Annotated in this window: 91 protein-coding genes, 27 tRNA genes and 1 rRNA gene; 97 read left to right on the top strand and 22 right to left on the bottom strand. The window is 36.3% G+C overall.

Going from position 1 to position 84,369, the window contains the following annotated elements:
* Positions 1-50 precede the first annotated feature (50 nt).
* From rrf to ACYT32_RS10745, 27 genes are all read left to right on the top strand, one after another.
* Positions 51-167: ribosomal RNA gene (gene rrf / locus ACYT32_RS10875) — 5S ribosomal RNA — on the top strand.
* Positions 168-178: 11 nt separating this feature from the next.
* Positions 179-251: transfer RNA gene (locus ACYT32_RS10870), tRNA-Val, on the top strand.
* Positions 252-257: 6 nt separating this feature from the next.
* A tRNA-Lys gene (locus tag ACYT32_RS10865) sits at positions 258-330 on the top strand.
* Positions 331-353: 23 nt separating this feature from the next.
* Positions 354-436 (top strand) — tRNA-Leu (locus ACYT32_RS10860).
* A 60-nt stretch (positions 437-496) separates the two neighbouring features.
* Positions 497-569 (top strand) — tRNA-Thr (locus tag ACYT32_RS10855).
* A 4-nt stretch (positions 570-573) separates the two neighbouring features.
* A tRNA-Gly gene (locus ACYT32_RS10850) sits at positions 574-645 on the top strand.
* Between the two features lie 14 nt (positions 646-659).
* Positions 660-745 (top strand) — tRNA-Leu (locus tag ACYT32_RS10845).
* Between the two features lie 13 nt (positions 746-758).
* Positions 759-832, top strand: a tRNA-Arg gene (locus ACYT32_RS10840).
* A 10-nt stretch (positions 833-842) separates the two neighbouring features.
* Positions 843-916 (top strand) — tRNA-Pro (locus ACYT32_RS10835).
* Positions 917-957: 41 nt separating this feature from the next.
* Positions 958-1,031, top strand: a tRNA-Met gene (locus ACYT32_RS10830).
* 8 nt (positions 1,032-1,039) lie between these two features.
* Positions 1,040-1,113, top strand: a tRNA-Ile gene (locus tag ACYT32_RS10825).
* Positions 1,114-1,147: 34 nt separating this feature from the next.
* Positions 1,148-1,221, top strand: a tRNA-Met gene (locus ACYT32_RS10820).
* A gap of 25 nt (positions 1,222-1,246) precedes the next feature.
* Positions 1,247-1,320, top strand: a tRNA-Asp gene (locus ACYT32_RS10815).
* Between the two features lie 48 nt (positions 1,321-1,368).
* Positions 1,369-1,439, top strand: a tRNA-Gly gene (locus ACYT32_RS10810).
* A gap of 13 nt (positions 1,440-1,452) precedes the next feature.
* Positions 1,453-1,527: transfer RNA gene (locus tag ACYT32_RS10805), tRNA-Ile, on the top strand.
* A gap of 8 nt (positions 1,528-1,535) precedes the next feature.
* Positions 1,536-1,623 (top strand) — tRNA-Ser (locus tag ACYT32_RS10800).
* 7 nt (positions 1,624-1,630) lie between these two features.
* A tRNA-Glu gene (locus ACYT32_RS10795) sits at positions 1,631-1,702 on the top strand.
* Positions 1,703-1,750: 48 nt separating this feature from the next.
* A tRNA-Ser gene (locus tag ACYT32_RS10790) sits at positions 1,751-1,840 on the top strand.
* Positions 1,841-1,872: 32 nt separating this feature from the next.
* Positions 1,873-1,946: transfer RNA gene (locus ACYT32_RS10785), tRNA-Met, on the top strand.
* Between the two features lie 24 nt (positions 1,947-1,970).
* Positions 1,971-2,044 (top strand) — tRNA-Asp (locus tag ACYT32_RS10780).
* A gap of 6 nt (positions 2,045-2,050) precedes the next feature.
* Positions 2,051-2,123 (top strand) — tRNA-Phe (locus ACYT32_RS10775).
* A gap of 4 nt (positions 2,124-2,127) precedes the next feature.
* Positions 2,128-2,210 (top strand) — tRNA-Tyr (locus ACYT32_RS10770).
* A 4-nt stretch (positions 2,211-2,214) separates the two neighbouring features.
* Positions 2,215-2,285: transfer RNA gene (locus tag ACYT32_RS10765), tRNA-Trp, on the top strand.
* 18 nt (positions 2,286-2,303) lie between these two features.
* Positions 2,304-2,376 (top strand) — tRNA-His (locus ACYT32_RS10760).
* An 8-nt stretch (positions 2,377-2,384) separates the two neighbouring features.
* A tRNA-Gln gene (locus ACYT32_RS10755) sits at positions 2,385-2,456 on the top strand.
* 19 nt (positions 2,457-2,475) lie between these two features.
* Positions 2,476-2,546: transfer RNA gene (locus ACYT32_RS10750), tRNA-Cys, on the top strand.
* A 33-nt stretch (positions 2,547-2,579) separates the two neighbouring features.
* Positions 2,580-2,663, top strand: a tRNA-Leu gene (locus ACYT32_RS10745).
* Positions 2,664-2,872: 209 nt separating this feature from the next.
* Here ACYT32_RS10745 and ACYT32_RS10740 read toward each other — a convergent pair.
* Entirely contained in the window at positions 2,873-3,370 is a 498-nt protein-coding gene (locus ACYT32_RS10740; protein ID WP_395266222.1) for a hypothetical protein, read from the bottom strand.
* A 217-nt stretch (positions 3,371-3,587) separates the two neighbouring features.
* Between ACYT32_RS10740 and ACYT32_RS10735 the strand changes: the two genes are divergently transcribed.
* The 5 genes from ACYT32_RS10735 to ACYT32_RS10715 all read left to right on the top strand — a co-directional run bounded on the left by ACYT32_RS10735 (position 3,588) and on the right by ACYT32_RS10715 (position 9,872).
* Entirely contained in the window at positions 3,588-4,079 is a 492-nt protein-coding gene (locus ACYT32_RS10735) for a TetR/AcrR family transcriptional regulator (protein ID WP_395266221.1), read from the top strand.
* Between the two features lie 276 nt (positions 4,080-4,355).
* Positions 4,356-4,928 (top strand): GNAT family N-acetyltransferase, encoded by a 573-nt coding sequence (locus ACYT32_RS10730; protein WP_395266220.1) that lies wholly within the window; start codon positions 4,356-4,358, stop codon positions 4,926-4,928.
* A 350-nt stretch (positions 4,929-5,278) separates the two neighbouring features.
* Complete coding sequence (gene treR, locus ACYT32_RS10725; protein WP_395266219.1) at positions 5,279-5,983, top strand: trehalose operon repressor; 705 nt, start codon at positions 5,279-5,281, stop codon at positions 5,981-5,983.
* 28 nt (positions 5,984-6,011) lie between these two features.
* On the top strand, positions 6,012-7,529 hold the full coding sequence (locus tag ACYT32_RS10720) for a PTS transporter subunit EIIC (RefSeq protein ID WP_395266218.1): 1,518 nt from the start codon (positions 6,012-6,014) through the stop codon (positions 7,527-7,529).
* Between the two features lie 15 nt (positions 7,530-7,544).
* The gene (locus ACYT32_RS10715; RefSeq protein ID WP_395266217.1) at positions 7,545-9,872 is read left to right on the top strand and encodes a glycosyl hydrolase family 65 protein; all 2,328 of its coding nucleotides are present in this window, start codon (positions 7,545-7,547) and stop codon (positions 9,870-9,872) included.
* A 128-nt stretch (positions 9,873-10,000) separates the two neighbouring features.
* Here the strand turns inward: ACYT32_RS10715 and ACYT32_RS10710 are convergent, their stop codons facing one another.
* Positions 10,001-10,549, bottom strand: a complete 549-nt coding sequence (locus tag ACYT32_RS10710) for a hypothetical protein (RefSeq protein WP_395266216.1) — start codon at positions 10,547-10,549, stop codon at positions 10,001-10,003.
* Positions 10,549-11,430: a Cof-type HAD-IIB family hydrolase gene (locus ACYT32_RS10705; protein WP_395266214.1), complete on the bottom strand. Its 882-nt coding sequence runs from the start codon at positions 11,428-11,430 to the stop codon at positions 10,549-10,551. Before ACYT32_RS10705 ends, ACYT32_RS10710 begins: the two co-directional genes overlap by 1 nt.
* 82 nt (positions 11,431-11,512) lie before the next feature.
* Here ACYT32_RS10705 and ACYT32_RS10700 point away from each other — a divergent pair, with 82 nt between their 5' ends.
* From ACYT32_RS10700 to ACYT32_RS10685, 4 genes are read left to right on the top strand one after another with little or no spacing between them, the layout of a single operon-like run.
* On the top strand, positions 11,513-12,208 hold the full coding sequence (locus tag ACYT32_RS10700; RefSeq protein WP_395266213.1) for a uracil-DNA glycosylase: 696 nt from the start codon (positions 11,513-11,515) through the stop codon (positions 12,206-12,208).
* Complete coding sequence (gene pta / locus ACYT32_RS10695) at positions 12,208-13,176, top strand: phosphate acetyltransferase (protein WP_395266212.1); 969 nt, start codon at positions 12,208-12,210, stop codon at positions 13,174-13,176. Before ACYT32_RS10700 ends, pta begins: the two co-directional genes overlap by 1 nt.
* A 15-nt stretch (positions 13,177-13,191) precedes the next feature.
* Positions 13,192-13,653, top strand: coding sequence for a tRNA (adenosine(37)-N6)-threonylcarbamoyltransferase complex ATPase subunit type 1 TsaE (gene tsaE, locus ACYT32_RS10690; protein ID WP_395266211.1), 462 nt, complete (start codon positions 13,192-13,194; stop codon positions 13,651-13,653).
* Complete coding sequence (locus ACYT32_RS10685) at positions 13,650-14,114, top strand: GNAT family N-acetyltransferase (protein ID WP_395266210.1); 465 nt, start codon at positions 13,650-13,652, stop codon at positions 14,112-14,114. The genes tsaE and ACYT32_RS10685 overlap by 4 nt, the downstream gene beginning before the upstream one ends.
* Here ACYT32_RS10685 and ACYT32_RS10680 read toward each other — a convergent pair.
* Together ACYT32_RS10680 and ACYT32_RS10675 are read right to left on the bottom strand one after the other, a co-directional pair.
* Positions 14,111-14,647 carry a 3'-5' exonuclease gene (locus ACYT32_RS10680; RefSeq protein WP_395266209.1) on the bottom strand — a complete coding sequence of 179 codons (537 nt, stop codon included), beginning with the start codon at positions 14,645-14,647 and terminating at the stop codon, positions 14,111-14,113. The two genes, ACYT32_RS10685 and ACYT32_RS10680, sit on opposite strands and share 4 nt — an antisense overlap.
* 3 nt (positions 14,648-14,650) lie before the next feature.
* Positions 14,651-15,412 carry an exodeoxyribonuclease III gene (locus ACYT32_RS10675; protein WP_395266208.1) on the bottom strand — a complete coding sequence of 254 codons (762 nt, stop codon included), beginning with the start codon at positions 15,410-15,412 and terminating at the stop codon, positions 14,651-14,653.
* Between the two features lie 112 nt (positions 15,413-15,524).
* Here ACYT32_RS10675 and murB point away from each other — a divergent pair, with 112 nt between their 5' ends.
* The 20 genes from murB to ACYT32_RS10575 all read left to right on the top strand — a co-directional run bounded on the left by murB (position 15,525) and on the right by ACYT32_RS10575 (position 39,232).
* On the top strand, positions 15,525-16,424 hold the full coding sequence (gene murB / locus ACYT32_RS10670; protein WP_395266207.1) for a UDP-N-acetylmuramate dehydrogenase: 900 nt from the start codon (positions 15,525-15,527) through the stop codon (positions 16,422-16,424).
* Between the two features lie 20 nt (positions 16,425-16,444).
* Entirely contained in the window at positions 16,445-18,565 is a 2,121-nt protein-coding gene (locus ACYT32_RS10665) for a cation:proton antiporter (protein WP_395266206.1), read from the top strand.
* 75 nt (positions 18,566-18,640) lie between these two features.
* Entirely contained in the window at positions 18,641-19,504 is an 864-nt protein-coding gene (gene cdaA, locus ACYT32_RS10660; protein WP_395266205.1) for a diadenylate cyclase CdaA, read from the top strand.
* On the top strand, positions 19,482-20,549 hold the full coding sequence (locus tag ACYT32_RS10655; protein WP_395266204.1) for a CdaR family protein: 1,068 nt from the start codon (positions 19,482-19,484) through the stop codon (positions 20,547-20,549). Before cdaA ends, ACYT32_RS10655 begins: the two co-directional genes overlap by 23 nt.
* Positions 20,550-20,569: 20 nt before the next feature.
* Positions 20,570-21,922 (top strand): phosphoglucosamine mutase, encoded by a 1,353-nt coding sequence (gene glmM / locus ACYT32_RS10650; RefSeq protein ID WP_395266203.1) that lies wholly within the window; start codon positions 20,570-20,572, stop codon positions 21,920-21,922.
* A gap of 300 nt (positions 21,923-22,222) precedes the next feature.
* Positions 22,223-24,034, top strand: a complete 1,812-nt coding sequence (gene glmS, locus ACYT32_RS10645; protein WP_395266225.1) for a glutamine--fructose-6-phosphate transaminase (isomerizing) — start codon at positions 22,223-22,225, stop codon at positions 24,032-24,034.
* 83 nt (positions 24,035-24,117) lie between these two features.
* Positions 24,118-25,710: an APC family permease gene (locus ACYT32_RS10640; protein WP_395266202.1), complete on the top strand. Its 1,593-nt coding sequence runs from the start codon at positions 24,118-24,120 to the stop codon at positions 25,708-25,710.
* 2 nt (positions 25,711-25,712) lie between these two features.
* On the top strand, positions 25,713-26,237 hold the full coding sequence (locus ACYT32_RS10635) for a VanZ family protein (protein ID WP_395266201.1): 525 nt from the start codon (positions 25,713-25,715) through the stop codon (positions 26,235-26,237).
* Between the two features lie 155 nt (positions 26,238-26,392).
* On the top strand, positions 26,393-27,127 hold the full coding sequence (locus tag ACYT32_RS10630) for a YebC/PmpR family DNA-binding transcriptional regulator (RefSeq protein ID WP_395266200.1): 735 nt from the start codon (positions 26,393-26,395) through the stop codon (positions 27,125-27,127).
* A 74-nt stretch (positions 27,128-27,201) separates the two neighbouring features.
* The gene (gene comGA / locus ACYT32_RS10625; RefSeq protein WP_395266199.1) at positions 27,202-28,155 is read left to right on the top strand and encodes a competence type IV pilus ATPase ComGA; all 954 of its coding nucleotides are present in this window, start codon (positions 27,202-27,204) and stop codon (positions 28,153-28,155) included.
* Positions 28,136-29,149 carry a type II secretion system F family protein gene (locus ACYT32_RS10620; RefSeq protein WP_395266198.1) on the top strand — a complete coding sequence of 338 codons (1,014 nt, stop codon included), beginning with the start codon at positions 28,136-28,138 and terminating at the stop codon, positions 29,147-29,149. Before comGA ends, ACYT32_RS10620 begins: the two co-directional genes overlap by 20 nt.
* The gene (gene comGC / locus ACYT32_RS10615) at positions 29,149-29,445 is read left to right on the top strand and encodes a competence type IV pilus major pilin ComGC (RefSeq protein WP_395266197.1); all 297 of its coding nucleotides are present in this window, start codon (positions 29,149-29,151) and stop codon (positions 29,443-29,445) included. The genes ACYT32_RS10620 and comGC overlap by 1 nt, the downstream gene beginning before the upstream one ends.
* Positions 29,445-29,885 (top strand): prepilin-type N-terminal cleavage/methylation domain-containing protein, encoded by a 441-nt coding sequence (locus tag ACYT32_RS10610; protein ID WP_395266196.1) that lies wholly within the window; start codon positions 29,445-29,447, stop codon positions 29,883-29,885. Before comGC ends, ACYT32_RS10610 begins: the two co-directional genes overlap by 1 nt.
* A 242-nt stretch (positions 29,886-30,127) precedes the next feature.
* Positions 30,128-30,568, top strand: coding sequence for a competence type IV pilus minor pilin ComGF (locus tag ACYT32_RS10605; protein ID WP_395266195.1), 441 nt, complete (start codon positions 30,128-30,130; stop codon positions 30,566-30,568).
* Positions 30,558-30,761 carry a hypothetical protein gene (locus tag ACYT32_RS10600; RefSeq protein WP_461793444.1) on the top strand — a complete coding sequence of 68 codons (204 nt, stop codon included), beginning with the start codon at positions 30,558-30,560 and terminating at the stop codon, positions 30,759-30,761. The genes ACYT32_RS10605 and ACYT32_RS10600 overlap by 11 nt, the downstream gene beginning before the upstream one ends.
* A 73-nt stretch (positions 30,762-30,834) precedes the next feature.
* Positions 30,835-31,848, top strand: coding sequence for a class I SAM-dependent methyltransferase (locus ACYT32_RS10595; RefSeq protein WP_395266194.1), 1,014 nt, complete (start codon positions 30,835-30,837; stop codon positions 31,846-31,848).
* 9 nt (positions 31,849-31,857) lie between these two features.
* Positions 31,858-33,054, top strand: coding sequence for an acetate/propionate family kinase (locus tag ACYT32_RS10590; RefSeq protein WP_395266193.1), 1,197 nt, complete (start codon positions 31,858-31,860; stop codon positions 33,052-33,054).
* A 177-nt stretch (positions 33,055-33,231) separates the two neighbouring features.
* Positions 33,232-34,908, top strand: a complete 1,677-nt coding sequence (locus ACYT32_RS10585; protein ID WP_395266192.1) for an oleate hydratase — start codon at positions 33,232-33,234, stop codon at positions 34,906-34,908.
* Positions 34,909-35,194: 286 nt separating this feature from the next.
* Complete coding sequence (adhE, locus tag ACYT32_RS10580; protein ID WP_395266190.1) at positions 35,195-37,804, top strand: bifunctional acetaldehyde-CoA/alcohol dehydrogenase; 2,610 nt, start codon at positions 35,195-35,197, stop codon at positions 37,802-37,804.
* 168 nt (positions 37,805-37,972) lie between these two features.
* Positions 37,973-39,232: an MFS transporter gene (locus ACYT32_RS10575; protein ID WP_395266189.1), complete on the top strand. Its 1,260-nt coding sequence runs from the start codon at positions 37,973-37,975 to the stop codon at positions 39,230-39,232.
* Between the two features lie 80 nt (positions 39,233-39,312).
* On the opposite strand, the gene ACYT32_RS10570 is transcribed toward ACYT32_RS10575, so the two are convergent.
* The gene (locus ACYT32_RS10570; RefSeq protein ID WP_395266187.1) at positions 39,313-40,482 is read right to left on the bottom strand and encodes an iron-containing alcohol dehydrogenase; all 1,170 of its coding nucleotides are present in this window, start codon (positions 40,480-40,482) and stop codon (positions 39,313-39,315) included.
* Between the two features lie 567 nt (positions 40,483-41,049).
* On the opposite strand from ACYT32_RS10570, the gene ACYT32_RS10565 reads away from it, so the two are divergent.
* A complete protein-coding gene (locus tag ACYT32_RS10565) occupies positions 41,050-42,486 on the top strand; it encodes a 6-phospho-beta-glucosidase (RefSeq protein WP_395266186.1) in 1,437 nt (478 codons plus the stop codon).
* Between the two features lie 90 nt (positions 42,487-42,576).
* Complete coding sequence (locus tag ACYT32_RS10560; protein ID WP_395266185.1) at positions 42,577-43,320, top strand: GntR family transcriptional regulator; 744 nt, start codon at positions 42,577-42,579, stop codon at positions 43,318-43,320.
* 39 nt (positions 43,321-43,359) lie between these two features.
* Here the strand turns inward: ACYT32_RS10560 and ACYT32_RS10555 are convergent, their stop codons facing one another.
* The 3 genes from ACYT32_RS10555 to ACYT32_RS10545 all read right to left on the bottom strand — a co-directional run bounded on the left by ACYT32_RS10555 (position 43,360) and on the right by ACYT32_RS10545 (position 44,812).
* Positions 43,360-43,614 carry a DUF3781 domain-containing protein gene (locus ACYT32_RS10555; protein ID WP_395266184.1) on the bottom strand — a complete coding sequence of 85 codons (255 nt, stop codon included), beginning with the start codon at positions 43,612-43,614 and terminating at the stop codon, positions 43,360-43,362.
* A gap of 2 nt (positions 43,615-43,616) precedes the next feature.
* Positions 43,617-44,480: a glycerophosphodiester phosphodiesterase gene (locus ACYT32_RS10550; RefSeq protein ID WP_395266183.1), complete on the bottom strand. Its 864-nt coding sequence runs from the start codon at positions 44,478-44,480 to the stop codon at positions 43,617-43,619.
* Between the two features lie 80 nt (positions 44,481-44,560).
* Positions 44,561-44,812 carry a transposase gene (locus tag ACYT32_RS10545; protein WP_395266182.1) on the bottom strand — a complete coding sequence of 84 codons (252 nt, stop codon included), beginning with the start codon at positions 44,810-44,812 and terminating at the stop codon, positions 44,561-44,563.
* A 138-nt stretch (positions 44,813-44,950) separates the two neighbouring features.
* On the opposite strand from ACYT32_RS10545, the gene ACYT32_RS10540 reads away from it, so the two are divergent.
* Positions 44,951-45,625, top strand: a complete 675-nt coding sequence (locus ACYT32_RS10540) for a YoaK family protein (RefSeq protein WP_395266181.1) — start codon at positions 44,951-44,953, stop codon at positions 45,623-45,625.
* On the opposite strand, the gene ACYT32_RS10535 is transcribed toward ACYT32_RS10540, so the two are convergent.
* On the bottom strand, positions 45,622-45,942 hold the full coding sequence (locus ACYT32_RS10535) for a DMT family transporter (protein ID WP_395266180.1): 321 nt from the start codon (positions 45,940-45,942) through the stop codon (positions 45,622-45,624). The genes ACYT32_RS10540 and ACYT32_RS10535 overlap by 4 nt on opposite strands.
* 448 nt (positions 45,943-46,390) lie before the next feature.
* Here ACYT32_RS10535 and ACYT32_RS10530 point away from each other — a divergent pair, with 448 nt between their 5' ends.
* Entirely contained in the window at positions 46,391-48,010 is a 1,620-nt protein-coding gene (locus ACYT32_RS10530) for a PTS transporter subunit EIIC (RefSeq protein WP_395266179.1), read from the top strand.
* Positions 48,011-48,021: 11 nt separating this feature from the next.
* On the top strand, positions 48,022-49,401 hold the full coding sequence (locus tag ACYT32_RS10525) for a 6-phospho-alpha-glucosidase (RefSeq protein ID WP_395266178.1): 1,380 nt from the start codon (positions 48,022-48,024) through the stop codon (positions 49,399-49,401).
* A 137-nt stretch (positions 49,402-49,538) separates the two neighbouring features.
* Here ACYT32_RS10525 and ACYT32_RS10520 read toward each other — a convergent pair whose 3' ends face one another.
* Positions 49,539-50,264 carry a MurR/RpiR family transcriptional regulator gene (locus tag ACYT32_RS10520; RefSeq protein WP_395266177.1) on the bottom strand — a complete coding sequence of 242 codons (726 nt, stop codon included), beginning with the start codon at positions 50,262-50,264 and terminating at the stop codon, positions 49,539-49,541.
* A 177-nt stretch (positions 50,265-50,441) separates the two neighbouring features.
* Complete coding sequence (locus tag ACYT32_RS10515; protein ID WP_395266176.1) at positions 50,442-51,623, bottom strand: MFS transporter; 1,182 nt, start codon at positions 51,621-51,623, stop codon at positions 50,442-50,444.
* A 294-nt stretch (positions 51,624-51,917) separates the two neighbouring features.
* On the opposite strand from ACYT32_RS10515, the gene ACYT32_RS10510 reads away from it, so the two are divergent.
* Positions 51,918-52,556, top strand: a complete 639-nt coding sequence (locus ACYT32_RS10510) for a GNAT family N-acetyltransferase (RefSeq protein ID WP_395266174.1) — start codon at positions 51,918-51,920, stop codon at positions 52,554-52,556.
* 225 nt (positions 52,557-52,781) lie between these two features.
* Here ACYT32_RS10510 and ACYT32_RS10505 read toward each other — a convergent pair whose 3' ends face one another.
* A complete protein-coding gene (locus ACYT32_RS10505) occupies positions 52,782-55,136 on the bottom strand; it encodes an isopeptide-forming domain-containing fimbrial protein (protein WP_395266173.1) in 2,355 nt (784 codons plus the stop codon).
* Between the two features lie 274 nt (positions 55,137-55,410).
* On the opposite strand from ACYT32_RS10505, the gene ACYT32_RS10500 reads away from it, so the two are divergent.
* Both ACYT32_RS10500 and ACYT32_RS10495 read left to right on the top strand, forming a co-directional pair.
* Positions 55,411-56,184, top strand: coding sequence for a hypothetical protein (locus ACYT32_RS10500; protein WP_395266172.1), 774 nt, complete (start codon positions 55,411-55,413; stop codon positions 56,182-56,184).
* A gap of 101 nt (positions 56,185-56,285) precedes the next feature.
* Positions 56,286-57,452 carry an MFS transporter gene (locus tag ACYT32_RS10495; protein ID WP_395266171.1) on the top strand — a complete coding sequence of 389 codons (1,167 nt, stop codon included), beginning with the start codon at positions 56,286-56,288 and terminating at the stop codon, positions 57,450-57,452.
* 59 nt (positions 57,453-57,511) lie between these two features.
* On the opposite strand, the gene ACYT32_RS10490 is transcribed toward ACYT32_RS10495, so the two are convergent.
* Positions 57,512-58,405: a LysR family transcriptional regulator gene (locus tag ACYT32_RS10490; protein WP_395266170.1), complete on the bottom strand. Its 894-nt coding sequence runs from the start codon at positions 58,403-58,405 to the stop codon at positions 57,512-57,514.
* A gap of 117 nt (positions 58,406-58,522) precedes the next feature.
* Between ACYT32_RS10490 and ACYT32_RS10485 the strand changes: the two genes are divergently transcribed.
* Entirely contained in the window at positions 58,523-59,251 is a 729-nt protein-coding gene (locus ACYT32_RS10485) for a DUF554 domain-containing protein (protein ID WP_395266169.1), read from the top strand.
* A gap of 256 nt (positions 59,252-59,507) precedes the next feature.
* Here ACYT32_RS10485 and ACYT32_RS10480 read toward each other — a convergent pair whose 3' ends face one another.
* The 6 genes from ACYT32_RS10480 to ACYT32_RS10455 all read right to left on the bottom strand — a co-directional run bounded on the left by ACYT32_RS10480 (position 59,508) and on the right by ACYT32_RS10455 (position 63,519).
* A complete protein-coding gene (locus ACYT32_RS10480) occupies positions 59,508-60,092 on the bottom strand; it encodes an IS3 family transposase (protein ID WP_395266224.1) in 585 nt (194 codons plus the stop codon).
* A gap of 165 nt (positions 60,093-60,257) precedes the next feature.
* The gene (locus tag ACYT32_RS10475) at positions 60,258-60,923 is read right to left on the bottom strand and encodes a transposase (protein WP_395266168.1); all 666 of its coding nucleotides are present in this window, start codon (positions 60,921-60,923) and stop codon (positions 60,258-60,260) included.
* Positions 60,924-61,167: 244 nt separating this feature from the next.
* Complete coding sequence (locus ACYT32_RS10470; protein ID WP_395266167.1) at positions 61,168-62,154, bottom strand: HNH endonuclease; 987 nt, start codon at positions 62,152-62,154, stop codon at positions 61,168-61,170.
* A gap of 26 nt (positions 62,155-62,180) precedes the next feature.
* Positions 62,181-62,663: a hypothetical protein gene (locus tag ACYT32_RS10465; RefSeq protein ID WP_395266166.1), complete on the bottom strand. Its 483-nt coding sequence runs from the start codon at positions 62,661-62,663 to the stop codon at positions 62,181-62,183.
* 66 nt (positions 62,664-62,729) lie between these two features.
* A complete protein-coding gene (locus tag ACYT32_RS10460; RefSeq protein ID WP_395266165.1) occupies positions 62,730-63,125 on the bottom strand; it encodes an ImmA/IrrE family metallo-endopeptidase in 396 nt (131 codons plus the stop codon).
* Positions 63,126-63,162: 37 nt separating this feature from the next.
* A complete protein-coding gene (locus ACYT32_RS10455) occupies positions 63,163-63,519 on the bottom strand; it encodes a helix-turn-helix domain-containing protein (protein WP_395266164.1) in 357 nt (118 codons plus the stop codon).
* Positions 63,520-63,788: 269 nt separating this feature from the next.
* Between ACYT32_RS10455 and ACYT32_RS10450 the strand changes: the two genes are divergently transcribed.
* The 6 genes from ACYT32_RS10450 (at position 63,789) to ACYT32_RS10425 (ending at position 66,296) form a co-directional block, all read left to right on the top strand.
* Positions 63,789-64,031, top strand: coding sequence for a hypothetical protein (locus ACYT32_RS10450; RefSeq protein ID WP_395266163.1), 243 nt, complete (start codon positions 63,789-63,791; stop codon positions 64,029-64,031).
* A gap of 11 nt (positions 64,032-64,042) precedes the next feature.
* Positions 64,043-64,492 (top strand): hypothetical protein, encoded by a 450-nt coding sequence (locus ACYT32_RS10445; RefSeq protein ID WP_395266162.1) that lies wholly within the window; start codon positions 64,043-64,045, stop codon positions 64,490-64,492.
* Between the two features lie 16 nt (positions 64,493-64,508).
* Complete coding sequence (locus ACYT32_RS10440; RefSeq protein ID WP_395266161.1) at positions 64,509-65,291, top strand: phage antirepressor; 783 nt, start codon at positions 64,509-64,511, stop codon at positions 65,289-65,291.
* Between the two features lie 2 nt (positions 65,292-65,293).
* Complete coding sequence (locus ACYT32_RS10435) at positions 65,294-65,557, top strand: helix-turn-helix domain-containing protein (protein ID WP_395266160.1); 264 nt, start codon at positions 65,294-65,296, stop codon at positions 65,555-65,557.
* A gap of 33 nt (positions 65,558-65,590) precedes the next feature.
* On the top strand, positions 65,591-65,776 hold the full coding sequence (locus ACYT32_RS10430) for a helix-turn-helix domain-containing protein (protein ID WP_395266159.1): 186 nt from the start codon (positions 65,591-65,593) through the stop codon (positions 65,774-65,776).
* A 349-nt stretch (positions 65,777-66,125) separates the two neighbouring features.
* Positions 66,126-66,296 carry a hypothetical protein gene (locus tag ACYT32_RS10425; protein WP_395266158.1) on the top strand — a complete coding sequence of 57 codons (171 nt, stop codon included), beginning with the start codon at positions 66,126-66,128 and terminating at the stop codon, positions 66,294-66,296.
* A gap of 171 nt (positions 66,297-66,467) precedes the next feature.
* Here ACYT32_RS10425 and ACYT32_RS10420 read toward each other — a convergent pair whose 3' ends face one another.
* A complete protein-coding gene (locus ACYT32_RS10420) occupies positions 66,468-66,950 on the bottom strand; it encodes a DUF2321 domain-containing protein (protein ID WP_395266157.1) in 483 nt (160 codons plus the stop codon).
* A 152-nt stretch (positions 66,951-67,102) separates the two neighbouring features.
* On the opposite strand from ACYT32_RS10420, the gene ACYT32_RS10415 reads away from it, so the two are divergent.
* From ACYT32_RS10415 to ACYT32_RS10375, 9 genes are all read left to right on the top strand, one after another.
* Positions 67,103-67,360, top strand: coding sequence for a hypothetical protein (locus ACYT32_RS10415; RefSeq protein WP_395266156.1), 258 nt, complete (start codon positions 67,103-67,105; stop codon positions 67,358-67,360).
* Positions 67,361-67,374: 14 nt separating this feature from the next.
* Positions 67,375-67,551, top strand: coding sequence for a hypothetical protein (locus ACYT32_RS10410; RefSeq protein ID WP_395266155.1), 177 nt, complete (start codon positions 67,375-67,377; stop codon positions 67,549-67,551).
* A gap of 47 nt (positions 67,552-67,598) precedes the next feature.
* Complete coding sequence (locus ACYT32_RS10405; RefSeq protein WP_395266154.1) at positions 67,599-68,315, top strand: DUF1351 domain-containing protein; 717 nt, start codon at positions 67,599-67,601, stop codon at positions 68,313-68,315.
* A 191-nt stretch (positions 68,316-68,506) separates the two neighbouring features.
* Entirely contained in the window at positions 68,507-69,280 is a 774-nt protein-coding gene (locus ACYT32_RS10400) for an ERF family protein (RefSeq protein ID WP_395266153.1), read from the top strand.
* 2 nt (positions 69,281-69,282) lie between these two features.
* A complete protein-coding gene (locus tag ACYT32_RS10395) occupies positions 69,283-69,939 on the top strand; it encodes a putative HNHc nuclease (protein WP_395266152.1) in 657 nt (218 codons plus the stop codon).
* A 2-nt stretch (positions 69,940-69,941) separates the two neighbouring features.
* Positions 69,942-70,715, top strand: a complete 774-nt coding sequence (locus tag ACYT32_RS10390; RefSeq protein ID WP_395266151.1) for a helix-turn-helix domain-containing protein — start codon at positions 69,942-69,944, stop codon at positions 70,713-70,715.
* 12 nt (positions 70,716-70,727) lie between these two features.
* Positions 70,728-71,486, top strand: a complete 759-nt coding sequence (locus tag ACYT32_RS10385; protein WP_395266150.1) for an ATP-binding protein — start codon at positions 70,728-70,730, stop codon at positions 71,484-71,486.
* Positions 71,483-71,785: a hypothetical protein gene (locus ACYT32_RS10380; protein WP_395266149.1), complete on the top strand. Its 303-nt coding sequence runs from the start codon at positions 71,483-71,485 to the stop codon at positions 71,783-71,785. The genes ACYT32_RS10385 and ACYT32_RS10380 overlap by 4 nt, the downstream gene beginning before the upstream one ends.
* A 2-nt stretch (positions 71,786-71,787) precedes the next feature.
* Positions 71,788-71,910: a hypothetical protein gene (locus tag ACYT32_RS10375; protein ID WP_395266147.1), complete on the top strand. Its 123-nt coding sequence runs from the start codon at positions 71,788-71,790 to the stop codon at positions 71,908-71,910.
* A 67-nt stretch (positions 71,911-71,977) separates the two neighbouring features.
* On the opposite strand, the gene ACYT32_RS10370 is transcribed toward ACYT32_RS10375, so the two are convergent.
* A complete protein-coding gene (locus tag ACYT32_RS10370; protein ID WP_395266146.1) occupies positions 71,978-72,202 on the bottom strand; it encodes a DUF2188 domain-containing protein in 225 nt (74 codons plus the stop codon).
* Between the two features lie 61 nt (positions 72,203-72,263).
* Here ACYT32_RS10370 and ACYT32_RS10365 point away from each other — a divergent pair, with 61 nt between their 5' ends.
* From ACYT32_RS10365 to ACYT32_RS10285, 17 genes are all read left to right on the top strand, one after another.
* Positions 72,264-72,560: a helix-turn-helix domain-containing protein gene (locus ACYT32_RS10365; RefSeq protein WP_395266145.1), complete on the top strand. Its 297-nt coding sequence runs from the start codon at positions 72,264-72,266 to the stop codon at positions 72,558-72,560.
* On the top strand, positions 72,553-73,086 hold the full coding sequence (gene ssb / locus ACYT32_RS10360) for a single-stranded DNA-binding protein (RefSeq protein WP_395266144.1): 534 nt from the start codon (positions 72,553-72,555) through the stop codon (positions 73,084-73,086). The genes ACYT32_RS10365 and ssb overlap by 8 nt, the downstream gene beginning before the upstream one ends.
* Positions 73,087-73,141: 55 nt before the next feature.
* Complete coding sequence (locus ACYT32_RS10355) at positions 73,142-73,270, top strand: hypothetical protein (protein WP_395266143.1); 129 nt, start codon at positions 73,142-73,144, stop codon at positions 73,268-73,270.
* Positions 73,271-73,390: 120 nt separating this feature from the next.
* Positions 73,391-73,888, top strand: a complete 498-nt coding sequence (locus ACYT32_RS10350) for a hypothetical protein (protein ID WP_395266142.1) — start codon at positions 73,391-73,393, stop codon at positions 73,886-73,888.
* A 384-nt stretch (positions 73,889-74,272) separates the two neighbouring features.
* Positions 74,273-74,354, top strand: a tRNA-Tyr gene (locus ACYT32_RS10345).
* Between the two features lie 81 nt (positions 74,355-74,435).
* Complete coding sequence (locus ACYT32_RS10340) at positions 74,436-75,413, top strand: DUF6731 family protein (RefSeq protein WP_395266141.1); 978 nt, start codon at positions 74,436-74,438, stop codon at positions 75,411-75,413.
* A 24-nt stretch (positions 75,414-75,437) separates the two neighbouring features.
* Positions 75,438-76,007 carry a hypothetical protein gene (locus ACYT32_RS10335; protein ID WP_395266140.1) on the top strand — a complete coding sequence of 190 codons (570 nt, stop codon included), beginning with the start codon at positions 75,438-75,440 and terminating at the stop codon, positions 76,005-76,007.
* An 84-nt stretch (positions 76,008-76,091) separates the two neighbouring features.
* Entirely contained in the window at positions 76,092-76,922 is an 831-nt protein-coding gene (locus ACYT32_RS10330) for a terminase small subunit (RefSeq protein WP_395266139.1), read from the top strand.
* Complete coding sequence (locus ACYT32_RS10325) at positions 76,894-78,159, top strand: PBSX family phage terminase large subunit (protein WP_395266138.1); 1,266 nt, start codon at positions 76,894-76,896, stop codon at positions 78,157-78,159. Before ACYT32_RS10330 ends, ACYT32_RS10325 begins: the two co-directional genes overlap by 29 nt.
* Entirely contained in the window at positions 78,141-79,553 is a 1,413-nt protein-coding gene (locus tag ACYT32_RS10320; protein WP_395266137.1) for a phage portal protein, read from the top strand. The genes ACYT32_RS10325 and ACYT32_RS10320 overlap by 19 nt, the downstream gene beginning before the upstream one ends.
* Positions 79,546-81,204, top strand: a complete 1,659-nt coding sequence (locus ACYT32_RS10315; protein ID WP_395266136.1) for a minor capsid protein — start codon at positions 79,546-79,548, stop codon at positions 81,202-81,204. Before ACYT32_RS10320 ends, ACYT32_RS10315 begins: the two co-directional genes overlap by 8 nt.
* Positions 81,204-81,365, top strand: a complete 162-nt coding sequence (locus ACYT32_RS10310) for a hypothetical protein (RefSeq protein ID WP_395266135.1) — start codon at positions 81,204-81,206, stop codon at positions 81,363-81,365. The genes ACYT32_RS10315 and ACYT32_RS10310 overlap by 1 nt, the downstream gene beginning before the upstream one ends.
* Before the next feature lie 42 nt (positions 81,366-81,407).
* Positions 81,408-81,740 (top strand): YjcQ family protein, encoded by a 333-nt coding sequence (locus tag ACYT32_RS10305; RefSeq protein WP_395266134.1) that lies wholly within the window; start codon positions 81,408-81,410, stop codon positions 81,738-81,740.
* A gap of 126 nt (positions 81,741-81,866) precedes the next feature.
* Positions 81,867-82,421 (top strand): phage scaffolding protein, encoded by a 555-nt coding sequence (locus ACYT32_RS10300; RefSeq protein ID WP_395266133.1) that lies wholly within the window; start codon positions 81,867-81,869, stop codon positions 82,419-82,421.
* A gap of 6 nt (positions 82,422-82,427) precedes the next feature.
* Entirely contained in the window at positions 82,428-83,336 is a 909-nt protein-coding gene (locus tag ACYT32_RS10295) for a capsid protein (RefSeq protein ID WP_395266132.1), read from the top strand.
* A gap of 142 nt (positions 83,337-83,478) precedes the next feature.
* A complete protein-coding gene (locus ACYT32_RS10290) occupies positions 83,479-83,865 on the top strand; it encodes a hypothetical protein (RefSeq protein ID WP_395266131.1) in 387 nt (128 codons plus the stop codon).
* Entirely contained in the window at positions 83,862-84,266 is a 405-nt protein-coding gene (locus ACYT32_RS10285; RefSeq protein ID WP_395266130.1) for a hypothetical protein, read from the top strand. Before ACYT32_RS10290 ends, ACYT32_RS10285 begins: the two co-directional genes overlap by 4 nt.
* The last annotated feature ends 103 nt before the right edge of the window (positions 84,267-84,369 follow it).

Here is an 84,369-nt window from a genome sequence, read left to right as displayed (position 1 = left end):
AATAATTCATTAACTTAATATCTAGTTTTGAAGGTACGAGTATCATACAGTGTAGTGACGATAGTGAGAAGGATACACCTGTTCCCATGCCGAACACAGAAGTTAAGCTTCTCCGCGTCGAAAGTAGTTGGTGGGAAACTACCCGCGAGGATAGAGAGTCGCTACGCTGTCTCATGATGGAGGATTAGCTCAGCTGGGAGAGCATCTGCCTTACAAGCAGGAGGTCACAGGTTCGATCCCTGTATCCTCCATATCATGAGCCGTTAGCTCAGTTGGTAGAGCATCTGACTTTTAATCAGAGGGTCGACAGTTCGAACCTGTCACGGCTCATTTGCAACATATATACACACCATGCGGGTGTGGCGGAATTGGCAGACGCGCTAGATTTAGGTTCTAGTGTCCATTGGACATGAAGGTTCAAGTCCTTTCACCCGTATTCAATATTGTTGTTGCAATATTGATTTTCATTTAGTAAAATATGAAAGTATCGTTTTATGCCGACTTAGCTCAGTTGGCAGAGCACCTGTCTTGTAAACAGGGGGTCGGAGGTTCGAATCCTCTAGTCGGCATAATGCGGAAGTAGTTCAGTGGTAGAACATCACCTTGCCATGGTGGGGGTCGCGGGTTCGAATCCCGTCTTCCGCTTTCATTATAGTAACGCCGGGGTGGCGGAACTGGCAGACGCACAGGACTTAAAATCCTGCGGTAAGTAATTACCGTACCGGTTCGATTCCGGTCCTCGGCACTATAATGAATATGCACCTATAGCGCAATTGGATAGAGTGTCTGACTACGAATCAGAAGGTTGTAGGTTCGACTCCTACTAGGTGCATTAGTTTTTTCGGGAAGTGGCTCAGCTTGGTAGAGCACCTGGTTTGGGACCAGGGGGTCGCAGGTTCGAATCCTGTCTTCCCGATAGGCAATATTGATTGCCAGCTTTAAAAAAACCCATTTTTTGGCGGTGTAGCTCAGCTGGCTAGAGCGTCCGGTTCATACCCGGGAGGTCGGGGGTTCGATCCCCTCCGCCGCTATTCATTCCGGACCTTTAGCTCAGTTGGTTAGAGCAAACGGCTCATAACCGTTCGGTCGTAGGTTCGAGTCCTACAAGGTCCATCATTGCACGGACCTTGCATTTTATTAATGTTATCGCGGGATGGAGCAGTCTGGTAGCTCGTCGGGCTCATAACCCGAAGGTCGTAGGTTCAAATCCTGCTCCCGCAATTAGTTTTATTAAGAATTAAAATTTGGTTCCTTGGTCTAGTTGGTTAGGACGCCTGCCTGTCACGCAGGAGATCGCGGGTTCGATTCCCGCAGGGACCGTTAGCAAATCGATATGTTTGCTAGGTAGAAGTAGTCGTCAGGTATTATGCGGGTGTAGTTTAGTGGTAAAACCACAGCCTTCCAAGCTGTTGTCGCGAGTTCGATTCTCGTCACCCGCTTTGCCACTTTTATGGGCCTATAGCTCAGCTGGTTTAGAGCGCACGCCTGATAAGCGTGAGGTCGATGGTTCAAGTCCATTTAGGCCCACTATATCTGGAGAAGTACTCAAGTGGCTGAAGAGGCGCCCCTGCTAAGGGTGTAGGTCGCGTAAGCGGCGCGAGGGTTCAAATCCCTCCTTCTCCGTAGATATGACCCCTTGGTCAAGTGGTTAAGACACCGCCCTTTCACGGCGGTAACATGGGTTCAAATCCCGTAGGGGTCATTGATGTGAAAGCATCATTTAGTTATATAGATTTACTATTTAAGCAATGGAGGATTACCCAAGTCCGGCTTAAGGGAACGGTCTTGAAAACCGTCAGGTCGCGAAAGCGGCGCGTGGGTTCGAATCCCACATCCTCCTTAGTGGGTAACAGTTGATTTACTTTTTATTATCGCGGGATGGAGCAGTCTGGTAGCTCGTCGGGCTCATAACCCGAAGGTCGTAGGTTCAAATCCTGCTCCCGCAATTAGCTTCATTAAGAATTAAATTTGGTTCCTTGGTCTAGTTGGTTAGGACGCCTGCCTGTCACGCAGGAGATCGCGGGTTCGATTCCCGCAGGGACCGTTAAATGGCTCGGTAGCTCAGTTGGTAGAGCAATGGATTGAAGCTCCATGTGTCGGCGGTTCGATTCCGTCCCGCGCCATTTTGGAGGGGTAGCGAAGTCTGGCTAAACGCGGCGGACTGTAAATCCGCTCCTTCGGGTTCGGTGGTTCGAATCCACTCCCCTCCATATTAGGGATATAGTTTAAAGGTAGAACTACGGTCTCCAAAACCGTCGGTGTGGGTTCAATTCCTACTATCCCTGTTTCTACCTTTTATCATGGCGGTATTGGTGAAGTGGTTAACACACCGGTTTGTGGCACCGGCACACGTGGGTTCGACTCCCACATACCGCCCTTATTATTGGGTTATAGCCAAGCGGTAAGGCAGTGGACTTTGACTCCATCATGCGCTGGTTCGAATCCAGCTAACCCAATTGTTTTAAAATTGAATATGGCGGTATAGCCAAGTGGTAAGGCAGAGGTCTGCAAAACCTTCATCACCGGTTCAAATCCGGTTACCGCCTTTGGTTATGCTTAAGTAATCACGGTATTAATATGCCGGTGTGGCGGAATTGGCAGACGCGCAGGATTCAAAATCCTGTTCCCACTAGGGAGTATCGGTTCGACCCCGATCACCGGTATTAATTGGTTTTTCAAGCCTTTGCAAAATCAAATATCAGTTAGCTCTAATCGTTGTTATATCAGCGATTAGAGCTTTTTTTCTGTCTCAAAACCAATTACCAAGTGGTCTGGGTATTTGCATGCTTTTTTATAATTTTGCACATTTTCTGCACACCTTTTTACTTCAAAACTGAAAATCAAAAACTTTACTTTAGACTTTCAAATCAAGCTAATTATTTATCTTGGATAAAAGAATTTTGTCAGCCATCATCGAGACGACTTCTCGATTTAAGTATTTTTGATTGAGTCCAAGTTTAACTTGGTCAGCAGTGATTGATGTTTTACCATTGAGAAAACCTTCTACCGATATTTTTTGACCTTTTTTTAAGTGATAATTTGTTTGTCCGGTAACCAAAAAGTACTGATCACTACTCTTGATTGGAGCCAATAGGAGAGTGTATTCGTCAGTATTAGTTAAGGCGAGGTCTCTAATATAAAAGTTCTTTAAGGTCACATTCATAAATAAATCAACACTTTCATACTGTTCCATGGAAGTTAAGTCTAATTTATTTGATATGTCAGGATACTTATCAGAAGTCTTTTTTCTTTTTGTTTTAGAGGCTCTAACAGCCGTGCTAACGATGTTTTCGGCTTGGTTAGTATTACTGATGGAAATGTTTGATAAAAGCAATATACCGGTTAATAGAGCAATTTGTTTGCGATTCATAATCTCCCTCCTAAGATCTCTTTTGCCAAAGTATAAATCTAACTATGATGTCTATAGAAGAAAAATGAACAATTATAATTTGATAACTTTTAACTTTTTATTTATAGTGTGGTCAAATTACCATAATAAATTAAATTAAAAATCGTCAAAAACTTGTTTCTAAAAAAATTTCACTTTGTTATTATTACGACATAAAAATTACAAAGGAGATTATTTGATGAAACAGACTGCTACCTTACTGATTCAGACAGTTTATAAAGAGCTATCCAAAGGTCGAGTAGACAATTTTACGATCGTAGAATTAGCAAAATGTGCAGGGGTTAATCGGGGAACGATTTATTATAATTTTGAAACAATTGAAAATATTTATCAGGAAGTTTTTGAAAAGATTATCTTAAAAGAAATAACGACTAACAGTAATAGTTTTGAGGATTTGATCAAACATTTCATCGAATATGTAAATAATAATAAAATCTTTTGTTTAAATTTGTATTATCAAACGGCATTTACATTGCGACATGCTAATGTAATTGATTTATTGAATGACTTATTGGTGAAATATACTGATGAGCAAGAGGCAATCGTAAAGACAGAATTGATAACTGGTTATATTGGAATTATCGAGGGCTGGTTTAACACGGAATTATTGATTGACAGTTACATTATCCAGAAGCAATTATTGAAGTATCATGTTGGGACTAGTGAGTGATTTTGAACAGTTTTTAGAATATGTTCAAATTTGAACATTTTCAGAAAATTGTTTATATAAAAATGAAAGAAGGCTCGTTATTATAAAGAAGTAGTCAGGTCACTATGAAATATTTCATGGATCTAACTATTTCTAAAATTAAAATAAGGAGATTTACGGATAACAGCCTTAAATATTCGGCAATGATTCTGGACAAATCATTGCCTTTTTTACGTCTATATCAATCAAATTTGAGAAAAATTATAATTCATGTATTATATATATCGAGGTGAAAAAATGTTTAGATACGCAAAAGAAGACGATGCCGATCAGATATTACCGATATTATTTCAAATCTTCGATGAAATGGAATTAGATGTTTTTCAAGAAGTCGGCGATGAGAAAATGGCAGAAGTCATCAAAGAAGGATTTTTCCAACCAGGTTATCGTTACGGGATGGAAAATATCTTAGTCAACGAGCAAGAGGGAAAAATCGTTGCCATAATGGTCGGTTACCCTGAGGATCAAGAAGATGGTATTGACAAGCCGCTGATTAAAATTATGCATAAGCATGGAATCAAAGAGAAAAATCTCTTCAACGATAAGGAAGCTTGGCCAGGCGAATGGTATTTAGATTCATTCGCGGTCGCTCCTGACTATCAAGGCAAAGGAATCGGAACTAGAACGATGCAACATTTTATTGAAGTTGTGCGTGAACGTGGTGAGAAGATTCTAAGCTTGAACGTTGATGTAAATAATGATCCAGCCAAACATGTCTATGAAAAGACTGGCTTTAAGAAAGTTGGTCAATTGTATATTGGTAGTCACTTGTATGATCATATGCAATATGACTTAACTGTGAAAGACTAAATACTTCCCAAAATACTCTTGGAAAGTTAAAAACAAAACGTAACTTTTGAAGCATTATCTGATGATCTTAAAAGATCACTAGGTAATGCTTTTTTATTAGTCAAATAATATAAAAAATTTGAAATAGACTTTTAAATAATTGATTGAAATTAAGTCTATGAATCTTTATGCTGATAATATATTTAGCAATTCATGCCATAATAAAAAAATATTTTAAAAACTTGTCTAGGTTTAGCTGTAGGCTATGGCGCTGTTGGCAACTAACTTGTCTAGGTTTTTACGATTATCGCTTCGTCAAGCATGTGTAAGCGGTTACTAACTGTGGTAATCTAGGAATTGTTGGAGGGCATATGAAGAAATATCTGACAATATATCACGACTTATTAAATGATATTCAAATCAAAAAATATCGTTCTGGAGAGATTCTTCCCAGTAATCAACAACTAGTGATGCGTTATCGAGTATCCCGGGAAACGGTACGCAAGGCTATGCAACTGTTAGCTGACGAAGGTTATATTCAGACTATTCGGGGAAAAGGAAGTTTGGTATTAAGTAAGAAAAGATACTTGTTCCCCGTTTCCTCAATTAAAAGTTATAAAGAAATTGTCAATGATAGTGGTTTAAGTTCAGTCAATCGTATTTTAAGAATTCAAAACCATGTCTTAGTTCCAGAACGATTGCTTTTTGGATCACCGGCCATTTATGCCAATTTAGTTGTCCGTGAACGAATCGTTAACGGACTGCCCACGATTCTTGACTATGATTATGTTAGTGAAGAGGTAGTTAAGGAAATTCCGTTGACAGCAGCTCAAGATTCACTTTTTAAATATTTTGAGGATGAGCTAGGGTTGACGATTGACTACGCGGTCAAGCATCTTACGGTTGAAAGTGCTGATTACGATGACTGTGAAAATCTGAAAATTGAGCAGTCGATTCCGATAGTGGTCGTTCGTAGTGAAACTCATTTAACTGACAGTCGAATATTGTCATATACCGAATCACGACATCGTGCTGATAAGTTTAGCAGTGTCGAATTTGCACGAAGACACCATTAGTGTCAACTACATAAGGGGGTTGAATAATATGTCGAAAAAGAAGGATTACGCCGCTCTAGCATCAGAAATTATTGCTGGTGTTGGGGGAGTCGAAAATATTAACAAAGTTATCCACTGTATTTCTCGTTTGAGATTTTATCTAAAAGATGAAAAAAAGGCCCAAACAGAAAAGATTACAGCTTTAGATGGTGTTGCCGGTGCTTTATATAATGCGGGTTTGGGACAGTATCAAGTTGTAATTGGACCAGCCGTTACTGATGTTTACGATGAAGTTATCAAACAATTAGGTGCAGGTTTTGCGGACGATGATGCAACTAAATCAGCTGTTGCTGAAACTGAGGGAACAGAACAAAAAGCTGAACGTCCTAAGAACCTTTGGGGTTGGATTGCAAGAGGATTCCAAGTTTTAATTGGAACAATTACTGGCTCCATGATTCCAATCATTGGATTGTTAGCTGCATCTGGTATTTTGAAAGGATTCTTAACTTTATTTACATTCAACTTAAATTTGATCAACACTAAGTCGACAACTTATATCATTATTAATGCCATGGGCGATTCGGCCTTTTATTTCTTACCAATTTTGGTTGGATTCTCTGCTGCGAAACAATTGCGTTCAGATCCAATCGTTGTTGGAGCAATAGCAGGTGTCTTGGTACATCCAACTATTGCTGCACTCTGGGCTGCTCCTACTAAAGGGATGGCCACATTCTTAGGTATTCCAATGAATGCTGAATTCTTTGGTTTACCAATTCATATCCCACAGTATACATACTCAATTTTCCCAATTATCTTCGCTGCTTGGTTGGCAAGACCAGTAGGTAATTGGCTCAAGAAAGTTTTACCTTTGAGTCTTCGTTCCATTTTACAACCTTTATTTACACTCTTTATCGTTGCTACAGCGGTTTTAGTAGTTATGGGACCAGTTATTTCCTTGATTTCAAGTGCCTTGGCAACTCTAATCAATGCCTTAGTTACAACTAATGAAGCCATTGCTGGATTAGTAATCGGTGGTTTATATCAAGTGCTGGTTATCTTTGGTTTACACTGGATGGTCGTGCCAATTGTTTCAAACGATATCGCAATGACCGGACATTCAGTTTTGAATGCTTTGATCAACTTTACAATGATTGCTCAAGGTACTGGTGCTTTAGCCGTCTGGGTTAAGTCAAAACGTGCTGATATCAAAGGTTTGTCTTTAGCTGGTGCTCTATCAGGTTATGCCGGTGTTACTGAACCTGCAATGTATGGTATTAATTTGAAATATGGTCACGTCTTCTGGATGGCTAATATCGGTGGTGCTGTCGGTGGTTTAATCGCCGGATTGATGAAGATTGATATGTTTGGTTTCACAGGTTCATTGATCGGTTTCCCATCATTCTTCTCAAAGACAAATCCTAACAATATTTGGGCTTTCGTGATTGCTAGTGCGGCCACAATTGTTGTTTCCTTTATCTGTGTTTACTTTTGGGGTTACAGTGATGCTGACTTAGCAAAGGTTAAGGCTGCTCAAAAGAAGAATGTTTTCAAAGACGCAACTAAGTAAAAGGAGACTAATATCATGACAGAAGATTGGCAAATTGATTATCAAGATGTACCAACAGGCACTAAGTCATATGGACAAGAAGCACTCTTGACATTAGGCAATGGCTATCTTGGTTGGCGTGGTGCTTCGGTGACTAGTCGTTATAGTGAAGATCATTATCCAGGTCTTTATATTGCGGGTGTATTTAATCAAACCAGTACAACCGTCAATGGTCATCAAGTTATCAATGAAGATCTAGTTAATTTTCCCAATCCTCAGTTATTGAAATTAACGGTTAATAATGAATCGGTAATCATGCCTTATCAACAGAGACATGCTCAGTTGGATATGAAACATGGTTGTCTGATTGAAGAAACAACATTTTCACTCGGTGAAGGACACTTGTTTTTGAAGACGACGAAAGTATGTAATCCGGTGTCATATCATCAACTTGGTCTAAAGATTGAATTAAGCTTAGATTTTTCTGCACAAGTAAAAATCGAATTGATTATTGATGGGGCGATTCAGAATCAAAACGTTGCTCGGTATCGTAAATTCAATAGTCAAGAATTTCAATTAATTGCTGGTAATGGCAATATTTTACAAGGGCAAACTTTACAATCCCAAATAAGTTTTGCAATTGGGGCAAAGACAACTAGTAGCAAAGCTGACTTTAAGACATTACATTTGCCAGATAAAGTTATCGATCAAGCACAGGTCAATTTATCCAAAAATGAACCAATTACGATCGAACGGATCATGTCCGTGGCTACTAGTCATGAGTCAGCTGACTTTCTAGCAATAGTACAAAATGATTTGCAAGAGGGCAGTTATACAGATATTTATCAAACGAGTGTCAATCATTGGCAAGAATTTTGGCAAGATTCAGATGTTTTCTTAAAGTCGACTGAATCGGATATTCAAAAATTAGTTCGTTTGAATATTTTTCAGCTGCATCAGGCCGCTCAAAAGGAATCTAATCCAGACTTTGACGCCTCAGTGGGTTCGCGTGGTCTCACTGGTGAAGGTTACAGAGGACATATCTTTTGGGATGAATTGTTCTTGGTTCCTTATTATGCGGCTAATGATCCAGAAGCTGCCAAAGCTATAATCAAGTACCGAATTAAGCGTTTGAAAGCAGCTCAGAAAAATGCCGAGTTGCAAAGAGAAGCTGGCGCAATGTATCCTTGGCAATCTGCATCAGTTGGAGATGAACAAGCTCAGTTTATTCACTTCAACCTCTTGTCTAACACGTGGTATCCAGATAATTCACGTCTGCAACGGCATGTGTCTTTGGCGATTATCTACGATTTGTGGAGCTATACTCAAATAACTGGTAATAATGATTTGCTTTTGAACGGTGGCTTGGAGATGCTACTGGAAACAAGCAAGTTTTGGCTCAACAAAGTGCAATACGATGGCGAAAAGTATCATTTGTCGGGAGTTATGGGTCCAGATGAATTCCATGAAGCTTATCCAAATGCCAAGACTGGCGGTTTGTCGGATAATGCATATACTAATTTGATGTTAGCATGGTCTTTGTCGTGGCTTTTAAAACTACGTGATACTATGGCTAAAGATTTTGTCAAAATTGCTAAAAAGACTGATTTTACTGACAATCTGCTTGAAAAAGCTGTTGAAGTCAGCCATAAACTGGCACTTTATATAACTGAAGATGGAGTAATTGAACAATACAATCATTATTTTGCTTTGAAAGAGTTAGATTTACCGGCATACGCCAAAAAATATGGTGATATTCATCGGATCGACCGTATCTTAATTTCCGAAGGAAAAGTGGCTGATGATTATCAAGTCGATAAACAAGCTGATACTTTGATGATGGTATATAACCTTGGTATTAAGACCATGGCGCAAACGATTGAAAAGTTAGGTTATCATCTTCCAACTGAATGGTTATTACAGAATCGTGATTACTATTTGGCCAAGACTGTTCATGGTTCAACAGTTTCACGTCCAGTTTATGCTAGTGTCGATATGGCGATTAATGAATGTAATGCTGCTTGGGAAAAGTTAAAAGTGGCCATCAAGTCAGATTATGATGATATTCAAGGTGGGACCACGGCTGAGGGCATTCATACTGGCGTTATGGGAGCAATTCTAACCGTTATAACGCGTGACCTTGCCGGAGTTTATTGGTCAGATAAGATGTTGACAGTTGAACCAAAGCTACCAGACGAAGTGACTAATTTAGCTTTCAAACAGACCTATCAAGGTGTAAAGTATCATTTTACTTTGCAAAAGGATAAGTTGACGATTGAAGCTGATCAATCAACTTTAGTTAAGGTGATGGGAAAAACAGTTGAATTGTCGGCAAATGATCCTCAAATTTTTGGGATTGCTTAGTTTAGTTTCTGATAGTTTTATACTTGATCGTGTTAGTAGATTAATTCTACTGGCACGATTTTTTTTGATAATTTTAGTCACAAAAATACCTCCAAAGTCGTGATAACTTTGGAGGTATAGGTTAAGTTTTATTCGCATTTATTTTTAAAATTATTCAAATAGGACATTTTTGATTTCATTTCCAATTTATCCAAGTCAGTTTTTGGCGCCAATATCGGTAGTTTGATGTATTTATCCAAGAAAATTGCAAGAAGAGTTCCCATCGGTCCATCGTCCATATTTTCGAAGATCAATTCTAACCCAGGATGGCCCTGACTTAAAATAGTTGGTTGTACCTTCAAGATCTCTTGACCACCTTTGGTCACGTGGTAATCTGAATTGACTAAATCACCAACCACATTCCAATTGGCCTTGCTGAGGTAAACGTACTTCAAATCAATCATCGGTAGGGCGTTGATGGTAGCTTTTTCTTCGCCATTTATTTCAATGGAGTAAATCTTCAAAAAATTATTTTTTAATTTGATTTCACCAATTAACGTATTTAAGCGATTGTACAATTTGATCAAAAAAGGATTGTCTTTGTCACGAGAAGCAATAAAAGTGGTTTCCTTATTTTGATTTGCGATAACCAGAATATTACCAACAGCTAGATCTGCTTTTCGAATGTAGAGTTCCATTATTGACCCTGTTTCTGATTATCAGCGATAGTTTTCTCGATAATTTTAGCGACACCATCGTTGATATTACTGTCAGTTTCAACTTGAGCAAGTTCTTTAATGGCAGGGATGGCATTAGCCATAGCAACACCAGTTCCAGCATCGCGAATCATCGAATAATCATTGAGATTATCACCGATAGCCATAATTTCTTCTGGTAAAATATTCTTGTTGTCGGCGTATTGTAAAAGGGCAATTCCCTTTTGAGCATCAATACTATTAACTTCTACGTTATTTGGTGAAGAAGATGTGACGACGACGTCTTTAACCTTCTTAGTAATTTCTTTTTTTAATGGGGCGAGGACTTTATATTGGTGTTCATTGAAACCAATTAGCTTCATGATCTTGTAAGAATCATTATTAAGAATATTGTCAAAGCTATCAACAAAATTCATTGGCATCATTTTAACCCGTTCCTGGGTATCTTTTAAGGCTTGTTTGTAAGTGGTGCCAGGATTAAGTTTAACTAGCAAATTGGCTAAATTAGTTACTCGTGCTTCACGGTCGTTTGAAAAAATACCTTTATCAGTAACGATTTCAAAGTAGACATGATATTTATTAAAAATTTCGGTAACGGCTTTTTGAGATGATTTAGACAAGGGATTACTTGAGATCATCTGACCTTTGGTATCGAAAACTTCGGCTCCGTTTAAGGTTATGAAACCAGGGTGAACATGATTTTGTAAGAAAGGTTTGGCTTCACTTAACCCGCGGCCAGTAGCAATTAGAAATTCAATGCCATTTTTTTCGGCATCTTTAATTGCTTGAATATTGCGATCTGAAACTTCCATTTTTTCATTTAACAATGTGCCATCCATATCGGATGCAATCAATTTAATCATAAAGTTCCCTCCGAGTGCGTTATGCTATAAGTGAATGTTACCATATTTTAGGTGATTTATTTTAAAACAGGCAGGTGTAAATTTGAAAACCTTAATAAAAAATGATTGGCAAGAAGTGTTGAATGGAGAATTCGACAAGCCATATTATGAAGAATTACGAGAATTTTTGGTTAATGAATATAATACCCAAACGATATATCCAGAGATGCATAAGATATATCAAGCATTTGACTGGACACCATTTTCGGATACTAAGGTAGTTATCTTGGGACAAGATCCTTATCACGAACCTAATCAAGCCATCGGTTGTAGTTTTGCAGTTGCACCTGGTGTGACAATACCACCATCTCTGCGCAATATCTACAAAGAATTACAAGATGATGAGGGCTGTACTCCTGTCAATCACGGTTATCTAAAAGCTTGGGCTCAACAGGGTGTATTATTGTTGAACTCGGTTTTGACAGTTAGAAGAGGTCAAGCCAATTCGCATAAAGGACACGGTTGGGAAAAGTTGACTGACTATGCGATTCAAGCCTTATCAGAACGTGGTGGCGTGGTCTTCTTATTGTGGGGCAATGCTGCAAAAAGCAAAATTCCTTTAATTGATGAATCAAAAAATACGATTATTTCCTCGACCCATCCCAGTCCCTTCGCGGCTCGCTATGGATTCTTCGGTTCTAAGCCATTTTCTAGAGCAAATAAAGCGCTTTTAAACTATAATGAAGAAGTAATTAATTGGCAATTACCAGAACGTGCCGATGAAACGGAGGAAAAGTAATGGATTTATTTGAAAGCCTAAAAAGTAAAATTGACGGGAAAAATTTAACAATTGTTTTCCCAGAAGGTGAAGAACCTAGAATCTTGGGGGCCGCAACTCGACTAAAGAAAGAAAACATTCTCCAACCAATTTTAATTGGGAATGAAACTGAAATTAACAAAATTGCAGACGAAAAGTCATTTGATTTAACTGGTATTGAAATTATTGATCCTAAGAATTATGCCGATTTTGACACGATGGTGGATAAATTTGTTGAACGTCGTAAAGGTAAAAACACCAAAGAACAAGCTGAAACAATGTTACTAGACAGCAATTACTTTGGTACCATGTTAGTTTATCTTGATAAAGCTGATGGAATGGTATCTGGAGCAATTCATTCAACTGGTGATACTGTTAGACCTGCTTTGCAAATTGTTAAGACTGCACCAGGCAATTCTCGTATCAGTGGTTCTTTCATTGTGCAAAAAGGCGACGAAAGATATCTATTTGCCGATTGTGCAATCAATATTAACCCTAATGCTCAAGAATTAGCTGAAATTGCTGTGCAAACGGCTAATAATGCTCAACTATTCGATATCGACCCTAAAGTTGCTATGTTAAGCTTTTCAACTAAGGGTAGCGCTAAGAGCGATGAAGTAACTAAAGTAGCTCAAGCTACAAAGATTGCTCAAGAATTAGCACCAGATTTGCCATTAGATGGTGAACTTCAATTTGATGCGGCCTTTGTACCAACTGTTGCTGCTCAAAAAGCTCCGGGCTCAAATGTTGCCGGACATGCAAATGTTTTTGTCTTCCCAGAACTTCAATCTGGTAATATCGGGGTTAAAATTGCCCAAAGATTCGGTGGCTTTGAAGCCATCGGACCTGTTTTACAAGGACTTGCTAAGCCAATTTCTGACTTATCACGTGGCTGTGTTGAAGAAGATGTCTATAAGTCAGCAATTCTAACTGCTGCTTTAGCACTTTAGAATTAAGGAGGAACCATGCCTGAATATCAATTAACAACGAACTCATATGAAGAAACTGAAAAATTGGGCGAAAAGATTGCCGCTTTGTTGCAGCCAGGGGATGTCATTGTTTTAAATGGCGACTTAGGTGTTGGCAAAACGACATTGACGCGTGGATTAGCACGTGGTTTGGGCATCAAACGTAATGTTAAGAGTCCCACATTTACCTTGATTCGTGAATACAACGATGGCAAAATGCCACTTTACCATATGGATGCGTATCGTCTAGAAAGTAGTCCTGATGAAGATTTAGGTTTTGATGAATACTTCCATGGCAACGGTGTAACCATCGTTGAATGGCCTCAGTTTATTAAAGATGAGATTCCTGATGACCATTTGTCGATCAATATCAAACGTCTGTCCGACACTAAACGAGAGATTGTTTTCAAGCTTCATGGTGAAGCCTTCAATGATCGTGGCTTTGGTGATTTAAAATGAGTGATCAATTAAAATTACGAGAAGCAATTCCGGCAGATGCCAAATCATTATTGGATTTTCTCAAAAAAGCTAGTCAGCAGAGTGATTTCATTATATTTGATGATATTAAGGATGTTTCAGTTCAAGCAGAGGCTGATTCATTGGCAGAGATTTTTGACTCTGTGACTGATGAATTGATTGTGGCACAATTAGATGAGCAAATTATTGGTTTTTGCCGCTTAGAGAAAGTCAGTGCTCAAGAGGCCGAATTCGGTGTGGTAGTTGACAAAGAATTTTGGCATAACGGTATCGCAACGTATTTGTTAGAAGATGCCTTGGATTGGGCTGCAGAATCGGAACTACAAACAATTATTTTAGAAGTATATAAAGACAATTCAGTAGCAATTCATTTGTATCAAAAATTTGGTTTTACGATTGAATCGGAAACAGAAAAAACTTATCAAATGAAAAAGATGGTTTAGCTTGTTAGCTTAACCATCTTTTTTATTTGTTCGGTTCCAAATTCTTGTTCAGTTCTCAAGAGGATTTCCGCACAAGCAACGCTATCAGCAAGCGCATTGTGGTGATTTCTCAAGTCGATGTTCAAGGCATCAGAAACGGTATTTAATTTGTGATTTGGAAATTGTGGATAAAATTTGCGACTTGTTCGTAAAGTATCGATCGTCAGATACTTGGGAACCATGATTCCGTAATTTGATAAGGTATTTTTTAGCACACTATTGTCGAAACTAGCATTATGAGCAGCCACTAAGTGTCCATTATCAAAGAGTGTGTTAATGTGCGGCCAAACTTGGTCAAAAGTTGGAGCGTCCGCCACATCTTCTGGTCTAATATGATGAATTTGGATATTGCGGGGACTGAAATATTCTTGCGGATTGATCAAGGTGTAAAAGCTGTCGACAATTTTACTGTCACGAACAAGGACCAAGGCTAAAGAACAAGCACTGCTGCGACTGCCATTAGCCGTTTCAAAATCCATTGAGACAAAATTCATTAATTAGTTCTCCTTAATATTTAGATCTAATTCAATCGGACAATGATCAGAACCGTAAATATCATTCAAAATATCGGCGCTTTTGATCAGGTTCTGTCCATTGTTTGAAACTACGAAATAATCGATTCGCCAACCAGCATTATTTTTCCGAGCATTGAAACGGTAGCTCCACCAAGAATACTTGATTGTTTCGGGATGTAGAAATCTGAAACTGTCGGTAAATCCACTCTTGAGTAATTCGGTGAATTTTTCCCGTTCCTGGTCAGAGAAGCCCGGATTCTTGTGATTTGATTGGGGATTTTTTAAGTCGATTTCCTCATGGGCAACGTTTAAATCGCCGCAGAGAACAACTGGCTTATCAGCGGATAATTTTAACATATAATCTCTCAGAGCATCGTCATAACGCATCCGATAATCGATTCTTTTAAGTTTTGGTTGTGAGTTAGGCGTGTAACTGTTGATCAAATAAAAATCTGGAAATTCTAAAGTTATCGTTCGGCCTTCGTCATCAAATTCTGAAATATCCAATCCCGTTGTAACGTTCAGAGGTTCTTGTTTAGTGAAAATTGCTGTACCAGAGTAACCCTTTTTTTGAGCATAAAAGAAGTATTGATGATAACCGGGTAAGTCTAAATCAATCTGACCTTCTTGTAGTTTAGTCTCTTGAATACTGAAGATATCAGCATCTAAACTTTGAAAAGTTTCCATAAAATCTTTTTTGACTACAGCTCTCAAGCCGTTGACGTTCCAAGATATAAGTTTCATAACATCACCTCGCCATAATTATAGCATTATTGTGATACCAGTTAGTTCGTTATGGGCTTAACTATGTGATAAAATTAAACGTAAGTCTAAGTAGTTAAAAGGATGATGAATATTGAAGTTTCCAGTTGAAAAATTACCAAATATTGAATTTAAGTTAGATGAACCACTCAGCAAGTATACCTTTACGAAAACTGGGGGACCCGCTGACGTATTAGCCTTTCCAAAAACACGTGAGGAATTGGTTGAGATTGTTGATACTGCAAGAACTAATCAAGTTCCCATCACGGTAATTGGCAATGCCAGTAATTTGATCATAAAAGATGGTGGAATTCGTGGAATCGTGATTATTTTACCTAACTTCCATCGAATCGAGGTTTCTGAGACAAAAGTGACTGCCGAAGCTGGAGCAACAATTATTAATACTACTATCGCTGCTCAAAAAGCTGGTCTGACCGGAATCGAGTTTGCGGCTGGTATTCCTGGTAGTGTCGGTGGAGCGGTCTTCATGAACGCCGGAGCCTATGGTGGCGAGATTAAAGATGTGTTTGAGTCAGCTGAAGTCTTATTGCCGGATGGACATATCACTACTTTGACGCATGAGGATATGAATTTTAGTTACCGTCACAGTACCGTTCAAGACGACGGTGGTATCGTTATAAGCGCTACGTTCGCCTTGAAACGTGGCAACAAAGTTACGATTCAAGAGGAAATGGATCGTTTAAATGAGTTGAGACGTTCCAAGCAACCACTTGAATATCCATCTTGTGGAAGTGTCTTCAAGCGTCCTAAAGGCCACTTTACGGGACCATTGATCATTAAAGCTGGTTTACAAGGTAAAATAATTGGTGGAGCGCAAGTTTCAATGAAGCATGCTGGTTTTATCGTTAATATTAAACATGCCACCGCAACTGATTATTTAGACTTAATTCATTTGATCCAGAAAACGATCAAAGAGAAATTTGATGTTGAACTTCAAACCGAAGTTCGTATTATTGGTGAAGAAAAAAAATAACGAAATGGTAGGTGATGTCTGTGGAAATAATTGAATCAATTCTTTTGATTCTTTCACTTTTGATTGTTGCCAATATAATTAGCCATTACTTTGTATCAATTCCACCCAGTCTGCTGCAGATATCGGCAGGTGTTTTGGCGGCATTAATTATTCACGTCAAGATATATGTCAACACTGAGTGGTTTTTGCTTGCCTTTATTGCACCGATCCTATTCAATGATGGAAATAATTTTCCTAAAAATGAATTGTGGAAATTAAAGGGCCCTATCTTAGGAAATGCAATCGTCTTAGTAATTGTTTCGACGCTTTTGGGTGGCGTTTTTGTAAAATGGTTGTTACCGACTCTACCTTGGGCAACTGCGTTTACTTTGGTGGCAGTATTGTCGCCAACTGATCCTATCGCGGTTCAATCAATTGCCCAAAAAGCTCACATTCCTGATAAATTGATGCATTTGATCAGTGGCGAAAGTTTGATCAACGACGCTTCGGGATTGATCTGCTTTAAATATGGAGTCGCGGCTACGGTGACAGGAATGTTCTCCTTAAAAGATGCCACAATGGACTTTTTCTATATCTCAATCGTAGGTGCTTTAGTTGGTGCAGTGATGATTTGGATTTTTAATGGAATCAGATTGTACTTGATGAACCAAGGCGTTGACGACTCAATTTTACATGCCATTATTCAAATTATTATTCCTTTTATAATTTATTATGCTGCCGAAGATCTGTTCAAAGTCTCAGGTGTTGTAGCGGTTGTGATTGCAGGAATATTGAACATCTCTTCTAACCGAAGTTTCAGTAGTTTTACTCCGGAAATTCAACTGATCACTTCTCGGACTTGGAATCTGGTGGTGTATGTGTTGAACGGCTTTGTCTTTGTCTTGTTGGGAATTGAAATTCCTTTTGCAATGGAAGAATTAGTTCATAACGATAATATCAACACCATCGGAGCGGCCTTTTTAGCGTTGGTTATTTGGATCATGCTAGTCGTGATCAGAGCCAGTTGGAGTTATTTGTATGCAACCTTTTGGAATAACTCAGCAGGGGAAAAGATTGTTCTATGGTCGAAATCCCGGCTAGATGATTGCTTAATGTCAGGTATTTCTGGAGTTCGTGGAGCGGTTACGATGGTTGGTGTTTTATCGCTGCCATTAACGATTAAGGGTGGTGCACCATTTCCCGCTAGAACCTTATTGTTGTTCTTAGCAAGCGCAGTGATTATTTACAGTTTGTTAGGTGCTACGATTCTGATTCCACTGATGACTAAAAATACCGCTCCGGTTGCTTATCGTGGGAATACCTTTGTTTCTGATGAATCAAATAATGATGAACAGACAGATGGCAATACGGTTGAGTTGACACAAACTGAAGCTAACCGAGTGGTTTTAGACAAAACGGTCAAAAAGTTACGTTCGGAAATGGACGATGGCGATGTTTCGGTATATTCAGCCGTGATAGGTGAATATTTATCTGATATTCGTAATTTGAGTATGAACGGTAGCAACTTTGGAACGGTGACCCAAATTAGCAAACGCCATGTTAAAGGTAAAAAGGATGCTGAGCTGTGGGACATTTGTTTCAACTGTGAATTAGAAGCACTAGATGATCTCTATACCAATCATGAGATTTCAACTGAAGCCTATAATCAAGCCAGCCGCAAGATTTCTAAATATAAAAAGGAAATTGTTCATCGTAATTATAATGCGACAGTCGAGTTCTTTATCGGATATTTTCGCAGAACTTACTTAACAATCAGGCGCTGGGTCTATCGCTCTGTTAAGCATGAGAATTTACGTCAGATCAATCAAGAAATGATCAAGATTTCAAAAAGCGGTGCGCAAAGAGCGTTAGCTAAGTTGAAAGAATTGAGTCAAGCCGATAATGCTGGCTTTTCAGATAATCTGTTGTACATTTTCCAACGTCATTACGAGGATCGTTTAGAGTTACTGCAAGGCAAATATCGTGGTCAATCACCGCAATTCAATAGCGAACGCGTTGCTTTGGAAGTGAAAGCTCTAAGTTATCAGCGAGCTTTTGTTCAGGACATGTTGGAGCAAGGTAAAATTAGCAAGAATACTGCGAATGAATTGCGTCAAAATATTAATTATAGTGAAGAAGTTTTGAATATAGATACTGATTGATATATCAAATTTGGTGAACTTTTATAATTTTTATTGTTTGTTATAATTAGTTCGAACTGCTAAGGAGCTAGAGAAATGAATTTTATACCAAGCAATATATTTACGTGGCAGAACTTGGCTAACTTGGTTGATATCCTAGTAGTCTGGTATTTTCTGTATAAAGTTCTGTCGATGTTACGAGGAACAAAAGCGGTCCAGCTTCTGAAAGGAATTGTGATCATCTTTGTAATCAAGATGGTTAGTTGGGCATTAAACCTGCATACAGTTTCTTTCTTAATGGATCAGTTGATCAATTGGGGAATTATTGTGATCGTGATAATTTTCCAGCCCGAAATTCGTCGTGGATTGGAACATTTAGGACGACTGCCATTATTCAGTTCAACGAGTAATGAAGAAGGCAAAACAAAGAATCATCTGATTGAAAGTTTAGATCAGGCGATTCAATACATGAGTAAGCGTAGAATTGGTGCTTTGATAACTTTAGAGATGAATACTGGTTTGGAAGAATATGTCGAGACTGGTATTGATCTAGATGCTGAAGTTACAGGCGCTTTGTTGATTAATATTTTTATCCCTAATACACCTTTGCATGATGGAGCCGTCATTATTCGGAATAACCGGATTTCAGTTGCGGCCGCATACTTGCCTTTGTCAGAAAGCAATACGATTCCTAAGAAATTAGGGACAAGACATCGAGCTGCGGTTGGTATCAGTGAAGTGACAGATGCAATTACGATCGTCGTTTCTGAGGAGACAGGTGGCGTAATGATCACAAGAAACGGTCATATGATGCTTGATCTTTCACGCGAAGACTACTTGAAATATCTTCACGCACAATTAAAGGATCCGAATGAAACTGAAAATCATTCCTTGCTAGATTTCTTTAAGATCGGTCGCAAGAAGAAGGAGGGGCAAGATGATAAAGAAAATAATCAATAGTAATTATTTCTTTGCACTCATCGCATTAGGTTGCGCCCTGTGGTTATTCTTCTATGTCAGCACACCCGGTGTAGGATCCACTCGAGATACTAATCAATCCAATATTTCAACTGTAACGAAAAAAGTTACGTTAACCGTACCTTTACAGTTACAGGCTGATGTTAATAAGTATTACATTACCGGTTATCCTGAGAACGTAAAGATTACCATCGAGGGACCATCAGCTTTAGTTACCGCAACCAAAAATACCCAGAACTTTAATTTGTATTTAAATCTGAAAGACTTATCAATCGGTCAACACCGAGTTCAAGTCAAAGAATCAGGCTTAAACAGCGAATTGACCTACAGTATAAAACCTAAGTATGTGGATGTTAATATCCAACATCGGGTCACTAAGAAATTTGCTGTTCAAGTGGACTACAATAAGGAGTCATTAGCAACCGGCTATGAGGCTGGAAAGACTGATATTTCTCCTGAAACTGTGACAGTTACTGGTGCTTCGTCAGAAATTAGTAAAATTGATAAGGTAATTGTAAAACCAATTTTGCCAAAAGGAATAAAATCGACCTTTGATCAAGAAGTTTTAGTGCAAGCACTCGATAAAAATGGTAAAACAGTAAATGTGACATTGGATCCACAAACGGTACACGTTAAAATTCCAATTTCAATTCAAAGCAAACAAGTATCCATCAACCTAAAACAACAGGGGAATTCTAATAATTCGAGTTTCTCGCTTGAATCTGATGTGAAAAGCATTAGAATTTTCGGGACGCAGGATCAGATAGATGCAATCAATGATTCAGTTGATATTCCAATCGACGTGAGTGATGTCACCGGAAATACCAAGAAGTCAATTGATTTAGGTAATGCTTTGGGAAGTAAGGTTGCCTTTACGGATCCAGAAACTATCACTGTGACGATTACTGCTAGTTCATCCGGCAGTAGTTCAAGCAATAATAGTACTAATACTGATAATAGTAGTAGTACAGACAATAATAATTCGTCGAATAACAACTCGACTGAAGATAATAATAGCGAACAATAATACGCTGGGGGTAGTTTTTCATGACAAAATATTTTGGTACTGACGGAGTAAGAGGTATTGCTAATAAGGAGTTGAGTCCTGAGTTAGCATTCAAGTTAGGCCGTTTTGGTGGTTATGTCTTAACACAACATTCCGAAAATAGTGACTCTCGTCCACGAGTACTAGTTGCCAGAGATACGAGAATTTCTGGTCAAATGTTACAATCAAGTTTAATTTCTGGACTTCTTTCAGTAGGTATCGAGGTTTTGAACCTTGATGTGATTACAACTCCAGCTGTTGCATACTTGATTAGAGCAGTCTCTGCAGATGCAGGAATTATGATTTCAGCTTCACACAATCCCGCTGAAGACAACGGAATTAAGTTCTTCGGTTCAGATGGCTACAAGTTGCCTGATGACGTTGAAGATGAAATTGAGGAGTTGCTTGATGCAAAAGAAGATACTTTGCCAAGACCTTCAGCTGAAGGATTAGGTAGCGTTTCTGACTATCCAGAAGGTGCTCAAAAGTATCTTCAATTTTTGAAACAAACTTTGTCTGACGATTTAAGTGGTATGAAGATCGTCTTGGATACTGCAAATGGTTCAACTAGTCGTTTAGCAAGTACACTCTTTGCCGACCTTGGAGTTGACTTTGAAATCATGGCTTCACACCCTGATGGAATCAATATCAATAAGAATGTCGGTTCAACACATCCTGAAGAATTAGCTAAACGAGTTAAAGAATCTGATGCCATTGCTGGTTTGGCCTTTGATGGTGACGGTGATCGTTGTATTGCGGTCGATGCAGACGGTAATATTGTTGATGGCGATAAAATTATGTTCATTCTCGGTAAGTATTTGCACGATGGTGGCCGTTTGAAGAAAGATACGATCGTTACTACCGTTATGAGTAACCTAGGTCTTTACAAGGCCATTGAAGCCAATGGAATGAAGTCTGTTCAAACTGCTGTGGGTGATCGTCACGTGGTAGAAGAAATTCGTGAGAATAACTATAACATCGGTGGAGAACAATCTGGTCACGTCGTCTTGTATGAATACATGAATACTGGAGACGGGATGCTAACAGGAATCCATTTGTTGCATGTTATGAAAGAGACTGGCAAGACATTGGCAGAATTAGGTGCTCCAGTCAAAGTTTATCCACAAAAGCTTGTCAATGTTCCAGTTGCTGATAAGAATTCATGGGATCAACACCAACCTATTCTTGATGTCATCAAGACGGTTGAAGACGAAATGGCTGGCGATGGTCGTGTCTTAGTACGTCCTAGTGGTACACAAGCGCTATTACGTGTCATGTGTGAAGCTTCAACTGAGGAAAAAGTCAATGCCTACTGTGACCAAATTGTTGAAGTAGTCAAAAAGGAATTAAATTAATAATCAAAAAACTAGTTAAAAAACTAGTGAAAAGATACAATTGAATAAATTAAAAGAGATTGAGGGAAAAATAGGCCCCAATCTCTTTTTTTTATTTATTTTTTCTAATGGTATATATACCATATCGTCTATATCGGTACATACCAACTGTACCAATTTTGGAAAATGTTAATCTTTTCTTGACAAAGAACTGATATATTAGTATTCTAGTCATTGTCGCAAGATGATAAATGGTTCTAAAAGAACTATACCATTTTAAAAATAATGAACTATACCAATTTAAGAAAGGCATTGATTAATATGTGTGGAATTGTTGGAGTTATTGGAAATAATAAAACTACTGATATTTTATTAAACGGATTAGAGAAATTGGAATATCGTGGCTATGATTCAGCCGGGATTTATGTCAATGATCAAGCTGGTCAAGACTTCTTGGTTAAAGAAGTTGGTAAAATCAGTAAATTAGAAAACGCTGTTTCAGAGGATGTCCAAGGCTTAGTTGGTATTGGTCATACAAGATGGGCAACACATGGTAAGCCAACCGTTGACAACGCTCATCCTCATTTTTCAGAAGATCATCGTTTCTACTTAGTTCACAATGGAGTTTTAACTAACTTTGAAGAACTTAAAGAAAAGTATTTATCAGATGTCAAATTCCATAGTCAAACTGATACCGAAGTTGCAGTTCAATTGGTTGATCACTTTGCTAAAGAAGGACTTGATGGCGAAGCAGCTTTCCGGAAGGCTTTGAGTCTAATCGAAGGTTCATACGCTTTTGCTATGATCGACAAGCAACAACCAGATCGAATTTTTGTTGCAAAGAACAAGAGCCCACTGTTGATTGGTGTTGGCAAAGGCTTCAATGTTATTTGTTCCGATGCTATGGCGATGCTTGATCAAACTCATCAATTTTTAGAAATTCATGATGGTGAAGTTGTCATTTTGGAAAAGGGTGCTGTCAAGATCAGTAAAATTGACGGTACACCAGTCCAAAGAGATCCATACACGGTAGATCTTGATGCCAGCGATATTTCTAAAGGTACCTACGAACACTACATGTTAAAAGAAGTTGACGAACAACCTAATGTGATGAGAAAGATTTCCCAACATTATTTAAAGGCCGACGGAACGATTGATGTCGATCCAAAACTCTTAGAAGCTTTGAAAGAAGCCGACCGACTTTATATTGTAGCAGCTGGGACGAGTTATCATGCTGGCCTTGTTGGTAAAAATATTTTTGAACAAGTTGCTGATATCCCGGTAGATGTAGAATTGGGAAGCGAATTTGGTTACCATATGCCAAAACTTTCTAAGAAACCATTCTTTATTTTCCTATCCCAAAGTGGTGAAACCGCTGATAGTCGTCAGGTTTTAGTTAAGGTCAATGAAAAGAAATTGCCTAGTTTAACGATGACTAATGTTGCCAATTCGACTCTTTCAAGAGAAGCCACTTTCACGATGGAATTGTTAGCTGGTCCAGAAATTGCTGTAGCCTCAACTAAAGCTTATACGGCACAGATTGCAGTTGAAGCAGTACTTGCCAAGGCTTTAGGTATGGCTAAAGGAGTTGAAGCTGCTAAAGAATTTGATGTTAAGAAACAATTAGCTCTAGCTGCCAACGGTATTCAAACGATTGTTGATGAAAAAGATAAAATCAAAAAATTAACTGATGAATTCCTCACTGGTCAAAAAGATGCCTTTTATATCGGCCGTGGAATTGACTATGCATTATCACTTGAAGCTGCTTTGAAGTTGAAGGAAATTTCGTATATTCATGCTGAAGGCTTCGCCGCTGGTGAATTGAAGCATGGTACGATTGCTTTGATCGAACACAATACACCAGTTATTGCATATGTAAATGATGGTGTGGGTGCTAGTCATACACGTGGTAATATTCAAGAAGTTGAAGCTCGTGGCGCACATGTTTTAGTCATTGCTAGTCAAAAATACTCTGAAGCTGGCGATCAAATTATTATTCCTGAAATCGATGAATTGATTTCTCCAATCATCAGTGTAGTGCCAGCTCAATTGATTGCTTATTACGCAAGTTTGGCTCGAGGCAATGATGTCGACAAACCTCGTAATCTTGCCAAAAGTGTTACGGTAGAGTAACCTATTTTAATGTGTTTTAATTAGTCTCTATATTGAATAGAGGCTTTTTTTATTAGTAAAAAATATAGATTGGTGAGTTTTTTATGCGTTCTAAAAAATTGAATTTATTCTCAACTATCATGTTCGGATTGAGTGCAATCATCGGTTCTGGTTGGATGTTTGGTTCCAGTCAAGCTGCTAAAATTGCCGGTCCGGCAGCCATTATTGCTTGGATCTTGGGCGCAATTTTGGTGGCTTTGATTGCAATGGTCTACGTTGAGATTGGAACAATGTTTCCAGAAGACGGGGCGATGAGTCGTTTTACGATGTATACCCATGGTTCGCTCCTGGGACATATCTTTTCTTGGGCTAATTGGCTCTCTTTACTAGCTATTTTACCCATAGAAGCCGTTGCTTCGACCCAATATATGAGTAGTTGGCCTTGGAAATGGGCCCAGTGGACTCATGGTTTCATGGAAAATGGTCAATTAACCGTCAGTGGAATCGCCATGGCAACGGTCTTAATATTCATATTTACCATTATTAATTATTGGTCAGTAACAATTATGGCCAAATTTAACAACTTTATCTCGGTTTTTAAATTATTAGTTCCTGTTATTACGATGTTATTATTGATTTCAGCTCATTTTGATATTCACAATCTGGGTGGGAATCTTCAACAATTTATGCCTTATGGAACCTCATCTATCTTCGTAGCAATCGGTAGTGCGGGGATTATTTACTCATATGTGGCGTTTCAGACGGTAATTAATTTAGGTAATGATATTCTAAAGCCAGCAGTAAATATTGCTCGTGGAATCATCTATTCACTATTAATCAGTGCTTTGATCTATATTGCCTTACAAGTAGTCTTTATTGGCTCGCTACCTCAGTCGATAATCAGCCATGGTTGGTCGGCAATTAGTTTTAATTCTCCATTTGCTGATCTGGCAGTTTTGTTGAATATTTATTGGTTATCAACGCTGATTTATTTTGCAGCCTTCATTTCACCGATCGGTAGTGGAATTGCTTTTTCAGCTTCAGCTAGCAAATCATTGTCTTCCATGCCTAAGAATAAGCATTTACCTAAAATATTGAGCAAGATTGATAATAGTTACAACACACCTCGGGTGGCTTTAATGGTTGATTTTATGGTTAGTTTTTTACTGATTGTATTATTTAAAAATTGGGCTTTATTATCACGTGTGGTGGCAGCTTCAACTTTGATCTCATTATTATCCGGTCCAGTCGTAGCGGGAAGTTTGCGGAGAATGGGTCCTGATTTTAAACGTCCTACCAAAATTCGTGGAATGAAGTTTTTAGCACCAGTTGTATTTGATTTGATTAGCTTAGCAATTTATTGGTCAATGTTTCCGACAACAGTTGAAGTGATTATTATCATTATCGTTGGTTTACCAATCTATTTTGTGTATGATTTTCGACGTGGATTCAAAGAATTTAAGGAAAAATTTTATGCTAGCTTATGGCTGATCGTCCATCTTTTTGGATTAGCTTTGATTTCATGGGTTGGTAGCAACGATTTTGGCGGAATCAATTTGATTCATTATCCGTTTGATTTCTTGGTAATAATTATTTTTTCAACTTTGATGTATTATTGGGCCATTAATTCAGCTTATTATTCTGGATATTTTGATGACGCAAAACAACTTAATTCAAAAGTTAATTGGGATGAATGATAATGACTAATTTAAAAAGAACAGAAAAATGGTTTTGGGGTGGAGTTGTTTTAATCGAACTGATCTTGTTTTACAGTTCATCAATGACTTATAAACAACAGACGTCAGTTCCTTTTTTAGAAAAATATATGCATGGCAAGCCGTTTTATAATAGTTTGAGCAGAATTCATTTTACCTATGGTGGCAAAGTACAATCGGTTGAAAATGACGGTTATTATAAATTTGTGGAATTCTTTATTCGCAAGGGTGCTCATTTTGGTATTTATTTAATATTGGGTGTTTGCCTCTGCTTGGCGTTATTCACGTACTTCAAGAAAAATCTCTTTTTGAGAATCTTTATTCCGTGGATGGTGACTACAGGTTTGGCAGCATTTGATGAATTTCATCAAGGATTGACTGGCGGAAGGACTCCATCTGTGATTGATGTTATTTTGGATAGTGCCGGTGCATTGACTGGGATACTATTAGTAAGTTTGATTGTATTTTTGGTGTTTAAGTATCACGATAAAAAATTGAAAAGAGCTTGATTCCAGACAATATTATTAAAACAGCGACCATCTTTTCAACAGTCATAAAAATGTCGTTTTTTTAAAAGTTAATTCCCCGACAAATATTGAAATAACACGGTTACTTTGATAAAATAATATGCGGTTTACAATATTCATGAAAGAAGGAAACAGAAATGTCAGGACATTCAAAATGGCATAACATCCAAGGTAGAAAAAGTGCCCAAGATGCCAAGCGTGGTAAAATCTTCCAAAAGCTGTCTCGTGAGTTATTCATGGCAGCTAAGGCGGGTGGCTCCGATCCTAACGATAATGCTGCCCTTCGTTTAATAGTAGATAAAGCTCGTGCAGCCAATATGCCAAAGGACAACATTAAACGTGCCTTAGACAAGGCTGATGGCGGTAGTGATGAACATTATGATGAAGTTACATACGAAGGTTACGCTCCAGGTGGGGTTGCAGTCTTAGTAGAGGCTTTAACAGATAACAAAAACAGAACTGCTTCTGCCGTACGTGTTGCATTTACCCGTAACGGAGGTAGCATGGGCTCAAGTGGTTCAGTTGCTTACATGTTTGATCGTAAAGGTTACATCGTGCTCGACCGTACAAAGAACACTCAAGATGAGGATACAGTTTTGATGGACATCATGGACTTAGGTGCTGATGATCTTCAAACATCTGATGACGCTTATGAAATCTATACAGAGGCAAAAGAATTTGCTGCTGTACGTGATGGTTTGATTGAAAAGGGTTATGAACTCGCTGATTCAGAATTAACAATGATTCCTCAAAACACAACTCCAGTGCCAGAAGAAAAGAAGGAACAATTCCAACACATGATCGACCAATTGGAAGATGATGAAGATGTTTCTGAAGTTTATACTGCTGCTGCAGATGATGACGAAGAATAATTTTTTTAAAAGACTATGGACAGATGCCCATAGTCTTTTTTTTTGCGTAATTTTTTTTGAAAGGGGGTTGAAATATGACCGCAGAAACAATGGTTAACAATTTATTAACTGAAGCTTGTACTAATAAAATTTCTGATATTTATTTTTTTCCACGTAATAATTCTTATCATTTAGAGGCACGCAATTCGATTCAAAACTATACCGTAGCTGATTTAACGATCGATGAAACTTTAGCAATCATGAATTATTTGAAATTCAATTCGGGCTTGGATGTTTCCGAAAGACGACGGGCGCAGAAGGGAGCGTTTAATTTTAATTTTCAAAATCGCAGTATTTTTATTCGGATTTCTTCAGTAGGTGATTTTAAGAATCGTGAGTCCATGGTGGTTCGACTGATCTATCCCCCGGAGTTGACTTCCGCCATTGATGAAAATATTATTGCCGGACTGCTGCCGCTGGCACAACGCAAGGGCATGATGATTTTTGCCGGTCCGATGGGTTCAGGAAAAACTTCTTTAATGTATGCTTTAGGTCGACAACTTAGTTTTACTAAGAAGGTAATGTGTATTGAAGATCCCATTGAAATCGTTGAAGATAATTTTTTGCAGCTGCAAGTTAATAATGAAGCTGGCATGACTTATGAAGAACTGATCAAAACTAGTTTAAGACATCGTCCGGAGGTTTTGATCATTGGTGAGATACGTGATAGTCAGACTGCTAAACAAGCGATTCAGGCGGCCATTTGTGGCTATACAGTCATGACTACTATTCATGGTAAGTCGAAGTATTCCGTTGTGCAGAGATTGCGGCAATTTGGCGTGAATGATACGGAAATCCTTAATTCGGTGAACTGTATTTCATATCAAAGATTAGTACCGACTGATTATGAATTGAAGTTATTTATCGATACGATGAATAGCACTCAGATACAATCATTTATCGACAATGATATGAAAGATGATAACTGGAAAGCTTTGATACAAAATTCTTATCAAATGGGTCAAATAAATGAAGAAACTTATCAATAATTTCTCTACGGCTAAGAAAATCAAAAGAACACAACAAGCTGAATATTTGCTGATAATTAGCAAACTACTTCGAAATGGTTTTTCACTAAGTCAATCAATTAATTGTTTGCGCTTACTAGATTTGGAAAATAAAGTCCTCGAACGGATCAATAATGATCTGCATTCGGGAAAAATGCTTTCACAAGCTTTGCAGCATTTACAGTTGCCTTCAGTAATTTACAATCAGTTGATCATTGCACAAGAGCATGGGAATATTGCCTTAGCGATTGAACAGACTGGTCAGTTGATGCAGACGCAGACCAAGCAGAAAAATAAGTTGAAAGAATTACTCATTTATCCTTGTTTCATACTAGCCTTTTTACTAACTATGCTAGTGGGGATGAAGTTATTTATAATTCCTCAATTACAAGTTGCTGGCGGTGGAAAAAATATCGATTTATTTTTGGGACTACTGCTCGGCATTATTTTGTTTACAGGAATAGCCTTTGTGATTTTTAGTTGGAAAATGCATCAAAAAGCAGAATATCAGCGAGCCCAGATCCTTGTGAAATTACCTTTCGTTGGCAAAATTTATCTGAACTTTTTTCAGTTTATTATTTTGCAAGGATTGGGTATGCAATTGGCCAGTGGGATGAATTTATATGAAATTTGTGAATCTAATAACCGCTTTCAAAAAGATTCGATTCAAGCCTTTTTAGCAAGCCGCTTCATCGATAATGTCATGAATGGTCAAGGACTCTTGAACTTGATTGAAGAGGAGATATTATTGCCCAAACAATTGAGAGTTTTATTAGAGGCTGGTGAAAGTGGCACCCAATTGGCTGACGACTTATTACTATTGGCAGAATTGAAGTTTGAGGAAACTAGCCAAGGACTTAAGAAAATATTGAATATGATACAACCAGTTTTATTTGGTGTGATTGCGATCGTAGTGATTGCCACCTATTTGATGATTTTATTGCCAATTTACGGAATGATGAGGGGAATGTCTTAATGAAAAAAATTCATAAAGCTTTTACATTGATCGAAATGGTTATTGTATTGTTCATTATCTCTTTATTGCTGTTAATTATGATTCCTAATCTAATGACTGAAAAAAATAAGGCTGACGAACGATCCAATGAGGCTTTTGTTAGCATGATTAAGACCCAGCGAGAAATGTACGCGGGTAATAATGCTGGAACGGTGCCAACTTTAAAACAATTAAAAGATGATGGCTACATTTCTGATAAACAATATGAAAAGGCTGAAAGCTTAAAAATTCCTGAAACAGCGGCTGAGAAAAATTGATGAAAAGTCTGAAACATTCAGGTTTCACTTTACTCGAAGTCATCATTTCTTTAGGAATATTTTGCACGTTGACTAGTCTAGCTGTCTATAACTTGAAAGATTATCAAGCGAGATGTGAAGAACAAGTCGCATTAGCATGGTTCAAAAACTCACTCAAATCAGCTTACAATCAAGGCTACTTAAAAAAACATGCTACCAAAATCATCATTGATCACAACAGGATTATTTTTGACACCACGGCTAGTGACAACCGTTTCGAACGTCATAACGAAAGAACTTTGCCGAAAACTTTGACCTTGATTGGAAAAAATAACTATCAAGTATACAGTTCTGGACAATCAGGACCAATCACATGGACTTTTGAATCGAGTTTGACTCATCACAAGTATATTTATAAAGTGCAGATGGGATGGGGTGAAATATTTGAATCTAAAACGTAAGGGGCTTTTATTGCTGGAGTCTTTGACAGCCTTTTTCATCTCACTGATCATAATTTTTACGCTGACTTATTGCGTCACTGAGCAATTAAAGCTTTTAAACCACTGGGAAGAGAGAGTCACGGCAGATAAAGTTATCTGGCTCCATTTAAAAAGGAATAATATTCCTGACCCGTTAATTGTTGCGGGACGAAAGTACTATTACCACCAGCAAAATAACTTATATCAAGTGAAAGTGAATAATCATGTCTACTCAATTAAAAAGTAAGCACAGGGGCTTTGTTTTGTATGAAGCCATCATTGCTTTAATGGTGACGATTTTAACTGTAGGTATCTTACAGCAGTCATTGAAGATCTTACAGATGGTTCAACAAACGTCGTACAGGGAACAACTGCGTTGGCACATTACCGAGGATAAGTTGCAACAGATGTTATCAAACTACAAAGCTGGCGAAATAAGTGAAGACAAAATTGAGTTGGTAGATAAACAAACGAATATGCCGAAAAGAATTATCAAAGTATTTAACTTTCAACAATTAATAATTACGACCGAAAAAGGCGGGTACGAGCCAATTATTACTAATTTAAAGAAAATTAGGATTGAAAAAAATCAAAATTTAGTTATTATTACAACAGTGAATAAAGCCGGTAAAATTTCCCAAATGTGTTTAACTAATGATTCGTAAAATAATTTTCGGCAATCAAAAAAATAGCGGAACCGTCCTGCTAAATAGTATATTAGTACTAGCGGTTTCAATTATGGTTGTCGGTTATAGCACGGTGTACGTTAGCCAACAGATCGATGATTACCGGCAGTTAGATAAATATTATCAACAACAAATCAACAAAGAATTTAATAAAAGTAATAAAATAAACTGATATGAATTTCAGGAATCCTTGAATAAAATCGGTTCCAACGTTAAAATTTTATTATTAAGCAAAGAGGTTAACTATGTCAGATAAAGATATGCAATCATATTTCGATAAGCTAAACGAGGCCAATGGATTATTGAAAAAGTCGTTGCGAGTTAGCAACATTGATTCGCTTGCCGAAACATTGACTAATATTTCTGATGGAAAAGTCTATGTGGAAAACGATGTTCCCGATAAGGAGACCGTTGCCAAATTAGAACAGCTTTATCAGGAATTAAAGGCATTGAGTTTAACGCCAGCTCAATTGAAACAAGCTATCACCGTCGCAATCATTAAGTCTCAAAAAGATGACAATACTGAAGTAAATAAACTAATGACGCCTGATGCTATTGGATTGATTGCTAGTCTCATTGCTTATGAGATCTTGACTGTTCAAAAGAAAAATAGTGTCAATATTGTGGACCCAACAGTCGGAACAGGTAATTTATTGATTGAATTTATCGAGCAGTTAAAAATGCTTGATAAATTTAAGATCAATGCTGCGGCCTTAGATAATGATGATGCGTTGGTCGGTTTAGCTAAGTCGTTTAGTGAAGTAATGAATCTCAACTTAGATGCTTATCATCAAGATAGCGTTGCTGATTGGGATATTACGGATATTGATATGGCCATTGCTGACTTACCAGTTGGTTATTACCCTATTGACGAAAACGCAGCTAAGTTTCAAACTAAGGCTGATAAAGGTCACTCTTATGCACACCATTTATTAATTGAACAAACGATGAATAATTTAAACGATGGCGGAATCGGGATATTCATTGTACCTTCACAAATTTTCCAAACTGATCAAGCAAAGAAACTTTCTGAATGGATGGTTTCAAGTGTTTACTTGCAAGCGGTACTTGATTTACCTGCAACGCTTTTTGCTTCCAAAGAGGCTCAAAAGGCAATCGTGGTTTTACAAAAGCACGGTGCTGGTGCTAAGCAAGTCGGAAATGTTTTGATGGGAACAATACCAGATGCCAACAATCCAAAATTATTTGAGGGATTTAAAGACCAGTTACAAGACTGGGCGAAAAATTTTGAAGGTTAGGTGAGATTTATGTCAAAAATCATGGCCGTTAATTCTGGTAGCTCTACTCTGAAGTGGAAACTATATACAGTGCCTGAGGAAAAAGTTATTGCTAAAGGTATGGTTGATCGTTTGGGTCTGTCTGACTCGGTTTTTGAGGTCGAGTTTAATGGCAAAAAGATCAGTGAAATGGGCGATATTGCCAATCACACAACTGCAGTCAATAAAATGCTTGAAAAATTAATTGATTTGAAAATAATCAATAGTTACGATGAAATTACTGGTGTCGGCCACCGAGTTGTTGCTGGTGGCAGTATTTTCAAAGACTCTGCAGTCGTCACACCTCGAGTTGTTCAACAGATCAAGAATCTGTCTGAATTTGCGCCACTCCATAATCCAGGACAAGCAGCCGGAATTGAAGCATTTGAAAAAATCTTGCCTGATGTGCCTCAAGTGGCTGTCTTTGACACATCGTTCCATCAAACTATGGACCCAGTTAATTATTTGTACAGTATCCCTTACGAATATTACGAAAAGTACGGCGTCCGTAAATTTGGGGCACACGGTACAAGTCACCGTTATGTTTCCCAAGCCGCTGCTGATTATTTACAAAAGCCAGTTAATGATTTAAAGATCATTTCTTGTCATTTAGGAAGTGGAGCTTCGATTGATGCAATCGCTGACGGCAAGTCTGTCGACACGTCGATGGGCTTCACTCCACTAGCAGGTATTACAATGAGCACCCGTTCAGGTGATATTGATCCATCATTAGTCGCTTACTTAATGCAAAAGAAGAAGATTACTGATCCTGATGAAATGATAAAGATTCTTAACACTAAATCTGGCTTATTGGGAATTTCTGGTGTTTCTCCAGATATGAGAGATCTACTAGCTACAAGGTCTGAAAATGATCGCTCGGATTTGGCAATTAAGATTTATATCAATCGTATCGTTAAATACATTGGTTCCTACATTGCATTGCTTGGTGGGACAGATGTCTTAATTTTCACCGCTGGTACGGGAACGAACAACGCCGAAATCCGCGCTGATATAGCCAATAGTTTTAACTATATGGGTATAAAAATTGATAAAGATAAAAATGAAAATGGCACTGGAACACGTGTAATCAGTACAGATGATTCAACCGTCACGGTGATGGTTGTTCCAACTGATGAAGAGTTAATGATTGTTCGCGATGTCGTTCGACTAACTAAATTGAGTAATTAATCATCAAGGAATCGAAACAAATTTAATTTGTTTTGATTCCTTTTTTTTTCCCAAAAACTAGATTGAAATTTTTAAGTAAAACGTTTATGAAAGCCTTTACTTTTTTGATATAACTGCTATATTTAGGGTGTATAGACGAGAAAGCAGATAGAAGAATTTGAATGGAGGTAAATTATTATGACAAGAAAAGCCTACATGATTGGTACTGGTATTGGTAATCTAGCGGCCGGTATTTATTTAATTCGTGATGGTGGCTTTACCGGAAATCAAATTACGATGATGGGACTAGAAACACACGGAGCTAACGATGGTGCACCTGTTAAAGACTATGAAACAGAGTACAGCAACGAAGCTTTGAGCAATAGTAAAGGATTTTTGGCTAAAGGTGGACGTATGTTGAATGAAGAGACATATGAGAACCTTTGGGATCTTTTACGTTCGGTACCATCCTTGGATCATCCAGGACAAACAGTAACAGACGATATTTTGAATTTTGATCATGCACATCCAACACATGATGTGGGACGTTTGATGGATGATGACGGACCTCGTAATAAACCTAACAAAGACAACTACAGACATATGCAATTTACGAACAAAGAACGTTATTTGTTAAGTAAATTGATGTTGACGCCAGAAAAAGACGAAGAGACTTTGAACAACATCAGTATTGCTGAATGGTTCGAAAGTACACCACACTTCTTCACAACTAATTTCTGGTACATGTGGCAAACAACTTTTGCCTTCAAACGTGCTAGTTCAGCTATGGAATTACGTCGTTACATGAATCGAATGATTTTGGAATTCAGCCGTATCAATACTTTGGAAGGTGTCACAAGAACACCTTATAACCAATATGAAAGTATTATTTTGCCAATGCGCAAGTACTTGGAAGATCGTGGCGTAACCTTTATCAATAACCGTAAAGTTACTGATTTGGAATTCAAGGACACACCACTCCAAGATGACATTATCGTTACTGGTATCAAGTATGAAGAAGTTGATAACGACAACAAAGAGGGACATATTGACATTGCCGAAAATGACCTAGTCTTTGATACTAATGGTTCAATTACTGACAGTTCATCAATCGGTGATTTCAATACCCCAGTGAAAGAGAATATGGAGTACGCACCTAGTGCAATGCTTTGGAAGAAAGCAGCCGAGAAGTTCTATTCACTTGGTAATCCAGACAAGTTCTTCAATGACCGGACTCAAAGTGAGTGGATGAGTTTCACCGTTACAACGAATAATCATTATTTAGTTAACGAAATTGCTCGGATTACTCAACAAGAACCAGGTAATGCCTTGAATACTTGGATTCACAGTACACCATTGATGTCGATCGTGGTACACCATCAACCACACTTTAAGGCTCAAAAACCTAACGAATCAGTCTTCTGGGGCTACTTCATGTATCCAAGAAGAAATGGTGACTATGTTCAAAAGCCAATCATTGAAATGACTGGTAAAGAAATGCTGGAAGAATTCCTTGGTCAATTGGCAGCGGTTGATCCAAGTAAAGATAACATTGCTAACCATAAAGAAGAAATCATGGACAGCATTGTCAATGTAATTCCAGTTCACATGCCATATGCCAGTGCTTTGTTCAATCAAAGAGCTGTCGGCGATCGTCCTGATGTCGTTCCAGAACACAGTAAGAATTTGGCCTTCATCAGTCAGTTCTGTGAACAACCATTCGATATGGTCTTTACTGAACAGTATTCATTCCGTGCTGCTCAAAGAGCTGTCTACACATTGCTCAACATTCCGCTTTCAGAAATGACACCAATGCATCATTATGAAAAAGATCCAAAAGTCATGGCTCGTGCAACTAAGACCATGTTTAGATAAAAAAATATTTCACAAGCGGAGCTGAATCAACTTTCAGTTCCGCTTTTTTGTGAAAGAACAATGCTTGAAATCAGCCACTTTGTGAAGAAACATTCACAATAAAATGGCTGATTTTTTTGATGTGAAAAATGTATTCCAATCAAAATAGCTGATTGGGTGTTGATATATCAACGTGGATACGTTTTCATTGATTATTTGAAATAAAACGCTTGAACAAAGATTACACAGTGATAAGATAAAACGTGAATTAGTTAACAAATATAGTTTCAATCTTGGAGGTAATCAGATGTTGAAAGGTTCCAAAGATACAAAAGTTGATGAAAAAGAAGCTGTAAAACCTGTGATCGATGCCATGGTTTCTAAAGCTCAAAAAGCTTTAAAAGTTATGGATAGTTTTACTCAAGAACAAGTTGATCATATCGTTCATCAAATGGCGATTGCTGGATTAAATGCCAGCTTTGAATTAGCCAAGTTGGCTTATGAAGAAACAGGCCGTGGGCTAGTTGAAGATAAAGTTATTAAGAATATGTATGCGACAGAAGAGATCTGGCATTCAATTAAGCGTGATAAGACGGTTGGTATCATTGAAAATGATAAAGAACACCGTTTGATCAAAGTCGCTGAACCATTGGGTGTTTTAGCTGGCGTTACGCCTGTAACCAATCCAACTTCAACAGCAATGTTCAAGTCATTGATTGCTTTGAAAACACGTAATCCCATCATCTTTGGTTTCCACCCCCAAGCTCAAAAATGTTCTGTTGCGGCCGCAAAGGTCATGTTAAAAGCCGCTATTGATGCTGGTGCTCCTGAAGGAGTGATCCAATGGATCGAAAAACCAAGTATCGAAGCAACTTCATACTTGATGAATAACGACGGAGTCGCTAGTGTCTTGGCCACCGGTGGTCCTGGTATGGTTAAGGCTGCTTATTCAACTGGGAAGCCTGCTTTAGGTGTTGGTCCTGGTAATGGCCCTGCATATATTGAAAAGACCGCTAATATCAAGCGTGCGGTTAATGATATTATGATTTCGAAGACTTTTGATAACGGAATGGTTTGTGCTTCGGAAAACAGTGCTATTGTTGATGCAGATATTTATGCTGAAGTTAAATCATTATTTGAGAAGAATAAAGTGTTCTTCCTCAAGAAAGCTGATTACAAGAAATTGGCTGAAGCAATGTTTAGACCCGAAGGTGGAGTCAAAGGTCCTATCGCTGGTCAATCAGCGTTGAATATTGCCAAACTTGCTGGTATCAAGGTTCCAGCTGATACGAAAGTACTCGGAGTAGAATTAAGCAAGGTGGGTCCTGATGAGCCACTTTCTGCAGAAAAGCTTTCACCAGTTTTGTCTGTTTATAAGGTTGCAGGTCACAAAGAGGGATTCCAAAAAGCCGATGAGCTTTTGCACTTCGGTGGCTTAGGTCACACCGTTGGAATTCATACGATGGATGAAGATTTAGCAACTGAATTTGGTATTAAGATGAAAGCTAGTCGTGTACTAGTTAATACTCCTGCTACCATCGGTGGTATCGGTAATCTTTATAACGAAATGATCCCTTCATTGACACTTGGTACTGGTTCATGGGGTAAGAATTCTATTTCTCATAACGTATCTTCATTTGATTTGCTTAACATTAAGACAATAGCAAAACGGAGAAATAATATGCAATGGATCAAACAACCAAGAGTTTATTATGAAAAGACTTCTGTCCGTTACTTAGAGGATCTTGAAGGAATGCAACGTGCCTTTATCGTCTGTGACCCTGTGATGGTTCAACTAGGTTATGTGGATACGATTACTGACGAGTTGAAGCGCAGCAAAGTTAACGTTGAATATTCAATGTTCTCAGACGTTGATAATATTGTGACAACGGATGTCGTAAAACGTGGCGTTACCCAAATGAATTTGTTCAAGCCTGATACGATCATTGCTTTAGGTGGAAGCACGACCATGGCAACTGCCAAAGATATGTGGTTGTTCTATGAGCATCCAGATGTTGATCTCTTCGGTGCAAAACAAGGCTTCATTGATATTAGAAAACGGACTTATAAGTTCCCTAAGCCTGAAAAAGCACAATTTGTTGCTATTCCAACAACCTTTGGCACTGGTGATCAAGTGACACCATTTAGTTCAATTATCGATACAAAGACCGGAACTAAATATCCAATTGCTGACTATGCTTTGACTCCTGATGTAGCGATCATTGATTCTCAATTTGTCGAGACGATGCCTCAAGATATCATGGCTGAATCAGGGATGGACGTATTGACCAATGCCGTTGAATCATACGTAGCTAATATGGCCTCAGATTATACTCGACCATCAGCACTTCAAGCAGTCAAATTAGTTTTTGACAACTTAGAAAAAGCTATCAGTGGCGACAAGGATGCTCAAGCTGAAATGCACAATGCTTCAACCTTAGCTGGCTTATCATATGGTAATGCCTTTGCAGGTGTTGCACATTCAATTACTGATGTCCTAACGAATGAATACGGGATCAAGCACGGCCTAGCTTCAATCATTGCCTTGCCACAAGTGATCAATTACAATTTTGAACAACCAACTAAGATGACAATGTGGCCTGCTTATGAAAGCTTTAGAGCTGACTCAGATTACGCTGCCATTGCTAGATATATTGGATTGACAGGTAAAGATGAGCGAGAATTAAAGGACGCTCTAGTCAAGAAAATTGTTGATTTGGCCCATGCAGTCGGGATCAAACTAAGTCTTAAAGATAACTTTATTGATCAAAAAGACTTTAATAGTAAGCTTGATACTTTAGCTGAAGCAACTTTTGGCGATCAATTCTCATTCACTAATCCTAAGGAACCTTTGATTTCTGAATTGAAACAAGTCTTACAAGATGTTTATGTCGGAAAAGGAATCGAAAGTAAATAATACATAAAAACTAATAGTACTTGTAATCGAATTATGTTTATAAGTACTATTTATTTTTTTATTATCTTTTATTCGAAGTTCGCCATAAAAAGCCCTGCTGAACTGGTCTATACTAAGAATAATGGGGAGAAGGCTCTGAGATATCATTACAAACAAGGGGTTGTTTACGTGAGAATCAATAAAGAGCAATGGAGTTGGATTTTTTATGATTGGGCTAATTCGGCGTATGGGATTATTGTGACCACGGCAGTTTTGCCAGTCTACTTTAAATCCATCGCACAGACGCAACATGTTTCGGCAGCTGGATCGACAGCAATTTGGGGCTATGCCAATAGTTTTAGTACTTTATTGGTCTCATTATTGGCACCGTTTTTAGGAGCTTTGGCTGACTATCCTAATTTCAAAAAGAAAATGTTGAATATTTTTTGCTGGCTAGGCATTATTATGACCTTTGGCCTGGCAGCTGTACCAACTCAGCAGTGGCAACTATTACTAGTAGTTTATATTTTTTCCGCAATTGGTTATTCGGCCAGTAACTTATATTATGATAGTTTTTTGATCGACGTGGCAGATGACCAAGAGATGAATCGAATCTCAACCCATGGTTATGCCTATGGATATCTAGGCGGGGTAATTGCCTTTTTGTTCTTCTTAATTTTGCAGTTAACGAATGGATTCGGCCGATTAGATGGCGCAGGTATTGCTCGTTGGAGTTTTGTGATCGCCGCAGTTTGGTGGATCATCTTTTATCTACCTTTACAAAAGAACGTTCAACAGCGATACTTTGTAACTGATAATGCGGCACCATTGAAAGATAGTTTCAAGCGTGTGATTCAAACTGTCCGCCATATCAAGCGATATAAGCAAGTTGCTTGGTTTCTAGTGGCTTATTTCTTTTATATTGATGGTGTCGATACGATTTTTACGATGGCTACCGCTATCGGGATGGATATTGGTGTCCAGACGAACGAATTGATGATCGTAATGTTAGTCGTTCAGTTGGTTGCCTTTCCTTTTTCGATTTTGTTTGGATGGTTAGCTGACAAAACCTCAACTCGTAAAGGAATTCTCTTGGGGATCGTAGTTTACTTCATCATCTGTTTGTATGCTTTGAACTTAAAAACAAGTTTTGACTTCTGGGTGCTGGCCTTATTAGTCGGTACTAGTCAAGGTGGCTTACAAGCTTTGAGCCGCTCGTATTTTGGAAAAATTATCCCCAAGGAGTCAGGCAGTGAATTTTATGGCTTTTTAAATATTTTAGGCAAATTTTCAGCTGTAATGGGACCATTTATTGTGGCAATTGTCACTCAATTGACTGGTAAATCAACAATAGGAGCTGCCTCAATTAGTTTACTGTTCTTGATTGGTTTAATCATTTTTATTAGATTACCTAAAATTACGACTCAAAAAGTTTTAGATATCAATTAAAAAATAGGTAACTCGTCCTCAAATTGGACCAGTTACCTATTTTTTTGCTACTTTATTGTGTTGTAATTTAAAGCAGATGATTATTCAGCGTCATATGATTTTTGGAACAGTTCTACAAGCTCTTGTTTGTTACCTTTGCGAGGGTTAGAGAAGGCATTGCCATCCTTCAAAGCATTTTCAGCCATCAATTCAAAGTCCTCAGGTTTGGCTCCGATTGCTTTAATTGAACGAGGGATACCAACGTCATCGGCTAACTGTCTCATAGCTTTGATAGCCAATTTAGCGGCATCACGAGTTGACAGACCAGAAATGTCTTCACCCATAGCCACAGCCAACTGGGCAAATCTCTCTGGATTAGAGATGATATTGTATTCTTCAACGATTGGAAGCAAGATAGCGCAACATACACCGTGAGGGGCATCGTATTGACCGCCAAGTTGATGAGCCATAGCATGAACATAACCAAGATCGGCGTTGTTAAAGGCCATACCACCAAGCATTTCGGCTTCTACCATCTTAGTGCGGGCTTCAACATCATGTCCATTAGCATAAGCTTCGCGTAAGCTCTCTTCAACTAGCTTGATACCTTGAAGACATTGGGCATCAGTAATTTCGTTACGGTGAGTTGAAACGTATGGTTCGATCAGTTGAACGAATGTATCCATACCAGTTGCAGCAGTTAGGCCTTTTGGAACATCTAACATCAACATTGGATCATTGAACGATACAAGGGGAATATTTCTCCAAGAAACAACGACGAATTTGAGATGTGTTTGCGTATTTGTGATAACACAGTGTCTAGTAAGTTCTGAACCAGTACCAGCGGTTGTGTTAACAGCAATCAATGGAGGAAGGGCATTGTCTAATGTTTCGATACCAGCGAGTTTTGTAATATCATCGCCGTTTGTCAAAATAATACCAGTTCCTTTACCAGTATCATGAGCTGAACCACCACCAATCGTGATGATACCGTCACAGTTATTATCTAAATAAATTTTTTTAGCTTCTTGAATATTATGAACTTTAGGATTTGGTTCAACACCGTGGTAGATTGTGAATTTAACGCCAGCAGCAGTCAACGAGTCAGTGGCTTGTGCAACAGGTCCATTAGCGACGCTTTCCAAAAACTTATCAGTCACGATCAAGGGGTTATTCATATTTAACATTTTGGCACGCTCGCCAATCTTCTTAATAACACCAGCACCGAAGAAGTTAACACTAGGCATTAAAAAATCAAAATTTTCTTTCATAATAGTTCCTCCTCTTTGATATAAAAATATTTTATATATTTATGAAAGGCTTTTCAATAAGTTTGTTAGTTGAATAATCAATTGAACAATATTTTATAACGATTTTTCACTATTCAAAAAATGAATAAAAAATAGACATCATTTTGAATGTTAATTAGTGGTTAGATAGGGTATAACTTTTTTAGCACTTGAGTAATTTGATGTCTTTTTTGGAAAACGTTTACAAAAAATCTTTAGTTTGGTACTATAGACTCATTCGAATGAGTCTAAGAAGAGAGAAAAATATGCAAGCTTAAAAAACATCAAAAGAAAAGACAGAAAAAACTAAGTTTAGCGAGTATGCATTTCAATCGATATTTGGTTTTTCGTTATCTTACAACAATTTTTTTATTAATTTATATTGGTTAATGCCAGGAATTTTAGTAATTGGAGCCGGTGCGGTAATGGTTAAACAAGTCAAAAAATATTGGAAACACAATAATAAATTACCAATAATGAGAGGATATTATTGGTTACTAACCAAGTAATGAAGCAGTTGCATACTAGACTCAATAAAAGGAGAAAATAATGACTACAGGATTTAAAGATGGATTTTTATGGGGCGGTGCTGTAGCCGCCCATCAATTTGAAGGTGGCTGGGATAAAGACGGTAAAGGAATCAGTATTGCTGACGTGATGACCGCTGGTGATAATAAGACTGATCGGGAAATCACTGATGGTATTATTCCTGGTAAGAATTATCCCAATCATGAGGCAATTGATTTTTATGATCATTATAAAGATGACGTCAAAATGTTTGCTGAATTAGGATTAAAGTGTTTCCGAACCAGCATTGCTTGGACGAGAATTTTTCCGAATGGTGATGAAGAACAGCCGAATGAAGCTGGATTAAAATTTTATGATGATTTATTTGATGAATTGCATAAATATAATATTGAGCCAGTGATCACCTTGTCACACTTCGAAATGCCTTATCATTTGGTCACTGAATATGGTGGCTGGCGTGATCGACGTTTGATTGATTTGTTTGTAAGATTTGCGACAGTTGTTTTCAAACGATATCGTAATAAGGTTAAGTACTGGATGACTTTCAATGAGATTAATAATCAAACTGGTTTAAATGAATGGGGACTATTCACCAATTCAGGTATTTTGGTTAAACCAGGTGAAGATGCTGAAAAAGTTATGTATCAAGCAGGTCATTATGAAGTAGTTGCTAGTGCAATGGCAGTTCAAATTGGTCATCAGATCAATCCTGATTTTAAGATTGGATGTATGTTAGCTATGGGACCAACATACCCAGCAACTACTGACCCGAAAGACGTCATGAAAGCTCAAAGAGCGATGCAAGCTAACTACTGGTTTGGGGATGTTCAATGTAAGGGAAGATATCCAAAGTGGTTAACAAATTATTTTGAAAGAAAGAATTTTAACTTGGATATCACTTTGGCCGACTTAGATGTAATTAAGGCCGGAACGGTTGATTATATAGGATTCTCCTACTATGCTTCACACGTTATTAAAGCTGATGTTAACGAGCCCGATGATTTCATGACTCCTAAAAAGAATCATGAAGTTAAGAATTCAGCACTGATTCGGTCTGATTGGGGTTGGGAAATTGACCCGGTTGGGTTAAGATATGCGTTAAATTGGTTCAGTGAACGATATGATTTACCATTGTTTATTGTCGAAAATGGTTTGGGAGCTTTTGATAAAATTTCAGATGATGGTAAAATCCATGATGATTATCGTATCGATTATTTGAGAAAACATATTGAACAAATGAAACTTGCGGTTGAGTTGGATGGTGTTGATCTGATGGGATATACTCCTTGGGGATTCATTGATCTGGTTTCCGCCGGTACTGGCCAAATGGATAAACGTTATGGAATGATTTATGTTGATAAAAACGATGCCGGAGTTGGTTCATTAGCGCGTAAAAAGAAAGATTCATTTGATTGGTTCCATAAAGTAATTGAAACTAATGGTAATGATTTGAGCTAATGAGTTAACGTTATATGTATTGACAAGACGTACACTATCATCAGATTATAAGATGAGAGGTGCGTTTTTTGTCGGAAAGGATGTTTTAAAATGACAGCCAAAATGAATATTAATGTTTTAGTTCAAAAAATTATTTCGGCCATTCAAGCAGGTAAATTGATGGATGAGCAACGCAAACTTCCTTCCGAACCGGTTTTGATGGATTATTATCAAGTAACCCGTTATACATTACGAAGTGCCTTACAGCAATTGAATACAATGGGATATATTTATCAAGTTCACGGCGTTGGTACCTTTGTCCGTCAACAGCAGACTAATGAATCAATGGCCTTGGAGCATAATGGTGGTTTGAGTGATGAAGCGGACCGAGTCGGACGCAGTTTGACGACAGATAAGGCCACAGAAAAGATTATTCCTGCTTCGGAGGCTGAATTTATACCAGAGACCGTCAATTTCGATAAAGATGAAATGTTGATTGATGTGACTCGTTTTCGCTCTTTAGATGGCGATCCATATGTCATGGAGCATTCATACTATCTCCAGTCGGTGATTGAAGAAATTCCCCAAAGTGCGTTGTTCGGTTCACTGTTTCATTACTTTGAAGAGCAAAAATCGACCCAAATTGGTTTTATTGACCAGCTGATTATGAGTGAACCCTTACCTAAGACAGCTAGTGATTTTATGAAGTTACCGATTGGCTCGCCAAGTTTAGTTGTACAGGATGAAACCTATCTCAATACCGGACAGTTATTGGCATTTTCAAAACAATATTATAATTTCAAAACCGCTAAATTATTTGTTGTTAAAAAAGTCCATTCAAAGAGTAAACGCTAGAAATTTTTGATATTAATTAGGATATAACGAAAAAAACACCTAATGAGGTGTTTTTTTGTTAGCCGTGATTAGGCGATAATTGAATGAATTAATAACCAATTCAATCTGTTGATTTTGAAGATAATAATTTTTTCCAACTTTAGTAATGGTTGTTGTGGTATCAGTAATTATTCTTTGAACTAGTTGCTCAATATCAGCGTTTGAGAGCTGCATCTGTAATTTTTTATTGACGCGTCCAAAAACTAGTGGGGTATAGCAGACATTTTTTGAAAATACTTCACGTTCAGGAATCATACTTATTTCCACTTATCGATCAGATGAGCTGTTTCTTTAGTGTTGTTCGTGAAGATACTGTCCAGCTTCAAAGTATTTAAGGCATCATAATTGTCATTGTAAGTATTCAAGACCCAACCATTAGTCTTAAAACCATTCTTGTGAGCAACTTTAATTAGTTTTGGTGTCCACTGGTCTAGTTTGATCGAGATGAATTTGATATAACGGGGAGCGTTTTCGATCTGTTCACGATATTGGCGTTCGGTAACGGAATCTAATAGCCAGAGTGTGGGAACGTTTTTTAATGACTTATGCACAGCTTCGATACCGGGTAAACTTTCGTCTTGCATAATGACGTTATTAGTCATTTTATATTGCTTTAACTCTTTGATGAGGGCCTTTTCAGTTGCCGTATTGTCACCCGCATTCTTTTTTGTTTCTATTATATAATGAACCTTTTTGCCATAACGTTTGAAAACATCTTTTAACTGATGGATTCTTTCGCCATTGTGGAGTTTTACTTTGTTGATTTTATTTGAATTTGACGTTGAAATCGTGACATTATGATCAGTAGATTTCTTTAGATTGTCATCGTGTGAAACGTAGAGTTTATTATCTTTACTGAGCCAAACGTCTTGTTCAATATATTGAGAACCATCTTTGATAGCTTGATTATAGCCGCTGTATGAATGATCAGGATTATTGTAGGGACTACCCCGGTGTGAAAAAATTAAAGGATTATTTGGCGAGGCATGATTGACACTTTGAGTGATCGATGTCAGATTTTTAGCTTTCGGAGCGGCAGCAGCTTGAGCAGTAGCAGTTGAAAGTGGCAAGCCTAATATGGTTAATAGTAGCAGCAATGATGCGATTTTTCTCTTTTTCATGATATCCCCTCTGAATGTATTCAATCATATTTTACTCGTAAAAAAAGTGTTACCGCAAGTTAATGGGTAACACAATTTTTTTAATGAAGCTTAAATGAACGATGGTTCTTGGCTGGAGCTTTGTTCAAAGCTATTTGTTTAGTTTTTTCACGTTCAATTTTTAGTTGTTTACTTAATTGACGATTCTTCCAAAATCCATAAACAGAAATCGTTAAAGGAACAGTTGTCAAGGCGATTGAAGCTGGAATCAACCAAGGATTCTTACGAATAATTTCCAAACTCACATCGGTATTGGCTTTTATTTCTTGGTGTAATTTTTCTGGTGTCAACATAATATCGCATCCTTTCGGCTTCCACTCAAGCATAAGCTAAAATGTAACCGATGTCATTAATTATTGACGAAAATTTTATACCAAGTTATTTTAACTTTGATAAGATTGACCTTAGATATTAGTTAAAGAGGTTTTCTAATGAAGCGCTTCAAAAGTCATAAATTGTTCCAGTTACGAGAAATAGCCATCGGTTTAACTTTTGTTGGTGGCTTTATCGATGCTTACACATTTGTCCAAAGGGGGCATGTTTTGGCAGCGGGGCAGACGGGTAACATTGTCTTTCTCAGTGTCGATATTGCTCGTCAAAATTTACCAGGAATTGTTACTAAGATCATGACGATGCTATTCTTTTGCTTAGGAATTATAGTAGTCGAATTTCTGAAACACAAAAATAATCGTAGTCATTATTGGCGTTTAACTAGTTTAGTTGCTGAGTTTATCATATGTATTGTCGTCGGTTTTTTGCCGAAAACAGTTTCTAATCTCTACGTCGTACCACCATTAGCATTTGTGATGGCGATGCAAAATATATCCTTCGATCAAATTGAGGGCTTGGGGTATAACAATGTCTTCTCAACGGGTAACTTGAAAAAGGCAATTATTAATTTTATTGAATATTTCTATCACCATCGTCAAGGAGACATCACCACGTCCAAAATTTATTTTGAATTAGTTTTAGGCTTTTCGTTTGGGGCCATCATTTCCGCACTTTTACAGAAGTGGTTATTTCTGAGAACCATTTGGATCGTGCCGATTTTGTTAATAATTATCGGTGGATACTATACAGCTTTAGTGTATCGTCGAGAAAATTAGCTACCAGAAGTAAATTTAATACCGATAATACTGATCAATAATAGGGCCACAAAGCCCCAAGTCAGTGGTGATAATTTGTCGCCAAAGAGGACGACACCAACGATGATAGAGCCAACTGCGCCGACCCCGGTCCAAATTGGATAGGCCAAGCTCATCGGCATTTTTTTAACCGCTAAAGCTAATAGTCCCATGCTTAGTGCCAAGCCGACAACGGTTAAGATCGTGTAGTTTAGTTTTGTAAAGCCATGGCTCAATTTCATTGTCGTTGCCCAAACAACTTCAAAAAGTCCAGCGGTAATCAAATAGATCCAATTCATAATAGTTTCCTCCAAAAAAATAAGTATTCTCGTTAATTCCTTCATTGGCCTAATGGAATTAATAAGAATACTTTTTTAGTGACACCCGGCGGTGTTAATTGATTTCTAGTTATTCTAGCAAAAAAATTTGTTGATGGCAAACAGTCATTGAAAAATCTTTAATATGCTTAATGATTTGATTTTTTGTTTTAAAGAGTCGGTATGTAGATTATAAAATGAAGTTAGATTAAATTAAGAATCATCAGAAGATAAATAAAAAGGCTTGATTACTTTATATGCCCTCCAATTATTATATGTAGTAGAATTTTTGAGTCACATTAAACTTTAAAACTGATAACCAGTAACTAAACACAGTAACATGTTTCCATCTTAGGTAAAACGCTTACAAACAAGAATATTTAATCTATACTGTAAATGCAAATCAATTAGAAGGAGATGTAAATACAGTATGAAAGAAAAAGTTATGAATGGACTACAACGTTTTTCAAAAGCGATGTTTATTCCTGTTCTTATCCTTCCAATTGCAGGTATATTAATTGCAATCGGGAATATTTTTACTAATGTTAAATTGCTTGAAGCAGTTCCATTCTTGAATAATCCTATTACAAAAGGTTTTGGAATGATCTTGTCTGGATCATTGGTTTCTATTTTAACTAATTTAGGCGTTATTTTTTGTGTGGGACTAGCAGTTGGCCTTGCAAAAAAGAAAAAGGCCGAAGCGGGATTTACAGCTTTACTAGCGTTTTTAGTTTTTATTAACGCAATGAATAAATTTATGGAACTTAACCATTTGTTAAGTAAAGCATCAGACTTACAAGGAACAGGCCAAACAATGGTATTGGGAGTTCAAATTCTTGATATGGGTGTGTTCCTGGGAATTATCCTAGGTGTAATAGTTGGAATGATACACAATCGTTTTATAGATACTGAATTTAAGAGTGCATTTCAAATTTACGGTGGTTCTCGATTCGTATTTATTGTGATTATTCCTGTAACAGTAATCTTGGCAATAATGCTTACTTATATTTGGCCATTTATTCAACTTGGCATTTCAAGTATGGGTGGTTTTATTAAACAGTCTGGTAATTTTGGTATTTTTCTATATGGATCTTTAGAAAGATTATTGATTCCTACAGGATTACATCACTTAGTATATACACCATTTCTTTATACAAGCCTTGGTGGTACTGAAACTATTGCGGGACACGTATATGAAGGAGCAAGAAATATTTATTATGCAGAAATGGCGGATCCGTCGATTCATTTATTATCGAGATCAGTTATTTGGGACGCAAGAGGTATTTCAAAGATGTTTGGTTTAATTGGTGCCTGTTTGGCCATGTATCAGACAGCAAAGCCTGAAAATAAAATGCGTGTTAAAGCAATTCTAATACCAGCTGTTGTAACTTCATTTTTGGCTGGAGTGACAGAACCAATTGAATTTTCATTTATGTTTTTAGCTCCACTTTTGTTTGTTGTACATGCTGGTCTGGCTGGATTAAGTATGGTTGTTCTTAATATCTTGAATGTGCGTGCAATTGGACCAAATGGTTTTTTGGATTTCTTATTGTATAATGTTCCGCTAGGAGTGGGTAAAACACATTGGCCAATGTACATTGTTGTCGGGATAGCTTTCTTCTTTATTTACTATTTTCTTTTTAAGACATTAATAACACTATTAAATCTAAAAACTGTTGGTCGAGAAGAAGATATCAGTGACGTTAAATTATATTCTAAAAAAGATTTGAAGGAAAAGAAGCAACATAATGATAATGGGAATAGTACTAAGTCTGGTGAAAGTAATGGTATTCCTGCCACTTTAATTGTAAATGCTTTAGGTGGCGAAGATAATATTGAAAGTGTTACGAATTGTTATACAAGACTAAGGACGGTTCTAAAGGACCCTACTTTAGTTAACGAAAATGTTCTAAAAAATGAAACTGGGGCGAGTGGACTCATTGTTAAAGGAAATAATGTACAGGTTGTTTATGGATTGACAGTAACTGCGGTTAGAAAGGCAGTCGATGCAGAACTGGGTTTGACTGACTTAAATACAGAATTGGAATAGGAGAAGATAACATGAAAAAACATTCAATTTTAATTGCAGGTGGAGGAAGCACATTTACTCCCGGAATTGTAATGATGTTGCTTGATAATATGGATAGATTTCCAATTAGAAAACTAACATTATATGATAATGACGAAGAAAGACAAGCAACCTTAGGAAAAGCGTTAGAAATAGTTCTAAATGAAAAAGCACCTGAAATTGATTTTAAATTCACAATTAAACCTGAAGAGGCTTTTACTGATGTTGATTTTGTATTTGCACATATCAGATCCGGTAAATATAGAATGAGAGAATTGGATGAAAAAATTCCATTAGCTCATGGAGTTGTGGGACAAGAAACATGTGGCCCTGGTGGTATTGCTTATGGTATGAGAAGTATAGGAGATATTATTGAATTAATTGATTATATGGAGAAATATTCACCAAATGCCTGGATGTTAAACTATTCCAATCCAGCAGCAATTGTAGCTGAAGCGTGTCGTGTACTAAGACCAAATTCTAAGATACTGAATATTTGTGATATGCCAGTTGGTACGTTGAGAAGAATGTCTCAAATTGTTGGTCTTACTCCAGAAGATTTAGAAGTGAAATACTTCGGCCTGAATCATTTTGGATGGTGGACTAGTGTTAAAGATCATAATGGTCATGAGTATTTACCAGAGATCAGGGATTATGTGGCTAATCATGGCTATTTAACAAAAGTCGAGGTAGATACTCAACATATGGATGCTAGTTGGCAAGCAACTCATAAAAAAGCTAAAGACTTACTTGCTGTTGACCCTAGATTTTTGCCAAATACGTATCTTAAGTATTATTTGTATCCAGATTATGTGGTTGATGAGTCTGACCCTAACTATACGAGGGCTAATGAGGTTATGGACGGAAGAGAGAAAAACGTTTTTTCAGCTGCACAAAGAATTATTGATGCTGGTACATCCTCAGTTGGTGAATTCAATATTGATAGTCATGCCTCTTTCATTGTTGATTTGGCGAGAGCCATTGCATATAACACACATGAGAGAATGCTTTTAATTGTACAGAATAATGGAGCAATCTCTAATTTTGACGACGATGCTATGGTAGAAGTACCTTGTATTGTTGGCAATGATGGTCCAGAACCTTTAGCACAGGGTAAAATTCCAATGTTTCAAAGAGGGATGATGTATGAACAAGTAACAGTTGAAAAATTAGCTGTTCGAGCATGGATAGAACATGACTATCAGAAATTATGGCAGGCACTCTCCCTATCAAAAACGGTTCCTAGTGCTCAAGTTGCAAAGGAATTACTTGATGATTTGATTGAAGCAAATAAGGAATTTTGGCCAGAGTTAAAACGCCCAAATAGGAAATATGGTTTAATATCAGAAGTTGGTGAAGAAGAGCCAGTATAAGTGCATTTCTCTAGTTTTGATTAAATGAATATGTATTTAAATTAGTAACAAAACTATATGTCTAGATGTTCAAAAAGCCCCTAATTTATAAGGAAAGGAAATATATTTCTATCCTTGAATTAGGAGCTTTTTTGATGTTAAAATTTTTCTGATAAGCCGATTACTTTCTCAAAAACATACAAAACATTTGGGAAAAATGCATTTGAGAATTGATTATAGTCATCTGCAGGAAAATTATCCTTGCAAATGATCGGAAGAGATGAAAGGTAGTTGATGGTATTATCATTGTTGCCCGTGAAGCTGACAACTTTAATTCCTTCATCATTTGCCATTTTGATTTTGTCGATGACTTGTTGAGTTTCTCCAGACTTCGAAATAACAACTAAAAAATCAATATTGTTCAAATTATTTTCAAAAACACCGATAGAATCAGCACCGGACGAAATTAAACACTTCTTCCCAAGTATCAATAGCTTCTTATAGATATATTCTGCAACTATAGTTGAAAAACCTGTGGCATAAATATATATGAAATTTTTTTCCTGTGAATGAATCATTTGTGCAAATTCTTCTAGCAGTTCATGAGGTGTGTCTATAATCTTATCGCCAATATCAGAAATAATCTCATCAGAATTGTCATTCTTGATTAAATATTCAGCTATTTTATAATGCATTTCAATAAAACCAGAATAACCTAACTTTTGAGCCAAACGCATTACAGTTGAGGTGGAAGTGAAATTAGCCTTGGCGACACCTCGAACGCCTAAGTTTAAGACTTCGTTATTATTATTTAAAAGAAATTCGAGAACTTCTTTTTCACTATTTGTGAGATTTTTAGTATTTTTCAATTTAGAGAATTTCAATCAAATGCCTCCAACTTAGAACATACGATATAAAACAGTTTCATTATTTATTTTAAACGGATAAATAAAAAAATCAGCACCTTTATATAAATTAGTAAAATTCATGGTGGTTTAATAAAGTATGGTTTTGAAGAGCTTTTATATGACTTAATGATTTTTACCCAAAGTTCTTAATTACTATTCTTCTGCTACAATCGGATATTTTCTAACAATAAAGGTTAAAAGATAAGAGAGCGCCAAGATTACCGTCACAACTAAGTATGGATAATGGGTATTCCAATCCATCAATGCCCCTGACATCAATGGTCCAATTACGTTACCAACACTTGTCAAAGACATGTTCATACCATTGATCAAACCTTGATTAGAGCGGCTTGATTTGGTTAATAAAGTAGTGATTGCAGGTCGCAATAAGTCAAACGATGAAAAGATAATTAAGGTTGCTACGATAACTTCGATATGGGAATGTGCTTGCGTGATCCAGAAAACACAAATTGCACTCAGTAAAAAGGCAATACTGATTAGACGCATTTCACCAATTTTACTGATGATCCAATTAAAGGCGGCCACTTGTAGAATTAGTGAAATAATTCCATTCAAAGTCAATACTAAGGCAATCGTCCCCAAGCCAAAGTTGAAAACTTGGTTAACGTAGATACTATAGATACTTTCAAATCCTTGTAGTCCAAATGATGAGACTAAAATCATTCCAAAAAGCATTACCATTGGTAGAGTTAAAATGGCTCTGATTGAACCCTTTTCTTTAGCTTTGGCCTCCGCATCTTGTTCCTCTCGTAAGAGCACTTCTTTGTTTTCCTTCAAGAAGAATTGAGTAAAAATGGCACTGGTTAAGCTAAGGACACCGGCTACCCAAAAGGGAGTCTTATAGCTGATACCGGCTAGGATACCACCCAGTCCAGGTCCTAAGATCAAGCCACCACTAAAAGCAGCAGAAAGCCAACCGATGACTTTAGCACGTTCTTTTAAAGTAGTTAGATCAGAACCTAAGGCCATTGAAGTTGGAATAACCATAGCAGCTGACAGGCCACCGATAATTCTCGAAAGATTAAAGATAGGTAGGCTAGTTGCTACCGCAAAGATAAATTCGGAAATCATATAGGTAAATAATCCAAAAACGATTACTGGTTTACGGCCAAGTTTGTCAGACATTTTACCAACGATTGGCGAGGCAATAAATTGTGCAAAGGCAAAGAGAGAAGTCATAACTCCCATTTGCGAAGTCGTGAAATGATATTCGTTTTTGATGAATGGGGTGACAGGGATAACCAAGCCAATTCCCAAACAAATTAAAAAGTTGCTGAATACTAAAATATAAATAGATTTTTTGTTTTTTCCCATACTTTTCCTCCCCACTAGTCGTTTTAAAGTTCAAAAAAACTACCATCGACTGATAGTAGTTAATCATAAGAAAACCGATATCCTAAGCTAGGCCTAGATACCGGTGAACTGAAAATCTTACATTACAGATTAGCATACTATGGATTTTTTCAATTGTCTAATATTTCGTAATAAAAACAAAAATGAAAAAATATTAAATAATTGAACTTTTGGCATATAAAATTGCTTAATGATGGACAATTTGTATGTTTGATCTTATTATGTAGTTATGGCTGTTAAAAGGAGGTCATATTTTTGGATTTTCGAAGTGGGTTAAATAGCGATAAACCCCAGATAATAAATTTACTTACAGATTCATTTAAAGAGTACATAACAACTAAGAACATGTTCCAGCAGGAGTTTCGTTCTAGTGCAAAGTTCGATCGCTTAATTAGAAAATATTTTGCACTCGAAGTTAATGTATTCATGAAAAAAGGTTTGGTTTATGTTGGAGCTGACGGAAAGGGAACGCCTAGAGCAGTTGCTCTAATTGAATTTAATCAAGGTCGACAGATCAGTATGTGGGACTATCTTTCAATAGATGGTCTGAAGATATTGCCTGAAATCCTTAAGAGTGGATTCAATGGTTTCAATGCATTCGATATCTTTAAGTTTGAAGACATTTTTGACAAGGTTAAGGGTAAAAAGAAGTGTATCGTTGAATATTTGGCTGTTGATAAGTCCTTGCGAGGTCAAGGGATTGGTAGCAAAATGTTGAATAATCACATTAGCCCTTATGTTAAGAAGATCGGATACCGTAATATTATTTTGGAAACAAATACCCAAAAGAACGTTAAGTTCTATAAGAAAAATAATTTTTCCGTGCGCTCGGTTAAAAAGGTTAACTTGAGTCATGGAGATGTTAAAGATTGGGTTTTAGCTAAAAGTATTTAAGACAAACAAAGAGCCGTTCACATATGTGAGCGGCTCTTTTTATAAAAACAACTGATTCCTACTCCCTTATAGTACCAGATTATTTTTATAGTAGATATTTTTTTAAGAAAAATTAATTCTTTAATTTGGTGAATCAACCATCGTCCAGGTCAAGGTACCTTTATAAGATCCTACTTTCGTATTAGCAGCAAGTTTGATCTTCCAATCGCCGACACCGACATATCCTTATAGGCCAGTTGGTTGATCCGAACCACCCTTGAACAAAGCAGTTTGAATAGGAGTACCGCTAGCAGAGATAGGAGTGAACGAACCGGGATCATCAGGCGAAGAGGTTCTTTGTCTGATAAATAGTAAGCCCGAACCGTCATCAGTTAAGGTATCGCTACCAGATTTCATTTTAGTATCATCATTGTTATTGTCATAAGAAACATTGACTGAAAAATCATTGGTTGAGGGATGCATTATTTGTAAGCCGCCGTTAGTAGCGACATTTTTTAAGACCTTTTCACTGCCATACATATTAGTTTGACCAAAATCAATGTCAGGAACGCTTAAAAAGGCATTGACGTTTGAAACAGAGACATTGGCTTGAGAAGTTAAATCGCCAATCGAGAGCGAGTTAGTTTTAATTCCAGTCGCGGTAGCAGTATTAGTGATGACACCGGCTACTGAAGCATTGACTTTAGCTTTGAAAGTTAAGGTGGCCGTTTGGTTAGCACTCATTGCCCCTAAGTTGAAGCTTCTTAGACTGTCACCATTAGTTAAATGGTCAGATCCATTGTCAGCACTGTAATTGACACTCCCTGGTACTAATTGAAGACCACTTGGTAAGTCATCACTCAAAGTAGCGCCATCTTTCATCGAATCACTGCCAGCACCTAAGTTATATTTAACTTGATAGTCAAGAATATCACCATATTTGGCGTCGGCACTAGAAGCATACTGGGCGTTAGTACCGTCTGATTCGTTTTTGACGAGTTTGGTTAGTGTGGGGTAAAAATTAGTCTTGGTGATCGGGATAGTTACTTGTGCATTATATTTAGTATCAGTCGTTGTACCAGCATTAGCATCACGACCATAGAAGTAGGCAGTATTTGTGATTGAGGATAAAGTATTGGCACTGTTATCAATTGTAGCGTTGTAAGTTATTGTTGAAGTCTTATTTGCACCGACAGAAACTTTCTTCATATCAACAGTTAAGAGTCGAGTTGTCGGATCGTAAGTTGAAGCACTCGTCGCATCTACACCGTCAACCTTGATTGATTTTGTATCAAGATCCAATCCATTAGGGATCGTATCTTCCATTTTAGTGTAAAGCCAACTAGTTGGAAGCGAACCGTCTTGACCATAGTTAGTTAGTTTCAATGAGAAATTTAATTTATCGCCAATACGGTTTGTAGTATCTTTGCGATCAGCAGCTGTCTGGTTAGTGTATTCTTTTTTGGGAATAACTAATGCGTAAGGAACGTATGTAAGTCCCATTGTTGATGAAAAGTGGGCTTGTTTACCAGCGGCCAAACTGGTTGAAGGCCATTTTAGAGTATAAGCCGTATCAGTTAGGGTAGTAGTTAACGCGGCATCAGCAGCGGCACTAGCTTGACCAACACCGTTTGTAAATCCAGATGACCAATCCGTGTTATTAAAGGTATGGCCTGTAAAATCAGTAAAGCCATCATTTGTCACGTTAGTGACCATTAACTTACCAGGATTATTACCAATATAGAGACCGATTCCGCCACCAATTGCATGTGGAACGATTAAATCATTTGAACCAGCAGCTGATCCTAAAGCAGTATCTTCTCCGAACCAAGTCTGAAACGTTTGAGTTGTTTGACCGGGATTGTATAGATAAAGTTCACGTTGTACAAAAGCTGCGTTAGAAGGTGATGGACGCAATAAAATTTCAGCATACATATGATATGCTTGATTTCCACTACTGGATTCGGCCTCACGTGTAAATTCACCAACAATCTTATAAGCAGGATTGCCATTATCGTCCGTGCCGACGTAGTATTGCTTATTGGTTAACCCGATATTTCCGTTATTATTGGCTGAGTAACCTAATAGTGCGAACTCACGCGATGAAATTTTACCAGTATAGTTTGCAGGTGTAATTAGAAAGTCTGGAGATGAACTAGATGCCTGGCGAAGCATTTCAGTTTGGTCGCTACTTTTTCCTTGGAATACTGCGCCATAGTAATTACCAGCATTATTCATAAAGATATTCATTTTGGAATAAACCATATTTTGAGATGCTGAAGTTAAACCTTCGGTTGGTTTTAAAAAGTTACTGTCCATACCTTTAACAACTTTACCAGAATTGTTTTGAGCCCCACCAAAAGTATAATCTAGCGTAATATCGCTGGCAGACGTTGCTCCTTTTTTGACCAGAATACTACCAGTTTGTGAAGTTGGTAAAGTTGCAGCTGAACCCATGCGTTTCCAGTTACTAATTCCATCTTGAAAGTAATTACTGTAGTTCGTTTCAGCTTTAATTATTGATCCTGATAAGGACAACCAGCTGAAGAGAACTACCAGAAAACTGATAATAAAAACTCCAAATTTTTTAAATTTGTTCATAATTTTTCCTCTCCGATACACTTATCACAATCTACCATTATTATAAATTGGATATATAACTCAAATATTCCATTTTACGAAAATATTTTTATATAATGTTGGCTTAATGCCATAAAACTGTATAAAAAAATATATATAATTGATTAAATTAGATATTTTGTATATAAATATTATAATATTTATAAAAATGAAATACTTGGTTACTTTTAATTCCGTAACCACGAAAAAGATATGTTAGAATCTAATCAATAAATATATTTTGAAAGGCAAAATAATGAATACAAATTTGACGGGGGACTTTTCAAAAGAAACTATTACTTTAAAATTAGCTGGTAATGGAATCGTTAGATATCATGCTAATGAACCTAAGCAAATAGAATCTGAATCTATTTTTATTATTTTGAATCGGCAACGTGTGGTAGGGTTGAGTTTTGGCAGTATCGAAAATGATGCGGCGGGAAAGAATATTTATTTGGAATTGATAGTTCCAGAAACAATTGTTCCGGCAGAATTCTTTTATTTCTTGACTTTGGAGATGGATAAAGCAGGATATGAAATGAATGTTGGCTATTCAATGTCAGTCTCACCAGCCTCAATGAAAAAGTTTCAAAAATATTGGCGTACTATTTTACCTTTACTGCAAGCCTTTGGGTTACAACTAGCAAAGCAGACCAAGAGAACGGCAGCAAAACCACGTCACAAGTTCGACCCTAAATTGGTTGATCAGCCATTTTCAATTGATTACAAAGGCAGTCAAGCAATAGTTTATTGGAAGAAGCGAAATGAGTTTGTAATCAAAAAAGGTGCAACATTAGTAGAAAATGCACCTTTGACGAAAGCAGGTGTGATTGGTTTTGCGGGTAAATTTGGATTGCGGTTGCGTGACGAACATGCAGCTGCCATCGAAAATTCACGTTTAATCGAAGATGTAACCTTGAGAAGTGTGAATGAAGTTGGTACGTTTTTGTATTTTGCTGGCACCAACAGTTGGCTGCAATTAAAATCACCTGATAATAAAACTTTGCATGATTTGACCGTAGTTAAATAAAGCCTCAATTGACAAAGATTTTTAAAATGATAGACTTTTCACAGATTATTTTGATCGACGGCGTGAGCTGGCGGTCTTTTTTTGAAATGGGGGGAATGATCATGAAAAAAGTTAATGCACAAGTTTTAATTTTTGGAGCTTTTTTGGAATCGGTTGGAGCAAGCTTTATTTGGCCGATCAATACGATTTTTATCCATGATTATTTGCACAAATCCTTAGCTGTGGCGGGGACGGTCCTGTTTTTCAATTCGATTCTGACCTTTTTAGGTAATTATGCCGGTGGAAAACTTTTCGATCGTATTGGTGGACATAAAACGGTTATTGTCAGTACCTTAATAGGTTTGTTGGCCTTGATTGGATTAATCTTCAATCATGGTTGGCCTGCCTATCCAATCCTTTTGCCAATTTTAGGCTTTGGAGTGGGAAGTGCCTATACGGTGATCAATTCCTTTGGGGCACAGATTGATGAAGTTGATAAATATAAATTATTCAATGCCATCTACGTGGGGACTAATTTAGGCAATGGAATTGGCACAGCTTTGAGTGGTTATATTGCGGGCATCCAAATGACTTGGGTTTTTATTGCTAATTTTGTTTTTCTAGGACTATTTTTTGTCTTATCAGTCTTTACTTATGGCAATCGCAATGTGGTTCCCAGTCGAAGAACTAAAAAAAGCCATCCCGTAAAAACAAAATTAAAACCGGGGACGGCTTTGATTGCAATATTTTTAGGAACGACTTGGATATCATATTCACAATGGAGTAGTAATATTTCCGCTCACTTGACCCATTTAGGTATTCCTGTCAGTATGTATAGTTTGTTGTGGACGATCAATGCAATCGTAATTGTGATCTTCCTACCATTGATAAATCATTTGGCTGAAAATAAAGCCTGGTTTAAAAAAATTCAAGTACCTGTGGGAGTCGCATTTTTTATTATTGCTTTTGTGTCAATCATCGGTGCTACCAAATATTTTGCCTTTGCAATCGGGATGGTGGTCCTGACGTTGGGTGAAATGTTAGTTTATCCAGGCATTCCCGCTCTGATTGGTGAATCGACCCCCAATGAAGAGGCCGGACGCTATCAAAGTATCATCAATATGGCAGCTACATTTGCTAGAGCGATGGGTCCTCTGTTAGGTGGAGTCTTGATCATGTATAGTTCGTATGATGTGATGTATTTAGCAGCAATTGCCGTTCTAGCAGGTTCATACTTTATCTTTAGACGAGGAAGAAACGAATTAGCTAGTAGTAAAAAATCAGTGTAGTTAGTGATTTAAAAAAAGATTCTTTAGAAAATTTCACGTAATTTAAACGTGGAATTTTTTTATTTATGGAAATAATTGTTAGTTTGTTCGGTTATGAATTTCCAGAATAAGGATACGACCGCCGAATCATTGTCTTTTTGTTTCATGAAGACCAATTTACTCTCGGATTGAGGTTTTAGTGTGACTACTTTAATTTGAGGGTAATTAGTGAGATCAACAGACTCTTTTGAAACGATGGAGATACCTTGATTTTGATTGACCATTTCTAAAATTAAATTCATATTTTGGCCTCTGTAGGTAATTTTCGGTTGGAAAATTAATGATTGAAGCTTTTGATAAAGTGGATTAACCTTACTGAAATTGTCACTGAAGATTAAAATGTTTTGACTTTTCAATTGTTCAATTTCAAGTGAGTTTGCTTGAGATAAAAGATTGTCTTGATGTATTAAAGCAACAGTTTGGTCAGTTTCATTTGGCAATACATTATAGTCCGGATATTTATTATTAAAAATTCTAGTAAAAACTATATCAACATTTTTTTGATCAAGAGCATGTTCTAATTGATCAACATTATTTTCACTAAACTTCAATTTGATTCGAGGATATTGCTGAGTAAATTTAGCAATCATCTTAAAGGCTTGGTATTGTGGAAGTGATGATAAGCCTTGAATAATTAACGGCCGTTCGGTGAGCCAAATTTGGTCATCAATCAGCTGTTGTAAATCATTTGATTGTTGTAAAAGTTTCTTCACTTTAGGTAAAAGCAGTTTGCCAGCACTAGTAAGTTTGACTTGCCGATGAACTCTGATAAATAATTTAACGTTCCATTCTTTTTCAAGCGACATGATATGTTTTGAAACCGTTGATTGAGTTAAAAACATACGCTCGGCTGTTCGACTGTAATTTTGAGTTTCGGCTAAATCATTGAAAATAGCTAATTTCCTAGTATCCATACTTTGCCCCTAACTATTCATAATCTGAATAGTTTAACACTAAAACTGAATTGTTCTGACGCTTTTTGGCAATTAAAATATTATCTGAAGTTATTTTTTATGTTAGGAGTTTTAAAGATGCCAATTGGTGTAGTAATAAATGTGCTTGCTATTTTTTTTGGAGGAATTGCAGGTGCCCTGGGTGGACAAAAAATGTCGGATCAATTCAAGGATGGTTTGAATATGGCCTTTAGTATTTGTTCAATTGCAATGGGGATATACGCAATCGCTCCTTTAAAAAATTTGGCGGCCGTTATTTTTGCAGTTATTATCGGGACAGGGTTGGGAATAATCTGTCACTTTGGCCAGGCAATTACACACGGAGCACAGTGGATGCAACGATTGATCTCACATTTCTTAAGCGTGCCCAATAAAATGGATCAAGAGTTATTTGATACGACCTTGGTGACCATTATTGTGTTGTTTTGTGCCAGTGGAACGGGAATTTACGGTACTTTGACTGAAGGAATCAGTGGGGATGCGACCATCTTGATTTCTAAATCTATTTTGGACTTTTTTTGTGCCTTTATTTTCGGTGCCAGTTTAGGAGCCGTAGTGTCACTGATAGCTGTTCCCCAATTTGTGATTTTGATGATTATCTTTTTTTTAGCCCATGTAGTTGTACCATTGACCACACCAAATATGATTCTCGATTTTAAAGCAGCCGGTGGGGTATTGATGCTAGCTAGTGGATTTCGGATCACCAAGATCAAAATGTTTCCTACCGCTGATATGATACCGATAATGATAGTTATTATGCCTATTTCTGCTTTGTGGACTCAGATTGTGATGCCAATACTTCATTAGTTTGGTTTTTAGTTGGATTATTTTGGAATGGGTGAGATTTTATTTGAAAGTTAGGTGGGATGTGATTGCATTTCATACCATAAATAAATAGCATTTTTATGTTCTTTGTAACGAGTGGATCTAAAATATAGGATATCCTCTAATTGATTGCTCTAAACATTACGTTATATTATATAGTGTGATAAAATACAGACACAAAAAAGAGGGATGCTCGAACTGAAGTGCAACACAAAAGTTAGATAAAATTAAATAATTTTTAAGCTACCAAGGCATGCTCCCTGTATTCACGGGGAGTCATGCCTTTTGTTTTTCTTGAAACTCTTTGATCATTAGACCATTTGATGTATTCTTTTGAAATTTCTTGAGGTTCTTCAATATTTTCGCAAGGCGGAAATCCATTAAGACATTTTGTTCTGTAGAGATGGAAGAAATTTTCAACTGGAGCATTATCTAGACAATTTCCCTTGCGAGACATACTTTGTACAAAATCATTTTCAGAGAGTTTATCAATATAATATTCTATTCGGTAATAACAGCCCTGATCAGAATGAATTGTTGGCATTGCTTCTTCTGGAAGAATCACTATGAGTTCATTTAGGGTATCCATAATCAATTCACTATTAGGACTATTACTCATTTGAAAGGCTAGAACTTCTTTACTTGCCTCATCTGTTATTGCAGAGATATAAGCCCATTTAGTATCTGCTAAGCGGACTTGTGTAACATCAGTGTGTAGAATTTTGAAGGGTACAGTTTCATCAAATTTTTGTTTTAAAACATTGGGAACTACTTTTCCGACAGTACCTTTATATGAAGAGTACTTTCCGTTCTTCGTTCTTATGTTGATTATAAAGACTCACTTGAACTCCTAATTCGCCCATTAAGCGATGGATATTCAACTTGGCTAGTTCGTCACCTATACGTCTATAACCGAAGGTTAGACGTCTGCGCAATCTGCCTCTTTATGCAATTTTCAATATTTCTACTTTGATGTCTTTATACTTATCTAGATGATTTTTGATGCGCTTACGTTCATCATGATACGCAGCTTTCTTAAGACCAATAGCCCTAAGGATTTCATCGATTTTATATCGTTCTTTTTTGGGGAAGGGACTCTTGTTCGACCCTGATCTGATCCACTATTTGCGTTTTTTTCGCCCTTTGAGGTCCCGAACAGGGTCATTGATTTTTTTAAGATGTTATTCTCCGGCTTTGTATCGTACAATTCCTGATTTTTCTTTGCTAGCTCTTCACGAAGTCGATCTACCTCGTTCTTATTTACCAATTTACGTAACTTCTTTTTATCATGTTTCAACTTAGATTTCCTACCTTTCGGATGAGACTTCAAGGCTTCTATACCATACTGGTTGAAAGCCGTCCTCCAAAAGCTTATCTGACATGAATTAACATCAAATTTTGCGGACACTTCGGCTAAAGTTTCATCATGAGTTTGGTAGTAGTTTATCACATCAATTTTGAATTCAGCCGTGAAATTTCTTTTAGTCCTTTTTTGTTTAAGCGCGTCTGCACCGCTTAAACGGTACTTTTGAATCCAAAAAATAACTTGTCGTTTGGATATATTATGTTTCTCCGCAAGATGACGCATGCTGTTTTCTCCTTGAAGGTATTCACCAACAATCTCTGCTTTTAATTTTGAGCCGTATTTAACCATATAAAAAAAGTACTCCATAACTGTTAGATTTCTTGTCTAACAATTATGAAGCACTTCAAAACATATAGGCGGTTGATCCGTCTTTTTTTGTATATTTTTTAATTCTTTCATCTTTTTTAGCCATAATTTCTCCTAAGCGTGTGGAAGCAGGTTTAAGAGAGGTCTATGAATTTTATCACCTTCTTTCAATTTTGGTAAAAATAAATAAGCCTACTAATTAGACTCATTTATATAAAGTTTTCAATTAAGCAATGATTTTGTCAGATTTGGATCTATTGCACTTCCAACAAAGTGTTTGTAAATTGTCAGGTGTTGTTAAGCCACCCTTTGCGACAGGCATTATGTGATCAACCTCTAGTAGAAGGAGACTTTGTTGGGCAATTGATGCACCACACATTTGACAAGTATAGTTATCTCTTTCTTTGATTGAATTTCTCAAAGAGTTAGTCATTAGTGATCTTTGTGCTTTTGCAGATTTATTATATTTGATTCTGCTAGATATGTATTCTTCCACTGCTTCTACGGTTCTACTGTCAAAGGTTATTGTGGATTTTTGAGAACTATTACCGCCAGCACTTACATACTCGAATGTGTATGTTGCATAGTTAATATTAATCTCAGGAACCTGCATACCGGTTTTATCAAGTAATTCTTTTCTATAATATTTAAGAATAAATTTAGGTGGATTGAAGCCATTTTGAATTTCTTGTTCTCGTTCTTTTAAGTTATTAACAGTATTTTCCATTCTTGAAATATTAGTATCTATTTCCTCAAGCTGATTCAAACTTTCATCTTTAGCGGGAATGTCAAAATATTTACAAAGATATTTGATAGGCTGCTCAGATGCATTTCTAACGACTTGAAGTGAAGCTGAATATACATTATTGCTGTTTAAATGTTTTTCATTTTTATCCCGTTTGTAATCTTGTCTACTAGTATTTTCAAAAGTTGCCAAATCAGAATATTTGCTCTTAGCATTATCTGGAATAAATTGATTATCATTTGGTATGCTCTGAACATAATTAGCTATTTCATTATAATCATTAATTGTGGAATCAATTTTAGCCTTATGATCTAAAAACTCTGGACTTTGAAAGTATTTCTCCTTCATTCTGTATCTAATAAAACGATATATTCCATACCCGATAGCTAATGCAAGAAGTACAGGCCAGATGGCCTGAAGTAACATAAATAATAAAACCAAAATAATTGCATATATAAGATACTGCATGTTTTTCCCTCTGTTTCTAAAATGGTTTAGTTGGAACCAGTAGTAAAGTTAGTTAAATCTGATTTATAATCATAGAAGTTAAAACTTGAATCTTCCTTAAGAGAATTTTTATTCAAAGTAATATTCATACTAGTTCTGAAATTCATTTTTAAAATAAGATCACTTTGACACACATATTCTATATGATATGTTTTTTTCTTGTTCATTTTTTCTACATATAATCCCTTATCATTAAGATTATCAAAGCTGATTTTTGAATCTTTACTTTGAATGGCGGATTTAGCCATACCATAAAAAGCCTCTTTTTGATCATCGTTTAATTTATCGACTTTATCTGAAAGTAAAACATGACTACCAGTTTGGTTGTAGTATGGTGCAGACCAATGGCGATAGTTAACATATGATTTAATTCCGAATCCTCCTAATACAAGTATTGCTACTAATATTACATAAATCCACCATTTGGTATAAAACGGTTTAGCTTTATTGTTCTCATCTCGATTTTTCATAAATAAGTTCCTCCCCAATAACACATATTTCAGCTTTTTTTGTCAATCAGGATTTGGACTTTATATCTAGGCTATCATTTTATCCCTAACAACGATTTCATATTTGAGTGGAATATTAAATTGTTGTAAGAAGGTAATGTAGTTGTCGAATTCAATATCGTTTTCTTTACAGTAACCGAGTAATAAGTCAATTGCTCTTATATTTGCACGATTTTCAGATTTAATTTGTGCTGGAGTAGATTCATCATATAAGTAACAAGCATCTTCATCCAACATATGACCGATTTCATGAGCAATTATTAGTGGAATGTCATTCTTTCTGTGCCAATCCATATTAATAAGAATCATATTGTCATCTGGAGAGGCAAAAGAAGGCCACTCTGAATTGTAGTTATGAATTAATGTGTATCCTATATGATGATCATAAGCAAAATTTAATAAGTAAGTTATAACTGGATCCATGAGCCAACTACCATTTTTTTTTGATTCCCCATATTATCTATTTGCCACCCTCCATGATTCTACGAAACATTTCCCATTCTTCAGGTGGTATTTCTCGACCTTCCCAGCGAACAGTGCGTCCTTTTGCAATTTCTTTTTCAAGATCAATACTATTATCTGTTGCTTTATCTTGAACGGTATTGTTTTCAGTATCAAGAATTTCCTCAACAGTTAGATTTAGAACTTTACCAATTTTTTCTAAGACCTCTCGGCTGGGTGTTACACCATTTGGATACGTCTTTGAAGGTTTCCATGTATATATACTTTTTTTGCCAATATGTGCTGCTTCAGCTAATTCAGTTAAATTATAACCGCGTTCTTTGGCTAAGGTTTTAACACGTTCATATAGCGTCATATCAATACTCCTAGGTGTACGTGAAAAAAAGTATCGAAAAAGTACTATGCTTTGTTGACGCAGTACTAAATAAGTACTATATTAATACACGTACCAAGTTGTTAAACAGCGTACAAGAAATTAAAGCAAAAATCCTAATGAGCTGGCAGGCTTAAGGAATAGGAATCTGCTTGTTTTGTTACGCCTATTTATGTGTATCATATTAGTACTAAATTGGTATTAAGTCAACTTGGTTTAACAACTATTTATAAAAAATAGGAGGTGAGTTTATGAGTGACAAATGGGAATGGGAAGTAGAACTAAAACAAGCTCATTTGAATCAGACTGAAGTTGGATTATTCCTTGGCCTAAGTAAAAGCCAGATGTCTCATCTGGTAAATAAGATGATTAAAGGTAGAGGACTAACAGCAACTGCTCTTGATAACGAGAGATGGAAAAACGCTGTGGAGTACGTGGCGTTTAAGAAAGAACAGGTAATAGATAGTAAGTTTAAAAAGACGAAAAGAGTATAGGAGAAGCCATTTTGGAAGAAGAATTAATCACATTAACTAGAAGTGAACTACAAAGTTTGATGTCTGGGAATGCTAAAGCATTAATTACGGCTAAGCCTTCAACGGCAACATTATTGTTCAGGAATTCTGCTATAGACAGTTCAGATATCAGATTAATTAATGAAAAGTACGGTTTCTCAAGAATAAATAATTTAGCTAGTTATGGTGGATCAACTTTTTCAAAACATCAAACCTTTAATTATGATGGCTCTTTTGAAAGAAAACGTTTAATAAACAATGGTCCGTATTCAAATGGAATTCATGATTTGATAAGAAAATTGACACTGGCAATTATGGGAGAAACTCTCAATAAGAATCTTTCATATGAAGATTGGAATGAGGCTAGGAATGATTATATTCAAATTAAACGTTTGTTTTTGAAACTCTATCAAAAACGACTTGATAATTTATTTGATGATTAAAAAAGAAGGTGAAGAAATGAGTATGCTGCAGGAATTTAGTAATGGTGATATCAAGTTGCCGGTAAGAACGAATGAGAATGGTGACATTGAATTTGATGCTGAAAAAGCAGCAATTGGGCTGGGAATTAGTCACTTAGCACCTAGTGGTAACACGGTTGTACGTTGGGATCGAGTTAGAAAATATTTATCATGCCCACTTGTGGGCACGAATGATTTCATTACTGAACCACAATTCTATAAGTTAGCTATTAAGGCTAACAATGCAACAGCCGAAAAATTCCAGGATTGGGTAACAAAAGAAGTTCTACCCACTATTAGAAAGCATGGAGCTTATTTGACAGATTCGGCGATTGAAAAAACCTTGACCGATCCAGATTATTTAATTAAGTTGGCAACTCAGTTGAAAACTGAACGGAATGGAAGATTAATTGCTGAGCAGCAAGTGAATGAGTTAAAACCAAAGGCTACTTATTATGATCAAGTTTTATCTAATCCATCTTTAATGAATATTACAGCCATCGCTAAGGATTATGGATATAGTGGAAAAACTTTTAATAAATTACTTTATGAATTGAAAATTCAGTATCCACAAAGTGGCACTTGGTTCCTGTATGCCAAATATCAGGATAAAGGGTGGACACAATCCAAAACGGTTCCTTATAGGAATGCTAAGAATGCCACAGGTAAAGGATCAGCATTACAAACTAAATGGACTCAAAAAGGACGACTTGGTTTGTACAAAGAATTGAAGAAACATGGAATTGTTCCTCAAATAGAACAATTAGACATTGAGGTGTAGCTATGGCATTTGAAGTATTGTTCTCAGACAAGCAAAAAGAAGAACTTGGTTCACAAGTATATTCAGTAGTAACTGATGCCGTTCAAAAGGCTAGGTTTGACGCTGGTATGGATAAGAAGTTTCTTAATAAAAAGGAAACCTGTGAATATCTAGGAGTTTCAAATAATACTTTTGATAAATATTTCAAGGATCTAAAAGCTCATAACGTTAATGGGTTTTTGGTTTATAGCAAGAAAGAAATTGATGAGTTCGTTTTTAATAAATAAAAATTAAAAATGTGTGGAAGCAGGTACGAATTCATGGAGATTTTAAAAGAATTACGGAATAAATCTGGAATGAATCAAAGAGATATGGCAAAGATATTAAACATCTCGTATTCACATTATGTGAAACTTGAAAATAATTTTGTCAATCCAGGGTTCAAATTAATTAAAAAAATTAAAAAAGAATTTCCAGAGGTTGATTTGAATAGAATTTTTAAATAAAAAAAGCATACAAGGTCCATCCACCAAGTATGCTGCGAAATTTTTAAAGTCTTCAAATATAGGATGGTATATTTCTAATCCTTTACTGGTATCGTCGTCCAGCACTGCGATTAAAACATCCTCTATCCACCATCCTGAATAACGATGAAACTGTTATTTTCCTATTTTTACGATGCTAGCCATCGGTGCGTGCGGAAGTAACACGAAAACTGGATATAAGAATATTGGAGACACAGTTTAAGTCAACATTCCTTCCAAGAGCCATCAGCTCCTTTCAAAATAGAATGCTGACTAATTATAACAAATCATTCCTCAAAAAAGAATATTCCTAAGAAGGAGGGACAAAAACATGACATTTGAGGCATTAATGAATTGGACAATTTTAGTAGCACTTGTTAGTTCTATGACCAGCTATCTATTTATGAAATATAGAACTATTGAGAATATTATCTTGAATCTGACTGATTTTACTAAAGAAGATATTCAAAAGTTGAAAGGTTTAATCAGATGGAAATTCTAAGAGGATTATTTTTACTCATAATCGCTGTAGTTGTTTCAGGATTATTCATTAAGTTTTGGAATGAATGCAAATAAAAACACACCCGGAGGTGTCTTATGAAATTTGGTTATTGTAAAAATTGTAAATCCCTAATAAAAATAAAATACAGATTTTGCCCAAATTGCGGAGAGTCTAACCCTCTAAGATTTTCTTTGCTGTTTCAGATGAGAAATCAACTAAAAAATTGTACAGCAAAGGTCCGACTGCACTACTTGCTTTTGAAAGATAAACTTTGGCGATAGAGGCATTTGTTTTAGCCAATTCACCATCGCCAGATAAATATGATATTGATTTTTTAAATTTGGATTTATCATTATCACTCAACTGATCTTCTAGATCCAGTAAGTCATCAAACGATGATAGAGAACGGTTAGTCCATTCAAATGGTTTACCGCATTTGACGCAATATTTTGGAACGTCCATTTGTGGCATCATAAAAACACCATCATAGTATGTCCACCCCTCAATGGGTGTACCACATTCTGGGCATTTGCAGATAACAGGTTCTCCACATTTTTCACAGAAACCTAGGTCATCATTCAAGTTAGCGTATTCAAGAGTAATGGTTCTTTGATGACCATTATAACAAATAGCTTGATAACATTCCTTATCCATAATACAACCTCCAATTTATTTCAATTATATCAAAGGAACAAATACATTGAATAACAACATTCGAATTAAAACAGACGATGAATACAGCCCTATTGGTGACATGGAGCCATACGACCAATATTCAGATGACAAACTAACAGGAGATGAACCACATGATTATTAACAAGGACGTAGTGGCAATTGATGAATCACTTAATCATCATGCACGAGTTTGTAAAGAAATCGGGCGAACTGATGAACAAATTGAATCATATAAGGCAGACCAATATTTAAATAAGCTGCAGGGAATTGATTATGAACCATTGCAACATTCTATTGATCGATTAAAAAAGCACCGTGCAGAACTTGAGAACGACAAACAGCGTGCCGAAACAGATATTTACAACAGATTTGAGCATTATTATTCCTAAAACGAGGTGAAGGTATGAACCAGGAAACACGGTTCTATTTAGAAGGATTTCAAGATGTTTGTATTCAGTATGGCTATCAACAAGCTATGTGTGAATTGAAAACAGATTCTAATACTAAGGCACTCTTACATTCGGCAAGAGTTATGAATGCAGAAAAAAAGTCGCTCTCAACGGCAATTGAGGACGACTAGAAACAAAAATATTTAACAACAAAAGTATATCACGAAAGAGGTAGCTAATGGCTAATGAAATAGTACTTCAAGATTTCAGTGTGAAATTTACACCTACTGAGATCACGATTAATAACGAAGATAGTTTGAAATCAGAGTTAGAAGGAATCTCCAATAAATATAAAAGTCTGATTGTCACAGAAGATAATCTTAAAAGCGTTAAAGCAACACGAGCTAAATTGAATGCGTTGAATAAAGGATTAGATGATAAGCGAAAAGAGATTAAATCTAGTTACAACGAGCCATTGTCTGAGTTCGAGGATAAGGTAAAAGGGTTTAAGGATATTATCGACCAATCATTAATTCCAATTAGTCATGGAATCAAGGTGCTTGAAGATTCTCAGCGTGAAGATCGTCAGAAGCATGTTCAAGAGCTTATTAATAATATGGCTCATGAATATGATATTGATCCTGAAGAAATTGAGATTGAAAAATCTTGGACTAACAAGACTATGACTGATATTAAGTTGATCAAGATACTTGCTGATGGTTTCAATACTTTGAAACGTAAAAAAGAATTATTTGAAACGAACAAGCAATTAATTGTTGAACATTGTAAATACGTTGGAATTGAATCAGAAGGTTGGGTTGGCCAACTATCTGATGATTACAATGCCACTGATGTGATTAAAGCTATTGATCAGTTCATTGAGGAAAAGAAGCAAAAAGAGGTTCAAGAACAGAAAAAACTTGAATCTGAGAAAGCTATTAAAAAAGCCACATAGCAAAATGTAGGCACTGCAGTTATTGATACGGAAACTGGAGAAGTCGTTCAATCAGCACCAACTGGTTACTCTGTGACCGTTCAATTGATTGGGAGTAAAGCTGACATTATTCAAGCCATTCAAAAGATTAATAACTTGGATAAAGTTACCAACAATATCATCAAGCCACTTAGTGTATGGGAGGGATAGCAATGACTGAGACAAAACCGACCTTAGCAACGTTAGTACAAGAGCTATCTAAAATTCAAAAGGAATTAGATAAGATTGAAAAGGATGGCAAAAATAATAGCCAAGGCTTTGATTATGTCAGTGAATCACAGGTTAAATCAAAACTACAGAATAAGCTGGCTGATCACGGAATCATGATTATTCCACACTATGAAATTCTGAATTCCTGGACTAGCCAAACTAATAAGGGAAATACAATGAATTATGTTTCAGTGATTGGTAATTTTAAACTGACAAACGGCGCAGAAGAGTTGATTGGCAGTATGCCTGGTATCGGCATGGATTCTGGTGATAAGGCTATCTATAAGGCTGAAACAGGTGCACAAAAGAATTTTCTAATGCAACTATTTCTTATGTCAACTGGTGATGATCCTGAAAACGACAATGGTTGGAATAACCAACAATCACAATTTAATAACTATGGTCAAGATGCCTTCGGAGGATATCAACCACAAAATCAATACAACAATCAACAAGGCAATTCATATGGTAACTTTTCAAAACCGCAACCAAGGCTTGCTAATGATTCTAAGAAGAAAGTAATTAACGAACAATTATCTACTTTGTCTGAATTGAATCAAACGGATTTCGGTAAATCATTGACGGCATTAAAATCTCACTTTCCAAATGTTGACTTCGAAAATCTTCCTGATTCTAGTGCTGATAATATGATCTCTTTCTTGGGCAAACAAATTGATACAACTAAGGCTACCTTGAAACAAATCGGTGCAATTTAATAATGAAATTCCTTGCACGAATCAAAAGCATTCAAGGCAATAATATTACTTTAGAAATGAATGATGAGATTAACAATTTACGAGTTGCAAAGTTAGCCAATGGAAAGCAACCATTAGTTGAAATGGAGATTTCAGATAATCGACATATTTCAATTGATCAACGCATTAAGATTTATGCCTTGATTGGTGAGATAAGTGATTGGTCGGGTTACATGGTTGAAAAGGAAGCTCCAGGAATTATGAAGTGGAAATACTTGATTGAAACTGGCAGGGATGAATTTAGTTTATCCGATTGCACAATGACACAGGCCAATTCATATCTTAGTTGGTTGCTTGATTTCTGCTTTGATAATAATGTTCCGTTCAGTACTAAGACTTGGGACATGTTGCCAAATGATTATGCAATGCAGCTTAGATGTTTAGAACATCGTAAATGTTGTATCTGTGGTAGACACGCCGATGTAGCTCATGTTGAAGCTGTTGGATCAGGTAGAAACAGAAGAAAAATAAATCATTCTGAATTTCACTTTATGGCACTATGTAGGGTCCATCATATCGAACAACACAAGATGGGTATCATGTCATTTCTTCAAAAGTATCATATTAAGCCAATCAAATTAGACGATGAAGATCGTAAGAAGTTGAGGATTGGAGGGTAATCATGGCAATTGTACGTGCTAAAAGAAAAACTAATTTTACTATTATTGGAAACACTGGGCTCAAAGATAAACGTTTGTCGTTAAAGGCAAAAGGTTTATTGGCTTATATGTTGAGCCTTCCAGATGATTGGAAGTTTTATGAAACGGAGTTAATGGAACACAGTACAGACAAAAGAGATTCTGTAAGATCAGGGCTCAAAGAGTTAGAAAAATTGGGTTATCTAGTTAGACTTCAGACAAGAGCAGAGAGAGGTAAATTTGGTCAAAAAGATTGGCAAGTGTTTGATGAACCTAATCTAACGCGAATTTCACCGCAGACGGATTTCCCGTCGACGGATAACCCGACGTCGGCTAAACCGATATCGGATAATCCTACACTACAAAGTACTAATGAACTAATCACTAATAAACAAAATACTAATAATAAAAGTAATAGTCCAAAGTCTAAAAAGACTTATGGACCAGATGATTTAAATTTTAAAGCTGCTAGTTACTTAGCAATGAGAATCAAAGATAACAACCCTAACTTTAAGGAGCCTAATCTTCAAAAATGGGCTAACACAATTAGATTGATGCATGAACGTGACAACAGATCGTACCAGCAGATCAAAACGATGATTGATTGGTGTCAGCAACATGATTTTTGGTCTGGAGTAATCCTGTCGGCGGATAAATTGAGAATGAAGTATGATCAGATGTTTGTTCAATTTAATAAGCGGCGAAAGCGAAATAGTTTTAGTTCCGCAGGTGGGACTGCCTATCCGGAGATATTTTAGGAGGTGCTAAATGTGGAGCCATTAAATTTAGATGGACCAATGAGAAGAATTGCTGCCAAACATGGGATTGATGTTAATAAAATTGATATTGACAAAGTTCTGAAAGAACGTAGTCGAAGAGAAGAGTTGGAGGCTATTAAATTTACAGCTATGAATAATCGAATTAAAAGAAATAGGCTCTTCAATAGCTCATTGATCAGTGATGTTGAAGACTTACATCAATCTTTCGATTCTTTTGAAATTAATGATGATGCACAATCGCTTGAATTCAATAAAGCTAAAGAAATTGCTGACAGAATTATATCTGGAGAGACTGGCAATTTCACATTTGCTGGTAGAGCTGGGTCGGGTAAAACGATGCTGGCAGTTAGTATCTTGAATCAGATCATGAATTCCAAAACCACTTTATCTTGTTATTTTGTAAGTTTCTCCATGTTATTGAATATGACATTGGTAGGGATCAAGGATTTTAGTATGAAACAAAAAGCTTGGGATGTTGAAGACTGTATCAAGGTATGTGATGTTTTAGTACTTGATGATCTTGGTTCTGAAAGTGCAATGAAGTCCGTTACTGATGAAGCCAGTAATTATACCCAATCATTACTTTTTAGATTGGCAGACTATCGCAAGAGCAAAGTAAATATTGTTACGACAAATAATTCTAGTAAGGAATTGCAATCAATTTATAACCCTAAAATATACAGTCGTTTAATTGCTAAAAAAGCAAGTAATGCAATTAGATTCGATAGTGAGGATATGAGGAACATATGAAAAGAATAGGCGAAGTTATGGCAGTAAATAAAAATGAGCTTGGTTTTGAACCGAATGGATTTGATATGGCTAGACGTGACGTAACCACCGTTAGTAATCTAATTGATCATAATCATACTGAATCTGCCAAAGCATATGAATTAATGCGTGAGATTAAAGAATATAACCAAGCTTATCGAGGTAATAAAGATGTTTTAGAGATATTGGCCACCATTAATTTAAATAGTAGTGATGCTAGTGATTTTTTAAGGGATGACAAGCAGACTTTAGGAATTCTGAATAGTGGAGTTGGAGAATAATAATGAAAAATATAAATTCTATAATAGTTGAAAGCAGATTTAATGAATCAAAGGAAATTTATGATTATTTGCAGTCAAATGAATGGGAAAAGCTGGAGGTAATCACAAAAGAAGGAAAAAAATAGCAGAGGTTTCATCATCTGATGTTGCCACTGCTGAAGGATACCTTATTAAAATGTATCCAAAGGTTAATTAACCCTTAGGCGGAAAGTTATCTTTACCATAAGTGTTCTTTAAATTGATCTGACCATTTTTCTTTTGACTAATCAATTCTGAATGCTGGTTTTTAGCAATATCTTTTGCAAAATTTATGGCATCAGATTTGTTATCAAATAACTTTGTGGCTTTAACATTTCCCTCTCCCTTAACTTTCCATCCATTAACATCAGGTGATACCCATTGATTTTTTCCAGACATAAACTGTCTCCTTAAAAATTATTTTGAATAGCACATTCATTTGTCCAGGGGGGATAAAATTATGTGTAATTCAATAATAATATTTTATAAAAGAAATATAGCTGTGTCAATATATTGTGCAGAACAAAAGTTCCCATACAAGATGGAGTGTAAAATGTATAAAAATAATTTAAAAGAAATACTTAAATCCAAGGATATTAATCAAAGTGAATTGTCAAGAATGGCTGATGTTCCTCGAACAAATATAGTGGCTATTATTAATGGCCAGATAAAAAATCCAACCATCGGATTGATGATTAAAATAGCTGATGCATTGAGAATTAGCTTAGATGAATTTAGAGGTGATAAGGATGATTAACCGAGTAGTTTTGGTTGGAAGATTAACTAAAGATCTAGAACTAAGATATACGTCGAATGGTGCTGCAGTTGCAAGTTTTACTGTTGCGGTAAATAGACAATTTACTAATTCTAATGGTGATAGAGAAGCTGATTTTATTAATTGTGTCATTTGGAGAAAAGCTGCAGAGAATTTTGCTAATTTCACTAATAAAGGATCACTCGTAGGTATCGATGGACGTATTCAGACAAGTTCTTATGACAACCAACAAGGTCAACGCGTCTTTAGAACAGATGTGGTAGTTGATAACTTTTCACTGTTGGAATCCAAAGCGGAAAATAAACGCCGTAATGGAAATGGATTTAATAATCAGAATACCCAAAATAATTACAATCAAGGTTCTAATAACTATAACAATTCGAGAAATTCAAATAATCAAAATCAGTATGGTAACAATCAATCAAATAGATCTAACAATAGTTCCAATGATCCGTATCAAAATAATTCTGGCGAAGTAGAAGTTAGTGATGCCGATTTGCCGTTTTAAAAACTAATGGAGTAAGTGAAAATAAAGAACTTAATAATTATATGGAGGTTTAACTATGAATGACGATGTATCAGCATGGGCATTACAAGTGGCTGCAGAACAATTGGGTTATCAATACCTGAGTGAAGTTCCACCTAAGAATTTAGGGGATGTCTATGATTTAGCCGAGGAGATTGATTATTAAAATGGAAGAAATGACGCGAGATCAAGCGCGTGAGGAATTAGAAAAGGTTATAAGTAATTTACCAGTTCATGAATTACATTCGAAAAAAGAACTTTAGGATTGGGAAAGGGAGGTAAATAGATGGGAGCAATAGAATTAAGTGATGAAACAATTGATAAACTTGCCAGTAGTTTAGTCAAAAAATCCGACTCATTTAAATTGCTTGAGTCGGAAAAGAAATTGCGTAATGTAAAAGTATTGTTGATCAATTACAAGTATCTTGAGAATCATTTGAATGTTGAATTACCCAAATTAGAGGATGATGTTAAACTTTCAAATTATGAGCTGAGTTTGTATTCATTGTTAGGGTACAGGGCACGTTCTAAGGAGTTAATGACCTTTGTTAATACAATCTTATCAAAATACAAACGTATTTGTGAGGATGCTCATGACGAGGGTAGCAGACGATATGATGTGATCTATAGATTGTACATAGCTCCACAACAGTTGACCTATGCAGCATTATCCAAAAAATATAGTGTCGATGATAATACAATTAGGCGTGATGAACGAAAAGCCATCAAACAGTTGTCAGTCATGATGTTTGGAGCCGACAGTATTGATGACATGTCAAAATGATGTCAAAAAGTCGTATCCAAATGTCAGATTTAAAGATTTATAATGATATCGTGGAATTAGTCAGATAGTTCCTTATAGCACCTCAGCTATGATTTTTGGAGTGACCTTTGGAAAGGGTCACTTTTTTTGTGGATTGAGAGAGGCTCAATGATTGCTAATTACTTAGTAAGTTAATACCAACTTTTGTATAATCCCCTTTTTCGAATAATAAGTTTCCGGTAGCAGTCACTAGGTTCGAATCCTAGTATCCACGTTGTCCTTCAGCATAAAGCTAAATAAAACGGTTGTTAGGCTAGCCAATAGACATCAACCATTGTTTCGAGTTTAGAAGTTATAGAAACAATTAATAGCCCGTCATCTGATCATGAACGGTGAGCTATTAATGAACGCTTAGCGAAGTGGTTAAACGCGACAGGTTGTAACCCTGTTCCATTTTGGTTCGATGGTTCGAATCCATCAGCGTTCATTGTGTGTAAAATAGTCAAGTTGATATTATATTATTTATGATGTTTAATTAAATAATAAATTGTTATACGGGGTTATTAAAATGGTATCTAAAACACAAACAGTAAAATTTGAAGCATATTCTGCGTTTACCAATAAAAATGGTAATGAAGAATTTTGTGATATTTCTGATTTACTTGATAGTATAAAAAATCAGGACTTAGAGGATAGAGAAATAAATTATTTTGGAGAAATTGTTAGAATGGATAATATACATGACGTTATACCATTCACTGATACTCCAATTAAAGAGAGAATAATATATTTTCATATGACCAAATTGAGAGATGAGGGAATTGCAACAACTGGACGTGATACGGAGCAATTGACAGATTTGGAATTGGATTCAAATGAATATATTGCAGAGGATATAAACGGTTTCTTTGATGTTGAACTGAAAACGGTTTTTCTTCAAAGAAACTTTCGAAGTTTATCAATTTCAGGATTAAATGTATATCTTGTTAAAGAGTATCGTAAAGTTCATGATTTGGAAAAAGATGATGAAGATTTATCGTTAATATTTAAACCAGTTAAAAACAAAGATGAAGTTAAAAATGCCTTAAAGTCAGATAATGTCAGAGAAATCCGATTGAAGTATGCAAGCAAAAACCAGAATGCATTATCAAAGACATTCACTAGGATATTAGGCAATATGGGTGATGTTCTTAATTCCGTTGGAGGAAATAATATGGAACTTGTTATTTCTATGGGGAGCGATAAGAAATCTTTGAATAAGAATCAAACTCAGAAGCTTATTAAAGATATAAGTGATGGAAAAACCATTTTGTCATCAGCGATGATTAAAGGAAAAGCTGGTGACGCACCAATAGAAATCTATGATTTATTGAGAGCAAAGCTATCAACTAGATATAAATTCTCCTCAGTAAAAGATGAAGATGGTAAAACTAAAAAAATGCATTTGAGCCCTAGTTCAGTTGAAGATACTATGAAGCTAATTTATTTTAGAGTTGATGGAGCAAACAAGGATGCCTTCAGACTCAGAGTAAGAAAAAATTTATAATTTTATTACGAGGGAGGATTGAAAATGAAAAAAGTTTTGATTTGTTTTGTTGTCGTAATAGTTTTTATAATGTTAATAGTGTTTACAAAATCGAGATATAATCAAATTTATCATGAAGTAAAAAATCTTTTGTTTAAAATTTTCCCAGTATTGTTTGGATTAGGCTTATTTTCATTACTGTATTTTATAAATGTCAGATATAAATTGAATTATTCCAATATAAAGAATTTCAATAATGTTCTTGAATCTATGGTTAATTTTTTGTCAATAGTGATTGGATTTTATTCTGCATTTTATGGAATGATTATCTCAGTTTTAAAATCAAGTTTTATGAAGGAATTAAATGGATCTAAATACAGACAGGATCTCCCTAAACTTTTGGTGATTTCTTTATTGGTTTCTTTCTTAACGTTAATTATTACAATATTTATGCAAGTTCTTGTCGCATATAGTAATAAATATATCATTGGTGTTTATTATATTTGGTCTTTTTTAGTAGGCGTATTTATAGCCTATGCTTTGCAAACGTCTCTGCTATCAATAGCAATGATTTTTGGAAGCGAACCGATTGAAAAAGGTAGTACGAAAATATAATTAAATATGTTGAGTTATGGGTATTTAGTTTATGCCTATAACTTTTTTGTTTTTTAATAGGCTAAGGAGGTTAGGTGATATGTAATGGATAAATGGAAAGAGGCAGAGAAGGATTACTTACTTGGAATGAAGTACAAGGATATTGCCAGTAAGTATGAAGTATCAATCAATACAGTTAAATCGTGGAAGAGCAGACATGGTTGGCAAAGGGGTGCATCCACTAAGAAGAGTGTGCATACAAAATCCAAAAAGGTTGCACCCAAAATAATAGATGAGTTAGAGGCAAACAGTGAGCTTAATGATAAGCAAAAACTATTTTGCCTTTTTTATTTGCAAAGATTTAATGCGACTTGGGCATATCAGAAAGCCTATAAGTGTAATTATTCAACAGCTCAGAAAAATTCATGGTCGCTTATGGCAAATCAAGGCATACGAGATCAATTGAATAGCTTGAAGAAACAACAATCAACTGATCTCTATTTCGATATCAATGATATTGTTCGTGAGTTTCGTCAGCAGTCTAAGTCTGACATACGTGATGTAGTTGATTTTCAAACGGTTAAGCACATGGCTTGGACGAAGATTAGGGATGAGAGTGGGCCATACGAAGATAGCTATGGGAGTTATCGGCTTGATCCAAAGATTGACCCTGATACTGGTAAACAAGCATTCTATTTTGAGAACAGAGTTAAGTTGCATGACAGCGACGAAATTGACACTTCAAATATCAAGTCTATTCGAATTGATAAAGGTGAAGCGGTCGTTGAAATGTATGATAAGCAGAAAGCTCTGGATAGCCTAATGAAATATGCTGATATATATACCAGCCAACAAGAAGAAACTAATGGCGTACAAATTTTAGATGATATTGAAGGTGATGATGAAGATGGTACAACAAGTGAGACTCAAGAATAAGATTGCACCATCTTTCAGACAACTCCACATTGATATCAAACACCATAGACATTCAAACTATTGGCTGAAAGGTGGACGTGGTTCAACCAAATCCAGTTTTGTATCCATTGAAGTCGTTCTTGGAATTATGCGTGATTCCGAAGCTAATGCAGTTGTACTCAGAAAGGTTGCAAATACTTTACGTGATTCTGTATACGATCAATACCTTTGGGCAATTGATGCACTGGGTGTACAAGATTACTGGAAAGAATCAGTTAGTCCAATGACATTGACTTATAAACCTACAGGTCAACAGATTCGCTTTAAGGGTGCGGACAAGCCAAGGAAGATTAAATCTCAGAAATTCCGTCATGGATTTACTAAATTTAAGCATTACGAAGAAGCCGATGAGTTCAAAAATTGGGCTGAGATACGTTCAATGAATCAATCGTTGAATCGTGGTGGTAGTAATATCATTACTTTTTATTCGTACAATCCTCCTGCAAGTCTTAATAGTTGGGTTAATCAAACTACGGCTAAAGAGGTTGCTCGTGATGACACTTTGGTGCATTCATCGGATTACTTATCAGTTCCTAAAGAATGGCTAGGAAAAGAATTCTTGGCTGATGCGGAGCAATTGAAGAAGGATAATCCCAAAGCATTCAATCATGAATATTTGGGTGAAATAACTGGTACTGGTGCTGAGGTATTCGACAACATTACGTTACGTAAAATTACTAAGGAAGAATATCAACTATTCGATAACATAAAAAGAGGCCTCGATTTCGGTTTTGCTCATGATCCATTAGCATACGTCGAGACCTTTTTTGATGTCGCAAGACACCGATTATATATTTTTAATGAAATTTACCAGGTTGGATTGAAGAATAGAAACGCTGTTGTTCTGATTAAGAAGTTAGATCCTGAAAATAAGCAGGTCATCGGTGATTCAGCATCACCTGGAACGATTGCCGAATATAGAGATATGGGATTGAATGTCTATGGTGCCATCAAGGGACCAGGTAGCCGAGACCAGGGTTATAAATGGTTACAGGATTTACGTGAGATTGTCATAGATCCTAAAAAGTGTCCCAATACCGCAAGAGAATTTAGTACATACGAATTAGAAAGAGATTCAAATGGAAACTTCAAAGCTGGTTATCCCGATGGTAATGATCATGCGATGGATGCCACAAGATATTCGCTTGAATCAACTATTAGGAAAGGAGGATTTAAACCTTGGAAATCAAAGAAATGAAAAAATTACTTCAATTGACTGATCCACGAAGAATTAAATTTATTAATAGATTTCAAAAGTCATTGAATTATTACTTCAATAAGAATGACATTACGAATCGCAACAATGGAGAGTCTAAAACGAATGATAATGGAAAAGATGAGCCACTGAGAAAAGCTGATAATCGTGTTAGTTCCAATTATCATCAGTTGCTTGTTGATCAGGAAGCTGGTTATCTTGCTACTATTCCACCGGCAATTGATGTTGAAGATGATGCTTTGAATGAGAAAATTAAATCTACTTTGGGTGATAACTTTAATCTTAGATTGAACCAATTAGTTGTAGATGCTGCCAATGCTGGTGTTGCGTGGGTTCACTATTGGATTGATGAGCATAAGCAATTTAGATATGGCATTGTTCCCCCGGGTCAAGTTACACCGATTTATTCAAATGATTTGGATAAGAAATTGTTAGCTGTTCGTAGAACATATCATGAACTCAATCCGGATACCGGCAGGAATTATAGTGTGCATGAGTATTGGAATGATAAGACAGTAACGGTATTTAAATCAGAAACTTCTAACTATGATAATCTATTGCAAATGAATGACCGTTTTCCTATTTTTGATGCTAGTACAGGGGATGAATTGGGAAGCAGCAATGTTCTTGAACATCATTTTGGTAGGATTCCATTCATATCATTTCCTAAGAATAAATATGAACGTCCAGATTTGTATAAGTACAAAGGCCTGATTGATGTTTATGATAATGTTTATAACGGTTTTGTTAATGATGTTGATGATGTGCAACAAGTAATTCTTGTTCTAACCAATTACGGTGGTGAAGAGATAAGTGACTTGATGGACACTATAAAAGAGTACAAAGCAATCAAGTTAGATAATGTCGGTACCGGTGATAAATCAGGATTAGATAAACTTACAATTGATATCCCTACTGAGGCAAGAAACTCATTACTTGATATAACTAAGTCTGATTTATTTGTTGAAGCTCAAGGTATTGATCCAACTGATTTTGCTACAAATAATGCCACTGGTACGGCAATTAAAATGTTATACAGTCACTTGGAACTCAAGGCCTCAATGACGGAATCATACTTCAGAGATAGCTTAAATGAATTGGTTAGAGCAATTATGCAATGGTTGAATGTATCCGACTATGAAGGCCGAAAAATCAACCAAAAATGGACTCGAACGGCCATTCATAACAGTTTGGAAGATGCTCAGGTTATTTCTCAGGTGGCAAACTATTCATCTGATGAATCTATTGCCAAAGCTAATCCAATTGTTGATGATTGGCAGGAAGAAATTAAGAATCGTCGTGATGATGAAGTTAATAGGGATGGTTATTCTAATCCAGATGACCTCAATAATCTAAACGGTGATGAAGATGACTAGGCTCAGTTACTGGGATAAACGTTATCTTAGAATCAAGGCTCAAGAACTTCAGAATACCGCTGATTATGAGAGCAATTTAAAATCGAGATTGTCCAGTTTGGAGTACGAATTAGAACAAGAAGCTAATGTTTGGTATTCAAAGTACGCAAACAATCATGATGTTGATTCTGATACAGCTAAAAGGTTATTAAAGACAGTCGGTAGTACTAATTGGACCATGACCCTTGAGGAATTTAGGCGTAAGGCAATCAAAGGTGGTTACACTAAAGAACTTGATTCAGAATATTTCAAAAGTAGAATAGCTAGGTTGCAAGATTTAGAGTTGCAGCTCAAAGAAATTAGTAGTCGTTTTGCAAGTGATGAAACTGATAGTTTATCTAATAAATTGACTGATCAGTTCCAGGAAACTTACATGACGACTATTTTTAATATTCAGGTTCAGCAAGCTAAGTTAAGTAGTGATTTTGCAAGGTTCAATGAAGATCAGATTAAATATATTGTTAATCAACCTTGGCATAAGGATGACTTTTCGAAACGTGTTTGGAGAAATTATCGTGATGAGTTGCCTAATCAGTTAGTCGACGTAATGTTACGTGGAACGTTCATGGGTTACAGTCCTCAACGTATCGCCAAGATGTTTCAGCAAAGATTTGAAGGCATTAGAAGACATCAGATACATCGATTAGTTATTACTGAGATGGGGCATATTGCTGAGCAAGCCACTGCCAAAGCTTATGAAGAATCAGGTATTGAAGAGTATCAATATATGGCTACCTTGGAATCGCATACTTGCGATGTGTGTAGTCATTTAGATGGTGAAATATTTAAGATGTCTGAAAAAAAGGAAGGTATTAACTATCCTTTGATTCATCCACATTGTCGATGTACAACCGTTCCGCACATTGAAGGGCTTTCTGATATTAAGGAACGTTGGGTACGTGATCCAGAGACTAGTAAAGGGAAACTTATTAATAATATATCCTTTGATGAATGGAAGGATTATATTAACAATGACTACCTCAAATCAAGACCGTATATTAATAATGCTGAGGTTAGAAGTGATGTGAAAGTTCCAAATAATATAAAGCGTCGTACCATGCAAAAGGCTGAAGAAGTGATTGAGAATAATAAATTCTTGAAATCAAGATTCAGTAATCAAAAACTAAATATCTATTTTGATGAATCTCCATTTGTTCAACATCCTAATGCAGCTGGAGTTACACCCCCTGACTTGGATGGAACAATTAAATTGAACCCTGCAATTCATAAATCTAAAGAAATTATTAACAACTATGTGAAACGAAATGATGGACAATTCGTTAGCGTTAAAGCTAGTCAAATGGATTCGTATCCAGTTGTTCATGAATTAGGTCACGTTTTACACAATGAGCTTTGGAATAAATATATATTGGATAATCCCGATTCAAATTTAAGTAAGAATGAATACGTTGCTGATCAGATAGAAAGCATTTATAATATATATGAGAAGGACTATGGTACTAAAGTGACGCCGTCTAAGTTACCGTCCAAATATTCAATAGTAAATAATAATGAACTCTTTGCTGAGTTATTTACTGAGTCACAGATTGGTTATGAATCGAATAGATGGAATCAGGTAATGAAGAAATATCTAAGGAAGGTGAATAGATAATGTTTGTTCCAGATTTTGTGAATCATCCAGAGTGGTACATTTGGTCAAAAGATACTGATAAATTATCTTTGATTGATAATGCTCCTGAAGAAGCCAAGAAATCTTATCAAGATTATCTAGACTTTCTTAAATATGAAGAAGATAATAATATAGATTTTTAGCACCCAACAATTGAGTTGAGTGCTATTTTATGAGGTGATGATATGGCAAAGGATGATTACTTTGTAATTATGTATATGTTATTGAAACGACTTTATTCTTTATTAAAAGAGGGGAAAGTCATTTCGGAACAGGAATTAAAAGAGTTAGGGTCTCAGTATAATCAAAAGTATTGGGATTATATTTTACTGAATTTAACAGATAGTGGATATATTACCGGAATCACTCAAGTTAAAACATTCGGTGGTTCAAGTATTTCATTTGCTGATAATGTTCAAATTACTCCAGCAGGGATTGAATATTTATTTAGTAACTCAATGATGGAGCGAGTGAAAAATACATTAAAAGATATTAAGGGAATGATTCCTGGAGCTTAGCACTTGGTAAATATACTGAGTGCTATTTTTATACCCTTTTGACCTGAGCAAGTCGTAAAAATGCTTATTTTTTATGCCTTGATTGTGGTCGCCCCACGTAAATCTAGCGAGAGAGGATTTTTAATTATGAAACGAGAATTTTTAAAAGGTTTGAACTTAGAAGATTCAGTTATTGATCAGATCATGTCACAAAATGGTGTTGATATTGAGAATACAAAGAAGTCATTTGGTGATGTTGAGTCTATCAAGCAAGAGAATGAGTCATACAAGGCTCAAATTGCTGAAAGAGATAAAGATATCAAGAAACTTTCGAAACAAGTTAAGGATAATGATGATTTATCCAGCCAACTTAGTGACTTGCAAGGTAAATACAAGACTGATACCGAATCGCTTCAGGACCAACTCAATAAAAATAAACTGAATAGTGCTCTTACGGAAACTTTGATAGCTGCAAAGGTACGTAACCCTAAGGCTATTGAAGGTTTATTAAATATGGATGATATCAAGCTTAATGAAAAAGGTGAGCTGGTTGGTGTTAATGATCAACTAGAATCACTCAAGAAGTCTGATGGCTATCTATTTGATGAAGGTCAAAAGCAAGGCTATAACCCAGCTGGTGGCAATGGTTCAAATGACAAGAATGATGTTCAAACACTAACTAATATATTTAAAGGAGAGTAATAAATAATGACAATTAACTATGCTGATGCATATCAACAAGCAATTCAACAAGCTTTTTATGATGGTCATCTATTTTCAGCTTCATTGTGGAATTCACCATCTAATTCATTGATTAAATTTGATGGAGCAAAACATATTAAGTTACCACGTCTAACAATTGATTCTGGTCGTAAGGATAGAAAACGTAGAACGATTACAGAAATTGTTTCTAATTATTCAAATGACTGGGATTCATATGAACTAAAGAATGAACGTTACTGGTCAACACTGGTTGATCCATCTGATGTTGACGAATCCAATATGGTTACTTCTCTAGCAAATGTTACTAAACAATTTAACCTTGATGAGAAGTTGCCTGAGAAAGATCGCTACATGTTCAGTAAACTGTATCAAGAAAAAGTAACTGCAGATGATGGTGGCATTTCAACTGACACGTTAGATGAAAAGAACATTCTAGGTGCTTTTGATAATATGATGGCTAACTTTGATGAACAACGTATTCCACAATCTGGACGTATTTTGTATGTCACTCCTCAAATTAATAAGATTTTGAAGAGTGCAGATGCTATCAATCGTTCAATTATTTTGAGTGATCAAGCAAACATTAAACGTTCGGTTTATAGTCTTGACGATGTAACTATTAATGTTGTTCCTTCTGATTTAATGCAAACTGCATTTGATTTCACAGTAGGATCAAAGCTTGAGGACGATGCCAAGCAAATTGAAATGTTCTTAATTTATAATGGTGTTCAAGTTGCACCTGAAAAATATGCTTTTGCCGGTTTTGATGCACCATCTGCTCAAAATAGTGGCAACTACTTATACTATGAAGATTCATATGATGATGTACTTCTTTTGAAGACTAAGACAAAGGGTATTGAATTTGTAGTTGCTAATAAAGCCCCAAAAGCGTAACCCCTGAAGACTCAAAGCCAACCAGTTCAAATACGGTGGCAGAAATTACAGCATGGTTAGATGCTCATAGTATTGATCACACTGGTAAGACTGCCAAAGCTGATTTGTTGGCTTTGATTCCTAATGAATAGGGGATGATTAAATGATTGATTTTCCAAGAAAGGATAATATTATAGCCAAACTGGCTATTCTGGTTCCTGACAATGGTAATAAAGATTATTCAAGCATTATTGATTTTGTGGTTGATAAAGTGGTTAGTGATGTTAGTAATTACATTCATATCCCTATTGATTCGACACCTGAAGAACTTGATATGACAATTGCTTCTATGTGTGCGCAGGTAATTGATACTCATGAATTTCTAGTTCCCGTTGAAGATAGAAATGATGGTGTCACTTCACTATCCGAAGGGGATGTTTCTGTATCATTCAAGACACCTGCAGAAGTATATTCCACACTTCAATCAGTCAATCCAATTACCGATAATTTCATTGCTCAATTAAATAGTTTAAGGAGAATCCAACGGTGAAATCAGTATTCAAAAAGATGAACGGTGTGATTGAACGTGTTTGGAATGATCGAGTTACTATTACCGGTGTTAAGAATGGTAAACAGGGTCCTTTCAGTGAAGATGTACCAGTTGTTATTTGTGAAAACCGACCTGGCAAAGTGATTCTTGGTAGTCTAAAAACCAGTAATCAAACTGAATTTGGAACTGATCAGTATGATGCAAAATTATTGATCGATAATTACGAACAGAAAGATTATCTATTAATAACTACTAATTCTGTATTGATATTCAAGGGTATCGCTGAATGTATAGAGATACAGAATGTATTAATAGATTTCTTTCAAAATGAATTTGAACCAGATTTCGATTTTGAAGAACAGCATAAAAAAAGATGCTCCCTCAATGAGCATCTCCAATAATTCTGATAGCTATCCAACTATCCTAAGTATTATTACATTTTCTTTAGTTCTTTAAAAACAATTGAAAAGTAAACCATTTGATGTGGCTTGCTTCTTTTTATTA

The sequence above is a fragment of the Companilactobacillus sp. FL22-3 genome (genome assembly GCF_054881455.1).
Note: the sequence above shows the minus strand (reverse complement) of the source record. Positions and strands in the feature narration are given on the sequence as shown.

Bases quoted from the DNA above. Each gene is read 5' to 3' on its own strand.
- ACYT32_RS10495 (WP_395266171.1), top strand. From the start codon at position 56,286: ATGAAAAAAGTTAATGCACAAGTTTTAATTTTTGGAGCTTTTTTGGAA.
- ACYT32_RS10400 (WP_395266153.1), top strand. From the start codon at position 68,507: ATGACTGAGACAAAACCGACCTTAGCAACGTTAGTACAAGAGCTATCT.
- ACYT32_RS10310 (WP_395266135.1), top strand. From the start codon at position 81,204: ATGTTTGTTCCAGATTTTGTGAATCATCCAGAGTGGTACATTTGGTCA.
- ACYT32_RS10550 (WP_395266183.1), bottom strand. From the start codon at position 44,480: ATGAAAAAGAGAAAAATCGCATCATTGCTGCTACTATTAACCATATTA.
- ACYT32_RS10290 (WP_395266131.1), top strand. From the start codon at position 83,479: ATGATTGATTTTCCAAGAAAGGATAATATTATAGCCAAACTGGCTATT.
- ACYT32_RS10435 (WP_395266160.1), top strand. From the start codon at position 65,294: ATGGCATTTGAAGTATTGTTCTCAGACAAGCAAAAAGAAGAACTTGGT.
- ACYT32_RS10415 (WP_395266156.1), top strand. From the start codon at position 67,103: ATGATTATTAACAAGGACGTAGTGGCAATTGATGAATCACTTAATCAT.
- ACYT32_RS10530 (WP_395266179.1), top strand. From the start codon at position 46,391: ATGAAAGAAAAAGTTATGAATGGACTACAACGTTTTTCAAAAGCGATG.
- ACYT32_RS10610 (WP_395266196.1), top strand. From the start codon at position 29,445: ATGAAAAGTCTGAAACATTCAGGTTTCACTTTACTCGAAGTCATCATT.
- ACYT32_RS10350 (WP_395266142.1), top strand. From the start codon at position 73,391: ATGGGAGCAATAGAATTAAGTGATGAAACAATTGATAAACTTGCCAGT.
- ACYT32_RS10620 (WP_395266198.1), top strand. From the start codon at position 28,136: ATGAAGAAACTTATCAATAATTTCTCTACGGCTAAGAAAATCAAAAGA.
- ACYT32_RS10640 (WP_395266202.1), top strand. From the start codon at position 24,118: ATGCGTTCTAAAAAATTGAATTTATTCTCAACTATCATGTTCGGATTG.
- ACYT32_RS10425 (WP_395266158.1), top strand. From the start codon at position 66,126: ATGACATTTGAGGCATTAATGAATTGGACAATTTTAGTAGCACTTGTT.
- ACYT32_RS10535 (WP_395266180.1), bottom strand. From the start codon at position 45,942: ATGAATTGGATCTATTTGATTACCGCTGGACTTTTTGAAGTTGTTTGG.
- tsaE (WP_395266211.1), top strand. From the start codon at position 13,192: ATGCCTGAATATCAATTAACAACGAACTCATATGAAGAAACTGAAAAA.
- ACYT32_RS10605 (WP_395266195.1), top strand. From the start codon at position 30,128: ATGTCTACTCAATTAAAAAGTAAGCACAGGGGCTTTGTTTTGTATGAA.
- ACYT32_RS10680 (WP_395266209.1), bottom strand. From the start codon at position 14,647: ATGAATTTTGTCTCAATGGATTTTGAAACGGCTAATGGCAGTCGCAGC.
- ACYT32_RS10390 (WP_395266151.1), top strand. From the start codon at position 69,942: ATGGCAATTGTACGTGCTAAAAGAAAAACTAATTTTACTATTATTGGA.
- ACYT32_RS10420 (WP_395266157.1), bottom strand. From the start codon at position 66,950: ATGGATAAGGAATGTTATCAAGCTATTTGTTATAATGGTCATCAAAGA.
- ACYT32_RS10475 (WP_395266168.1), bottom strand. From the start codon at position 60,923: ATGGTTAAATACGGCTCAAAATTAAAAGCAGAGATTGTTGGTGAATAC.
- ACYT32_RS10300 (WP_395266133.1), top strand. From the start codon at position 81,867: ATGAAACGAGAATTTTTAAAAGGTTTGAACTTAGAAGATTCAGTTATT.
- ACYT32_RS10635 (WP_395266201.1), top strand. From the start codon at position 25,713: ATGACTAATTTAAAAAGAACAGAAAAATGGTTTTGGGGTGGAGTTGTT.
- ACYT32_RS10675 (WP_395266208.1), bottom strand. From the start codon at position 15,412: ATGAAACTTATATCTTGGAACGTCAACGGCTTGAGAGCTGTAGTCAAA.
- ACYT32_RS10355 (WP_395266143.1), top strand. From the start codon at position 73,142: ATGAATGACGATGTATCAGCATGGGCATTACAAGTGGCTGCAGAACAA.
- ACYT32_RS10375 (WP_395266147.1), top strand. From the start codon at position 71,788: ATGAAAAATATAAATTCTATAATAGTTGAAAGCAGATTTAATGAATCA.
- ACYT32_RS10405 (WP_395266154.1), top strand. From the start codon at position 67,599: ATGGCTAATGAAATAGTACTTCAAGATTTCAGTGTGAAATTTACACCT.
- ACYT32_RS10470 (WP_395266167.1), bottom strand. From the start codon at position 62,154: ATGCAGTATCTTATATATGCAATTATTTTGGTTTTATTATTTATGTTA.
- glmS (WP_395266225.1), top strand. From the start codon at position 22,223: ATGTGTGGAATTGTTGGAGTTATTGGAAATAATAAAACTACTGATATT.
- ACYT32_RS10655 (WP_395266204.1), top strand. From the start codon at position 19,482: ATGATAAAGAAAATAATCAATAGTAATTATTTCTTTGCACTCATCGCA.
- pta (WP_395266212.1), top strand. From the start codon at position 12,208: ATGGATTTATTTGAAAGCCTAAAAAGTAAAATTGACGGGAAAAATTTA.
- ACYT32_RS10735 (WP_395266221.1), top strand. From the start codon at position 3,588: ATGAAACAGACTGCTACCTTACTGATTCAGACAGTTTATAAAGAGCTA.
- ACYT32_RS10555 (WP_395266184.1), bottom strand. From the start codon at position 43,614: ATGATTCCTGAACGTGAAGTATTTTCAAAAAATGTCTGCTATACCCCA.
- ACYT32_RS10490 (WP_395266170.1), bottom strand. From the start codon at position 58,405: ATGGATACTAGGAAATTAGCTATTTTCAATGATTTAGCCGAAACTCAA.
- comGA (WP_395266199.1), top strand. From the start codon at position 27,202: ATGACCGCAGAAACAATGGTTAACAATTTATTAACTGAAGCTTGTACT.
- ACYT32_RS10515 (WP_395266176.1), bottom strand. From the start codon at position 51,623: ATGGGAAAAAACAAAAAATCTATTTATATTTTAGTATTCAGCAACTTT.
- ACYT32_RS10440 (WP_395266161.1), top strand. From the start codon at position 64,509: ATGAGTATGCTGCAGGAATTTAGTAATGGTGATATCAAGTTGCCGGTA.
- ssb (WP_395266144.1), top strand. From the start codon at position 72,553: ATGATTAACCGAGTAGTTTTGGTTGGAAGATTAACTAAAGATCTAGAA.
- ACYT32_RS10410 (WP_395266155.1), top strand. From the start codon at position 67,375: ATGAACCAGGAAACACGGTTCTATTTAGAAGGATTTCAAGATGTTTGT.
- ACYT32_RS10305 (WP_395266134.1), top strand. From the start codon at position 81,408: ATGGCAAAGGATGATTACTTTGTAATTATGTATATGTTATTGAAACGA.
- ACYT32_RS10705 (WP_395266214.1), bottom strand. From the start codon at position 11,430: ATGATTAAATTGATTGCATCCGATATGGATGGCACATTGTTAAATGAA.
- ACYT32_RS10595 (WP_395266194.1), top strand. From the start codon at position 30,835: ATGTCAGATAAAGATATGCAATCATATTTCGATAAGCTAAACGAGGCC.
- ACYT32_RS10505 (WP_395266173.1), bottom strand. From the start codon at position 55,136: ATGAACAAATTTAAAAAATTTGGAGTTTTTATTATCAGTTTTCTGGTA.
- ACYT32_RS10465 (WP_395266166.1), bottom strand. From the start codon at position 62,663: ATGAAAAATCGAGATGAGAACAATAAAGCTAAACCGTTTTATACCAAA.
- comGC (WP_395266197.1), top strand. From the start codon at position 29,149: ATGAAAAAAATTCATAAAGCTTTTACATTGATCGAAATGGTTATTGTA.
- ACYT32_RS10500 (WP_395266172.1), top strand. From the start codon at position 55,411: ATGAATACAAATTTGACGGGGGACTTTTCAAAAGAAACTATTACTTTA.
- ACYT32_RS10710 (WP_395266216.1), bottom strand. From the start codon at position 10,549: ATGGAACTCTACATTCGAAAAGCAGATCTAGCTGTTGGTAATATTCTG.
- ACYT32_RS10325 (WP_395266138.1), top strand. From the start codon at position 76,894: ATGGTACAACAAGTGAGACTCAAGAATAAGATTGCACCATCTTTCAGA.
- ACYT32_RS10545 (WP_395266182.1), bottom strand. From the start codon at position 44,812: ATGTTGACACCAGAAAAATTACACCAAGAAATAAAAGCCAATACCGAT.
- ACYT32_RS10335 (WP_395266140.1), top strand. From the start codon at position 75,438: ATGAAAAAAGTTTTGATTTGTTTTGTTGTCGTAATAGTTTTTATAATG.
- ACYT32_RS10460 (WP_395266165.1), bottom strand. From the start codon at position 63,125: ATGGATCCAGTTATAACTTACTTATTAAATTTTGCTTATGATCATCAT.
- ACYT32_RS10585 (WP_395266192.1), top strand. From the start codon at position 33,232: ATGACAAGAAAAGCCTACATGATTGGTACTGGTATTGGTAATCTAGCG.
- ACYT32_RS10340 (WP_395266141.1), top strand. From the start codon at position 74,436: ATGGTATCTAAAACACAAACAGTAAAATTTGAAGCATATTCTGCGTTT.
- ACYT32_RS10525 (WP_395266178.1), top strand. From the start codon at position 48,022: ATGAAAAAACATTCAATTTTAATTGCAGGTGGAGGAAGCACATTTACT.
- ACYT32_RS10630 (WP_395266200.1), top strand. From the start codon at position 26,393: ATGTCAGGACATTCAAAATGGCATAACATCCAAGGTAGAAAAAGTGCC.
- ACYT32_RS10295 (WP_395266132.1), top strand. From the start codon at position 82,428: ATGACAATTAACTATGCTGATGCATATCAACAAGCAATTCAACAAGCT.
- ACYT32_RS10560 (WP_395266185.1), top strand. From the start codon at position 42,577: ATGACAGCCAAAATGAATATTAATGTTTTAGTTCAAAAAATTATTTCG.
- ACYT32_RS10365 (WP_395266145.1), top strand. From the start codon at position 72,264: ATGTGTAATTCAATAATAATATTTTATAAAAGAAATATAGCTGTGTCA.
- ACYT32_RS10485 (WP_395266169.1), top strand. From the start codon at position 58,523: ATGCCAATTGGTGTAGTAATAAATGTGCTTGCTATTTTTTTTGGAGGA.
- cdaA (WP_395266205.1), top strand. From the start codon at position 18,641: ATGAATTTTATACCAAGCAATATATTTACGTGGCAGAACTTGGCTAAC.
- ACYT32_RS10570 (WP_395266187.1), bottom strand. From the start codon at position 40,482: ATGAAAGAAAATTTTGATTTTTTAATGCCTAGTGTTAACTTCTTCGGT.
- ACYT32_RS10330 (WP_395266139.1), top strand. From the start codon at position 76,092: ATGGATAAATGGAAAGAGGCAGAGAAGGATTACTTACTTGGAATGAAG.
- ACYT32_RS10715 (WP_395266217.1), top strand. From the start codon at position 7,545: ATGACAGAAGATTGGCAAATTGATTATCAAGATGTACCAACAGGCACT.
- ACYT32_RS10430 (WP_395266159.1), top strand. From the start codon at position 65,591: ATGGAGATTTTAAAAGAATTACGGAATAAATCTGGAATGAATCAAAGA.
- ACYT32_RS10380 (WP_395266149.1), top strand. From the start codon at position 71,483: ATGAAAAGAATAGGCGAAGTTATGGCAGTAAATAAAAATGAGCTTGGT.
- treR (WP_395266219.1), top strand. From the start codon at position 5,279: ATGAAGAAATATCTGACAATATATCACGACTTATTAAATGATATTCAA.
- ACYT32_RS10740 (WP_395266222.1), bottom strand. From the start codon at position 3,370: ATGAATCGCAAACAAATTGCTCTATTAACCGGTATATTGCTTTTATCA.
- ACYT32_RS10540 (WP_395266181.1), top strand. From the start codon at position 44,951: ATGAAGCGCTTCAAAAGTCATAAATTGTTCCAGTTACGAGAAATAGCC.
- ACYT32_RS10720 (WP_395266218.1), top strand. From the start codon at position 6,012: ATGTCGAAAAAGAAGGATTACGCCGCTCTAGCATCAGAAATTATTGCT.
- ACYT32_RS10395 (WP_395266152.1), top strand. From the start codon at position 69,283: ATGAAATTCCTTGCACGAATCAAAAGCATTCAAGGCAATAATATTACT.
- ACYT32_RS10565 (WP_395266186.1), top strand. From the start codon at position 41,050: ATGACTACAGGATTTAAAGATGGATTTTTATGGGGCGGTGCTGTAGCC.
- ACYT32_RS10600 (WP_461793444.1), top strand. From the start codon at position 30,558: ATGATTCGTAAAATAATTTTCGGCAATCAAAAAAATAGCGGAACCGTC.
- adhE (WP_395266190.1), top strand. From the start codon at position 35,195: ATGTTGAAAGGTTCCAAAGATACAAAAGTTGATGAAAAAGAAGCTGTA.
- ACYT32_RS10730 (WP_395266220.1), top strand. From the start codon at position 4,356: ATGTTTAGATACGCAAAAGAAGACGATGCCGATCAGATATTACCGATA.
- ACYT32_RS10370 (WP_395266146.1), bottom strand. From the start codon at position 72,202: ATGTCTGGAAAAAATCAATGGGTATCACCTGATGTTAATGGATGGAAA.
- ACYT32_RS10590 (WP_395266193.1), top strand. From the start codon at position 31,858: ATGTCAAAAATCATGGCCGTTAATTCTGGTAGCTCTACTCTGAAGTGG.
- ACYT32_RS10685 (WP_395266210.1), top strand. From the start codon at position 13,650: ATGAGTGATCAATTAAAATTACGAGAAGCAATTCCGGCAGATGCCAAA.
- glmM (WP_395266203.1), top strand. From the start codon at position 20,570: ATGACAAAATATTTTGGTACTGACGGAGTAAGAGGTATTGCTAATAAG.
- ACYT32_RS10450 (WP_395266163.1), top strand. From the start codon at position 63,789: ATGAGTGACAAATGGGAATGGGAAGTAGAACTAAAACAAGCTCATTTG.
- ACYT32_RS10315 (WP_395266136.1), top strand. From the start codon at position 79,546: ATGACTAGGCTCAGTTACTGGGATAAACGTTATCTTAGAATCAAGGCT.
- ACYT32_RS10455 (WP_395266164.1), bottom strand. From the start codon at position 63,519: ATGACGCTATATGAACGTGTTAAAACCTTAGCCAAAGAACGCGGTTAT.